This window comes from Lutibacter oricola, from assembly GCF_900106565.1.
Classification (GTDB): domain Bacteria; phylum Bacteroidota; class Bacteroidia; order Flavobacteriales; family Flavobacteriaceae; genus Lutibacter; species Lutibacter oricola.
Map to the genome: position 1 here is coordinate 1 of NZ_FNNJ01000008.1, position 115343 is coordinate 115343.

Genomic DNA, 115343 nt, shown 5'->3' on the forward strand with positions numbered 1-115343 from the left:
TTCTTTATTGAACCAAAACCAATGGAGCCAATGAAGCACCAATACGATTTTGATTCAGCTACAGCCATAGGATTCTTAAAAGAATATGGTTTAGACAAAGATTTCAAAATGAATATTGAAGTAAACCACGCAACATTAGCGCAACATACGTTCCAACACGAATTAGAAGTTGCAGCCAAAGCAGGAATGTTAGGTAGTTTAGATGCCAACCGTGGAGATTACCAAAACGGATGGGATACAGACCAGTTCCCTAACAATATTCAAGAAACTACAGAAGCAATGTTAGTATTCTTAAAAGCTGGCGGATTACAAGGAGGAGGAATTAATTTTGATGCAAAAATCAGAAGAAATTCAACAGATTTAGAAGATGTTTTCTTAGCACACATTGGTGGAGCAGATACTTTTGCAAGAGCATTACTAATTGCTGATAAAATTATCACTTCATCCCCTTATGAAAAATTAAGAACAGATCGTTACGCTTCATTTGATGCAGGAAAAGGAAAAGACTTTGAGAATGGAAAATTATCAATGGAAGACTTGTACAAAATAGCTCAAGAAAACGGAGAATTATCATTGAAGAGTGGTAAACAAGAATTATTTGAAAACATTATTAACCAATACATATAATTTTAAAGCATTATGGGAGCAACAAACTCTAAATATTTATTAAAGCTAACTATAGTTGCCACTCTTGGTGGATTATTGTTTGGTTATGATACTGCAGTTATTTCAGGAACTGTAAGTTCATTAGAAAGTTTTTTCGTTCTACCTTTTGGGTTGGATGAATTGGGAGCAAATGCCCGTTTGGGATTTGTTGTTTCCAGTGCACTAATTGGGTGTGTTATAGGTGGAATGTCTGGTGGAATTATTAGTAAAAACTTAGGTCGTAAAAATGGATTAATTCTAGCGGCTGTATTATTTTTACTTTCTGCCATTGGATCTTCTATGCCAGAAATGTTGGTAAAACCTATTGGAGAAGGTGACCATACATTTATCTATATTTTTATAGTTTACAGAATTATTGGTGGTATTGGAGTTGGATTGGCATCTATGCTTTCACCTTTATATATTGCTGAAATTGCACCTGCAAAAAGCAGAGGTAAATTGGTTTCTATGAACCAGTTTGCCATTATTTTTGGTATGCTAGTTGTGTATTTTGTAAATTATTTTATTGCTAGACAAGGAGACGATACTTGGTTAAACACTATAGGATGGCGTTGGATGTTTGCTTCGGAAACTATCCCAGCTACATTGTTTTTAATTATGTTATTTTTTGTGCCAGATACACCAAGATCTTTAGTGTTAAAATCTCAACCGGAAAAAGCTTTAGATGTTTTATCTAAAGTAAATGGTATTGAAGAAGGAAAAAAGATTCTTGCTGAAATTCAAAATACTGTAGAAAGTCATTCAGGAAAACTATTTTCTTTTGGAATCGCAGTAATTGTAATTGGTGTATTGCTTTCAGTTTTTCAACAATTTGTAGGTATTAATGTTGTACTTTATTATGCTCCTGAGATATTTAAGAGTATGGGCTCAGGAACTGATACTGCATTGTTACAAACTATTATTGTTGGAGCGGTTAATTTATTATTTACTGTTTTAGCAATTATGACAGTAGATAAATATGGAAGAAAACCATTAATGATAATTGGAGCAATAGGTATGGCATTTGCAATGTTTGCATTAGGGACATCGTTCTTTATGGAATCTGTAGGTATAGGAGCGTTAATATTTATGTTAATCTACGTTGCAAGTTTTGCTATGAGTTGGGGACCTGTTTGTTGGGTGCTGTTATCAGAAATATTTCCAAATAAAATTAGAGGTCGTGCGTTAGCAGTTGCTGTTGCGGCGCAATGGATTTCTAATTATTTAGTTTCTTGGACGTTCCCAATGATGGATAAAAACACATACTTGTTAGAAACATTTAATCACGGTTTTGCCTATTGGATTTATGGTGTAATGGGAGTACTAGCAGCAATATTAGTTTGGAAATTTGTTCCTGAAACAAAAGGAAAAACATTAGAAGAAATGGAAAAAATTTGGGAGAAATAATCATAATTTCGACTTGAAATAAATAATAAAAACAGCTAATTTTTTAATAGAATTAGCTGTTTTTTATTTATAAATGTAAAAAGTACATTTTATTTGCTATAATTTTTAAAAACCATTAAATTTGTGATATGACAGAGCAAATTAAAGTAATACAACTTGTAAATTCAAAAGGATTGACTATACGAGTTTCTAATTTTGGGGCAACCTTAATTAGCGTTGAAGTTCCAACTAAAAACAATGAATTAGTAAATGTTGTAGCAGGTTTAGAAAAACCGAGTGATTATGCTGAAGATTTTTACTTAGAAAACGGCTTGTATTTAAGCAGTTCTGTTGGTAGGTATGCTGGTAGAATTTCTAAAGGTAAATTTTCTGTTGAAGGTAAGGAATATCCTGTTTTTAATGTAGATGGAGTTCATTTACATGGTGGGAAAGTTGGATTTGATAGAAAAATTTGGGCTGTAGATGAGGTTACAGAAGGAAAGAATCCTAAAGTGGTTTTATCTTGTGTAAGTAATGGTGGTGAAGAAGGATACCCAGGAAATTTAAAGGTTAAAGCTATATATGAATTAACTGAAGAAAATGAAGTTAAAATTAGCTACAAAGCAACTACAGATAAAGCAACACCTGTTAATTTAACAAATCACGCATATTATAACTTAAACGGAAAAGATTCAGTTTTAGATCATAAATTAATGATTAATACATCTCACTTTTTAGATGTAGATTCTCAATTAATTCCTTCGGGAAAATTAAATGCTTCAAAAGGAACTCGATTTGATAGAAATGAATTAGAAATTTTAGGAAGAGAAGATTTTACTGGTTTTGATGATACTTTTGTTTTAGGTGAAGGAGGTTTAAAAGCAGAACTTTCTTCAGAAAAAACAGGAATTAAAATGGAGGTTTATACAAACCAACCTGCAAGTGTAGTTTACACACCAGTTCAATTACCTAATTTACCGTATAAAAATGGAGTAACTTATAGTAAGTTTTCAGCAATTTGTTTTGAAACTCAAAACTTTCCTGATGCTCCTAATCACGATAATTTTCCAAACTCAATATTACAACCTGGCGAAGAATATAGTAACGAATCGGTATTTAAATTTAGTTTGTTGTAGAAACTGATTTTTAATACTTATGAAAGCTTTTTTAAGAAAAATAAAATTAATTCAAAATTATTCTTTTAAAGTCTCAGTAAGTAAAATGGATTTTATAAAGATTTTTCGCAAGAATATTGCTGAAGAAAAGGAAGGCTTTAAAATTTTATTTTTTGAAAAATTTTCGTCAGGAAAAAGACATGTTGGCACTGTTGATCTTAATGAGTTTAAGTTACGAAGAAGACGTAGGTTTTTAGAAAAAGATACTGTTTGTGTTAGGGGAAAACTTACCCAGTTGAATAAGGAATTAAAAATTGAAACCGAAATTCAAGGAGCAGCAAATTTTAATTTTATATTATATTTTTTGTTCCTTTTTTGTTACGGAATATTTGTTGTTATTTTTTCTCAAAATTTTTTAAATAAGGCAGAACATCCATTTTCGATAATTTTCATTTGGCTTTTACATGCAGCTTTTGTAATGGGTATACCTTATTTAGTTGTATTAAAAAGAGTTGAAAGAATGAAACGAGAGATGGAGATTGTATTTAAAAATTGGGTTATGGAAGAAACTTTTGGAATAAAACTAGATTTAAAAACAAAGAAGTTTGTGGTTAAGCCTTTAGAGAAAAATTAATATATAAAAAAACAAGAAGCAACTTTTAGAATTATATGTGTTTAACGTTACTATTTTATTTTTAGTTAGAGTTTAATAGTTGATTCTCGTTCAAGAATCGTAGTTTTTACAATTTTAGTTTTAGAAGATGATACTTTATCTTCTTCTATTTCTTTAAGTTTAGCAGCCAAAAATCGCATAGCTTGTTCGCCCATAAAAACACCATGTTGGCTTACCGATGTTACTTTAGGTGTAACATGCTGTAATAACTCGCCATTGGTAAAGCCAATTAACGAAATGTTTTCAGGTATTTTATAGTGTAATTTTTTTAAAATTTCAAGGGTAGAAATAGTTGCTGTTTCCTCTAAACAAAGAAGTGCATCAACCTTTCTACTTCCCAAAACAACTTTTAATAAGGTTTCTAAATCGTCATTTTTACCAACCCTAATAATAAGGTTTTCATCTACTAAAATGTTGTTGTTTTCTAGAGCTTTTTTATAACCTTGTATGCGTAATTTGCCAACACTTGTATGGCTAATTATTGAAACTAGCGCAATGTTTTTTCGTTGGTTCGAAATAAAATATTCAGTTGCATCGTAAGCAGCTTTAGCATCGTTTACAATTACCTTATCACAATTTACTTCATCGGTAACTCTGTCAATCATTACTAAGCCAACATCTTGTTTAATAGCATTTTTAAAATGACTGTAGTTTTGTAGTTTTTGAGTTTCTTCGGCAAGTGAAACAATAAAACCATCAACGGTTCCATTAACAAACATATTGGTAGCGTCTACTTCTTTTTGGTAGTTGTCGTTAGAAATACAAATAACCACGTTGTAACCGTGTTCATTAGCAATTTTTTCAACACCACTAAAAACTTTAGCAAAATAAAGGTTAAGAATGTTGGGTAAAATTAAACCAATAGTATTTGTTTTGTTACGTTTTAAACCAAGTGCAAAAATATTGGGTTTATAGCCATTTTCTTTGGCAAATTTTTGAACTTCTTTTCGTCGTTCTTCACTTATATCATAGCTATTTTTTAATGCTTTCGAAATGGTAGCTATCGAAACATTAAAATGTTTTGCAATGGTTTTTAAAGTGAGTTTTTTCTTCATAAAAAATTGAATACTAAAAGCACTAAATTAATTAATAAAAACGAATTATAGTTTTTAATTTAAACGAAGTTCTAAAGGTAAATTTAACCGAAATAGGAGTTTATAAAGCTTAAGTTGTTTAATCTCCATTAAATGTTATCACTTTTAATGATTTTTTATTGTTAAAAGCTATTCTAAAAAGAATCTTATTGTAATTTGCGTGCTATAATTAAAGTTTAAATGAATCAAGAAATTGAACGTAAGTTTTTAGTAAACGGAGAGTTTAAAAATTTGGCCCAAAAAAGCTATAAAATTGCACAAGGTTTTTTATCTACAGTGCCCGAACGAACCGTTAGAATTAGAATTAGAGATAATAAAGGTTTTATAACTGTAAAAGGTATTGGAAATCGATCTGGAACAACACGTTTTGAATGGGAAAAAGAAATACCTTTAACTGAAGCTGAAACACTTTTAAAATTGTGTGAACCTATAGTTATTGAAAAAATTAGGTATATAATACCTACAAATAATCAATTGTTTTTTGAAGTAGACGAGTTTTTTGGAGTAAATAAAGGTTTATTAATTGCTGAAATAGAGTTGCCAACTGAAAATACCATTTTTACAAAGCCGAATTGGTTGGGTAATGAGGTTACTGGAGATGCTAAATATTACAATTCATCACTTTCAAAAAAACCATTTACTTTTTGGTAAATAATGGCTATATTGCAATAACTACTAGAGAAATTAATAAATTACTTAATATATAATGAAATTATATAAAATATTATTTATTGCATTATTTGTAATTTTTGTTGGATGTAAAATCGAGAATAAAGCAATTAAAGAAACTTCAGATTTAATTCCAGAATGGGTGAAGATTACATATGAATACTCAAAAGATAGTGGAGAGTTTCAAACAGTTCATTTTTTTAAACAAGTAAACGACACAGTAAGTTATTGTGTGTATACAAAAACTGAAGGTTTTTCTTGCGAAACATCATTTGTTTCAACTCTTATTGATAAAAAGGAGTTAACAAAGCAAAAAATTAGTAATAAGTGCGATATTAACTATGAAGAAATTGTGAATAAATATTCTACACACTCCATGTTAAAATCGAATATAATAAAAACGGTTAGTTATACGGAGTCAATTCCAGATTCTATGTTAACTTCAACAAAAAGAATAAAAAAAGGTATTAGTTTAATTGATATTAAAAGAGAATTGGATTCTACAGTTCGATTTGTAAAAATATCTTCTAAAGGCAAGCTTGTAAAAAAATAATATATGGTAGAATTAGCAGGTATTATAATTTTAGGAATTATAGCACAATGGTTTGCTTGGAAATTTAAAATTCCAGCAATTTTACCATTAATTTTAATAGGGTTATTGGTTGGGCCAATTTCAACATTAATTTCACACGATGGTACAAAATGGTTAGAGCCAGTTTGGAATGGAAAAGAAGGACTTTTTCCTGGTGAACGACTCTTTAATTTTGTGTCGTTAGCCATTAGTATTATTCTTTTTGAAGGTGGTTTAACGTTGAAAAAAGATGAAATTTTAAATGTTGGTCCGGCAATAGGTAAATTAATAACCTTAGGGTCTGTAGTTACATTTTTTGGAGCAGGAGTTGCTGCACACTATATTTTTGAATTAAGTTGGGTAATTTCATTCTTGTTTTCAGCATTAATAATTGTAACAGGTCCAACAGTAATAGGTCCAATTTTAAGAAACATTCCATTAAAAAAAGATGTTTCTGCTGTATTAAAATGGGAGGGAATTTTAATTGATCCAATTGGAGCATTAGTTGCCGTTTTGGTGTTTGAATTTATAAGTGTTGGTGCAGGTTATGAATATACTAGAGAAGCCTTAATTGAATTTGGTAAAATTGTAATTATCGGTATGTCAATTGGTTTTACTTCTGGATATGCAATATTTTATTCGTTGAAGTTTAAAATTATTCCTCATTATTTATTAAATGTTTTCACATTGGCAAGTGTTTTGGCAGTATTTGTATTGTCAGATTTATTTGCTCACGAGTCAGGCTTATTATCTGTAGTAGTTATGGGTATGGTGTTAGGAAATAAAAATGTTACGGAACTAAAAGAAATACTATATTTTAAAGAGTCTATTAGTATTTTATTAATATCAATTCTGTTTATTTTATTGGCGGCAAACATTAATATTGAAGATTTAATGTTGTTGTATAGATGGGAGTCGTTAACTCTATTTGCAGTTGTAGTATTTGTGCTAAGGCCAATTGCCGTATTTTTAAGTACTGCAGGTTCTGGATTAAAATTTAACGAAAAACTGTTTATAAGTTGGGTTGGACCTCGTGGTATTGTTGCTGCAGGTATAGCATCATTATTTGGTTTAAAATTGGTTATGAAAGGTGAACCAGGCGCTGAATATATTACACCTTTAGTATTTATGATAGTTCTTGGAACAGTAGTTTTAAATGCAACAACTGCTCGTATTTTTGCCAAAATTGTTGGGGTGTTTTTAAAATCATCTGATGGAATTATAATTGTTGGAGCAAGTAAATTTACTAGGCTAATTGCTAATTATTTAAAAAATAATGGTAGAAGAGTAGTGCTAATTGATAGCAATGTTAACCATATTGAAAAAGCAAAAACCTTGGGCTTAGAAGCTATTCAGGGAGATATTTATTCAGATGAATTGTTGGACGATGTAGAGTTGAACGATATTGGGTATTTATTAGCGTTAACAGGTAGTGCTTCTGTAAATAATTATGCTATTGAAAAATTTGAATCAATTTTTGGTGAAAATGGATCTTTTAGAATTATTTCTGCTGATGAGTTAAAGGATGGTGCTGAAGTTTCAAATGAAAAACTGTTTACACATAAAGATGATTATTTGAATATAAGTGAAATTGTACGAGATTTTCCAATGGTAAATGAAGTAGTTGTAAATTCTGCTGAGAATTATAAACAATTATTGAATGATATAGAAAACGAGGGACAAGCTGTACCTATGTTTTTAAAGGATAACAAAGGTATAATTCATATAATCTCATCACTAAACGAAACTATAGAAATAGAAAAAGGAAACGTATTAATTTACGTAGGTAAAACATTTATCTAGGCTGAAAATATCTTTTATAATGGATTTATTCAATACAGATATTTTTCAAAATAGATTACCTTTTGATGGTGAAGTTATAAATTACGGATTAGTTTTAAACACTAAGCAGTGTCAACAATATTTAGAGTACTTTTTAAACGCTAATTTTTGGAAGCAAGACGAACTTATTATGTTCGGTAAGCATATTACAACTTCAAGAAAAATTGCTTGGTTTGGCGATGCTAATTTTGAATATTTTTACTCAGGAACAAAAAAAATAGCATTAGAATGGACTCCAGAAATACTAGAACTTAAACAACTAGTTCAAGAGAAAACAGGTGCTAAGTTTAACTCTTGTTTAATAAATTTATACCACAATGGTAATGAAGGGCTTGGTTGGCATACAGATAATGAAAAAGAACTAGGCAAGAATCCTATAATCGCTTCGTTAAGCTTTGGAGCAACTCGTAAGTTTTCTTTAAAGCATATTGCAAATAAACAAAAAGTAGATCTGCTTTTAGAAACTGGAAATTTATTGGTAATGCAAGGTTCTACCCAAGAAAATTGGATTCATTCAGTGCCAAAAAGTAAAAAAATAATACATCCTCGTATTAATTTAACATTTAGGTATATTCGTCATAACTTACTGTAGTTTAATAACTTTTAAATAATAATTTCGAAACTTTTAAGCAACACTTTTATTGTTAATTGCTTTGTATTAACCATTTTAAATTATTTTGGGATCTAATAAAAGTAAAAGAAAACTAGATGTAGTTGTTATTTCCGACATTCATTTAGGAACATATGGCTGCCACGCAAAGGAGTTATTAAAGTATTTAAAAAGTATCAATCCCCAAATCGTAATTCTTAACGGAGATATTATAGACATATGGCAATTTAGTAAACGCTATTGGCCAAAATCTCATATGAAAGTGATTAAATATTTAATCGGTTGGGTTTCTCAAGGTAAAAAAGTCTACTATATAACTGGTAATCACGATGAAATGCTTCGAAAATTTGTTGGTTTTGAGTTAGGTTCACTTTTAATAAAAAATAAGGTGGTTTTAGAACTAGACGAAAAAAAAGCTTGGTTTTTTCACGGCGATGTTTTTGATGTAACAATGCAGCATTCAAAGTGGTTGGCTAAGTTGGGAGCTGTTGGTTATGACACTTTAATTTTAATAAATAAAGCAGTTAATTATTTCAGCTCTTTAATTGGAAAAGAAAAAATTTCTTTATCAAAAAAAATAAAAGATAGTGTTAAAACCGCAGTAAAATTTATTAATAATTTTGAAGAAACTGCTATAAAAATTGCTATAGATAATAAGTATGATTATGTGGTTTGTGGGCATATTCATCAGCCAGCATTAAAAGAAATTGAAACTAACAATGGAAGTGTGTTTTACTTAAATTCGGGAGACTGGATTGAAAATTTAACAGCTTTAGAATATTCAGAAAAAGAATGGAAATTATATAAATACAACGATAAACACTATAAAAAAGAGGAAGCTATTGAACATAAAGAGAATGACATTTTAGATAAAACATCGAAAGAGATATTTGGAGAGTTAGTGGCAGATTTTAATTTTAAGAGTTAATGAAAATATTATACGCAGTACAAGGTACAGGAAATGGACATTTAAGTAGGGCTAAAGAAGTTTTACCAGCACTATTAAATAGAGCTCAGGTTGATGTTTTAGTAAGCGGTAATCAGGCAGAAGTAAAGTTAGAACATGAAATAAAATACAACTATAAAGGTTTAAGTTTTTATTTTGGAAAAAACGGAGGAATAAGCTTTGGGAAAACATTAAAAAATAATGATCCAGTTAGAGTACTAAAAGAAATTTTAAAGGTTCCTGTTACGGAATATGATTTGGTTATTAACGATTTTGAACCAATTACTGCTTGGGCTTGTAAAATTCGAGGTGTAAAATGTATTTCATTAAGTCATCAAGCAGCATTGTATACAGAAAATGTTCCAAGACCAAATTTTAAAGATGTAATAGGAAAGTTTATTATTAATAATTATGCGAAGACCAAATATAGATATGGTTTTCATTTTAAAAAATACAACGAAAACGTATATTCTCCTATTATAAGAAATGATATTCGCTTGCTAAAACGAACAAAAAAAGATCATTATACAGTTTATTTACCTGCTTATTCTGATGAAAGAATAATTTCAGTTTTATCTAAAATAAAAGGTGTAAAGTGGAAGGTGTTTTCGAAGCATACAAACAAATATTACCAAAAAAAGAATGTATACATTAAACCAATTAACAGTAAAAAGTTTGAAAAAAGTTTAGCTTCTTGTCAAGGTATTTTGTGTGGTGCTGGATTTGAAACTCCTGCTGAAGCTATATTTCTTAAGAAGAAATTATTGGTAATTCCAATGAAAAATCAATATGAACAACATTTTAATGCTAAGGCATTGGAAGAGTTAGGTGTGCCAGTTTTAAAATCTTTAAAGAAAAAGCAAATTCAAAAAATTGAAGATTGGATACAAAGTGATTCAAAAGTATCGTTAGAATTTCCAAATGAAACACAACAAATAGTAGATCATATTTTGTACGATTTTATTCAAATTGAAGATCCAATACATTTAATTGAAAGTTAAAAGAGATTCTTAGTTTAAACTTTGTATTTTTAAATAAAATAAAAAGTATGAAGAGATATTTTAATGATGGAAATATAAGATGGGGTATAATTGGCTGTGGAGATGTAACTGAAATAAAAAGCGGACCACCATATTATTCAATTGAAGAATTTTCTTTAGAAGCAGTTATGCGACGTGATGAGCATAGGGCAAAAGATTACGCCAAAAGACATAATGTTCCAAAATATTATTCAAATGCAGATGATTTAATTAATGATCCAAATGTAGATGCAATTTATATTGCAACACCACCAGATAGCCATAAATTTTATGGATTAAAAGTAGCTGATGCTGGAAAACCTTGTTGTATTGAAAAACCTCTATCTCCAAGTTATAATGAAAGTTTAGCAATTGTAGAAGCTTTTAAAAAAATAAATTTACCGTTGTTTGTTGCCTATTATAGAAGAACACTACCTAGGTTTCTTAAAGTTAAAGAATGGATTGATTCTGGAATTATAGGTGAAATTAGGCACATAAATTCGAAGCTACATATTCCTCCAAGTAACTTGGATTTATCAGAAGAGTACAATTGGAGAACAGATATAAAAATTGCACCAGCTGGATATTTTGATGACTTGGCAAGTCACGGATTAGATCTGTTTACTTATTTTTTAGGGAATATAAAAGAAGCTCAGGGAGTTAGTTTGAATCAACAAAAGTTGTACACAGCTAAGGATGCAGTTTCAGCTAGTTGGATTCACGAAATTGGTATAACTGGTGTAGGAAGTTGGAATTTTGGAACATATGATAGAGAAGATTTGGTTGTTATTTATGGAGAAAAAGGTCAAATTGAATTTTCTGTATTTGATGAAAATCCAATTAAATTAGTTTCAGAAAGTGAAAATTTAGAATTAAATATTGAACATCCAAAACATGTTCAATATTATCATGTTGAAGCTATGAGAGATTATTTTTCTGAAAATGTTTCGCACCCTTCAACAGGTGAAACAGCTTTACATACAAGTTGGGTAATGGATAAAATATTAGGGAAAATATAATATTTACGTCAACCTGAACTTGTTTCAGGTTCTCATTCTGCTAAATTTCAATTATGATGTGATGCTGAACTAAATTCAGCATGACGGTAGACTAATTTAAAATAATTTAATTAGCATAATTCCAATAATGCGGATTGGTATCATCTGTTTTTTGATTCCAATAATCTTGTGTTACCTTTCTGCCATCCAATGTTTTTAATTTACGTTCAAAAACCCAAATAGTTGGATTAAAAACCATATCGGTTACAGCTACTGTATATAATTGAGGATCCTCCTCAGTTTTTCGTTTTTCTTCCTGAATAACAACTTCTAAACCATTGTGTTCAAGTAATTTTTTTAAAAAGTTTTTACGATTTTCATCAATTTTCTTTTCAACAAAAGTAACTCTTGTATCTCCAATACTTCCAAAGGTATGTTTTCCTGCTAATGCCATAATTCTTAATTTAAAAAGCTACTTAATTCGTAAATATAATCATATAATGGGCTGTATAATCCAAGAACTAAAATACCGACAACGGTAATTAGTAAACCTAAACGCATATAAAGTTTGTTCTTGAAAAACGGAATTGGATTTTCGTTCTTTCTAATAAACATTGCTCTAATTACCAGTAAATAGTAATACAATGAGATAGTTACGTTAACAACAGCTAAAAACACCAATAAGTAATATCCTTTACTTGCAGCTGCAGTAAATAAGAAAAACTTACCAAAAAACCCTGCAACTGGAGGAATACCAGCTAATGAAAATAAGGCCAACATCATTACCAAACTTAAATTAGGATTTGTTCTATACAAGCCATTATAATCGTCCATATTTTCTTTTCCTGTTTTTAATGAAATTGCCTGAACAACTCCAAAAGCTGCTAGGTTAGAAAATATATAAATCAATACAAAATAAACAATGGTTGCAACTCCTAATTGAGTTCCAGTAATTAATCCTAACAAAATAAAACCAGCTTGAGCAATTGATGAGAATGCTAAAAAACGTTTCATGTTTTGCTGTCTCAATGCAAATAAGTTACCTATAAACATTGTAGCTATAGCAACCACGTAAACCATATTCTCCCAAACGTGCATTAAAGGTTTAAAAATAGTGAACATTAAAATCATTAAAATAAATACAGCTGCACCTTTTGAAATAACAGATAAATACGAAGCTACACTAATTGGTGCTCCTTCGTATACATCAGCAGTCCAAAAGTGAAATGGAACCAATGATATTTTAAATGCCAAACCGGCAAAGAATAAGAAAAACCCTAAAACAGTTAAGTTGCTTGCTGAAATAACTTCAACAATTTCATTAAAATAGATAGATCCTGAAGTTGCATACAGCATAGATATACCAAATAAAGATACTCCAGAAGCCAATGCTGCAGACAAAATTAATTTAATTCCTGATTCACTAGAAATTCTTTTTGAAGTCTCAAAAGCAGCTAAAGCCGCAACAGGTAAGGTTGATAATTCTAAGCCAATGTAGAACATTAAGAAATCACCCGAAGAAATCATAAAATACATTCCTAACAATGATGAGAATAATAAAATAAAGAATTCAGTTCCTCTATCTTGATTTACAATTTTTTCTTGTAACCACTCAGCCGATTGTAATAGTAAAATGAAGACACCAATATTCAATACATTTTTAAAGAAATGAATCATATTGTTGGTTCTAAACATTCCGCCAAACAAAGAGCTCTCTTCAATTTGTAAAAAACCAACTGCGGTATGAATTCCAAAAAGAAATATAGCCAAGTGTACAAGACTTCCTTTCTTGTTTTTATGTATAAAAATTTCACCTACCAACAATAACAAGGTTATTGCTAACAGTAAAATTTCGTGTCTCATTAATAAAAAATTACTAAAATTCATTTAGTTATCTATTTAAATATTATAATACTCTTTGTATAAATGGTTGTAAACTATCTAAAATCATATCACTCAACCAAAGTGGTGCAACTCCCATTGCAACAATTGGAATTAGTAATAACAGGATTCCAGTTTTTTCATACCAAGTAACTGTTGGTAAATTTAAAAATGCTTCGTTTTTAACGGGTCCCATTAACATAATTCCAACAACACGCAAAATGTAAACGGCGGTTACTACGATTGCTGATACCGAAATAATAGTTGCTATTCTATAAAACATTCCTTCATTTTGAAATGCTCCTACAAAAATGTTCATTTCAGCAATAAATCCACTAAATCCTGGTAAACCTAGAGATGCTAACCCAGCAATTACATAAATAGCGGAAATAAAAGGAATCACCTTAAGTAATCCTCCTAGTTTGGTAATATCTCTTGTGTGGGTTCTTCCGTAAATCATTCCAATTAAGGCAAAGAATAAGGCTGTCATAAATCCATGAGAAAGCGATTGTAAAATAGCTCCGTTCCAAGCAGTTTTATTTAGCATTAATAATGCAAATAATACCATTCCTAAGTGACTTACTGAAGAATACGCGTTGATGTATTTTAAATCTTTTTGTTTTATGGCTCCAAAAGCACCGTAAATAACACCTGTTGCAGCTAAAATTATAAAGAACCAATCCCAATGCATTGCACCTTCAGGTAATAAATACATAGCAACTCTAAATACTCCATAACCACCTAACTTCATTAATACACCTGCGTGTAACATTGAAACGGCTGTTGGTGCTGATGCGTGACCATCTGGCGACCAAGTATGAAATGGAAATAAAGCTCCTAATACAGCAAAACCTATAAACGTAAGTGGGAAAAATAATTTTTGAGCTTCAAATGGAATATTAACCTGAGCAATTTCAAGAATATTAAAAGTTAAAGCCCCTCCATCTGCATTTGAGTTGAAATATATTCCTAAAACCCCAACCAATAAAACTGCTGAAGCTCCCATAAGCATCAACGTTAATTTCATTGCTGAATATTCTTTTGGACCTGTTCCCCAAATACCAATTAGCAAGTACATTGGTATTACAGCTATTTCGTAAAAAACAAACATTGTAAACAAGTCGATAGAAATAAAGAATCCATAAACTCCAGTGGATAAAACCAATAGAGAGATGAAGAATTCTTTAGGTAAGTCGGTCATTTTCCAAGAAATAAAAACTCCTGCTAAAACAACAATAGCGGTTAGTAAAAGCAAAGCAACCGAAATACCATCAACACCAATAGCGTAATGTATGTTGAATTGTTCGAACCAAACAACATTTTTGGTAAACACCATAATACTATCGTTTATTGCTCTTTCTTTGAAGTAAGCAAAAACTAAATTTATTGCCATTCCAAGTTGAATTAAACTTCCAACCATTGAAACTATACGAGCCTGTTTTAAACCTTTGGTAAAAACCAAAGCCAAAATAGTTAAAACAGGAACGGTGACAAAAAGTGATAAAATATCCATATTTTTTATTCTAAATACTTTTGAAATTACAAAAAATGTCATTCTGAACTTGTTTCAGAATCTCATCATATTGCTCTTCAATTGTTATGTGAACCTGAACCAAGTTCAGGTTGACGATCGTTTTATTTTTTAAATTCTTCATTTTAATTACCCAACATGTAAATAAATACCAAAGCAATTATTACCACTCCAGCAATAAATGCAAATGCATAATCTTGTACTTTACCAGATTGCATTCTTTTTATTTTTTCTGAAACCACAACGGTTTTATTTCCAATACCTTCCATAGTGCCATCTACAATCTTCTTGTCGAATTTGGCAATGTTTTCAGCAACACTGTTAAATAAAATCTTTTTAGTTACAAACATGTAAATCTCATCAAAATAAAACTTGTCCCTAGCCCATTTATATAAAGGTCCAAAAGCCTTCGCAAATTTATCTGATAGGTCATTTTCTTTTTTGTAGAAAATAGTTGCCAGTACAATTCCTGAAACAGCTACAAATGAAGACAACAAAGCTACCGGATAATTGATATGAGTTTCGAAACCAATTTTATCAGCAGATATAAATTCACTAAAAGGAATAAACCCTGAAAAAACAGTAATCAATGCCAATACTATTAAAGGAAATGTCATTGATAAAGGTGATTCATGCGGTGCGTGTTTGTATTGTGTATTTTTTCCCCAGAAAATTCCGAAGTACAATCTAAACATATAAAAAGCCGTTAAACCTGCTACAAAAACGCCAACACCATAAATTAGTTTATTGTGCTCAAAAGCAGCAACCAAAATTTCATCTTTACTCCAAAAACCTGAAAGTGGAAAAACCCCTGAAATGGCTAATGCAGCAATTAAAAATGTAGCATTTGTAATTGGCATATACTTTCGTAAACCGCCCATATCTTTTAGATAATTACTATGTACAGCGTGAATTACAGAACCTGCACCTAGGAATAATAATGCTTTAAACATTGCGTGTGTAAACAAATGGAACATAGAAGCCATATACCCAACACCTTCGTGTCCATCGTATCCAGAAACTCCTAAAGCCAACATCATATATCCTAATTGCGACATTGTAGAAAATGCTAGAACACGTTTAATATCGGTTTGTGTAATAGCAATAATCGCAGCGAATAATGAGGAAAATGCTCCTACATAAGCTACAATGTTTAAGGCGAATCCATCTTCAACAAAATAATACATTGGAAATAGTCGGGCTACTAAATAAACACCTGCAACAACCATTGTAGCTGCATGAATTAATGCTGAAACTGGTGTTGGTCCTTCCATTGCATCTGGTAACCAAATGTGTAAAGGAAACATGGCGGATTTTCCTGCACCTCCAATAAATATTAAAATTAATGCCCAAGTAATAACCGATAAGCCCATGAATGAAGTAGATGCCCAATTTAAAATGGCACTTCCTTCAGGATTATTCAGCGTTTCAAAATCAAAAGTTCCTGTGTAATATCCAACCATTAAAATTCCTATTAAGAAACCTAAATCAGCAAAACGAGTAACAATAAAAGCTTTTTTTGCAGCAGCAACAGCTGAGTTTTTTGTATAATAATATCCAATTAATAAATAGGATGAAACTCCAACCAATTCCCAGAAAATATAAATTTGAAATAAATTGGCAGCTAAAACCAATCCGAACATAGAGAATGAAAAGAGAGATAAAAAAGCAAAAAATCTTGTATACCCTTCATCACCTTTCATATAACCTCTACTATAAATGTGTACCATTAATGATATAATGGAAACTACAATTAACATCATTATTGAAATTGGATCTACTAAAACCCCCATGTCAATTGCAAGCGTATCAGTAAAATTCATCCAAGTTGTTTTATGAACAAGTGTTTGATAAACTCCATTAACTTTTCCGTGAACAAAAAAGTATTGATACGCAGTATAGAATGATAGTAAAGTTGAGGTTGATAAACCTGTAACACCAATATAGCCAGAAACTGCAGGTTTAATTTTTTTGTTATAAATTCCTAATAGTAAAAAAACTACAAAAGGAATTAACGGAATTAATATTATATAAGTAAAATTCATAATTTAATAAGTTTAGAGTGAACTATTAGAAATTAATGTTCTCGTCATTCTGAACTTGTTTCAGAATCTCATCAGAGTGATTGAAAATTTGAGTGAGAACCTGAAACAAGTTCAGGTTGACGATTTTGTTTAAATTCATTGTGTTCCTTTTTACTTTATTCTAATACTTCATAATTTCAGTATCTTTAATTTCAACAGAGGCAATTTGCCTATATAAGTTAATAATAATGGCAACTGCCAGAGCTGTTTCAGCAGCGGCAACGGCTATAATAAATATGGAGAAAACTACTCCTTGTAACATATCCGGATATAAATATTTGTTGATAACAACAAAGTTTATAACAGATGCATTCAATATCAATTCGATTGACATTAATATTGAAATCAAATTTTTTCGTGTTAAAAAACCATAAACTCCAATAAAAAATAGAATTGAGGTTACGGTTAGTATTTCGTAAATGCTAATTCCAGCTATCATATTTTTAAAGTTTGAAGTCCGAAGTCTGAAGCCTGAGGACAAAAGAAAGAAGACTGAAGTTGATTTTTCATTATTTTATATTTTTTCTAAAAGCAATCATCATATTCATTAGATTAAATGATGCTTCATAATATTTATTAAATTCTTGTTCTGTAATATATTCTCTTCTATAAGCTTTGTGTAAACATGTTACAACTTCAGCTAAAGATCTTATGGAATAACCCATAAAACGTTTGAATTCAGGATTTGTTTGTCCTATTGAGCCTTCAGAAATATTTAATGCTATAGAATCTACAGCTCTTCTAATTTGAGATGAAAGATTGTATATTTCTTTATTAGGAAATTTTTCTGACAATAAATTAATGTCTTCTCCAATTTCCATAGCTTTCTGCCAAATCAATAAGTTTTCAAATTTGAATTTCATAATTTATTTATCTTCATTTAAAACTTCCGACTTTGGTCTTCCATCTTCCATCTTTTTCCCTTTCGCAATTACTATGGCTCCAATCATTGCAGCTAATAATAAAACACTTATTACTTCAAATGGTAAAATAAAGCCACCATCTTCATAACTCAATAACTTTAAACCAATTTGTTCTGTAGTAACAGAATTATAATTTTCAACCACATTAAATTGATGTGAATAAATAGTGGTTAAGAAAACCCCTAGACCAATTGCACAAGCCAAACCAACAATTATTTTTTTAGAGAGTTTAGCAACTTCTAATTCCATTTCAATGTGATGGATTAGAACTACAGAAAATATGATTAACACAATAATTCCACCGGCATAAACAGTAAGTTGAATGGCGGCTAAAAAGTTGTAATCAATTAAAAAATAGATTCCTGCAATTCCACAAAGTGTAAATAATAAATAAATAACAGAGCGCAACATTTTTTTGCTTGAAACAGATGCAATTGCCGAAACAATTAATATCACTGCTAAAATGTAAAATATAAATCTTTCCATATGTTTAGTCTTCTACACCAGGCATAATTTTAGATCCTGGTTGATTTAAAACTTTTGTCAGTTTTGTTCTGTCGTAAACTGAATTTTCGTAATTCTGCGCCCATAAAATAGCATCCGTAGGGCAAGCTTCTATGCATAAACCACACATTGTACACATTCCTAAATGGTAAATATGTTTGTCTATCATTTTTTTCTTTTTCCCACTTTCAGGGTCAATTTGTCTGTCCCAAATAATTTCAATAGAACCATTTGGACATGCAATTTCACATTTCTGACAACCAGTACACGTATGTTCATTTTTTTCATTGTGAGGCATTACTACTTCACCACGAAAACGGTTAAACATTTTTAAGGTTTCTCTATTGTCAGGGTATTGTTGAGTAATGGAATTGTTCTTATTATTTAAAAACACCTTTCCGGTAACACTCATACCCGTGAGTAGTGTTTTTATTCCTTTATATATATCTCCAAAATAACTCATAATCTATATTTGAATTGTTAAACCTAGCCAAACTATTAATGCCATAAGCACTATATTTAGTAAGTTAAGTGGTAACAAATACTTCCACTCTAATGTTAATAATTGGTCAACTCTTAACCTTGGGAATGTCCATCTAAACCACATCATTAAAAATACTAAGGCAAATGTTTTTCCTAGAAACCAGAAAATACCTAACCAAGGAATTGATTCTGTAATTCCAAATGGTGATAACCAACCACCAAAAAATACTGTTGTTCCAATTGCTGCAATAATGAACATATTTATAAATTCGGCTAAAAAGAAATAGGCGAATTTCATTCCTGAATATTCTGTATGAAAACCAGCTCCTAATTCACTTTCAGCTTCAACCATATCAAAAGGCGCTCTATTTGTTTCAGCAGTACCGGCAATCATATAAATCATAAATGCAATAATGGCAGGAATATGACCTTGAACAATTAACCAACCGCTTTTTTGAACTTCAATTATTTCTGAAAGTTGTAAAGTACCAGTTAGTAGAACCATAGTTACTAATGATAAACCTACGGAAAGCTCATAACTTATAGTTTGAACTCCACTACGCATAGCACCAATTAAGGCGAATTTATTGTTACTTGCCCAACCTCCTAATAAAATTCCAATAACACCAATTGATGAAATTGCAATTAAAAAGAAGATACCAATATTTATGTCAAATGCTTGAAATTCTTGTGTAAAAGGAAAAACAGCTAACGCCATTAAACTTGAAATAATTACAAAATAAGGTGCTAAATTGTATAAGAATTTATCAGCTTTAATGGTCCCAGTTAATTCTTTTGAAACTAGTTTTAATGCATCGGCCATAGTTTGCAATAATCCCCAAGGCCCAACTCTATTTGGACCTAAGCGCAATTGAAACCAAGCTGCTACTTTACGTTCTAATAACACTAAAAATAATCCCGCAACAGAAAATATTCCTAAATAGATCGCTGCAATTAGGAGCATATTAAAAATGTCATTTTCTACAATGTTTATACTTAAAATCATAATTCTTTATCTATCTATATCAGGAATTACTAAATCTAGTGTGGCCATTGACGCTACTAAATCTCCAATTTTACCACCAACTGCAATATGATTTAACAGTGATAAATTTGAAAATCCTGGAGAACGAAACTTCAATCTATAAGGATTTTTAGTTCCTGTGCTATTTATAAAAACACCTAATTCACCTCTAGCAGTTTCAACCTTTTGGTAAAACTCTCCTTTAGGTAATTTAATAACTGCTTTTGTGGCAACTTTATAATCACCTTCAGGAATATTATCAATTAGTTGTTCAATAATTGAAAGCGATTCCCACATTTCTTGAATTCTAACTTCGTAACGTGCTAAACTATCACCATCTGTTTTTAAGGCTTCATTAAAAGTTACTTTATCCAAAGCACTATATGGATAATATTTTCTAACATCGCAAGAATAACCAGAACCACGTGCTACTGGACCAGAAGCTCCAAAAGAAATAGCATCTTCTTTACTTAAAATTCCAACTCCTTTCATTCTTTTCTGAAAAATAACATTACCTGTTAGTAACTTATCATATTCCGGGATTTTTGTTTTAAAATGCGCTACAAATTCCTTTGTTCTTTTCACAAAATTTGGATGAATATCGAACATTAAACCTCCTGGTATATTGTAGTTCATGGTTAAACGAGCACCACAAGTTTCTTCAAAAATATCGTTTATCATTTCACGATCTCTAAAACCATAAAAATAGGTGGTAAGTGCACCAACATCCATTCCCATAACTCCCCACCATAAACAATGAGAGGCAATTCTTGTTAATTCACCAATAATGGTTCTAATTACCTTTACACGTTCAGGAACTTCTATTTCTAGAGCATTTTCAACTGTTAAACAAACAGCTTCATTATTAATATGTGAAGACAAATAGTCCATTCTATCAGTTAAATGAACAATTTGTTGGTAACTATCTCGCTCGCTCATTTTTTCAATGGAACGGTGAATGTATCCTAAATCTGGTTCAACTTTTTTAATTATTTCACCATCTATGGTTAATAATAAACGCAAAACACCGTGAGTTGCAGGGTGTTGAGGTCCCATATTAATAAAATAATCTTCAGATTTTAAGTTGCTATTTGCAATGTTTGTATCCATTGTTATTTATTTAATAACCATATTAACTTCATCTACATAATCCTTTCTAAGTGGAAAACCTTCCCATTCATCAGTTAAAAATAAGCGCTCCATATTAGGATGGTTGTTGAATTTTATTCCGAAGAAATCAAAAACTTCACGTTCGTGAAATTCTGCTGTTTTCCATATATCAGAAACCGTATCAAACGTTGGATTTTCTCTATCTTCAGTCTTCACTTTAACAACAATTATATGTCTGTGAGTTGTAGATTCTAAATGATAAATTACACCTAAATCCTTACCCCAATCCATTCCGGTAACACAAAATAAGTAATCAAAATTTGTTTCAGAATTACTTTTTAGTTGCTCCATTAGTTGGTGAAAATGTTCAGGTTTTACTGAAATGTTTAAAAACTGAGAGCCTTCTTCAGTGAATTCCAATAGAGGAATCCAACCGTTTATTAAGTTTTGTAATGCTTCGTTAGTCATATAATTCAGTTTTATTTACCTTCATCAAACCCATCAATAGGATTTTCTTTATGTTTTAAACTTTCTGTTCTAATTTTATCTTGAAGCATTAACATACCTTCTAATAAAGCTTCAGGGCGTGGCGGACAACCAGGAACATAAACATCTACAGGAATTACGTGGTCTGCACCTTTTACTACTGAATAGGTGTTGTAAAAAAATGGTCCTCCGGAAATAGCACAAGCTCCCATAGCAATTACATACTTTGGCTCGGCCATTTGGTCGTATAATCTTCTTAGAACTGGAGCCATTTTGTTAACAATGGTACCAGCAATAATAATTAAATCTGCTTGACGTGGAGAAGGTCGTGCAACTTCAAATCCAAATCTTGAATAATCGTGTTTTGCAGCACCAGTTTGCATCATTTCAATGGCACAACAACTTGTACCAAAATATAAAGACCATAATGAATTTGATCGCCCCCAATTTATTATTTCATCTAATGAAGTGACAATCATATTAGCTCCATTTCCAGCAGGAATTACTTTTCCTGGAAAGTCTTTAGGAATTACAGGAGTTCTTCCATCATCTCCTAATTCACTTATAAATCGTTTTTTATCTACACCCATTTTAACGCTCCTTTTTTCCATGCATACAACAATCCTAGTCCTAAAATTATTAGAAACACTAATATTTCAATAAAGGCTACGGCACCAATATCCTTAAAAACAACCGCCCAAGGAATTAAAAATGCTACTTCAACATCAAATATTAAAAATAGAATGGCGAATAAATAATAACCAACTTTAAATTGTACCCAAGTAGGGCCAACTGTGGTCATTCCACTCTCATAAGGTTCTCGTTTTTGAGGATTGTCTGACTTATGCGAAATTAAATTCGATAAAAAATTTGCGCCAGCAACTAAAACGATGCCGGCTAACAGAAAAACAATAATTGCTTCTGAGCCCATTTTTACTTGATTTTTTTATTAGTCTACAAAAGTAGTAGATTAATCGGATTAATAGCTAAGTTTCAAAACTTATTTTATTTAGACTGAATAAAAATACGGCATTTACAATATTAGTACTTAAAAAATTAAGAAAGCTTATAATTATTAATTAACAATTATAAGCTTTCTAATTTTAGTATGGTATATATTTTATTTATTCTACCTCGTAAGTTTCACCTGAAAAGAAAAGGTCGTCCGTTTTTTTGAAATTTGAATTTACTTTAACTTCAGCAGTTAGTGCATCCATACGCTCTTCAAGAGTTATGTCGTCTACTGCTCTAATTATTCCGGTAGCAATAGGGTAGGATAACCTAACAAGCATTTGGTGTAGTGTTGGGTCTTTTTCTTTGGCATCATGTATAAGAATATCTTTTTCGGTAATACCATTTTCACCAATTGTTACTACTTCAAGTTTTAACCCGTTAAGAACAATACCTTTGTTTTTTTCTTTTCCAAAAATCATAGGTTCTCCGTGAGTTAAATAAAGTTGTTTATCTTCTCTAACAGCTTTGTCTGTTACGTTTTTAAAACATCCATCATTAAAAATTACACAATTTTGTAATACTTCTATTAATGAAGTTCCTTTAAAATTATGTGATTCTATAAATATTTTAGACATTTCTTTTGGACTGTTTCCGCCAATTCGCGCAAAAAATCTAGCTTGTGCACCAATTGCTAATTCACCAGGTTGAAATGGTTGCTGAATATTTCCGTAAGGAGATGATTTTGTTTTTTGACCAACTAATGATGTTGGAGAGAATTGGCCTTTTGTTAAGCCATAAATTTCATTATTGAACAAAATAATATTTAAATCAATATTTCTTCTAAGTACATGAATAAAATGATTTCCTCCAATAGCCATTGCATCTCCATCACCAGTAATTATCCAAACGCTTAAATCTGGGTTAGCCAATTTAACACCCGAAGCAATTCCTGGAGCTCTACCGTGAATACTGTGCATACCGTAGGTATTCATATAATATGGAAAACGAGATGAACACCCAATTCCTGAAATAAATACCACGTCTTCTTTTTTAACTCCCATATCTGGAAGTGCTTTTTGCATAGATCGTAAAATAACATAATCGTCACAACCAGGACACCATCTTACTTCTTGATCACTCGCAAAATCTTTAAATGTATATTTTTTTTCTGCTGTTGTTGCCATAATTATTTTACTAATAATTGATTAAACTTTTGAATTAATTCTTGATTGCCAAATGGTAAACCTTGAATTTTATTAAACTGAGTTATTTCAAAACCATTAAAATTGATTTTTAAGATTTTAGCAAATTGACCATTGTTTAATTCACATACTAAAATTTTTCTAAATTTAGCCAATACCTCTTTTGTGTTTTTTGGTAAAGGGTTTATATAATTGAAATGAGCAAAACCAATTTTTTTATTACCATTATCTCTCATGTTTTTAACGGCAGAATGTAAAGAGCCATAAGTTCCTCCCCAACCTATAACCAGTAAATCACCAGTTTCGGCAAATTCAGTTTCTAAATTTGGAATGTAATTTTGAACACGACGAATTTTTTCAGCTCTAATATGTGTCATATATTCATGATTTTCTGGAACATAAGAAACATTTCCAGTAACACGGTCTTTTTCTAAACCACCAATTCTATGTTCTAAGCCTTCGGTACCTGGTACTGGCCAATTTCTAGCTAAAGTATCTTCGTCTCTATCATACGCATGCCAGTTTTCGGTTGGTTTTTTAACAATACGATTTTTAATTTCTGGCATATCATTTACAGAATGAATTTTCCAAGGTGCAGAACCGTTGGCAATATATCCATCTGTTAATAAAATTACCGGTGTCATATGCTCTAGAGTTAATTTTGCTGCTTGATATGCAAAATCAAAACAATTGGCAGGTGTACTAGCCGCTAATACAATAACTGGACTTTCTCCATTTCTACCATACATTGCTTGCAATAAATCCGATTGCTCAGTTTTTGTTGGTAAACCTGTTGAAGGTCCACCACGTTGTACATTAACAACAACTAGTGGTAATTCAACCATCATAGCCAAACCTAAAGCTTCGCCTTTTAAAGCTAAACCAGGCCCAGATGTTGTTGTAATGGCTAAATCTCCAGCAAATGAAGCGCCAATAGCAGAAGCAATTCCGGCAATTTCGTCTTCAGCCTGAAAAGCTTTTACTCCAAAATGTTTGTGTTTTACCAGTTCGTGTAAAATATCTGTTGCAGGTGTAATAGGGTATGAGCCTAAAAATAACTCTAAACCAGATTTTTCTGCAGCAGCTAAAAATCCCCAAGCTGTAGCGGTATTACCCATAATAATTCTATAGGTGCCTGGATCCATTTTTGCAGGTGAAATTGTGTACGCCGTTGGAATTAATTCTAACGTATTTGCATAATTAAAACCAGCTTTTAAAACTTTTTTATTGGCTTCAATAACATTTGGTTTCGATTTAAACTTTTTATTGAAGAAAGCTTCTGTATGTTCTGTAGATCTATCATACATCCAATAAACCATTCCTAAAGCAAACATGTTTTTGCTTCGTGTAATTGTTTTATTATCTAAACCTTCAACTCCTTTTAAAGATTCTTTAGTTAAAGAGGTCATTGCAACTTCAATAACTCTATAGTTTTCTAAACTATTGTCTTCTAAAGGGTTTGACTCATACTGAGCTTTTTCAAGATTTTTTTTGGTGAAAGAATCCGTATCAACAATTATAGTGTGTCCAGGTTTTACGGCATGTAAATTTGTTTTTAATCCTGCAGGATTCATGGCGACTAATAAATCAACATTATCACCAGGAGTGCTAATTTCTACGCTACCTATATGAACTTGAAATCCAGAAACACCATATAAGCTACCTTGCGGTGCCCTTATTTCTGAAGGGTAATTTGGAAAAGTTGCTATGTCATTTCCAAACATTGCGGAAGTGTCTGAGAATTGAGTTCCAGTCAATTGCATTCCGTCTCCTGAATCTCCTACAAAGCGTATTACTACTGCTTCGAGAACTTCAGGTTGATGATTATTTTTAGGTGTAATCATAATTTATGTTAATTAGAAAATTTTATTTAAATTTATACAAAATATTTAACTTAAATATTTAAAGTAAAATTAAAGTTAGTTTTTATATAGGTTGATGACTTTTGTCACACTCACTTATATAAATTTATATAAATTTGTAATTATTAAAATTTAAAAAATTAGAAATCATGGCTATTAAAATAACTGATGAATGTATTAATTGCGACGCTTGTGTTTCAGAATGTCCAAACAATGCAATTTACGAACCGGATACAGAGTGGGCGTATGCAGATGAAACTGCGTTAAGTGGAGATGTAACTTTACCAAGTGGTGGAACTGCAGATGCTGATGAAATGAACGAAGCTATTTCAGATGAGTTTTATTTTATTGTAACTGATAAGTGTACTGAGTGTAAAGGTTTCCACGATGAGCCTCAATGTGCTTCTGTATGTCCTGTAGATTGTTGTGTTCCAGACGAGGATCATGAAGAGTCTGAAGAGCAATTATTAGCAAAAAAAGCTTGGTTACACGACGAATAGTATTCAAAAATGTAATTATAAAAAAGCCCTTGAAATTTTCAAGGGCTTTTTTATTGTTTATATAATGGCTTAATCATTCAATTTTAAAACAGCCATAAATGCTTCTTGTGGAATTTCTACATTACCAACTTGACGCATTCGTTTTTTTCCTTTTTTCTGTTTTTCTAATAATTTACGTTTACGAGAAATATCTCCACCATAACATTTTGCAGTTACATCTTTACGTAATGCTTTTACAGTTTCACGAGAAATAATTTTAGCTCCAATTGCAGCTTGTATTGGAATATCAAATTGTTGACGTGGAATTAACTGACGTAATTTTTCGCACATTTTTTTTCCAATTCCATAGGCATTGTCTGCATGAATTAATGCCGAAAGTGCATCAACAGATTGTCCGTTTAATAAAACATCAACTTTAACAAGTTTTGAAGCTTGCATTCCAATTGGATGATAATCGAATGAAGCATATCCTTTTGAAACAGTTTTTAAACGATCGTAAAAATCGAAAACAATTTCAGCTAACGGCATATCAAAAGTTAATTCAACTCGTTCTGGGGTTAAATAAGTTTGGTTTGTAATTTGTCCACGTTTTTCAATACATAAACTCATTACTGGTCCAACAAAGTCAGATTTTGTAATTATTGTTGCTTTAATAAAAGGCTCTTCAACTCTATTTAATTTTGAAGGCTCTGGTAAATCAGATGGATTGTTTACTAATAAAACTTCATCTGGGTTTTTATTTGTAAATGCGTGGTAGCTAACGTTAGGTACTGTAGTAATTACAGTCATATCAAACTCACGTTCTAAACGTTCTTGTATAATTTCTAAATGCAACATTCCTAAAAATCCACATCTAAATCCAAAACCTAAGGCAGCAGAACTTTCTGGAGCAAATACTAATGAAGCGTCATTGAGTTGTAATTTCTCCATTGAGTTACGAAGCTCCTCATAATCTTCAGTATCTACAGGGTAAATACCTGCAAATACCATTGGTTTTACATCTTCAAAACCATCAATAATATTTTGAGTTGGTTGTGCAGCATCAGTAATTGTATCTCCAACTTTTACTTCACTAGCAGTTTTAATACCAGTAATTAAATAACCAACATCACCGGCTTTAATACTTTGTTTTGGTGCTTGTGTTAATTTTAATGTACCAACTTCATCAGCAAAATACTCATTGTCGGTAGCCATAAATTTAATACGTTGTCCTTTTTTTATTTCACCATTTAATACTCTAAAATAAGTTTCAACTCCTCGATATGAGTTGTAAACAGAGTCAAAAATTAAGGCTTGTAAAGGTTCATCAACATTTCCTTCAGGAGCAGGAACACGTTCTATAATAGCTTTTAATATATTTTCTACTCCAAAACCTGTTTTACCACTTGCATGAATAACTTCTTCAGCTTCGCAACCTAAAAGATCTACAATATCATCAGTAACTTCTTCTGGGTTTGCACCTGGTAAATCAACTTTATTTAACACAGGAATAATTTCTAAATCATTTTCAAGAGCTAAATATAAGTTCGAAATTGTTTGCGCTTGAATACTTTGAGCCGCATCTACAATAAGTAGCGCTCCTTCACAAGCAGCAATAGAACGAGAAACTTCATAAGAAAAATCTACGTGACCTGGAGTGTCAATTAAGTTTAACACGTATTTTTCACCTTCATAAATATAATCCATTTGAATAGCGTGACTTTTAATGGTAATACCACGTTCACGTTCTAAATCCATATTATCTAACAGTTGTGCTTGTTCTTCACGAGCAGTAACAGTACCGGTGTGACCTAATAATCTATCGGCCAAGGTGCTTTTACCGTGATCAATATGTGCTATAATGCAAAAGTTTCTAATGTTTTTCATACTTCGTATTCCTGTCTCTTTATTTGGCGCAAAGATAACTAATTATTTATTCAAAAAGTTAAAATAAAATCTAGTCGTGTTTTGGATATGTAATATTTGCTTTTTTTCTGATTTTATCAAGTGTTCTTATTAGGTTTAAACTAACGGTATTTGTTAAAACAGGACTTTCAATTAAGTTGTTGTCCAAACATTCCATTACGTGAATAGCTTCAAACTGATAACCCATATTTGGACCAGGATTAAATGTGATTTTTTCTAAAGTTTCATTTTGAATTAATTCAATAGAATCATTTGAAAAACGCTCGTATTTAATAGTTCCATTTTCAAAAATAAGTTCAACATCGTTTTTGTAATTAGATGTAACACTTGAATTTAAAACAGCATTTGAACCGTTTTTATAGCCAAAAAGCATAGAAATACTTTCTTCGGAACCAGAAGGGCTAAAGTGTGGTATTGTTTCAATTTTATCAGGAATTCCTAATAACATTAAAGCGGTAAATACTGGGTAAATACCTATATCTAATAAAGATCCTCCGCCCAAGTCTAAATTGTATAACCTGCTATTAGAATCAAAAGGTTGGTTAAACATAAAGTCGGATTTAACAAACTTTAGTTTTCCAAGTTTTCTAGTGTTTATAAGTTCAAGTACTTTATTAAATTTAGGTCTAAAAATAACCCAAAAAGCTTCCATTAAAAAGGTGTTGTATTCTTTTGAAGCCAAAATCATTTGTTCAACTTCTTTGGTGTTTATAGCAAATGCTTTTTCGCATAGAACAGCTTTTTTAAAATTTAAGCAAAGTAAAGTATGCTCTTTATGAAAACTGTGAGGAGTTGCAATGTAAACGATATCAACTTTAGGGTCGTTTACCATCTCTAGGTAAGAGCCATAAGCTTTTTCAAAATTAAATTCTGAAGCAAAATTAGTTGCTGTATCAATGTTTCTTGATGCTGTAGCGTATAAATTAGCGTTTGGTAAGTCCTTTAATTCAAGGGTGAATTTTTTAGCAATACTACCGCATCCTAAAATGGCCCAATTATAAGTTTTCATAAGTGTAATGTTTCAAATTCAAATTTATGTTATAGAATTTAAATAATACACTACACTTATAAAAACATTTTTAAATAGTATTAATGAAATTCAACTAAACCAGTAGTAACATCATAAGAAGCTCCTACAATTTCAATTTCTCCATTTTTTTCCATTTCAGCTAAAATTGGACTTTCTTTTCTTATTCTATCAATAGATACATTTACGTTTTCAAAACTAACTTCTTCTATTTGCTCTTGAGTTAGTTCTCCATCTCCTTTACGTATAGAATTTACAGCAGGTTTAATTTTTTCTAGTAAAGGTGTAATGTTACCAAGCTCCACATTTTTACAAGCAGATGTTACAGCACCACATTTTGTGTGGCCCATTACAACTAAAATTTTTGAACCAGCAACTTTACAAGCATATTCCATTGAGCCTAGCACATCTTCATTTACTACGTTTCCAGCAACTCTAACGCTAAAAACATCGCCAATTCCTTGGTCAAAAACTAATTCAGCAGGAACTCTAGAATCAATACAACTAAGTATTACTGCAAAAGGATATTGTCCTTTACTAGTTTCAAATACTTGATCTTTTAAATTTCTTTGTGCTTTTAAGTTTTCAACAAATCTTTTGTTTCCTTCTACCAAAATAGTATGTGCTAATTTTGGTGTTAAATTTTGTTGTGTTTCTTTAGTTTGTGTTCTCATTTTTATTTTTTTTAGTTATGTTTTTCTTTAATCCAAGCTATAGACTCATCAAATGTTTCGAAAATTTGATCTTCCGGTACTAAATCTGGAATGATATCAATTCGTTCCATTAGATATCTAGGTTGTTCTAATAAATCTACAAATAATACTGTAATATCGTGAGCTTGTAACTCCTGTAAAGCATCTTCCATTGCATATAAACCAGATTGATCCATATATTGCATTCGCCCTAAACGAATAATAACTTTTGAAGCTGTTTTTGGTATTTGTTGTGCTAATTGTTGAAAATCACTTGTAGAACCAAAAAATAATGGTCCTTTAATATGTTTAATAAATACCTCTTCTTTATATTCTTCAGGAAAATCAATTTCATCTTTCCAAGATTCTTCTTTTAACGTTTTAACATCAGAACGTTTAGCAGTTAAATCTCCAATCTTTTTCATAAACATTAGCGAAGCAAATACTAATCCAATACCAACAGCATAAACTAAGTTCCAGAAAGTTGACAAACCTAATACAGTAAGCATTATTAGTACTTCCATACTGAATTTTATAGGCCCTATCTTAACATCTTTTGGTAAATAAGGAATTGCTTTTAATCCTTTATAATCCATAACCCCAATACCAACTGTAATTAGTATTCCGGCTAAAACGGCTGCTGGAATTTTAGATGCTAATGGTGCTAATACTAATAAAACAATAAATAACAAAACACCAGCAACCATACCAGAAAGTCTAGTTTTACCACCAGAATTAATGTTTACAACTGTACGGATTGTTGCTCCTGCACCTGGAATACCTCCAAATAATGAAGCAATACTGTTTCCAATTCCTTGACCAATTAATTCTTTATTTGGTTTGTGTTTGGTTTTAGTCATATTATCGGCAACAACACTTGTTAGTAAAGAGTCTATAGCTCCTAAAAGTGCTAGAGTTAGAGCCGTAAAAATATATGGTGTTAAACCGTCTAGATTAAAATCTGTAAATATGCCGCTTTGGAATTGTGGTAACCCTTGCGGAATTTCAGGTATTGGTCGGTAATCTAAGTTGGCAAGCATTGCAATTGCAGACATTACTACTAGGGCAACCAAAGTACTTGGAACTTTTGTTGTTATTCGTTTAAATCCATAGATAATAATAATTGTTCCTAAAGCTAAAATTAATTCTAACCAATTTATATTTTTTATAGCTCTAGGTAATATTTTTAACGCTCCTAAAACACCTGAAGCTTCTTTGCCTGCTAATGTTTTAGATTCTTTTAAAATATCATCTTGAGTAACTTTGTTTGCGCGATTAATGGTTTCTTTAAAGTCTTCAATTACAAGTATACCTTCTCCTGCTTCATCTTTTAAAATATTTTCAAGAATTAATTCTTCTGCTTGTGGTTTAAACTGAGTTACATATTCAGTATCTTCTTTTGGATAGTAACCAATAGATGGTAAAATTTGAGTAACTAAAATTATAACTCCAATAGCTGTCATAAACCCAGAGACAACAGGGTAAGGAATATAACGAATGTATTTTCCTAGTCCAATAACCCCTAAACCAATTTGCATTAGTCCTGCCAACAAGAAAACCATTAAAATAATTGGTAATGCTTTAGTTACATCACCATCATTAGTAGCAATTATTCCTGCAATTACAACCATACTTACGGCTGTCATTGGTGCTGTTGGACCAGAAATTTGCGTGTTAGTTCCTCCAAAAAGAGCTGCAAAAAAACTGATAAAAATAGCTCCATAAAGTCCAGCACTTGGGCCTAACCCTGAGCTAACCCCAAATGCTAATGCTAAAGGAAGAGCTACAATACCTGCAGTTATTCCTCCAAATAAATCACCGCGAAAGTGTTTAAAGTCAAATAATTTTTTCATTTTTTAAATTAGTTTAAATATTAGATAGTGAAATTTATAACCATTTCTGTATAAAATTTTTCAATGGAATTGTTTTCTTTATTAATGTCGGTTAAAGAAGGTAAATGTTCAGCAAAATATTTTTGATGATGTGCACCTTCAATTATTGTTGAAACTAGCATATGTGGATATTGAAAATCAGGTTTAAGTTCTAATAAAATATCACTTACACGTTGTACTACTATTTTATAAGCTTTAAAAAAACCTTTCTTATTTTCGGCATCTACATCTTTTGTGTGATAAGATTTTATAGATTCAGAAATAATAATATTACTTAATAAAGTTTCATTTATATATGGAATTAATGTTGACTCCATAACTGGTTTTGTAAGAATGCTAATAGATTTTAATAAACGTTCTTTTGGAGACTCAACGTTGGTCGTAGCAAAAACAATTTGATATTCAATCCACCTCCAATACCAACTAGTTAAGTAAACTAGCAACATGTGTTTATTTTTAAAGTAGCGGTAAATTGAACTTTCTGGGGAATTAATTTCTTCACCTAATTTTTTAAATGTAAAAGCCTCAAAACCAATTTTATCAATTAATTCAATACTTTTTGAAAGTATTTTTTTACCTAATTCAGATGAGTCAGGTTTTTTACAATATAGCTCTTTATTTACGTCAAAATTTATGTTTAAATTATTCATAAATTACTAAGTATTTATTGTAAATATAAGAGTATTACTAGTTAAAAAGAAATTATTGCGCTTATTAATTTAAATAATTAATATAATAAGTAAGCGTTAGTTGGTTGCTAAAGTTGATTTGGTTTTTTGAAAGGCTACTTTTTTTACTTAGAATCAATTACTTTCATAGTGCTATTAGTAATTAAGTAGACCAGCTAACCCTAATACCAATTAATTGTAGTAAGAAATAATTGTTTAATTTATTCAGTTAATTTCTTAGAAATAAGCACCTCAAAAAAAGAAATTTACAATGAGTATATAAAAGCTTAACACTTTTTTATGATAGTAATACTATTATTTTTAAAAGTATTACTATATTTGCCGTCGATAAAAACAAAAATGAAATGAAAAAAAGAGGGATTTCTTTATTTTTCTCGGTACTTTTTCTGCTATTTATAGGCTTACCAACTATTCTTACAATGGTTGATAGTACTATTGATATTTCATTAGTTATTACTACTCCTGATGATGAAGAAAGCGAAAAGAATTTGGAATTTCAGGTTGTGTTTCCTCAAGTAAAATCAAATAATTCAGGTATTTCAGTATCGTATTTAAAAATTAATTTACTGTATTTCAGTAAAAAATATGGTAAACCGTATCTAGATATTATTTCTCCTCCCCCCGATTATCATATTTCATAAGTCGGTTCAATATATTAATTAGAAATAATCATTAAAATTTATCAAGTTTTAGTTTTGAGTAACTAAAATAAAACTATTTATAGTATGTTAAAAAGTATTAAAAGTGACTTGCCAGCGAGTATAGTCGTGTTTTTTGTTGCATTACCATTATGTTTAGGTATTGCATTAGCTAGTGGTGCTCCTCTTTTTTCAGGTTTAATTTCTGGAATTGTTGGAGGTGTAGTAGTAGGGTCTTTAAGTGGCTCTAAAATTGGAGTTAGTGGTCCGGCTGCAGGATTGGCAGCCATAGTTTTAACAGCAATTGGAACTTTAGGAAGTTATGAAAATTTCTTGGTAGCTGTTGTTTTAGGTGGAATTATTCAATTAATTTTTGGCTTTTTAAAAGCAGGAATTATTGGGTATTATTTTCCTTCTTCAGTAATTAAAGGAATGTTAACAGGAATTGGAATTATTATTATTCTTAAGCAAATTCCACATTTTTTTGGATACGATTCAGATCCAGAAGGTGACTTTGCTTTTTTTCAAGTTGATGGAGAAAATACATTTTCTGAAATTTTTATGGCTCTAAATAATATTAGCCTAGGTTCTACTATTATTGGTCTTATCGGTTTAGGTATTTTATTACTTTGGAGTAATGTTCTATCAAACAAAGGAAAAATATTTCAATTAATACAAGGGCCATTAGTGGCTGTTGTTGCAGGTATTATTTACTTTCTAATAACAGGATCTAATTCAAAGTTTGGTATTAGTCCTTCTCATTTAGTAAGTGTTCCTGTACCAGAAAGTTTAGATTCTTTTTTAGGGCAATTTAGTTTTCCAAATTTCTCTCAAATTACAAACCCAGAAGTTTGGATTGTTGCATTTACAATAGCATTAGTAGCTAGTTTAGAAACTTTATTATGTGTAGAGGCTACAGATAAGTTAGATCCACATAAAAATGTTACTCCAACAAATAGAGAGTTATTAGCACAAGGAACTGGTAATATAGTTTCTGGATTAATTGGAGGTTTACCAATAACACAAGTAATTGTAAGAAGTTCTGCTAACATTCAATCTGGAGGAAGAACTAAAATGTCGGCAATTATTCATGGTCTTTTACTACTTACTGCAGTAATTCTTATTCCTAGACTTATTAATAAAATTCCTCTTTCGGTATTAGCAGCCATCCTTTTTATTGTGGGGTATAAATTAGCTAAACCAGCACTATTTAAAAAAATGTACAAATTAGGTTGGAAACAATCTGTACCGTTTTTTGTTACTGTAATTGGAATTGTATTTACGGATTTATTAGTAGGTATTGGATTAGGTTTATTAGTTGGTATAGTTGTTATTTTATTAAAAAGTTATCAAAACTCTCACTTTCTACATATTGAAGATAAGAGCAACGGAAAACATAAAATTAAAATGGAACTTGCTGAGGAGGTAACCTTCTTTAACAAAGGTGCTATTTTAAAAGAATTAGATAGTTTACCTATAGATACTTACTTAGAATTTGATGTTACTAAAACCAGGTATTTGGACTATGATATTATAGAAATTTTAGAGGATTTTGCATTTAAAGCCAAAGAAAGAAATATTGATATTAAGTTAATTTCAAAAAGAGGTATTGTTGAAAATCCATCTAGTTTTATTGAGTTTTTTCAATTGAGACCTAAGTCTAACATAAGTTTAAGTTAGTAAGACATGAGAAATTTTAAATATAAAATACTCGTACTTTCAGACTTAAAAAAAACAGCAAATTCAACATTAAAAAGTAGTGTAAGTTTAGCTAAGATGATTGGTGCGGAAATAACATTATTTCATGTTAAAGAATACATAGATATTGTAGATAGAGACAACCAATTAACTACAATGCGAACTTTAAATGAAGAGCATAAGAAAACCAAAAAGAAAATAAATGACATTGTTAATAGCTTTTCAAAAGAATACGATGTAAAAATCAATGGTAATTATGCATTTGGAAAAGTGAAAGAAGAAATTCAAAAACAAATAGAAGCTTACAATCCAGATATTATTGTTTTAGGCCATCGAAAGGCGGCTCCTTTTAAATTAATTGGAGATAGCATTACACGCTTTGTACTAAAAAAGTTTAATGGAGTTATAATGATTTCTTCAAATGAAAACGCATTATCACCCAACGAAAAAATGTCCTTAGGAGTATTAAATGGTTCTAATAAAATTATGAAAACTGAGCTTTCTAACGATTTAATGCCGCATACAAAAGCGCCATTAAAATCTTTTAGAATTCTTAATAGTCAAGATGCAACTAAAGACACATCAAAATTAAACGAAGAAAAAATGGTAGAATATGTATTTGAGCAAAACGCGAATGCTATGAAAACACTTTCTTCGTATTTACAAAAAAACAACATTAATTTATTATGTGTAGATAGAGATAAAAATAACGGAAATAACACTGTAAATGCAGAGACATCATTAAAAGAGGTAGTAAGCAAGTTAAACGTTTCGTTATTAGTTTCTGAAGCATAATTTATTTAAAAAAAACAAAACACATATGAAAGCACATACAAGAGAAACACAAGCAACTATGACTCCAGAGAAGTCATTACAATATTTAATTGAAGGAAATAAAAGATTTCAGGATAACTTAAAAGCAAACCGTAACTTATTAGAACAAGTAAATGATACAAGTGAAGGGCAATTTCCATTTGCAACAATTTTAAGTTGTATAGATTCTAGGGTATCTGCAGAATTGGTTTTTGACCAAGGTTTAGGAGACATTTTTAGTGTACGTATTGCGGGTAATTTTGTAAATGATGATATTTTAGGAAGCATGGAGTTTGCATGTAAATTGGCAGGAACTAAGCTTATTGTGGTTTTAGGTCATACTGCATGTGGAGCTGTAAAAGGAGCGTGTGACGATGCTAAATTGGGAAAGCTTACCGGAATGTTGTCAAAAATTAAACCAGCCGTTAATGCAGTAACTTCACCTGAAGACTCTAGTTTAAGAAACTCTGGAAATATAGAGTTTGTAAACAATGTAGCTGAACAAAACGTAATGTTAACTATCGATAAAATTTTAAAGGATAGCGAAGTTTTGGCTGAAATGCAAAGCAAAGGTGAAATCAAGATTGTTGGAGCAATGTATGATATTCATTCAGGAGCAGTAAAGTTCTATGAGCAATAAAATAAAAGAATAAATAAAGAAAATTAAAAAATAAGCTTAACAGATTTAAACCCTGTTAGGTTTATTTTTTTTTGAATAAAAATACAGCTTAATAAGTATCTCAATTGCTACTAATAAACTTGTATTATAAATAAGTAAAAGATAACTCAGCTAAGTATTAATTTTTAAAAGAAGGTGTAAGTTATGCCTTATTCAATCAACTTTTGTTTGAGAAAATAGGAGATCGTAGAAGTTAAAATAAGTATTAATGTTGAAGTTGAATTTTATGGTAAAGGATATTTAAAAATTTACGTAATTTGCAACCTTAAATTTAGATTTTGGTAAAAATAGGAGACATAGAGTTAAATGATTTTCCGTTGTTGTTAGCACCAATGGAAGATGTGAGTGACCCACCGTTTAGAGCATTATGCAAAGAACAAGGTGCAGATGTGGTTTATACAGAGTTTATTTCTTCGGAAGGACTAATTCGTGACGCAGCAAAAAGTAAGAAGAAGTTAGATATTTATGAAAAAGAACGCCCGGTTGGTATTCAAATTTTTGGAGCCAATTTGGATTCTATGCTTCGTACAGTTGAAATTGTAGAGCAATCTAAACCAGATATTATTGATATTAACTTTGGTTGCCCGGTTAAAAAAGTGGTAAGTAAAGGAGCTGGAGCCGGTATCTTAAAAGATATCGACTTAATGGTAAAGTTAACCGATGCTATGGTAAAACACACCGATTTGCCTATTACGGTTAAAACTCGTTTAGGTTGGGATACCGATTCTATAAAAATTGTTGAGGTTGCAGAGCGTTTGCAAGATGTTGGTTGTGCCGCAATTTCTATTCACGGTAGAACCAGAGCTCAAATGTATAAAGGTGAAGCAGATTGGAAACCTATTGCTGAAGTGAAAAACAACTCACGTATGCATATTCCGGTGTTTGGAAATGGAGATGTAAATACACCAGAACGAGCAGTTGAAATGCGAGATGAATATGGTTTAGATGGTGCAATGATTGGTAGAGCAAGTATTGGAAATCCTTGGTTTTTTAAGCAAGTAAAACACTTTATTGAAACCGGTGAGCATTTACCAGAAATTACAATTGCAGATCGTGTAGAAATGGCTAAACGTCATTTACAAATGGAAATAGATTGGAAAGAAAGTGAAATAGTTGGTGTTATGGAAACTCGCAGACATTATACAAACTATTTTAAAGGAATTCCTCATTTTAAAGAATACCGTTTAAAAATGGTTACTTCTGATTCTGCACAAGATGTTTTTAATACTTTTGATGAGGTGCTTCAGAAATTTGCATAACTTTATGCTATGCTAAGAATTATTTTTACTTGTTTCTATTCAATAATTATTACTGGTTGTATTTCAAACACAAATTCTCAAACTAATTTAAAACTTGAAAAAGTTTATAAATTAAATATTTCTGAACCTTCAGGAATAACATTCTACAATAATCACCTATATATTGTAAGTGATTCTAAAAAAAGAGTTTATAAAACAAATTTACAAGGCAAAACTATACAGAAAATTAAAACCTACGTTGCAGATAATGAAGGGGTTTGTTTTAATGATGAAGGAAATTTAGTTGTAGCAAACGAATCTAAAAGAAGGCTTATAGAAATTGATTTAGAAGGTAAAGTTCAGCGTTCAATAAAAATAAAGGGAAAGCAGAAAAATAAAAATAGTGGGCTAGAAGGTGTTTGTTTTGTGTCTTCAGAAAAAGCTTATTTTTTATTGAATGAAAAATCTCCTAAACAGTTATTAAAAATTTCTTCAAAAGGGAAAATAAAAGAAGAAATAAAGATTAATTTTTGCGATGATTTATCTGGAATTTGCTTTGATGAAAAATCAAATTCATTATGGATTGTAAGTGATGAATCTCAAGTATTAATGAATATTTCTTTAAAAGGAAAACTTATTAAAAAACATAAAATTCCAGTTTTAAAAGCTGAAGGCGTTACTGTTGTTAAAAATAAAATTTATATTGTAAGTGATGCCGAAGGGAAAATGTATGTTTTTAATAAACAATAAAAAGCAGCTTGAATTTACTCCAAACTGCTTTTCAAATATATAAAGGACTAATTTTTTATTTTAAATCAAATCTATCAGCGTTCATTACTTTTACCCAGGCATTCACAAAGTCGTTTGCAAATCTTTCTTTGTTGTCATCTTGTGCATAGAATTCAGCATACGAACGTAAAACAGAATTAGAACCAAATACTAAATCTACTCTAGTTGCAGTCCATTTAACTTGACCATTTTTTCTAGAGCGAATATTGTAAATTCCGTTGTCTGTTGGTTCCCAAACGTATTCCATATCCGTTAAATTCGCAAAGAAATCGTTAGTTAAAGATCCTTCATTATCTGTAAATACACCGTGTTTAGTTTCACCAAAATTGGTTCCTAATACACGCATACCACCAATTAAAACAGTCATTTCTGGAGCAGTTAACCCCATTAATTGAGTACGATCTAACAATAATTCTTCTGCGCTAACAACATAATCTTTTTTCAACCAGTTTCTAAATCCATCTGCAACAGGTTCTAGTGGTTCAAAAGATTCTATATCTGTCATTTCTTGAGTTGCATCTCCTCTTCCAGGAGCAAAAGGAACTGAAATATTTAATCCAGCATTGTTAAGAGCTTTTTCAACACCTACATTACCAGCTAATACAATAACATCAGCTATACTTATTCCAAACTCTTCAGCAATAGGTTCTAATACAGCTAATACTTTTGCTAATTTTTCAGGCTCATTTCCTTCCCAATTTTTTTGAGGCTCTAAGCGAACTCTTGCTCCATTTGCACCACCACGTTTATCTGATCCTCTAAAACTTTTAGCACTATCCCAAGCTGTTGAAACTAATTGAGATATTGTTAAGCAAGTGTTTGCAATTTTTTCTTTTACAGCTTCAACATCATAATCACTTTTACCTTCTTCAATAGGATCTTGCCAAATTAAATCTTCATTTGGTACATCTGGTCCAAAGTAACAAGATTTTGGTCCCATATCTCTATGTGTTAATTTAAACCAAGCACGTGCAAAAGCATCAGAAAAAGCGTCAAAATCATCTTTAAACTTCAATGAAATTTCTTTGTAGATTGGGTCAACTTTCATTGCCATATCAGCATCAGTCATCATTGGGTTATGGCGTATTGAAAAATCTTCAACATCAGCAGGTTTATCTTCTTCTTTTATATTTTTTGGTTCCCATTGTAACGCACCGGCAGGACTTTTGCGTAATTCCCACTCATGGTTAAATAACATATCAAAAAATCCATTATCCCATTTTGTTGGTTCTGAAGTCCAAGCACCTTCTAAACCACTTGTAACTGTATAACGTCCTTTACCTGATTTATTTGGGTTAGACCAACCTAAACCTTGTTCTTCAACACCAGCCGCTTCAGGATCTGGTCCTAAAATACTAGCATCTCCATTACCGTGTGTTTTACCTACTGTGTGTCCACCAGCTGTTAGCGCAACTGTTTCTTCATCGTTCATAGCCATTCTTTTGAAAGTTTCACGAACTTGCTCAGCAGTTTTTAATGGATCTGGTTTACCATTTACACCTTCTGGGTTTACATAAATTAATCCCATTTGTACAGCAGCTAATGGATTTTCCATTGTTTCTGGATTCTCTAAATCAGTATAACGACTATCACTTGGTGCTAACCATTCTTTTTCTGCTCCCCAGTAAATATCTTTTTCTGGATGCCAAATATCTTCACGTCCAAAAGCAAAACCAAAAGTTTTTAGACCCATATTTTCATAAGCAATGGTACCAGCTAAAATGATTAAATCTGCCCAACTTACTTTGTTTCCATATTTCTTTTTAATAGGCCAAAGTAAGCGTCTGGCTTTATCTAAACCAACATTATCGGGCCAAGAGTTAAGTGGAGCAAAACGTTGGTTTCCTGTTCCACCACCACCTCTACCATCCGCAGTTCTGTAGGTTCCGGCAGAGTGCCAAGCCATTCTAATCATTAATCCACCATAGTGTCCCCAATCTGCAGGCCACCAATCTTGACTATCAGTCATTAAATTATGAACATCTTTTTTAAGAGCTTCAACATCTAATTTTTTTAATTCTTCTTGATAGTTAAAGCTATCATCAAAAGGATTAGTTTTTGAGTCTTGTTGATGTAAAATATCTAGATTAAGAGCATTTGGCCACCAATCCATTACTGATTCTCCTGCAGAAGTATTAGCTCCATGCATTACTGGACATTTCCCAGCGTTGTTAGATTCTTCTTTTTTGGTAAATTGGCTGTGATCAACAGGACACTTACCTTCACTAGTGTTACTCATTATGTTTAATTTTTATTAATAATCAAATCTACTATAGTTTAAATCAATTAAAAATAAATATCAATAACTTATATTGATATTGTGATCGATTTTTTAAATAGAGTAGCTAAAAGTTAAAACTTTAAGTAGCATATTACTAGTTAGTTATGGAAGTTTGTTTGAGGATGATGATTTTATGGCAACTAACCAGTTTAATAGTGTTTTAATAGTAATTCTATTTAAAAACTCTGAATTTTGATTTCTACAACTATAAATTCTTATTAAAATTAATCAATTTAAGTAGTTATTTAGGAGTTGGTTATCTTAAATATTTATTAAACTTTTATGCTACTAAAGTTACTTTAGAAGTGCTATTAATAAGGTGAATAGGTTACTCTACCAATTTTTTAGAAATTCTGCTACTTGCTATTTTTGAAGCTATAAAACCTAAAACTAATATAGTAGCAATTACAATGCTAATATTAAATAATGTTAGTTTTACAGGGTAAGCAAGGTGAGGGGTAATCATAAATAATTGGAATTTTTGTTGAAGAATAACTAAAATTATTCCAATTGAAATACCAACAAGTAAACCAAAGGCAGAAAGTAAAAACCCTTGAAATACAAATACTCGTTTAATATCTTTTATGGTTGCTCCCAAACTATATAAAGTTTTTAGATTGTCTTTTTTATCTAAAATCATCATAATAATGGCACCAATAACATTGAATAGGGCAATTATTAAAATAAGAGTAAACACTAAATAAGAAACCAAATTTTCAGTATTCAACATTTTATAAAAAACGGCATTTAATTGCTCTCTTGTTTCAACTTTTAATTGGTTTCCAAATTTGTTTTGAAGATTATTAACTATTGTTTTTCTTTCGTTTAAATCAATAACTTTTAATTCAATGGCCGAAATTTGATTTTTGTCATAGTTTAATAGCTCTTGAGCCATTTCGATATTTAAAAAAGTATATTTTTTGTCAATATCTTCGGTGAGCATAAATACGCCAATAGGTTGCGTTTTTATTAAGTTAAACGCATTTTTTGGACTAGAAATGTAACCTTTCCCAGGTTTTGGAACATAAATTTTTAAAGGTTCAGCAAAACTGTACAAGCCTATAGATAATACGTCTGAAATTCCATTACCAACTACTACGCCGTTAGGAATTTTTGTATCCAACCAAGTTCCAACATAAACTGTTGTATCCATATTGTTTACAAGGTTATAATTACTGTCTACACCTTTTATGTATGCGATATGAGTTTTTTCGTTGAAACTAAAAAAAGCACGTTCTTCAATTACTTTAGAGTACGAAGCAATTCCTTTTTCGTTTTCAAGAGTTTGCTGTATTGTTGAATTAAAATTAAAATACTTTCCTTTTGTTGAAGTAATTTTTACATCTGGATCTGATGTTTTTAAGAAACCGATACTAAATTCTCGTAGTCCAGAAAAACCAGACAATACAATAAATAAAGCTAGAGTACCCACAATTACACCTAAAGTAGCAATAAGTGTAATTATGTTTATAGTGCTGTTACTGCTTTTTGAAAATAAATAACGTCTAGCTATGTAAAGCGAAAAATTCAAATTAGCTTTTTTTGTTTAAAATATCAGGGTTTTTAATAGGGTTTCCTTTATTTCCTTTTAAAGCGTCATCAATATCTTCAATATAATCTAAACTATCATCAATATAAAAATCCAATTCGGGCATACGTCTCAATTGATCGCGAGTACGTTTTGCCATTTCATATCTAATAGATGGTGCATTTTCTTGAACACCTTTTAATATAATATCTCTTTTTAATTGAGGAAAAACACTTAAATAAACCTTTGCTTGTCCTAAATCTGATGTAACTTGTACTTTAGTAACAGATATTATTACTCCCTTCATTCCATTACGTGCCGCATTTTGTAAAACCTCTGCTAGATCTTTTTGTAATACACCTGCAATTTTTTTCTGTCTGTTTGTTTCCATAATGCAAAGATAATAGTTAATATTTCAAAAATTAGACTTTAATATTTTTATAACATAATTAGTTAATTAATATAAGTAAAATAAATGCTTTTTAACTGCGTTTTAAACATTTAAACTATTAAATGCTTCAACAATAAAAAAACAAACAACAATTTGTATATTGCAAACTCTTTTAAAAATGATGATAATTGAATAATTCTTTCGAAAAATATCAAAAAAGAAGACTTAGATCCTCTTATTTTTCAGTAATAGTAAGCATTGCTTTGGTATTGTTTTTAGTTGGGCTTTTAGGTTTAATTATGATTAAAACAAATAGCATAGCTAAGCATTTTAAAGAGCAAGTTGCTATTTCAATTTTCTTAAAAGACAATGCAAAAAAGGCGGATATTGAAATTTTACAGGCTGAACTTAAAAAAGCTGAATACACAAAAACTGTAACCTATATTTCAAAAAAAGAAGCTGCAGAAAGTTATAGTAAAGATTTAGGAGAGAATTTTTTAGAATTTTTAGGGGAAAATCCTCTTAAAAACGCCATTGATGTTACCTTAAAATCAGAATTTGTAACACCAGAAAAAATGGCTCAAATTGAAAAAAACCTTTTGATAAGAAGTATCGTAAAAGATGTGGTTTTTGATAAGCCATTGATAGAGTTATTAACTAAAAATATAAATCGTTTAAGTTTTTGGATGCTTATTTTTAGTGGTGTTTTTGCAATTATAGCAGTAGTTTTAATCAATAGTTCAATTCGATTGTCGGTATATTCAAAAAGATTTACGTTAAAAACTATGCAAATGGTTGGGGCAACAAAAAAGTTTATTCGTAGACCATTTATTTGGCAAAGTATAAAATTAGGTATATTTGGTAGTGTTGTAGCAATAGTAGCTTTAGCTGCATTTGTATTTTATTTAAATGAAACTATTCCAGAATTAGAATTATTGGTAGACTATAAATTATATGGAATTTTAGCTGCAGGAATTATTCTTTTAGGAGTTTTTATAACTTGGTTAAGCACATTTTTTGCTACAAAAAGATTCTTAAATTTAAGAACAGACGAACTTTATTATTAAAAAATGAAACAGAAAGAAACAGAAAATAAAAGTGAATTTTTATTTCAGAAAAAAAATTATATGCTAATGTTGGTTGGCGTTGCTGTTATTGCATTAGGCTTTATTTTAATGGCCGGTGGTGGTAGTGACGACCCAAATGTTTTTAATGAAGAAATTTATAGTTTTAGAAGAATTCGTTTAGCGCCAACCTTAGTTTTACTAGGTTTAGGAATTGAAATTTATGCAATTATGGCAAAATCTAAAAAAGCGTAAATGAGTTATATTGAAGCAATAATTTTAGGAATAGTTCAAGGTTTAACTGAGTTTTTACCAGTATCGTCAAGTGGTCATTTAGAAATTGCAAAAGCGATTTTAGGAGATAATTCATTACCCGAAGAAAGTTTAACCTTTACCGTTGTGCTTCACTTTGCAACAGCTTTAAGTACCTTAGTTATTTTTAGAAAAGAAATTGTTGAAATATTTAAAGGTTTATTCCAATTTAAATGGAATGAAGAATTGCAGTTTTCTTTAAAAATAATATTATCTATGTTGCCAGCGGTAGCCATAGGTTTATATTTTGAAGAGGAAATAGAATCGTTTTTTGGAGGTCAAATTTTATTAGTTGGTTTTATGTTAATAATAACGGCTTTGCTTTTATTATTTGCAGATAAAGCTAAAAATACTACTAAAAAAGTAACTTTTTTTAGTGCCTTTGTAATTGGGGTTTCACAAGCGTTGGCAATGATGCCTGGAATTTCTAGATCTGGAGCAACTATTTCTACTTCGGTTTTATTAGGTGTAGATAGAACAAAAGCTGCGCGTTTCTCATTTTTAATGGTTGTACCATTAATTTTTGGAAAAATAGCAAAAGATTTAATGGGTGGTTCAATTTCTTTTGAAAGTAATCAAATAGGTGCGCTAAGTGTTGGTTTTATTGCTGCTTTTGTTGCTGGTTTATTTGCTTGTAAATGGATGATATCTTTAGTAAAGAAAAGTAAACTTTCGTATTTTTCGATATACTGTTTTATAGTAGGTGTAATTGCAATTTCAGTAACTTTATTAGGCTAAAAAGTAGTGAAAACTTTAGAGGATTTTAAAAACGGACAAGTTTTATTAATTGATAAACCTTTAACATGGACTTCGTTTCAGGTGGTTAATAAATTACGTTGGCACATTAAACAAAAGTTTAAAATTAAAAATATAAAAGTTGGTCATGCGGGTACTTTAGACCCTTTGGCTACAGGTTTATTAATACTTTGTACTGGTAAATTCACTAAAAAAATAGAAACCTACCAAGCTCAAATTAAAGAGTATACTGGCGAAATTACGTTGGGAGCAACAACACCAAGTTACGATTTAGAAACTGAAATAAATGAAACATTTTCTACGGGCCATATTACTGAAGAAATAATTAAAAAGACTACCGAGAAATTTAAAGGTGAAATAAATCAAAAACCACCAATTTTTTCGGCAATTAAAAAAGAAGGTAAGCGCTTGTACGAGCTTGCTAGAGCTGGTGAAACTACCGAAATTAAAACAAGAAAAGTTACAATTTCTGAGTTTGAAATAACAAAAATTGATTTTCCTAAAGTTGAATTTAGAGTAGTTTGTAGCAAAGGAACTTATATTAGATCTCTAGCCTATGATTTTGGTTTAGCTTTAAATTCTGGAGCACATTTATCTAAGTTAAGAAGAACTAAAATAGGAGATTTTGATGTTAATAATGGTATGGAAATTGATGAGTTTATAGCTAGTTTATAAGTTATAAATTCTATGAAAAAAATTGTTCTTGTTTCTATATTACTATGTTGTAGTTTTTTATCCTTTTCTCAGCGTCAAATAAATTACAATGTTAGTTTAAGCGCCACTTTAATGTTAAATAAAGATTTTGGTGATTACGAAGACGAAACTCTTTTTGTACCCAATGCTTTAATGGTTAGAAATGGTGTTGATGTTAAGCTAAATAATCGACTTTCTGCAGGTTTAAATATTGGTTTAGATTGGCATCCAGAAATTAGCATATTGGCTGTGCCTTACTTTGCAGATGCTAAATTTAACATAGCAAAAAATGACGATGATCGGTTTTATGCCGTTGCAGGTTATGGTAAATTATTAAAACTAGGCAATGGTTTTGAAAGAGGAAACTACCATAAATTTGGTTTAGGTGTTGAAGTTAGCTCTAGCGACAAAATTGGCTTTCAAATAGGTTTAGATTTTCATCAAAAAACAATTGCTAATTATAAAAACGGCAAACTAAATAGTTTATCTTTTGGATTAGGAGTGTTCTTTTTATAAAAATCTACCCAGCCAACTATCCATTATATTTATTTCCCAATCATGTCTAAATTCTCCAACGGTAGTAACTAAATTATTAAAAACCGTAGTTTTTTTAGAAACACCTTTGTTTTTCATCATTTTTTTAAACTCCTTTAAATCTTTGTATTGAACAAATTCTCCTTGTTTATAACAAACATTTATTTTGTCTAGTAGCATTATTTCGTAACTTTTTTCAAGTTCTAAAATAAAGGCGGCCAACTCGTCATGAGCTTTTAACGATAAAGTAATTTCAGAATCATCTGCAGCAATAGCAATAAAACGATCGTACTTAAATTTGTACCAACAGTTTATAGATTGTCCTTCATTAGTCCAATTATTTAAGAAATTTTCAATTTTTTCTTTTAAAGCTTCAATTTCTTGAGGGTAAAACTTTCTACTAGAAGGAAAAACCCATAATTTACACCAAGCAGGTATTTTTTTATAATCTACAATCATTACTTATTGTTTAAGCGGCAAAGGTATGTCAATAAGTTTAATAATGGCTTATAAAGCCTTTAATAACTCAACAATGTCTTTTTCGGTATTAGCACCTTTGTCTTTATTGTACCAAAGTTGTAGATTTTTCTTGAATTCAGCATCTAAACTACCGTGTTCATTTTTATAATCTGCTACCATTTTTGTAGCTGTAGAAGGTCTTGGACCAAATGAGTCAATAACATTGTTTTCTTCATCAATAACAATTATTTTTGGAATAGCTTGTCCGCCATTTGTTAAAAATCGATTCATTAAAGCTTCGTTTTCATCTCTTAAAACAAGTTTAAGGCTAATGTTTGTAGAGGTTTCCGCAATTTTGTTAACCATAGGTAAAACTTGAGCAGCATCTCCACACCAACCTTCAGCAATAGTTAAAAAGGTTACATTTTTTTTAAGATTTTTTGTAACCAGAACTGTTTCTTCTGAAATTTTTAATTTTTTATCAAGCCTATCCATTCGCTTATCATTAAGCAAACTATAGTTTAACATATCGTCATTTTGTATATTTCCGGTAGATTTTTCTTCAGCAAGTAAATCCTTTATTAGCTTTCTATATGCATTATATGAAATTCCTTTTTCTATGCTATCTTTAAGTAATTTATTCATTATTGTATTGTTTTAATTCTTTGACGAGAATAGTAGTTGTTACTTACAATACAATTTTATTTATTTTTTTTGAATTATTTAAGAACAAAACTCGTAATTAAGTGAATAGATATATTTATTTTTGTTAGAAATAAAAATTAAGTAGTACACTATGGAAAATAATTTTCAAACACCAGATTTTGGACAAAAACAATTAGATGTAAGTCATAATATTTCGGTTTACCTAACAAAGGTTTATAACTGGATGGCAATTGCATTGCTAATAACAGGTGTTGCGGCATATTTTACTGCAGGATCTGAACAGTTTATGCAGCTAATTTTTGGAAACAAAATATTATTCTACGCACTTATATTTGGAGAACTAGGATTGGTAATGTATTTATCTGCTAGAATTAATAAATTAAGCACAAGTATGGCTGTAACACTCTATATAGTTTACGCTATTTTAAACGGATTAACAATGTCGTTTATTTTTATGGCTTATACATCGGCATCTATAACTTCAACATTTATAATTACAGCAGGTACTTTTGGAGCTATGAGTTTATATGGTTATTATACTAAAAGAGACTTAACAAAAATAGGAAACATAGCCTTTATGGCTTTAATAGGTATAATTATAGCTTCAATTGTAAATATATTTATGCAAAGCACTATGATGTATTGGATAATTACTTATTTAGGTGTTTTAATATTTGTAGGCTTAGTAGCATATGATACTCAAAAACTGAAGAAAATTGCTGTAAATGGTTTTCAAAATGACGATAGTATGGAGAAAAGTGCCATTTTAGGAGCCTTATCTTTATATCTAGATTTTATTAACTTGTTCTTGTTTTTACTAAGAATATTTGGAAGTAGAAAATAGGTTTACACTATCTTTTAATGTGAAACAAAAACGCTAAAAGTTGAAGCTTTTTGCGAATAAGTGTATCTTTGCGCCAGTTAATAAAAGATAATATTAGCCAAATTAAAATGGCTTTCACAACATAAAATTAATGAAAAATTACAAACCAAAAGGTAGGTTAGAACCATCTGCATATATAGACGGGATTTTAAAAGGAGATAGAGTATTACTTTCTCGTGCTATTACCATTATTGAAAGTAATTTGGAAAGCGATAAACTACTTGCTAAAGAAATTATACAAGCTATATTACCAAATTCAGGTAAATCTATTAGAATTGGTATTACAGGAGTTCCTGGTGTTGGTAAAAGCACCTTTATAGAAGCTTTTGGAAAGCATTTGGTGGCGGAAGGTAAAAGAGTGGCTATATTGTCTATTGATCCAAGTAGTCAGCGTTCTAAAGGAAGTATTTTAGGTGATAAAACTAGAATGGAAGAATTGGCAAATATGCAAGAAGCATATATTCGTCCATCGGCATCTGGAGATACTTTAGGAGGTGTTGCTAATAAAACTGGCGAAACAATGTTGTTGTGTGAAGCTGCCGGTTACGATGTTATTTTAATTGAAACTGTAGGAGTAGGGCAGTCTGAAACTGCGGTACATGGTATGACAGATTTCTTTTTGTTATTAATGCTTGCTGGTGCTGGAGATGAGTTGCAAGGAATTAAGAAAGGAATTATGGAAATGGCAGATATGGTTGTTATTAATAAAGCTGATGGTGATAATGTTACTATGAGTAAAATGGCAAAGCGTCAATATCAAAATGCTTTACACATTTTCCCTTTAGCTGATTCTGGTTGGAGCCCTGTTGTAAGCACAGCTTCAGCAATTAAAGGAATTGGCATTGATAAAGTTTGGGATGAAGTTGGAAAATTTAAAGAGTTGGTTGATGAAAATGGTTACTTTTTAAAGAATAGAAATCATCAACAAATAGATTGGATGTACAATAACATAAATGAAGAATTGAAACATCTGTTCTATGGTTCAGAAGCTATTTCAACCCAATTAAAAACTTTAGAAAAGGATATTGTTTCTGCAAAAATATCACCTGTAAAAGCAGCTCAAAATATATTGGAAGAATTTAAAAAAACTATATAGTTTAAAAATATCATTCTGAATTTATTTCAGAATCTTAAAGCTAAATAGATTCCTGCCTACGCAGGAATGACAGAAAACAACCAATACTATGTCATACCTGCGAAGGCAGGTATCCAAAAAATTAAACTTATTCTCTTGAATTTATTACCTGTTCAAGAATATATTCAACGCCATTTTCATCATTTGTTTTTGTTTGATAATTAGAAACCTCTTTAACCTTTGGATGTGCATTTTCCATTGCGTAACTAAAGTCTGCTAATTCCAGCATTTTTAGGTCGTTATTATAATCTCCAAAAACCATAGTTTCTTCTTTAGAAATTTTTAATTGCTTCTGAAGAATATTTAAAGCAAAGCCTTTGTTTGCGTTAGAATGAGAAATGTCTAGCCAATTTTTTCCAGAAACAATTACTTGCAAATCATTTTCTAAATGTTGTACAGCAGGATAAATGTTAGTTTCAGAACAATCAAAATTATAAGCTGCAATTTTAAAAAAGGTGTCATCAGTTACTGCAGTTATATCATCTACAATTTCATAAGACGAATAGTAGTTTTTAAACATATTAATAAATTTCTCATCTTTAGTTTCAATATAAGCAGCTTTTTTACCACAAAGAACAATGTAAACATGCTCTAATTTACGTAGTGTATTAATGCAGTTTGTAATGTATTCTGTTGGTAAATTAGAAGTGAATAATTCTTTATCTCCTTCCATTGCAAAAGCACCGTTTTCAGCAACTATTGTAATTTCATTTTGAATGCTTTCATCAAATCTATCTATGATACTAAAGTATTGTCTTCCGCTTGCCGCAATAAATTTAATGTCGTGTTTTTTTAAATTGTTGTATATGCTTAAAAAATTACTGCTAATCTCACTTTTTGAGTTTAACAGAGTTCCATCCATATCCGTAACTACTAATTTTACTTTTGAAAAATCCATATCTAATATTGAAGTGCAAAAATAGAATTAATCTTAACATTTGTTTTTAAATCAGTATTATTAAATAAATAATTTTTTTATTTTAAACACCCAAGCATAATCTAAATTAACATTTTTAGGAAAATTAATTGTTAAATTTTCTTCTGATTGAGAGAATTCAACTTTTCCTTTATAACCAAGTAATTCAATAGTCTTTACCTTTATTTTTGAAGTGTTTAGGTACTTAATTTTTATGTCTTCTGTTGGTGGAACCAAAACCGTAGCATATAAATTATTGTTATTAGTTGTAAAACGAATATCCTCCTGAGTAAATCCTTTATTTTTTCCTTCAGAAAGATGTCCGGTTTCGGTTTTTGTTGGACCTTCGCCATATACATCGTAGTATTTTGAACCGTAAATAGCTTCTCCGTTTACTTTTAACCATTTACCCATATCTAACAATGTTTTTTTCTGGTCATCAGGAATAATTCCATCTTTTCTAGGACCAATATTCAATAATAAACAGCCGTTTTTACTTACAATATCAACTAAATCTGCAATTAAACTTTCGGCAGATTTTGGTTGCCAATCTTCAACATAATACCACGAGTTTTTTCCAATGGAAGTATCCGTTTGCCAATAAGCGGTTCTTAACGAATCCATTTTACTTCGTTCTAAATCCAGCATATGAGTTCCGGCTTTGTACGACTCGTAGTTTAGATTTTTTGTTTGTAAAACCACATCTTTATCTCTTTTTAATCCTGAATTGTAATAGTACGAAGCTAACTTTTTATGATACGGAGCAAATTCTGGTCGGTCTAAATAAAAATCGAACCAAAAAACATCTGGTTGGTATTTGTCAATAATTTCTTTGGTACGTGGCCACCAAGTATCAGCAAGCCATTCTTTACTTGCAGGAGTATTTGCTGGGTGTTGAGGTGCATAAAGGTCTGCGTATTTTGGATTTCCTGTATCAAAATATTCCTGTTGATTGTAAAAATTCCAGTTGAATGCCAAGTGAGAACTTGCACCAAAAATTAATCCTTGATTTTTAATTTCATCAGCTAATTCTTTAAAAACGTCTCTTTTTGGCCCCATAGTAACCGCGTTGTACGGTGTAATACTAGATTCGTAAATTGCATACCCATCGTGGTGTTCAGCAACAGGAATTACGTATTGCGCTCCGGCTTCTTTAAATAAACTCACCCAATCTTTTGGATTGAAGTTTTCCATTGTCCACATTGGAATAATGTCCTTGTATCCAACTTTGCTGTGCTCACCAAATTTTTCAATATGATGTAGGTAGGCTTTGTGTGGTTTTGTTCCTTTTACTTCACCAGTAATATGGTCTATATGACCTTTATCGTGATACATCCATCTTGAATACCAATCGGAGTTCATTTCAGCTACAGAATGTGGTCCCCAGTGAATAAAAATTCCGAATTTGGCATCTTTCATCCATTGTGGAATTTTATAGTTTTTTAGACTCTCCCAATTCTCTTCATACGTAAATGATTCTTGTTTTACGCTTTTTTCTTTTTTACTATTACAACCAAAAGTTAGAAATATTAATAGCAGTAGAATACTAATTTTTTTCATTGTTTTAAATTTTTGTTAAGTACACGTAATAAGCACCTGCAATAACATTTTTCTGCTTATCCAAAAGTGTTCCTTTTACGGTGTTAAATCCTTTTTTAAGTTTTATATCGAATGTAATTTGTGTATCCGTTTCGGTTATATTTTTTATTGCTGAAAACTCTCCAACTTCAAGTTTTGCAAATGCTACAGGTAAAGATTTCATTTCATTCCCGTAGATAAGTTTTTCAATTTTACCTGTTGAATCAAACGCATCCACTTTTTTATTTTTGAAGGAAGGAATTCCCAGAAAGGTAGTATTAGCTTCACGTGGCCATCTTCTAATTTCAAAATTATACATTCCTTCTGAAGCGACTTCAATTTCCCAACTTCCAGAAAGCGGACTTCCTTTCGCAATTTGAGCGTGATTCCACGGAACTTTTGGTAAATACCAGTCTGAAGAAGAAAGAAATAATTCGTTTGAAACTGAATTTCCAATTATTGGTCGTGGTTTTTCTCTATCGTTTGGAGTTACCAGTTTCCAATATTTTGAATGTGCTTTTTGAATTTTTTTAACAACTTTCGGATACTTTTCAATCACATTATTTTTTTGAGAAAAATCTGTTGATAAATCATACAATTCCTTATTGTCAATCAATCTCCAATTATCCATCATTCCGACAGTTTGCCACCAAGATTGCGCTTTAAAAGTACGTTGATTTTCTACAAATAAAATTCGTTTTGAAAGTGTTTTTTCTGGTTTAAATAACTGTTTTTTAAAACTTCTACCATCAAAACTTACGTCTTTAGGCTTATTTAAATTACAAACATCAATTAATGTTGGAAGCAAATCAATATGAGCGGTTACATCTTTTACTTCAGAATTTTGAGCAATATTTCCATTTGGCCAATGCACAAAAAACAGAACTCTATGACCACCTTCGTAAACTTGTGTTTTTTGTCCACGCATTCCGGCATTGTAAAGTTTTACGCCTGCTGTTCCACCATTGTCAGACATAAAAATAAGAATAGTGTTATTAGCTTTTCCAGATGCTTCTAAAGCCTTTCTTAACTTTCCAATATTTTGATCAACACGATCAATTCCGGCGAAGAAATAGGCAACCCAATCAGAAATTTTCCCTTTGTATTTATCAATCATTGATGCATTTGGAACAGTATGCGGATGATGCGGTAAATAGGTAGCCAGATACACAAAAAATGGTTTTTCATCTTCTGAATTTGTTATAAAATCAATGGCGGAATCAAAAAATACATCTGGAGCGTAACCTTCTCTGTATTCACGCTTTCCATTGTGTATATAATAATCATTTACTCTGTCGTTATAGAAATAATCATCAGTTGTTCCGGTTCCGCCGTCTCCGTGACCTAACCATTCGTCAAAACCTCTGTCCATTGGTCTGTACGGATAATTTGCTCCTAAATGCCATTTTCCAAATAAACTGGTTTTGTAACCTGAGTTTTTAAATACATCTGCCATTGTCACTTCGGAAGCTCTTAAATGATTTCCGCCACATACGGTATGCCAAACACCAACGTTATGTGAATATTTTCCAGTTAATAAAGCAGAACGAGTAGGAGCGCAGGTTGGATCTACGTGAAAGTTTGTGAAACGTACAGATTCTGAATATAACTTATCCATATTTGGAGTTTTTATAACCGGATTTCCGTGACAACTTAAATCACCGTACCCTTGATCATCTGTAAGAATTACAATTATATTTGGACGATTTTGAGCATTCCCTAAAACAGAAAATAATAACAGTATTAAAAGACTGAATGTTCTTGATTGTATGTTTAAGTTCACTTTATTAAGATTTGAATTAAACCGGAAGCATATCCTGCCATTTTTCTTGAATAGAACTATTTGGGTTTGTTCGCTGAAATTTAGCTACATAAGTTTGCCACTCTTCTTCCCTTGGTAGTTTTTGCCATTTTGGACCAATTTCTTCTAAATTGAAATCAGGAATGGTATCCATTATTAAGATAGCTTGTGTTCCGGATAAGTAAATTTCCATATCCTTAACACCAACTTGTTTCATGTTATTTGTAATCTCTGGCCACGCTTGTCCCATACTGTGAACTCTTTTGTATTCAGCCATTAATTCAGGGTTTTCTTCTAGCAATAAGGTCCAAACGAAACGTTTTTTAGCACCAATATCTGTTTTTAATTGTCCTTCTTTGGAATTATAAACCTTCTTTTGTTCAAATTTATAAATTCGTTCTAATGGTGAATTTTCAAATGAAAATGATAGATTTTCTTTCTGAAAAACGTGTTGAAAATCTATATCTGAATTGATGCTTTTTAATGCACTATTCATACTTAAACTATGCAGTGTTGGTACAGTATCTATGAGTAAAAAGAAGTCGTTTTCCTTTTTATAAACTTCAAACGAAAGAATCCCAACTTCTTTCAATTTTTGTTGAATTTCTTCAGAATTTAATTGTTCTAATACTTCAGAAAAAGAATTGTTTTCAGAAGTGATTAAATACGTAAATCTTCGGAACTGATTTTTCATTTGGCTATGCTTTAATGTTTACCTTGTATCCTTTTATTCCGAAGAATAATAGATATACGTAACAGATTAGTGGGATAATGAATGAATATTTAATTCCAGCAGTATCAGAGATGTATCCCATTAGTGGTGGTACAATTGCTCCACCAACAATTCCTAATAAGAAAACTGAAGAACCTGTTTTTGTATATTCTTTTAAATCTTTCATACTTAAACTGAAAATGATAGGGTAGATGATAGATGTAAAGAATCCAACAATTGATAAGCAAGCTAAAGAAAAATGACCGTTTGTTCCAATAGCTAAACTTACCATTGCAAAGGCACTTATACTACAAAATACCAATACGTGTTGAGGTTTAAATCTTTTTAAAATATAAACACCTAACAGTCTTCCAACTAAAACCAAAGCCATAAAAGCTGTAATGTATTGTGCTGATTTTTGTTCAGTTAATTCTGGTAAATTAAACCATTTTGCATAACGAATAATAAAACTTACAATACCAACTTCGGCACCTACATAAAAGAATTCAGCACCAACTCCGTATAGCGTATGTTTGAATTTAAAAATATCTTTTAAAGATTTTTTATCTCCACCTTCTTCTTCTTTAATTACAGGCAATTTTGTAAAAACTACTATCAAAGCTATAACAACCAAAATAGCACCAAGAATTATATAAGGAGGTTTTACTAAATCCGCCTCTCCTGATAGAAATGTATTCAATTCAGTAGGAGAAAAAGCATCGATGGTTGATTGAGGCACATCTACTTCGTGTAAAAGAAGCACTGCTGCCAATGAAGGTGCAATAGTAGCTCCTAAAGAACCAATTGCAGCAGCCATACTTAAACGGCTTGAAGCTCCTTCAGGATCTCCAAGTTTGGTAATGTATGGAGATGCTGTTACTTCTAAAATGGCAAAACCAGCTGCCATAACAAATAATGCTGCTAGAAAAAATGAATATACACGAGTTTCAGCAGCCGGGTAAAACATAAAAGCTCCTACAGCTGCAATTGCTAATCCTGTAATCATTCCCATTTTGTAACCTTTTTTCTGAATATACCACCCTGCAGGTAAAGCCATAACAAAATAAGCACCAAAAAATGCAGATTGAACTAATGATGATTGAAAGTCGGTTAATTGACAAGCTCTTTTTAAATGTGGTATTAAAACATCGTTAATATTTCTACTTAAATTCCAGAAAAACATTAATGCCATTACGATGATTAACGGCACTAAATATTGTGAATAATTTGCTTTTTTTTCTTGCATTGGTATTGTTTTAGGTAACTTTTTAAGTCTGTTTCGTCACTCTGAACTTGTTTCCGAGTCTTAATTTTTATTAATGATGAGATGCTGAAACGAGTTCAGCATGACGAGTTACTGTTAATTAATTTCTATAATCGCTTTGATTAAATCTTTTTCTGAATATAATTTTTCGAATTCGGTTGTAACGTCATCAAAATTTATTCTATGAGTAATGAATGATGTAGCATCAATTTTTCCGGCTTCAATTAATCTAATGATTCTTCCGAAATCTTCTCCCATTGCGGCTCTACTTGCTTTTAATGTCAATTCTTTTTTATGAAAACTTGGATCGTGGAAAACAACATCACCCATAAAAAGTCCAATAAAAACAATAGTTCCACCAGCAGCTGCATATTTAAAGGTATTCATCATTGAAGTTGAATTTCCTGTGGCATCTAAAATTACCGTAGGTAAATCTCCGTTTAAAAGAGTTTTTAATTCTTCTTCAACATTACTTGAGGCATTGATAGTATCTTTTACTTTGGTAATCTCTTGACAACTTTTCAATTTTGCATCATCAATATCCATTGCAATAACTCTTGCGCCTTTTAATTGCACAAATTGAATAGTTCCCAAACCAATTGGTCCACAACCAATTACCAAAACAATATCATTTTCGTCAATATCAGCTCTATCAACAGCATGACAACCTATTGCCAATGGTTCAATCATTGCTAATTGATCATCAGTTAATGAGTTAGTTGCGTGCAAAAATTTAGCAGGATACACAAAATACTCTTGCATTCCGCCGTCAACGTGTACACCTAAAACTCTTAAATTATCGCCACAATTTGGTTTGCCGTTTCGAACTGCTTGATTTACTCCTTCGTTATAATAAGGTTCAACCGAACAACGGTCTCCAATTTTTACATTGGTAACATCATCTGCTACTGCAACAACTTCAACAGCCAATTCGTGCCCTAAAATTTTAGGATAGCTAAAAAATGGTTGTTGTCCTTTAAAAGCGTGTAAATCTGTTCCACAAACACCAATTTTATTCACTTTTAATAACACATTTCCCGAAGCTAATTCTTCATTTGGTTGTTCAATATCTAGTTTTTCCCAGATTCCTGGTTCTTTTAATCGTACTACTTTCATTTTAATTTGATTTAATGCAAGCTGTTACTTCGTTAAACAATTCTTCTGTTAATTTTCCGGCATTCCAATCGTCAATAGTTGCTTTTATTTGCGCTGGAGTTCTTGCTCCCATAACAACTCTATCTGCCTCTTTTATTGAAAATAAATAGCGTTGCGATAAGGTAGCTAGCGACATTCCATATTTATCGGCAACCGCTTTTACTCTAATAGCATTTTCTAAATCTAACTGTGTAATCCATTCTCCATCAACACCTTCTTTTTTGTATTGTTCAAAGCGATTTCCTAATAATGAAAAGTGTAGGGCAGAAGCTGCGTAATAAGCAATTCCCTCATTGTGATATTTTTGAATTTCGCCATTAAATGCAGATAAATTACAAGCATCCATATGTAAAAAACCAGAAACAACATCAAAGTTTTCTTTGGTAACGAAAGGCATAAATTCTTGAGAAGGATTCCCGCCAACACCAATTGATTTTACTAATCCTTCAGACTTAAAACCTTTTAAAGTTGTTAGAATTTCATCAATATTTTTTAAAGGAACTAGTTGAGGTTCGTGTAAGAAAAGTAAATCTATAACATCAAGATTTAAAGTTTTTAAACTATTTTCTAAACTACGTTTTAAACCATCTGCACTGTAATCTAATTTGGTTTCAAAGGCATCTTTTCCTTTTAATCGCCCAATTTTTGTGCTTACAAAAGGCTTTTTACCTTGCCACTCTTTTAGTGCCATTCCTACATAATATTCTGCATTGGCATAAGATGGAGCAGTATCTAAAGCCTCAATTCCATTTTCAAAAGCATAAAGCAATGCATCAATAGAATCTCTTTGGTCTACTTTACCCCAAACACCACCTAAACCTGAAGTTCCGTAAACGAGTCTACTTTCGTTATTAAAAGCAGGACTTTTTGAATGATCACCTGTTATATATGTTGGTTTTTTCATTGTTTTTAATTTAAAAGTTTACAGTTGCACCACCATCTACTGGAAGTACAACACCTGTAATATATTTTGCAGCTTCAGAACTTAAAAACACAGCTGCATTACCAATATCGCTTGTTTGTCCAAAATGGTCCATTGCAATTCGGTTAGTAATTTGCTGTTTTCTCTGCGGATCATTATTGATTGCATTTAAAAACATATTAGATTCTATCCATCCTGGTGCAATTGCATTTACACGTACATTGCTTGTAGAATATTCTGTAACTAAAGCATTTACTAATCCTGTTAGTGCAGTTTTTGAAGTTCCGTAAGCTACTACTTTATCAATACCAAATAATCCTGCCATAGAACCAATCATAATAATTGATCCTTTTTTCCTTTTCAACATATATTTTGCACATTCTCTAGTTAAAGAAAATACACTAATTACATTGGTTTGTAGAATCTTTTCAAAATCTTCATCAGCAGTTTCTTGCGCCATTCCTTTATAATGAATTCCAGCATTGTTAACCAAAATTTCAATAGGTCCAATATTAGTTTCAATATTTTTTACCAAGTTTGGAATTTCCTTTTTATTGGTAATATCATTTACTCGATAATGTGCATTTTTTCCTAATTCAGCAACTGCTTCTTTTAAAACTTCTTCTCTTCTTCCGGTTAAAACTACTGTAGCACCTGCTTCAACGTATGCTTTTGCAATACCAAGTCCAATTCCTGTTCCACCACCGGTAATTAATGCAATTTTATTCTCTAATGAAAAAACTTCTAATCCCATATTATTTTATTTCAGTTAAACAATCATCTATAAAATTGAATCCCCAACCAGGTAAATCGTGTGGTTGTGCACAACCATCTTTAAGCACCATTGGATTGTCAATTAATGGATCTACCCAATCGAACGATTCTGCACCAACTCCGTTTGGGATTGTACATAATAACGGTACATCATAATCTTTGTAATAATGAGGTAATACTGGTAAGTTGAAACTTTGTGCCAATGCTGCACTTTCTCTCCATTTTTCAACACCACCAATTCTTAAAATATCTGGTTGCCAAATATCTAACGCATTTCTGCTAGCTAATTCTCTTAAAGGTAAAGTGTCAAATTCACGCTCTCCCATTGCTAAAGAAATTCCTGCTTGATTTTTCAAAATTTCAAAAGCTTGGAAATTTTGATGATTAACTGGCTCTTCAAACCAATTAATATTTAATTCTTTTGCTTGACGTGACAACTTCATTGCAGATGGTAAATCCATACCTTGATTAGCATCCATCATAATATCAACCTTATCACCAACTGCTTCACGTACCAAACGTAAACGCTCTACATCTGTACTTACTTTTGGTGAACCAACTTTAATTTTTACTGCTTTAAATCCTCTATTGGCGTAATCTGTAACTTCTTCGATAAGTTCGTCAATAGAATAAGAAATCCAACCTCCACTGCCATAAATAGATACTTTTTCTTTACAAACACCCAAAATTTTATGAACAGGTTGGTTTAAAGTTTTCCCCCAAGCATCCCACATTGCAATATTTACCGCAGCTTGAGCCCATCTATTAATACCTTGATTACCAAAATATTCTCCTAAATGATCTAATTTGTCATATACGATTCCCATCTCATTGGTTTTATGTCCAATAATATGCGGAATAACATCTTTCAAAGCTCCAACAATAGCATTTGGCGAATACTGAAATGATAATAAATAAGACTCTCCCACTACACCATTTTCTAGTTGAATTCGAAGTATTAAAAACGAAATTTCTGTTAGCGTATGGGTAGCATCAGATATTGGTTTTTTTAAATTGGTTACTGCTTTGTAAATTTTTACATCTCTAATTTCTAAATCTTTCATTTTAATGCTTTATTAAATAGCTTTATAATTTTATTTAAATTTTATCCAGTCCAGTTCAACAGAATTTTCAACATCGCTTTTAAAAACGCACACAATATTGACAATACCTTTAGGACTATATTTGATTTTTTTTCTAATTGATACCCATTTATTTTGAGTATTATTAATAGAAATTTTTGCAATTAACTTTCCATTAATTGAATTCTCTCGAATTTCAATAATCGGTTTATCAGAATTGCTTTTAACATTTAATTGTATACTTTTTATTTTAGTGTCGAAGTTTACTGCATTGTAACTAACCCAAGCGTTTGGTTTTACATTGGTTATTTTCCATTCTGGAATTCCTGCTTTTTTAGTAAAATCTACTTTTGCATTTTCAATTTTACTATATCTATCTATTTCAATTTTTTTAAGAGCAGGATGAATTCCAACACCTCTCAATGTTGGTTTTACTTTTTTGATAGTTCCATCATTATTGAAGAATAAGCTATCTACACAGGTTGAACGTAGGTTGCCAGCCTTTGAAATATGATTGTAATGATAAAAGAAATACCATTGTCTTTTATAGTTAACTATAGAATGGTGATTGGTCCATTGATCTTTAAATCTATCCATTATTGTTCCCTTAAACTCAAAAGGCCCTAATGGATTATTACTAATTGCATACGCAATTTCTTCTGTACTGTTTTTAGTATCGTAGTTTAGAGGAAAGGTTAGGTAATAGGTTTCATTTCTTTTAAAAACAAAAGGTCCTTCTTTGTATTCTTGAGGTAAACCCTTTATAGCTATAGTTTCACCTTCAATAGATTTCATAGCATCAGAAAGTTTTACAACTTTTAACGAATTTCCTTTTCCTCCTCCCCAATACATATAAGCTTGGCCATCATCGTCTATAAATGGATTTGGATCTATTCCTTTTAAGCCTTTTATATAATTTGGTTCTATTGTAAATGGACCTTCTGGATTTTTTGCTGTAGCAAGTCCCGTTTGACGAAAACCACTTTTGTCAGCTGGTGTGTTAGGGAAATAGTAATAGTAAGTCCCATTCTTGTAGGTAATACAAGGCGCCCACATACCATACCCGTTTTTTAAACCCCAAGGCACATCATTTTGTGCAACAATAACTCCGTGATCTGTGTAATTAACCAAATCTGTTGTAGAGAAAGCGTGATAATCGGTCATTACATGACCGTGATTCTCTTTTTTAGCTCCCAATTTTTCCCATTCAGGATTCCATTGAACATCATGAGATGGATATATATATAATTTATTATTATAAACTCTTGCAGTAGGGTCTGCAGTATAAATATTTGTAATAATTGGGTTTTGTGCCCAACTCTGGATTGAGAAGCTTAAAAAACTAATGAATACTATAAGTTGTTTCATACTGAATTATTGATGTTACAAATATCTCTATTTTGAAGGATGAAATTATATATCATTTTACAGTAGTTGTGCACTATATTGATTATATTAGGTATCAAATAGTTTATTTAATCAATATGATGTTCTTTTTTGCTAATTTTGTTTTATGAAAGCTCAACTAAAACAAGTTACAACATCTCCAGATAATTCATTCAGGGTTAAGCTTTTTGAAGAAAAAGAATTTAAGGCCGAATGGCATTTCCACCCACAATATGAACTCACTTTTATGATTCAAAGCTCAGGAATAAGATATGTTGGAGATTCTATGCAGCAATTTAATAGGGGAGATTTGGTTTTAGTAGGTAAAAATGTTCCGCATTCTTGGAAAACTATTGATGCTAAAAATAAGCCTGTTAAATGCGTAATAATACAATGGGATGATTCATTATTGAACAATTGGCTTGATAAACCTGAATTTACAAGTATTAAAAAACTCTTATCAAAATCGAGTTACGGTATTTGGTTTGATGAGAAAACGGCTCTTTCTTTTGAGAATTTATTTAGTGTTATTTATGAACAAACTCCATTTGAACGAATTTTAACTTTTTTAAAAATATTAGATGTTTTAGCAACAAAGGCAAAAATAAAATTGTTAGCAGGTCCTAGTTTTGGTAAAGACCTTTCGTTAAAAGAAAGTACTAGAGTAAACATAATTAATAGTTATATAAAAGATAATTATCAAAATGAACCTTCGTTAACCGAATTATCAAATAAGTTATCTCTAAGTAAAGAAGCTTTTTGCCGCTTTTTTAAAAAAACTTTTGATAAAACATATTCAAGTTATGTTAATGAATATAAAATAACCATTGCTAGTAAAATGCTAATAGAAACAGATTTGTCTGTATCACAAATAGGGTATGCTTCAGGGTTTAACAATTTATCTTTTTTTTATAGGCAGTTTAAAAAGTACAAGCAAAAATCTCCTAGCTCTTATAGGCAATTATATCAACGAATTTAACATAGTCATGAAGTTTAATTTGCCATTTTTAATTAGAAGTTTGAAGAAGATGTTTTATAAAACACGATAAATATATTGAAAAAACTAAATTTTAAAATGAAATTATTAATACCATTTGAATAATGAAAATCTTTAAACTTACAATTCTATTATTACTACAATTCTTTTTGACTTATGGTCAACAAGAGAAAAAACCAAACATCATTTTTTTGATGATAGATGATTGCAGCGCTGTTGAATTCTCTTGTTATGCAACATCAAAACACCCTTCTGGAAATAAAACTCCAGTAATTGATGCTTTGGCTAAAGAAGGTGTGCAATTTACTACATGTTGGGCATCTCCATTGTGTATGCCAGCAAGAGCCATGTTAATGTCCGGTAAATACGGTTCAAAAACAGGGGTATTTGGCAATAAGTTGAGTAACCATAATCCAAATTTTGCAAAAAAACATAAACCAATGTCTAAAGTTTTAAAAGATGAAGGATATGAAACAGCTATTTCAGGAAAATGGCATTTACCTGGTAATGCAGGGCAAGAAGAGTATGGATTCGATGAATATTCCCTATTAGGAGGCTATTTTAATCCTTTTGAAAGTAAAGTAGTTTGGGATGGGCTTTGGTTTTCTTGGTCTAAACCTTCTGAAACTTTTAAGGATAAGGCAATAATAGGAAGTGAAAAAGGACAATATCCTGCACTCTATTGGAACGGATGTGTAATAAATAATGGTGAATTACAACCTAGTAATGCTAACACTTTTGCGCCAGATATTTGTCAAAAATTTGCATTAGATTTTATTAAAAAAGAACGAGATAAACCTTTCTTTTTATATTATCCAATGGTTTTACCACACGATCCTTGGTTTGAAACGCCGATTGGAAGTAATACTAATAAAAGATCTAAACCTGGTTTTAGTTCTCAAATTAAGCGATTGGAATATTACGTAGATGAGTTAGTACAAACATTAAAAGATGCAAATGTTTATGATAATACAATTATATTTTTTACTGCAGATAATGCAACCTTAGCCAATGGAAAAGGATCTTGTTCAGAACTTGGAGTTCGGGTGCCGCTTATTGTTTTTGGAGGTGCACTTAAAAATAAAGGAGTAAGTGATGTAATGGTTGATTTTACCGATATGTATCCAACAGTTTTGGAAGTTGGAGGAATTGATACATCAGGCATAAAAGAATTAGATGGTGTAAGTTTTAAACCTGTTCTTGAAAACAAACCGTTTAAGGAAAAACCTTATGTATTTAGCTTTTTAGACTTGGAACGTACCGTTAGAACAAAAAATTATATGATGGATGGTCACGGGGGTATATGGAAATGTGCAACATCTGGAAATTTATTAGATTATATTCCTTTGGAGGAAAGTAAAAAAACTCAACAAATTAGGATAGAACTCACCCAGATTATCGAGTCTTTTAAACTACCATCTATTGAAATGTTTGGCGAAGAGAGAATTGAAAAAGCTCGTGGTAACTATAATTGGCCTTCTTTTCATTCAGCCACTTTAGCAGCCTATAAAAATGGTGATAATTGGATGTTTAATAAACGAAGATTAAGAGAATAATAGCTAAGGTAGTCAAGTAAATAAAAAAAGAAACTATGAGATTAACTCCAATTTATACTTTATTAATTTTTTCACTACTAGTATTTACAGTTTCAAGCTGTAAAGAAACTAATAATATGCAATATAATGTTAGCATAAAAGGAAGCGATGCTAATGATGGTTCCGTTGATTCACCATTTAAATCAATAAAACGAGCTATAATTGAAACAAGAAAAAACAATGGAGAGAAAACTATTCTTATTCATCCTGGAAAATACTATGATGTAAATATAAAATTGACTGATAAAGATAATGGCTTAGTTATAAAAGCTGGGAGTGAAGAAGCACCTACTTTATTTGGAGGTGTTAAATTAACAGATTTTAAAACTGAGGATAAATTTATTTATGCTGAAGTGCTCAATACAAGAAATAGAGAATGGGATTTTAGAATAATTCAAGTTAATGGTGATTATAAAGAAAGAGCTCGATTTCCAGAAAAAGGTGCGTTTACTCATTTAAATGTTTTTGATGTAAAATGGTTGTCTTCTGAAGCTGGTGGCTGGGAAAGAAAACCAACGCAAATAGAAAAAACAACACTAAAATATATTCCTGAAGATTTAAATCCTCAAATAGATGTCAATAATGCTGAATTAACTATTTATCACGAATGGGACGAAACACTTGTTGGACTTAAAGGTCATGATAAGGAGAATAATATCCTAAAATTTGACAATGAAAGTCAGCATCCTCCAGGAGCTTTTGCAAAAAGAAATAAAAATGCACAAACTTATGTGGTTTGGAATACCAAAGAAGGTATGCTAAAACCTGGGCAGTGGTATTTAGATAGAACTCGTGAACGATTGTATTATTGGCCTGAAGAAGGTGAAGATGTGTCTAATATTGAAGTAGTTGTGCCAAAACATCAAAATATAATTTTTTTAGAACCCAACACAAAAAATATAACTATTGAAGGTTTAAATTTATCTTCTACAACAACAAAGTTGATTACTGGTGGTTATGGGGCAAATCGTTTTGAAGGAGCAATTAGCGGAAAAAAGGTTAGTAATATTTCACTCAAAAAATTAATTATAAAAAATGTAGGTGGCTGGGGAATTCGACTTAATGGAAACAACATTTCAGTAGAAGAAAGTGAAATATATAACTGTGGTGCCGGTGCTATTTCATTTAGAGCTAATAATTTTAGAATTAAAAACAACAAATTACACGATATTGGTTTAGTGTATATGAGCGCTGTTGGAATTATTGGAGGCGGAAATAACAATACTATTTCTTACAATGAAATTTACAATATGCCATATTGTGGAATAAACGGATTAGGTAATAATTCATTAGTCGAAGGCAATGTAATTCATAATATAAAAACCTTTATGCAAGATGGAGGAGCTATTTATATGTTTGGTCATAAAAACACAATTGTAAAAGATAATGTTGTTCTATCTAAATTAGAATCAGGAATAAAGGTTTATGCATATTATCTTGATGAAGGTTGCGAAAACTGTGTTGTAAAAAATAATCTATCCTATAACGCAGCAGTTCCTGTTCAAGCACATATGACGCGTAAATGCACTTATAAAAACAATGTTTTCCTTGATAAAGGATTACAATCTATTGCTTATGCAAATTCGTCAGATATGGTATTTGAAAAGAATATTTTAGTTGCAGATTCTATCATTTTTAAAGGACCTACAAATACTTCACCTCAACACATTAAAGGTGAATTAGGAAAAGTTATGAAAGGCTATTCCTCTGCTATTGGAATTATCTCTTGGAAAAATAATATTTTCAATAGTGATTCAAAAAGCATAAGATTAAGACAATTAGCACAATATGATGCAGTTGTAGAAGATGAGTTAACTCCAATTGAAGGAACTATTTTTTCAAATGTTGAACTAAAAGGAATTGAAACAGGTCAATTAAACTTAACAATAGATTCAATAGTAAAATTACAAGGAATTCAACTTAAAGATTTTTCTAAAGCAGGTTATAGAACAAACCTAACGGAGCTAATAAATTATTACTATTAAAATTATTTTATACCATTTCTAGATGTTAAGAATTACAATAGAAAACAAAAAGCCCAAACAATTAAATGTTTGGGCTTTTAATATAGTTGAAATTTAAAGCTTATTCTTGCTCTAAATATTTCTCCATAATTGTAATCGCTGATTCTGAAATAACAGTACCAGGACCAAATACTGCAGCTACTTTTCTTTCGAATAAGTAATCGTAGTCTTGGGCTGGAATAACTCCACCTGCAAATACCATAATATCAGGTCTACCTAAACTTGCTAATTCTTCAATTAATTGAGGAATTAATGTTTTGTGACCAGCAGCTAAACTAGATGCACCAATAAAGTGAACATCGTTTTCAATAGCTTGTTTTGCAACTTCTTCAGGAGTTTGGAATAATGATCCCATATCTACATCAAAACCTAAATCAGCGAAACTAGATGCAACAACTTTTGCACCTCTATCGTGACCATCTTGACCCATTTTTGCAATCATAACTCTTGGTCTTCTACCTTCAATTTCTGCAAATTTATCAGCTAATTGCTGTGCTTTTGCAAACGTACTATCGTTATCTACTTCTTTACCGTACACGCCACTTATTAATTTAGTATCCGCTTTATGTCTTCCAAAATGAACTTCTAAAGCATCAGAAATTTCACCTAAAGTAGCAAAATTTTCAGCAGCTTCAACAGCAAGTTCTAATAAGTTACCTTCAGCACCACCAGCACAGTCTTCTAATGCTTTTAGTTTTGCAGCAACTACTTCTGAATTACGTTCAGCTTTTAATTTATTTAAACGCTCAATTTGAGAATCTCTAACAACTGTATTATCAACCTCTAAAATTTCAATATTAGATTCTTCTTCAGTTTGGAATTTGTTTACTCCAACTAAAATATCTTGACCAGAATCTAAACGAGCTTGTTTACGAGCAGAAGCTTCTTCAATACGCATTTTTGGAACTCCAGTTTCAATAGCTTTTGCCATTCCACCAAGTTCTTCAACTTCCTCAATTAATTTCCAAGCTTTTTTAGCAATCTCTTGTGTTAAGTACTCCACATAGTAAGAACCAGCCCAAGGATCAACCGCTTTGGTCATTTGAGTTTCATCTTGAATAAAGATTTGCGTATTACGTGCAATACGTGCAGAGAAATCTGTAGGTAAAGCAATAGCTTCATCCAATGCATTTGTATGTAAAGATTGAGTTCCTCCTAAACCAGCAGCCATTGCTTCAATACAAGTACGTGCTACGTTGTTGAAAGGATCTTGCTCACTTAAACTCCATCCAGAAGTTTGACTATGCGTACGCAATGCCATTGACTTTGGATTTTTTGGGTTGAAAGACTTAATGATTTTTGCCCAAAGCATACGTGCAGCACGCATTTTTGCAATTTCCATAAAGTGATTCATACCAACCGCCCAGAAGAATGATAAACGAGGAGCAAACTCATCAATTTTTAAACCAGATTTTAATCCAGTTCTAATGTACTCCATACCATCTGCTAATGTATAAGCCAATTCAATATCTGCAGTTGCACCAGCTTCTTGCATATGGTAACCAGAGATAGAAATTGAGTTAAACTTAGGCATATTTTGAGTGGTATAATCAAAAATATCTCCAATAATTTTCATTGAAGGTGCTGGTGGGTAAATGTAAGTGTTACGCACCATAAATTCCTTTAAAATATCATTCTGAATTGTTCCAGAAAGTTTGTCTAAAGAAACACCTTGTTTTCTTGCAGCAGCAATATAAAAGGCCATAATTGGTAATACAGCACCGTTCATTGTCATAGAAACAGACATTTTATCTAATGGAATTTGATCGAACAAAATTTCCATATCTAAAATAGAATCTATGGCAACACCGGCTTTACCAACATCACCAGTTACACGTGGGTGATCAGAATCGTATCCACGGTGTGTAGCTAAATCAAAAGCAACTGAAAGTCCTTTTTGACCAGCAGCTAAATTTCTTCTGTAAAAAGCATTTGACTCTTCTGCAGTTGAGAAACCTGCATATTGACGAACCGTCCAAGGACGCATAGCGTACATTGCGCTATAAGGACCTCTTAAAAATGGAGGTACACCAGCAGCGTAACCTAAATGTTCTGCTTCTGAAATATCTTCTTTTGCAAATTGTTTTTTTACAGGGATTCCTTCAGGAGTATTCCAAACGTCTTGATTCTCTGAAGTTGCAGCTGTTTGTTTAACAGCTGAATTTAATTTTATATCTGAAAAATCTGGTTTCATACTTCTTAAGATTTTAAGGTTTTTTGAACTTTTTCCTGAATAGCAGAAAGTGTAACAAGAACGTCAGTTCTCATATTTACAACACCATCTAAACCAGCTTCAGTTAATTCATCCATATTTTTTGGAGCACCAGCTAATAACAATACTTTGTTTTTAGCAATAGCTCTAAATGCTTTTATAAAGTCAACAGCGCTTTCATCATAATCTTGATCTGAACTACAGATAACAACAATATGTGAATCTGATTTTGCACTTTCTGTAGCAGCTGCTTCAGCACTGTCAAAACTTTCTTCTTGGTGAACGTCAAAACCGCTAACACCAATAAAGTCGTAAGCAAAGGCCGCTCTAGCTTTACGCATATTTAAGTTTCCAAAACTAGCTAACTGTACAATTGGACGTACATTAGTTTCTGCTACTAATTCTTCAGTAACTCTACGCATAGCTTCAATTTCTAAAGATGCTCTTCTTGGAGTTAATACTTTAGAATTATCTGCTCCACCTGTTGAAAGAATGTCTGTTGCAACAGTTTCCATTAGGTTAGGGTATTTGTTAATACCTACCATTGGAGTTCTACGTTGGCTAATTAATTTTAATTTTTTCAAACGAATTTCAGCAATTTGAGCTTGAATTGTTTCGTTTTCAAAAGCAGTAAAGAATCCTCCGGCAGCTTCAATAGCTTGGAATAATTCTAATGCTTTTTCTGCAATTTTTGAAGAAACTTCTTCAACATAGTAAGATCCATCAACTGGATTTGATACCTTACCAAAGTAAGATTCTTCTTTTAAAATTGTAGTAATATTACCAGCAATTCTACTTGAAAAATCTGAAGAATCTTTAAATTCTTTATCGTAAGCATCAATTAAAACACCATCTACATTTCCTAAAATTGCAGACATTGCTTCAGTTGTACAACGTAATAAGTTAGTTTCAGCATCAGTAACTGATTTACTCCAAATTGAAGTTTTTGCAGTAACAGTATTTGCAACTTCAGCAACTCCGTATTTGGCAGCAACTTCAGCTAATAAACTGTTGAATGCTCTAAATTTTCCAATTTCAACAAAGTATTCTAAACCAATTGCTAGTTTAAAGTTTAAGTTGTTAAATATTGTTTGTGCTTCAACACCTTTTTCTGAAAGTTTTTCAATTAAGAAAACTAAAGAGTTTAATGTATAAGCAATTTCTTGAACTTGGTTTGCACCTGAATCTAAATATTCAGTTCCAGAAACTGTGATTGCTTTAAAGTTTGGATAATTAGCAGTTAATTTTACTAATTCTGCAGCAGCTTCAACTTGACTAGCATCAAAAGAACCAGTTGTTACATAGTTAGAAATAATACCTGTATTAATGTATCCTTTTAAATCTGAATCTTTTGCAAAAGCAACTAAATCTGTGGCAAATGCAACAGCATTAGAAGCAATCTCAAATGAAACAGTAATTTCGTTTAAATCTATTCCGTTTAAAAGTTCAGCAACAGCAACATTTCCTTCTATAGTGAAAATGATTCCGTTCATTCCTTCTTCAACAGCTTTTATAGCTAGTTTGTTACCGCTTTCAGCAGTTGCAACAGCAACGTTACGATAATTCACTAAAGATTGTGAATTTTCTCCAGTATTTTTAAGCTGCGTGATTTTATTTTCTGTATTGTAGCAAGGTTGAATATTGATACCAGTAAGGTTTTTCCAAACTAGTTTTTTATCAAAATCAGCTCCTTTTAAATCGGCGGTCACTCTTTCCATCCACTGTTCAGTAGAAACTGAAGGGAATTCAGAAAAAAGTGCTTTATTTTTATCGCTCATTATAGTGTGAATTTATTTAATAATAAAAATTTAGAGTCCTAAAATTACAAAATTTAAGGACTCTAAACTCAGTAATTTTATTTAACCATTAAACTACTTCCAAATCTTTCGAAGATAGCTTTGTCTAGTTCTTCTCTTGCATCAGGGTGAGCAACATCTCTTAAAGCAATAGCTCTTTGTTTTAAGCTTCTACCAAATAACTCAGCCACACCAAATTCTGTAGCAACAAAACGAGCGTGAGCACGTGTAGTTACAACACCAGCACCTGGTTTTAATGTTGGAGTAATTTTAGAAACACCTTTAGCAGTTTGTGAAGTAATAGCACAAATTGGTTTTCCTCCTGGAGATAAAGCAGCTCCACGCATAAAGTCCATTTGACCACCAACACCAGAGAACATTCTTGTACCAATTGAATCTGCACAAATTTGACCAGTTAAATCTACTTCAATTGCAGAGTTAATAGCTGTTACTTTTGGATTTTGACGAATTACAGATGTATCATTTACATAAGCAATATCTCTCATTTCGATTTCTGGATTGTCATCCATAAAGTCGTATAAACGACGAGTACCCATAGCAAAACCAGATACAATTTTGTAAGGGTTTACTTTCTTTTGAGATCCGTTTACAATTCCTTTTTCTACTAAATCAACAATTCCTTCAGCAAACATTTCTGTATGAACACCTAAGTTTTTGTGGTTATGTAAGAAAGTTAAAACTGCATTTGGAATTCCTCCAATACCCATTTGAAGCGTTGCTCCATCATCAATAATTTCAGCAATATTTTTACCAATAGCGCTTTCAGTTTCTGATGGTTTAACAAATTTCATTTCGTAAATTTCTTCTTCTATTTCAACACAAGCATCAAAGTTATTGATGTTAATTTGTGCATCACCAAAAGTACGAGGCATTAATGGGTTAATTTGAGCAATAACTTTTTTACCTTGCTCAATACCTGCAAGTACAATATCTACAGAAACTCCTAATGAACAAAAACCGTGTTTGTCTGGTGGAGAAACGTTTACCATAACTACATCTAAGTCCATATATCCTTCACGGAAAAGTGTTGGAATATCACTTAAAAAGATTGGAATGTAATCTGCAGTGTCACCTATGTTTTTACGAATGTTTCCTCCAATAAAAAATGCATTTGTATGGAAGCTATCTCTATATTCTGGAGCAGTATAACCACTAGCACCTTCTGTATGTAAGTGTACTAATTCAACATTTCTTAATTCTGAAGCTCTAGCTACCATTGCATTAATTAATGCTTGAGGAGTTGCAGAACCACCTTGTATTAATACTCTATTTCCTGACTCAATTAATTTAACTGCCTCATCTGCAGTCATTGAATTTGGTATTTTCATTTTTATTATAATTTATTGTATTGTTTGTTTTATTTAACTAGCCTAAGAAACTTAAAATAATACCCGCTGCAATTGCAGAACCAATTACTCCAGAAACATTAGGAGCCATTGCGTGCATTAATAAGTAGTTACTTGGGTCTGATTTTAATCCTTCATGATGTACAACACGTGCACTATCTGGAACGGCAGATACACCTGCTGCACCAATAAGTGGATTAATTTTATTGTCTCCTTTTAAGAATCTATTCATAAACTTAGCGAATAATAATCCTCCACAAGTTGCAATTACGAATGATATTGCTCCTAAACCAAAAATTAATAATGAATCTTTTGTAATAAATATGTCTGCTTGTGTTGAAGCACCAACAGTAACACCTAACAAAATAGTTACAATATCAATTAATTTAGTTCTAGCAGTATCAGCTAATCTTTCAGTTCTTCCAGATTCTTTTAATAAGTTACCAAAGAATAACATACCTAATAATGGTAATGCACTAGGTGAAATGAATAATGTTAATAATAATGCAACCACAGGGAAAATCATTTTTTCCTTTTGAGAAACTGCTCTTGGTGGTTTCATTTTTATTTTTCTATCCTCTTTTGAAATTAATAACCTCATTAAAGGAGGTTGAATAACTGGTACTAATGCCATATAAGAATAAGCTGCAATAGCAATAGGTCCAATTAAGTTTTTAACAGTTGTTCCATCAGCTAATATATTAACACCATTTGCTAATTTAGATGATAAGAAAATCGCCGTAGGTCCATCAGCACCACCAATAATTCCAATTGCTCCAGCTTCAGGAAGACTGAAACCTAAGTATAAAGCTCCAATAAAAGTTGCAAATACACCAATTTGTGCAGCAGCTCCTAAAAGCATTAATTTAGGGTTTGCAATTAAAGATGAAAAATCTGTCATTGCACCAATTCCTAAGAAAATAAGGGGCGGATAAATACCTTTTACTACCCCAAAATATAGGTAATTTAAAACAGAACCAGCTTCATAAATACCTGTTTGGTTACCTGCTACAAAAGGAATGTTTCCTAATATAACCCCTGTTCCAATAGGAATTAACAATAATGGTTCGTAATCATATTTAATACCTAAGTAAATAAATACAATACCAATTATAATCATAATTAAATTTCCAGATGTAGTATTTGCAAACCCAGTATAACTATAAAATGTTTTTATTCCTTCAAATGCTCCGTTAAACATGCTACCACTATCAGCATCATCAACTTGCGTTGTTGTTGCTGCTGGGTTGCTTGTAGAGCTTCCATTTGTGCCTAATCCAAGTGCTGGTCTAATAAAAATCAGCAATGATAAAACACAAAATATTAATATTACTTTTTTCATTTTTTCTCTTTTAGAGAATTAGTTGAATTTCATTTTTGAAAAACAAATAACTCAGAAATTTCTATTCTAGTTCAATCATTAATTCGTCTTGAAGCACTTGTTGACCAACACTAATTTTAATGTCGGTAATTGTACCTGCTTTTTCACAAACAATGTTGTTTTCCATTTTCATTGCTTCTAAAACAAGCATTCTGTCACCAACTTTAAGTGTGTCACCAACTTTAACATCAAGTGATAAAACTACACCAGGAATTGGAGCAACAATTCTAGTTTTTTGAGACTTTGGATTAACTTTTAATGGTTCTGCAGGTCTTTTAGATGCTGCACGAACTAAAGTAGGAGTTTTAGTTTTCTTAATCTCCTCTTTCATTTTTACTGCATACATAGTACCATTAACCTCTAAGTTAATAATATTATCTTCGTGTGATTTTACATTAACTGTATAACCGTTTTCGTTTACTTTGAATTTATATGTTTTCATTTTTATCTAGGTCTATTTTGTGTTCCGTAAATTTTAGAACTCCATGGTGAATATGGTTTTTTAACTTGCTTTATTGTTAAAATTGCGCTTTCGTGATCGTGTTGTTGATCCATATACATATGAACCGCAGCACCAATAGCTGCTGCAATTTCTCCTGTGAAATCTTTATCAGCTTCAACTTTAATTTCGCTAATTTTTTTGTCTTTTCTTTTAGTAATAATTTTATATACATAAAGTAAAACCGGTAATCCGAAATTAAAGAATAATGCAAGCGTAACTAATGCACTAAAAACAATAAATAATCCTGTGAACAAAATAACGTATCCTTCGCTAATTTGGTCGGTAACTAAGGGTAGTACAGTCATTATAGTGGAATGTTTGAGTGTTTCTTAGGTGGATTTACTTCTTTTTTATTTTGAAGTAATTCTAGAGCTCTTACAATTCTAAAACGAGTATTTCTTGGTTCAATTACATCATCAATGAAACCGTATTTTGCAGCCTCATATGGGTTTGCAAATTTTTGAGTGTACTCATCTTCTTTTTTCTGGATAAACTCTTGTTTCTCTTCAGCATCTTCAATTTTTCTAATTTTAGATCCTTCTAATACTTCAACAGCTCCTTTAGCTCCCATTACAGCAATTTCTGCAGTTGGCCAAGCGTAGTTTACATCACCACGTAATTGTTTACAACTCATTACATCGTGAGCTCCACCATAAGATTTACGTAATGTAATAGTTACTTTAGGTACAGTAGCTTCACCATAAGCAAATAATAATTTTGCTCCGTGTAAAATAATTCCTCCGTATTCTTGACCTGTTCCTGGTAAGAATCCTGGTACATCAACAAGTGTTACAATTGGAATGTTGAATGCATCACAAAAACGTACAAAACGAGCTGCTTTTCTTGAAGCTTCAATATCTAATACACCAGCATAATATTTAGGTTGATTTGCTACAATACCTACTGGGTGACCGTTAAACCTAGCAAAACCAACAGATATGTTACGAGCATAGTTTCTATGAACTTCAGTAAACTCACCATTATCGGCAAGAATTGAAATTACATCAACAATATCGTAAGGTTGATTTGGGTTTTCAGGAATAATTTCATTTAAAGCATCTTCTAATCTATCAATAGGATCGTTACAAGTAATAACTGGAGCTTCTTCTAAATTATTAGATGGTAAATAACTTAATATTTTACGAACTAATAATAAGTTTTCTTCATCATTTTCTGCTAAGAAGTGAGAAACACCTGATCTAGTAGAGTGAATTTTTGCACCACCTAATTGCTCAGTTGTTACAACCTCACCCGTTACTGTTTGTACAACTTTTGGTCCTGTAACAAACATATAACTTGTTTCTTCAGTCATAATGGTGAAATCTGTTAATGCAGGAGAATAAACTGCACCACCAGCACAAGGTCCTAAAATTGAAGAAATTTGTGGAATTACACCAGAAGCCATAATATTACGTTGGAAAATTTCAGCATAACCAGCTAAAGATCTTACACCTTCTTGAATACGTGCACCACCTGAATCGTTTAATCCGATAACTGGCACTCCAATTTTCATTGCCATATCCATAACCTTACATATTTTTAATGCGTAAGTTTCAGATAATGAACCTCCAAACACTGTAAAGTCTTGAGCAAAAAGATAAACAATTCTTCCGTCAATAGTTCCGTGTCCAGTTACAACACCATCAGAAAGATAAATTTGTTTATCTAATCCAAATGATTTTGTTCTGTGAGTTACAAACATGTCAAACTCTTCAAAACTATCTTCGTCTAATAAAATATCAATACGTTCACGAGCTGTTAATTTTCCTTTAGCGTGTTGTGAGTCAATACGCTTTTCTCCACCACCTAATTTTGCTTTAGCTCTTTTTTCAATGAGCTCATTAATTTTTTCTTGATTTGCCATTTTATGTGCTTATCTGTTTTTAATAAATGTATTATTTAATATTTTATTTAGAACAAAGTTCTGTAAGTACTCCTTGAGTAGATTTTGGGTGAAGGAAACCAATGTTTAATCCCTCAGCACCTGGTCTAGATACTTTATCTACTAATCTAACACCTCTTTCTTCAGCAGTTTTTAAAGCTTCTGAAGCATCTGGTACAGCGAATGCAATGTGGTGTATTCCTTGTCCTTTTCTTTCAATATATTTCCCTATTGGTCCATCAGGAGAAGTACTTTCTAATAATTCGATTTTAGTGTCACCAACTTGAAAAAATGCAGTTTTTACTTTTTGGTCAGCAACCTCTTCAATACTGTAGCATTTCATTCCTAAAACACCTTCGTAATATTTAATTGATTCTTCTAAGTTTTCAACAGCAATTCCTATGTGTTCGATGTGTGAAATATTCATAATGTAGTTTTTATATGTGTTATTTTGTTTAACTAATTTATTGATACTACAAAATTAACCCAACCCTTATTTTAAAGATATGATGTTTATCATAAAACCCTGAAAACTACTAAAACGTTTTAGTGGTGGTAAGGGTTTGGATACAAGGTTTATATACCTTATTCAAGGTGTTAATTTATATGGGGATATTAAATTTAAAACAAAAAGACCTTACATTTTTTTGGTAAGGTCTTTTTAAAAATTATTAGAGTATTTTGTATTTTGAGTGAAGATTGTTTAACATTTTTTCACTCATTTTTACAATGTCATATTTATGGTTCCAGCCCCAATCTTTTCTTGCGCTAGAATCGTCTATGCTTTTTGGCCAGCTATCTGCAATAGATTGTCTAAAGTCTTCCTTATACTTAATTGTAAATTCTGGTACTATTTTTTTTATTTCTAATGCTAGTTCTTCTGGAGAAAAACTCATAGCCGATAAATTATAGGATGATCTAACTTTTATAGTTTCTGGTTCCGCATCCATAATTTGAATAGTGGCATCAATAGCATCATCCATATACATCATAGGTAATTTGGTTTCTTTTTTTAAAAAAGATTTGTATTTACCTATTAATAGTGCTTTATGGTAAATTTCAACAGCATAATCTGTTGTTCCTCCGCCAGGGTTTGCTTTCCAACTTATAATGCCTGGATAACGAATGCTTCTAACATCAACACCGTATTTGTTAAAGTAGTATTCGCACCAACGTTCACCTGTTTGCTTGCTAATACCATAAACCGTAGATGGTTCCATTATTGTTTCTTGAGGCGTATTTTCTTTAGGTGTTGTTGGTCCAAAAACAGCTATGGAACTTGGCCAAAATATTTTTTTAACTCTGCCTTCTTTTGCGAGATTTAAAACGTTAAACAAAGAATCCATATTTAACTCCCAAGCTTTTTCTGGAAATTTTTCTCCTGTTGCAGAAAGCATTGCGGCCATTAAATAAATCTCATTTATGGCGTACTTATCTACAATATTAGAAATGGAGTTATAATCCATTGCATTTATAAATTCGAATGGCCCTGATTTCATTAATTCTTTATTACCCTCTCTAATATCTGATGCAATTACAGAATTTTTGCCATTAATTTCACGCAATTTTAAGGTGAGCTCAGTTCCAATTTGTCCGCAGGCTCCAATTATTAAAATGCTTTTTTTCATTTATTAATAGTAGTTTTATCTAATTTCAAATATACAGAAATTTAATAATGACATAATATAGGTATTGTTTTTTATCAAATTTATATTTTTTTAGAACAACAGTTTATTTATTAGTATTTTTGACGGTAATTATTTTAAAAATGAAGTACCTATTTAGCCTTTTAATTATTGTTTTAGTTTTTTTAGTTTCGTGCAATAAGTCGCCTAAACTTAATGAAGTTTCTAAAACAAACGATACTATTGTAAATTCAGATAAAATTGTAAGTACAATTAGTACAACCTTAATTCCATCAGCAAAAAAAGCAATCGAAAATTGGAAGGAATATAAAGATCTTGATGAGTTTTTGTTGAAGTATTATAATATTTCGAAATTTGAAGCTTTAACAAATGCAAAAGAATTAACAGGGTTGGTAAAACTAATGAAAGATTCTATTAGAGTAGAGAATTTGAAAAGTTTAAATGTAAAGGCTAGAATTAATGTGCTTGAAAACCAAACTTTAAGACTTGCAGATATGGCATTAATCTCTTCAATATCTGACGAGGAAGTTACCAGTGAAGTACTTAAAATTGTTGAATTGTATGATGCCTTTAATTCAAAAATAAATACAATTTATAAGGCTGAAGAAATTCAAAAAGCATTAGAAATTGATACTGAAAGCCCAGTTCTTTTAGAAGAGGAAAAGGTAACGAAGAGAATTAATTCAACTAGAAAAAAAGCTCCTAAAGCTAAAATTCCATTAAAAAACAGAAAATCAATACAATGAAAAAGGTACTATATTTAATTCTTATAAGTTTTACGGTGTTAGTTGGTTGTAAGAATAACGAGAAAGCGGTTGTTGTAGATAAAGAAGTGGAAAAGGAAGTGATTTGCGATAAATTGGATAAATGGCACGAGAATGCAGCAAAAGCTGATTATGAAGCTTATTTTAATGGAATGACGACCGATGGTGTTTTTATAGGAACTGATGTAACCGAAAATTGGACAATTGATGAATTTAAATCCTTTAGCAAGCCTCATTTTGATAAAGGAAAAGCTTGGAGTTTTAAAGCTGTTGATAGAAATATATATATCTATGAAAACAATGAATTGGCCTGGTTTGATGAGGTTTTAGATACTTGGATGGGTGTTTGTAGAGGTTCAGGAGTTGTTAAAAAGGTAAATAGCCAATGGAAAATACAACACTATGTACTTTCATTGACTATTCCTAATGATAATATTAATAACGTAATTAAAATAAATAAAAAGAAAGACTCTCTATTTTTAAAGAAGTTTTTTATACACTAAAAGTCTATTACTTCTTTAGTATTAATTTTTTCGATGTTTGTTATTTTATTGTTGTCGTAAGTAACTTTTGTAATCTCATCTTTTTTATAGTACATCCAAGTTCCAACTTTTACACCTTTTTGGTAAAAAGCTACGCATTGCCTTGTTCCATCTTCATTGAAACTTTCCCAAGATCCGTGTAAAATTTTTCCATCATCAGTATAAAAACCGTGTTGCATTAATTCTCCACTATTATAATATAATTTAACTTCTAATAAGTCTCCTTTTTTTGCTGTAGTTTTTAACTTTGTGTTTTGAGCGTATGAGCTAATTGAGATAGCTAGAATTGCGAGTATAAAGGCTAATTTTTTCATGTTTTGATTGATTTTTTTGTTTGTTATTTCAAAGTTAAGATAACCTTAATTTAAAAATAATGATAAAAATCAGTCTTATAAAAGCTTAACATTAGAGTAGTTTGTTTAAGCAATTATTTATGATATCATTTTCGTAACCTTTAGATTTTAAATAGTTAAAAACCTTTACTCTTTTTTTATAGCTGTTGCTTTCTTTTACAAGGTTTATTTTTTTTGAAGCTAACATATCTAAGTTTTGGAGATATTGATTTTCGTTAATTTCTTTTAAGCCACTTTTAATATTGTAAGTTGAAATATTTTTAAACTTCAGCTCATTTACAATTTTAATTTTCCCCCATTTTTTTATAGAAAACTTGCCTCTAACAAAAGCTTTTGAAAACCGTTCTTCATTTAAAAAATTGTGCTCCATTAAGTGTAAAATAATGAGCTCTTTGGCTTCGGTAATCATATTTAAATTGTGCAGTTTTTGTTCAACTTCTTTATGACACCTTTCTTGGTATGCACAATATTTTTCTAACAACCTTGTTGCTTCGGTTACTGTATATGTTTTTGAATAGGGCATTTTTTTTGTAAATTCGAAATAAATAAAACTAATAAAAAATAAAAGTATGAAAATTGTTATGAAACAAGTGATTTTATTGATTGTTTATGTCTTATTAGTTAGTTGTTGGCCACCTGCTGATAATCCGCCTATTTATAGTATGTATGAGCCAGAAATAATGACTAGGTCTGATTTTGATAACTCAATAGTACTAAAAGAAGTTAAAGAAATTCAAGAGTCAGGTAAAATATATGTTATTGGAGATTTTTTATACATTAATGATAAAAATTCTGGGTTTCATATATTAAATAATAACAATCCAAAAACCCCATTTAAACAGAGTTTTATAGAAGCTCCTGGAGCAACAGATGTAGCAGTTAGGAATAATACACTTTATATAAATCAAGCAACCGACTTGGTTGTACTCACATTAAATAACAGTACTGGAGGTTTAAATGTAGAAAAAAGGCTGAAAAATGTTTTTCCGGTGATGATGTCTCCTGATGGATACTTTCCAAACATTGAGGATAATGAGGTTGTTGTTAATTGGAAATTAAAATAAGTTATGAAAAAGTTTATTACATATTTTAGTATAGTTGCAGTAGTTTTTTTTAGTTGTGATAATAATGATACAAGTAACGGAAATGTTTCTTCAAATGATGGGCAAGGAGGTTCTTTGGCAGTTTTTGCTCTAAAAGGTAATTATTTATATACGGTAGATTATCAAAATTTAAACGTGTTCAATATTCAAAATGAAAAAAGTCCAGTTAAAGTGAATACTATTAGCATTGGTTTTGATATCGAAACTTTATTTAGTTTTAAAGAATATTTATTTATAGGTTCACAAAGAGGGATGTTTATTTATGATGTTTCTAGCCCGGAATTACCTAAAAAAGTATCGGAATCAAATCATTTTACAGCTTGCGACCCTGTTGTTGCAAATGATGAGTACGCCTATGTTACATTGCATTCAAATACAAACTGTGGAGGTATGCAAAATGAATTGTTGACTTATGATATTGCCGATGTTTATAATCCAGAATTGTTAAATGTAAGAGAGTTAGATGGCCCGAAAGGATTAAGTTTATACAATAATTATTTGTTGGTTTGTGATAGTGATGTGAAAATATTTGATGTTTCCGATCCTACAAACTCTATATATGTTACTTCAATTCCAGTTACGTATTCGTTTGATATTATTGTTAGAGAAAATCATGTTTTTATTATTTCTGAGATAGGTATATATCAATATTTGTTAGATAATGACAATATTGAAGGGTACGAAAAATTAAGTGAGTTAATTTTTTAAAAATAAAAAAACAGCTCAAAAAACTATAAGTTTTTGAGCTGCTTACTATTTTATATTTTTTTAATTATTGCTTATTTCCTTTAATTCTATATTTTAATTTGTTAACTAAGTAAAAACATACTGGTACAATAACTAAAGTTAAGAATGTAGCAAAGGTTAAACCAAATATAACTGTCCAAGCCAATGGCCCCCAGAAAATAACATTATCTCCACCTACATAAATTTTAGGATCGAATTCGCTAAATAATGAGAAGAAATCTATATTTAATCCAATAGCTAGTGGTACTAAACCTAATACAGTTGTTATTGCCGTTAATAATACTGGTCGTAAACGAGATTTACCACCTTCAACAATTAAATTAAATACAATTTCATTTCTTAATTGGTATGTTGCTGGTAATCCCATAGATTCCTTTTTTCTACTCAATAATAATTCTGTATAATCTAGTAGTACTACACCATTGTTTACTACAATTCCGGCAAGTGAAATAATACCTACCATTGTCATCATTATTACAAAGTTCATTTGAAAAATAACTAGGCCAAATAATACACCTATAAAGCTTAAGAAAATAGCTAGCATTATAATTAAAGGCTTAGAAATTGAGTTGAATTGGAAAATTAATAACAATAAAATAAATCCTAGCCCAGTTGCAAGTGCTCCCATTAAGAAGTTCATATTGTCTTCTTGTTCTTCCATTTGCCCAGTAAATTGAAATCTTACATCATTAGGCAGTTCATCAAAACCTTTTAGTTCTGCTTTTACATTATTAACAACTTCGTTAGCGTTATAACCTGCTAATACACCAGAATATAATAATGCTACACGCTCTAAATCTATATGTTTAATAGCGCTAAATGAAGTAGTGTTTTCTTCTTTAACTAAAGCAGCAACTGGAATTTCTTTTATTTGTCCATCGACCATGTCTCTAAACGTAATCTTTTGGTTAAATAAAGAACTCTTATTGTATTTGTTTTCTTCGTTAAAACGAACATTTATGTCGTAATCTTCTCCATCTTCTTTGTATACTCCAGCTTTTGCACCAAATAAAGCTCTACGCATTTGCATACCAACTTGGCTTGCAGAAATATTTAACTCTCCTGCTTTTTCTCTGTCTACATTAACTTGAATTCCTGGTTTGTCTTTGTTTACATCTATTTTTAACTCTTCAACACCGGAGATTCCTTTTTTATTCAAGAAAATTCTCATTTTCTCGGCGGTCTGAATCAATTCATTATAGTCTTTACCAACTACTTCAATGTTAATAGGGTAACCAGCAGGCGGCCCATTGGCATCTTTTTCTACAGAGATTAATACCCCAGGATAGCCTTGAACAGCAGCTTGAACTTCTTTACGTAATTCCTCACTATCTTTTCCTCTTCTGTATTTAAATTCTCTAAGAGAAACGGTAATTTTACCTTTATGAGGCATTTCTGCTGAAGAACCACCATCGGTTTGCACATTTCCTGCTCCTTCACCAACTTGAGAAACTGCAGAATCTACCATATAGTTATAACCAGTGTTATCTACATAATTTTCTAGTACTACGTATACATCTTGTTCAATTTTTTTGGTAATTTCATTAGTTTTAGCAATGTCAGTTCCTTCCGGATACTCTATGTAAACTATAATTTGATTCGGTTTGTTGTCTGGGAAAAATTCAACTTTAGGTTGTGCAATTCCAACTACAATAAACGAAATAAATAATAAAGCAATAGTTCCAAATAAGAATACATATGGCATAAAACCACTTAAAGCAAATTTTAAAAATCTTCTATATCGAATTTCTAATTTTCTTAATATTACATTTTGAAAATAATCTGCAACTTTACTCAAAGCATATTTATAAACCCAAAGCATAATACTCATAAATACCATTAAGGTACCTAACGCTTTTATAGATCCTCCACTAATAAAAATTATTAGGCCTATAACAAATAAAATACCACTGTAAAGTATTAATTGTTTTACATTTATTTCATCCTTTTCACCTTCATCTATTTTCATAAAATGAGAGGTTAAAACAGAGTTAAAAAACACAGCAACAAATAAAGATGAGCCAAGTACTACTGAAAGTGTAATTGGTAAAATCATCATAAACTGTCCCATTACACCTGGCCAAAATCCTAGCGGGGCAAACGCAGCTACTGTTGTTGCAGTAGAAATAATGATAGGGAAAGCAATTTCACCAATACCTTTTTTAGCGGCTTCAGTTCTGCTCATTCCTTCTTCATCCATTAAGCGATATACGTTTTCTACAACTACAATACCATTATCTACCAGCATTCCTAGTCCCATTACCAATGCAAATAACACCATTGTGTTTAGGGTATAACCCATAAGGTTTAATATCATAAAAGACATAAACATTGACATTGGAATTGCAAAACCTACAAATAAGGCGTTCCTAAACCCTAAAAAGAAGGTTAATACACCAACCACTAAAAGAATACCAAAAATAATATTGTTTACTAGGTCGTTAACTTGATTTAGTGTTTTTTCAGATGAATCGTTAGCAATTTCAATACTTACATCTGGAGGAATAATATTGCCTTGTTTAACATTTGCTATTAATTCTTCAATTTGTTCAGCAGCACGAATCATGTTTTTTCCTGAACGTTTTTTAACCTCTAACATTACAACATTTTTACCTGTTGAACGTGCGTATGTTGTTTTTTCTTCTTCTTTGAATGAAACGTTAGCAATGTCTCTTAAATAAATTGCTCCATTTTCAGATTTTACTACAAAATCATATAATTCAATTGGTTTTTCAATTTCACCAATTACACGAATAGTTCTTCTTTGCCCGCTTGCAATTAAGTTACCTGCCGAAACTGTTACATTACCACCAGAAATAGAGTTTAAAACGTCATCAAAACTCACTTTTGCAGCCATCATTTTATAAATGTCTACAGCAACTTCAACTTCTTTTTCTTGTGCACCACGAATATCTGCTTCTTTAATTTGTGGGAAACGCTCAATTTCATCTTGCAAGTATTCTCCGTATTCTTTTAGCTTTTCAACAGGATAATCTCCTGAAATATTAATGTTAGAAATTGGAGTTTCTTCAGCAATATTTAAATCGAATACATCAGGTTCAATTTTAGCTTCGTTATAAGTTGGCCAGTCTTCACCAGCTTTTACGCCATCTACTTCATCTTTTACTTTTTGAAGAGCTTGTTCAACGGTAATACTTTCGTCAAATTCAACAGTAATTATTGAATAATCTTCTTGAGAGGTTGAAGTAACTTCAACAACATTTGAAATGTTTTCTACTTCTTCTTCAAGCGGATCTGTAATCAGGCGCTCAATATCTTCGGCTGTGTTACCGGGATATATTGAACTTATATATATTTTGGTTTCCTTAACTTCAGGGAAATCTTCACGAGGCATTCCGTAATAAGCAGATAGTCCAACAAATAGAAATATACCTACAATTACGTAAATAACTGTTCTGTTATCTATTGCCCATGATGATAAACCAAATTCTTTTTCTGTTTTGTTCTTTGCCATTGGTTTGGTTACTTGATATTAATTAATTGTCCGTCTTTAATTGATCTTGCTCCTTCAATAACTATTTTATCTCCCTTTACAAGACCTTTAGTTACCTCAATATAATCTCCTAAAGATTTATCTGTTTCAATAATAGCTTTTTTTGCTATTGTTTTACCATCTTTTTCGATTGCAACGTAAACATATTCCTGTCCATTTCCATTCTCAGAAATAATACTTAACGGAATTAAAAATGCTTTTTCATTGTTGTAGTCGTTTACACTAATTTTTGAAGTTAAATTAGGTTTAATCATTCCGTTTTTATTTGGAACAGCAACTTCTACGGTAAATGAACGATTATTTGGATTAATAAAATTACTAACCTGTCTAATTTCACTTTCTATAGTTTCACCCAGCATTGGTAAATTTACTTTGGCAAGAGTTCCTTTTTTAACACTTTTCAGGTATTTTTCAGGAACTTCTGCTTGTACATACATGCTGTTTAAGTTTACAATTCTAAATAATTGAGAACCAGCGGCTACAATTGATCCTTGATCTGTAATTATATTGTCAATAGTTCCAGAAAAAGGAGCTCTAACGCTTGTTTTTGCAAGTTGTGCTTTTGTTTGATTTAAAGCATTAATTGCAGATTTTGCATTAGTTTCTGCTTGTAAATATTGAATTTCGGAACCTATTTTTTGTTCCCATAATTTCTTTTGACGATCAAAAGTAGTTTGGGCTAAATCTGCTTGAGCTTGTAATTGAGCAACTTGTTGGTTTAAACCACCATCATCAATTTTTGCCAAGGTTTGTCCTTTAGAAACACGTTGACCTTCTTTAACAAAAATACGGCTTAATGTTCCATTATATTCAGAAAGAATAACAACATTTTGTTTTGTTTTAACGTTACCTTGAAATTCTACATAATGTTTAAATAAAGTATCTTTAACACTTATAGCTGTTACGTCAAATGCTTTTGTAATAGTGTCTAATTTTTCTAGCGCTAAGTTTATTCTTTCTAATTTTGTTCTTAATTCAGAATAATCTGTAGTAATTGCTTTTTTAGCTTCTTTTAAGCCTGCTAAATCTTTACTTTCTATTAAAGTTTCAATTTTGTTAGTGTCTATTTTTACTTTTTCGCCACCTCCACAGCTGCTTAAAACTACAGCGAGTGTAATTAGTAGTATGTTTAATTTAGTTCTCATTTTCTTTTTATGTTTTGTTAGTTTAATGGCTTGTTTAGTGCGTTATCTAATGTTGCTTTACTAGCTATTACATTTAGCATAGCTTGTAAATAATTTTGTTGCATTGAATATAATTGACGTTGAGCTTCAGCTAGTTCAAAACTACTTGAAATTCCTTCAACATACTTTATTTGTTGCTTTTTCTCAATGCGATTAGCTAAAGCTAAATTTTGTTTTGAAGTTTCTAATTCTTCAATATTAAAATTATACTCTGTTTTAGCAGATTCTAGGTTTAGCATTAAGTTTTGCTGAGTTTGTGTTAGATTAGTTTTCGCTTTATCTAATTCAATTTTTGCTTGCTGAGTGCTAGCACTTCTTCCTAGGCTACTAAAAATAGGTACGTTTAGGCTTACTCCAAATAAAGAAGAATCAAACCATTGTTGTTCTTTTTTTAGAAAGTCAAAATTTTGACCATATCCAGCGTAACCAAAGTTTACAAAAGCTGAAAGTGAAGGCAGTGCTTTACTTTGTTCTAGTTTTACTAATAATTCGTTTGAACGCTCTGTGTTTTTAGCTATTTTATAATCTATATGATCTTCTATATTGAAGCTTTGAGCAAGAAAATCGTATTCAGAAGATTTTTGTGCTAAATCATTTAATTTATCGGTTAAAGTAGTATTAGTTTTAATGTCTATACCTAACGTAATGTTAAGCATTTGATAAGCCAATTTTGTTAATCTTACAGTTCTAGATAAGTTACTTTTTATTGAGGCCAATGTAATTTTTAATTGTTCAACATCTTCTTCTTCAGTAAAACCATTTTTATACATTTCATTGGTTTCATTTAAAGTTTTTTCAACAGAAATAATGTTGTTTTTTAAAATTTCGATACTTTCTTCACTTAATAAAACATTTCCGTAGGCATTAATTACAGCTTCACGAATACTTAATTCAGTTTTTTCTAATGAATTTTCTGAGATTTGTAAGTAAACCTTTGCCGATTGAAGACCTACAATGTACGAACCATCAAAAATTAATTGGTTTAATGTTGCCGTTGCTGAAATGTTTTGTTTAGTACCAAAGGCAACTTCGGAAAATTCACCTTCTACACCTCCAAAAAATTCAGCAGGAATTAGTGATACTTGTTGTTTTATCCAGTTTTGATAATCAACTGTAGCGCTAATTTGTGGTAAACCTATAGTTGTAGTTTCCCATTTTTGTTTTTTAGCAATATCTATATCTCTATTTGCATTAATAGCAGAATAACTATTTTTTAATGCATAATCTATTGCTTGTTCAAGAGATAACGAAATGCTTTCTTGAGCATTTATTATCAAACTTGCTAGCAAAGCAAAAGTTATTGTGAGTGTTTTTTTCATTATTAATTGTTGTTTAATTTGGCTAATTGTTTTTCTAATTCTTTAATTCCTTTTGGGGTTGAGATTGCTCTCGTGTAAAATTCTAGCACGTCTATTTCTAATTGATTAATTGTGTTTTTTTTGTAAGTGAATAAATTGTCATCGTGTACACTAAAAATAAGGGCAAAGTAAAATCTTGAGACTACAGATTTTTTAATGTTTTTACGGTATAAACCTTCATTAATACCGTTTTCAATATTTCGTACAATGCAAGCTTGAAATTCTTCAAACTCTTTAACCATTACCTTATCATAAGTTTTTGGGTAATATTTTTTTAACTGAAACATTGGGGATTCATCCGAAGTTTGAAGTAAATCTTTAAATATTTTTTTTACTTCAAAGTTTTCCTCTATGGCATTGTGTCCAATAGCGCAAATACAATTAATTTTCTCTAAACATTTTTCGTGAAAGCTAATAATTGCTTGGTCAACTAAATCTTCTTTATTTTTAAAGTGTTTGTACAGTGTTTTTTTAGATATGCCTAAATCGTTGGCAATGTCATCCATAGTAACACTTTTAAAGCCGAATTTTAAAAAAATTTCACCTGTTTTATCTAATATTGTTTCTTTCATGTATTCTTTTTCTGAAAAAATTTGGAGGCAAATGTACAAAAGGAAACTTTAGAAACAAAAAAAGTTTCCTTAGTTTTAACATTTTAATAACATTATAAAGTTTAATTAAAATAATATTATTGAAAAATGTATTTTTACCGCAAAATTAAATTAGATGACTTTAGAGGGGTATAAAGAAGCATTTCTTGAATATTTAAATGAGAAGGTAGTTTTAAAGCAACCAAAAAACTTATACGAACCAATTATATATATATTAGGAATAGGGGGTAAGCGATTGCGACCTGTTTTAACTTTAATGATTTGTGATTTGTTTGGTGGAGATTCAAAAAAATCTTTTGATGCTGCTTTAGCGGTTGAAGTGTTTCATAATTTTACATTAGTACATGATGATATTATGGATAGTGCACCTATTAGAAGAGGTAAAGAAACTGTGCATAAAAAATGGGATGAAAACACAGGGATACTTTCTGGTGATGCTATGATGATTATTGCTTACCAGTGTTTTGAAAGCTACGACGTTCATTTATATAAAAAATTATTAAAGGTTTTTAATAAAACTGCTCTTGAAGTTTGTGAAGGTCAACAATTAGACGTTGATTTTGAAAGTAGAAATGATGTTTCTATAGACGAATATTTGACAATGATAACCAATAAAACATCGGTTTTAATAGCAGCTGCTATGCAAATGGGAGCAATAATTTCGAATGTAGATGATGAGCAAGCAGAAGCAATTTATAACTTTGGTTTAAACCTAGGAATTGCCTTTCAATTACAAGATGATTATTTAGATACTTTTGGAAATGCTGAAACTTTTGGAAAACAAATAGGAGGTGATATTTTAGAGAATAAGAAAACTTACCTATACTTAAAAGCATTACAAGTTAGCAGTGAAAGTGATGCTAAAAACTTAGTCGAATTGTATAATTCAAACATTACTAATGCTGAAAAGGTAAAACATGTAACTCAAATTTTTGAAAACAATAATATTGGAGGTTTAACTAAACAAGCCATCCAGAATTATACAGATAAGGCATTTAAAGATCTTGAAAAGCTTAAAATATCTGATAAGAATAAGAATATTTTAAAAGAGTTTGGTTTAGGTTTAATGAAGCGATCGATATAATGTTTCTTCAACAAAATGCTTTAGCAGTTGTTAATGCCATTATTAAAGAGGATTTATACTTAAAATTAATAGCGCAATTAAATAAAGATTTTTACTTAGCAAATATTGATTTTTCTTTTTCTGAAGAAAATAATGTTGAACCTTTTATTGTTAAGCTGCAAGAAAAAATTTCGAACTTGTTTTATAATAATTACGATTCTTATTTGAATTTAATATATCGTATAGATGTTTCTGAAAAAGAAATGTTGAGGGTTAATGGTAATTCAGAAACTTTTATTACCCAAATAACACTGTTAATTTTAAAAAGAGAAGCACAAAAAGTTTGGTTTAAAAGTAAATTCTAAACACAGGGCTTAATGCTGATGAGTATATTAAATTCTCATTTTTATCAAATAGTAAGTCGTAGCGTAAGCCTACGGCCATTCTACCTGTTACATATTCTGCTCCAAGGTAAAATGCATCTTGCCAGGTAGGTGAATTATTGGTATATCTAAATTTTTGATTAATGTTTAATTTTTCAAACTCTAATGATACCTGAAATTTTTGAATAGGTTTGTATAGCGCTAAAACACTACCTCCAATTAAATTAGTAGTAGATTGTATAGAAGATTTATTTTTAACATAAACATATGTAAAACTAAGACCTGCACTAAATTCATCTGAAAAATTATAAATAGCACTTGGAGAAATAGCTAAAGTTGAGTAATTACTGCCAAAACCAATGTTAAAACCACCTCCAAATTGTACATTGTCAATAAATTTTTTTGGTTCGGATTTGCTATTTTGTGCATTAATTCCAAAATTAATTGAAATAATAAGTGCTAGTAAGTGTATAGTTTTGTGCATTTTAAAAATTTTAAGCTAAAATAATATTTATTTTATAAACTTTTTTTTGAAATAAAATTGTGCGTAAATTAAATATGTGTTACTTTTGCACTCAGATTTTAGGTCTCATAGCTCAGCTGGTTAGAGCACCTGACTCATAATCAGGGGGTCCAAGGTTCGAGCCCTTGTGGGACCACGTCGTAAAATCGTAAGGCCTTGTAAACGTTAAGTTTGCAAGGCTTTTTAAATTTAAGAAGGATAGTAAAAGTAAGTTTTAATAGTGAATTCAATATTTAAAAAAGGGATGAAATTTAAGAGTTTTTCATTTTAATATTCTCATATTATTTAGTTTTTAAATAATTGAAAGATAGTATAATAGGTTGGCTTAAGTTAATATTTGTATTTTTTTTGTAGTTGAGATGGCATATGTTGTAGAATGTTGTTTGTTAAAAAAAAACTACTATATTTGTAATGTATTTACAAAGTGTATATACAGCCCCTTGAAAATGAACCCCAAAATGAAAAAGAAGATTAACATATTATTGTTAAGCTTTAGCTTATTGTGTTTTGCAAAAGGTTATTCGCAAGCAACACCGCCCCAACCACCAATAGGAGGTAAACCTTCAGGACCTGCCAATCCAGGTAATATATTACCCGTAGATGGAGGTTTAACTTATTTAATTATTTCAGGTATAGTTTATGGTGTATATGAGTTAAGAAAAAAGAAGTAATTCTATTTTTCAATTAGCTTAGCTACATATTTTCCTATAACATCAAATTCTAGATTTACAATAGTTCCATTTTTAAATGTATGAAAATTTGTATGTTCTTGAGTGTAAGGTATAATTGCTACAGAAAAACTATTTTTTCTTGAGTTAACAACAGTTAAACTTGTTCCGTTTACAGTAATCGAACCTTTTTCAATTGTAATATTGTTTAAAGAAGTGTCGTATTCAAAAGTGTAAACCCAGCTACCATCTTCTTCTTTTACATTTGTGCAAGTTGCAGTTTGATCAACATGTCCTTGAACTATGTGTCCATCTAATCTAGCACCTAAAATCATTGCGCGCTCTAGGTTTACTTTGTCTCCAATTTTAGCGAAATTAAAGTTAGATTTATCTAAGGTTTCTTTTATTGCAGTAACTGTATATTCGTTTCCGTTAATTTTTACAATAGTTAAACACACACCATTATGAGCAACGCTTTGATCAATTTTTAATTCAGAAGTAAAATTACTTTCAATAGTAATATGAAAGTTGTCTCTATCTTGTTCAATATTTTTTATTATTCCTAGGCTTTCAATAATTCCTGTAAACATAAGTATGTAATTTTATTTGATTACTTTTGATGTTGTAAAATTAAGCATAATAAACTGCATTAATGGATAAAAATAAAAAAATAAAGGTTGGAATTTCTTTAGGAGACCTTAATGGTATAGGAATCGAAATTATACTAAAAACCTTTCAAGATAAGAGAATGTTAGATTTTTGTACTCCAATAATTTTTGGCGCTACTAAAACTATATCTCAATATAAGAAGCAAACAAATATTAATGTTCCATTTAATGGAGTTATGGATATTGAAAAAGCTGTGCCAAGCAAAATTAATATTTTAAATATTTGGAAAGATGAAGTTGCTTTAGAGTTAGGGAAACCAACAGAAGTTTCAGGGCAATATGCCTTTAAATCTTTAGAAGCTGCAACAAATGCATTAGAAAAAGGGGAGATAGATGTTATAGTAACGGCTCCTATTAATAAAGATAATATTCAGTCTGAAGATTTTGCATTTCCAGGTCATACAGAATATTTAGAATCTAAGTTAGAAGGAGAGAGCTTAATGATTTTAATGACTAACGAGTTGAAAATTGGCTTAATTACAGGGCATATCCCAATTTCAGAAGTTTCAAAAGCAGTAACTCCAGAAGTTATTAAAAAGAAAGCAAATATACTGTATAAAACTTTGGTGCAAGATTTTGGTGTTTCAAAACCAAAAATTGCTGTGTTAGGTTTAAATCCACATTGTGGAGATAATGGTGTTATTGGAAATGAGGATGATGAAATTATTAGACCAACTCTTGTTGAAATTCAAAATGAAGGAAAGTTAGTTTACGGACCATATGCGGCAGATAGCTTTTTTGGTTCAGAAAATTATAAAAATTTTGATGGTGTTTTAGCTATGTATCACGATCAAGGTTTAGCACCATTTAAAACATTATCTTTTGGCGAAGGAGTAAACTTTACTGCTGGATTAGAGAAAATTAGAACATCTCCAGACCACGGAACTGCTTACGAATTGGCGGGCAAAAACAAGGCAAATATAAGCTCGTTTAAAGAGGCTGTTTTTACTGCTATTAAATTGTATCAAAAAAGAGAAGAGTATAAAACTTTGACTAAAAACACGTTAAAAACATCTAAGAGAAGGTAATAAGATTAAAATTTTAATATTTATTTATAATAATAAGTATTATTTTATATCTTTGCACGCTCAAATTAAGGTTCGATATGAAAGATTTAAAAAACTTCAACATTCCTTTTGTAGGTCTAAAAGAAGGTGAACATAGGTTTGAGTATGAAATAAATAAAGAGTTCTTTGATTTTTTTGAATACAATGATTTTAATAATTCAAATGTAAATGTTGATATTTCTTTTTTGAAAAAAGCAACAATGTTTGAATTGGAATTTAACTTTACCGGTTGGGTAGAGGTAACTTGTGACGTATCAAATGAGTTATTTCAACAACCTATAGAGAGTAAATTGGATTTAATTGTGAAGTTTGGTAGTGAATTTAATAATGAAAATGAAGAAATTCTAGTATTACCTCATTCTGAACATACATTAAATGTTGCTCAATATATATATGAAGCAATAGTGTTGGCTGTTCCAATTAAAAGAATACATCCAGGAATCGAGGATGGAACATTAAAATCTGAAGTGTTTGATAGGTTAAAAGAATTTGAATTGAAAGAAGAATCTGAACAAGCAGAAGATAATCAGGATATTGATCCTAGATGGAATAAATTAAGAGATATACTAATTGATAAAAAAGACGCGTAATGGCACATCCAAAAAGAAAAATATCAAAAACTAGAAGAGATAAAAGAAGAACTCATTATAAAGCTGTAGCTCCTCAAGTTGCGATTGATCCTACAACAGGTGAAGCTCACTTATACCACAGAGCACACTGGCACGAAGGAAAATTATACTACAGAGGTCAAGTTATAATTGACGCTCAAGAAACTGAAGCTTAATAACTGTAATTTAAGCGATTAAAAACTCTCTTTATGAGAGTTTTTTTATTTTAAAAAACCTTTTTAGGGTAAAAAATGCCATATATGGTTAAATATTAAAAATAAATTTCATTACTTTGAAATTCTTTTTTAGTAGAAAAGTATAATTAATTATGACAAAAATTACCGCAGCAATTACCGCAGTAGGGAAATATCTACCAGATGATGTTTTAACAAATGCAATGTTAGAAAAATTGGTTGATACGAACGATGAATGGATTACTTCACGTACCGGTATTAAAGAAAGAAGAATATTAAAAGGAGAAGGCTTAGGTACCGGTTATATGGCTACTAAAGCAGCTCAAAACTTAATAGAAAAGTCAAATTTAGACCCAAAAGAAATAGATTTAGTGTTGGTTGCAACTGCAACTCCAGATATGCAGGCAGCTGCAGTAGGTGCATTTGTAGCTTCAGAAATAGGAGCCGTAAATGCTTTTGGTTTTGATTTAGAAGCAGCATGTTCTAGTTTTTTATATGGAATGTCTGTAGTTTCTAGTTATATAGAATCAGGTAGGTATAAAAAAGTATTATTGATAGGAGCAGATAAATGCTCTTCAATGATTGATTATACAGATAGAGCCACTTGTATTATTTTTGGTGATGGTGCGGGAGCAGCATTGTTCGAGCCTAACGAAGAAGGTTTAGGGCATCAAGATGAATATTTAAGAAGCGATGGTACAGGTAGAGAGTTTTTACGTGCTAAAGCTGGGGGTTCTATGTATCCTTTAGATAAAGATACTTTTGAAAAAGGAGAGCACTTTATATTTCAAGATGGAAAAACAGTATTTAAAAATGCTGTATCAAATATGGCTGATGTAGCTGTAAAAATTCTAGAAAGAAACAATCTAACTGAAAAGGATGTAAATTGGTTAGCAGCGCATCAAGCAAATAAAAGAATAATTGAAGCAACAGCAAATAGAATCGAAGTTGATAGTTCTAAAGTAATGATGAATATTCAAAATTACGGAAACACAACTTCAGCAACGCTTCCATTATTAATAGCTGATTATGAAAGTCAGCTTAAAAAAGGAGATACAATTATATTTGCCGCATTTGGTGGAGGTTTCACGTGGGGATCTATCTACTTTAAGTGGGCTTATAATTCATAATATATTTAATAAAAAATTAAACAAACCCAAACAAAAACCAATAAATTATGGAATTAAAGGATATTCAAAACCTTATTAAATTTGTAGCCAAATCTGGTGCAAATGAGGTAAAGTTAGAAATGGAGGATATTAAAATTACCATTAAAACTGGACCAGAAAAAACTGAAACTACAATTTTACAACAAGCAGCTCCAATGGCTGTACCGCAAGTGCCAGTTTCTGCTCCTGTAGCATCTCAAATTGAAGAGGTTGCAACAGGAAACACAAGTGAAAAAGAAGAAAATTCAAACTATATAGAAATAACTTCACCAATAATTGGTACGTTCTATAGAAAACCATCTCCAGACAAGCCAATGTTTGTAGAGGTTGGAGATACAGTAAATCCTGACTCTGTAGTGTGTATTATTGAGGCAATGAAATTATTTAACGAAATTGAATCTGAAGTTTCAGGTAAAATTGTTAAAATTTTAATTGAAGATGGAACACCTGTTGAATTTGGTCAGCCTTTATTCTTAGTAGATCCATCATAATGTAAAATCACAATTTTTAATTCTCAAAATTCGATATGTAAATCGAAATTTGTTTTTTGAATGTTGAAAAATTGAAGAATTTATGTTTAAAAAAATATTAATTGCCAATAGAGGTGAAATTGCTTTGCGTGTTATTAGAACATGTAGAGAAATAGGAGTTAAAACTGTAGCTGTTTATTCAACTGCTGATGCCGAAAGTTTACACGTAAGATTTGCAGATGAAGCAGTTTGTATTGGACCTCCGTCTAGTACAGATTCTTACTTAAATATGCAAGCAATTTTAGCTGCAGCTGAAATTACAAATGCAGATGCTATACATCCTGGTTATGGTTTTTTAGCAGAAAATGCTAAATTTTCTAAATTATGTGAAGAGCACGGAATTAAATTTATAGGTGCAACTGATGAAATGATTAGTAGAATGGGAGATAAAGCTTCTGCCAGAGAAACTATGAAGGCTGCAGGTGTGCCAACAATTCCAGGTTCAGAAGGAATTCTTGAAACATTTGAAGAGTGTGAAAAGTTAGCTGACGAAATGGGGTTCCCTGTAATGCTTAAAGCAACTGCCGGAGGTGGTGGTAAAGGAATGAGAGCCGTTTGGGATAGAAAAGATTTGAAAGAATTGTGGGATGGTGCTAGGCAAGAAGCTTTTGCTTGTTTTGGAAATGACGGAATGTATTTAGAGAAATTAATTGAAGAACCGCGTCATATTGAAATTCAAGTTATTGGAGATTCATTTGGTAAAGCGTGTCATTTATCTGAAAGAGATTGTTCTATTCAGCGTCGTCACCAAAAATTAACAGAAGAAGCTCCTTCTCCGTTTATGACTGTTGCTCTTAGAAAGAAAATGGGAGAAGCAGCTGTAAAAGCGGCAGAATATATTAAATATGAAGGTGCTGGTACAGTAGAATTCTTGGTAGATAAGCATAAGAATTTCTATTTTATGGAAATGAATACACGTATTCAAGTTGAGCACCCAATTACGGAACAAGTAATTGATTACGATTTAATTTATGAGCAAATTAAAGTGGCTGCTGGAGTGCCAATTTCAGGAAAAAATTATTTACCAAAATTACATTCGATAGAGTGTAGAATTAATGCTGAAGACCCGTTTAATGGATTTAGACCTTCACCAGGTAAAATAACTGTATTACATACGCCAGGTGGGCATGGTGTTCGTGTAGATTCTCATGTATATGCAGGTTACACTATTCCGCCAAATTACGATTCAATGATTGCTAAATTAATAACTACGGCTCAAACTCGTGAAGAGGCTATAAGTAAAATGAGACGTGCATTAGATGAGTTTGTTATTGAAGGTGTTAAAACAACGATACCTTTCCACAGACAATTAATGGATAATGCTGATTATTTATCAGGAAATTATACTACAAAATTTATGGAAGATTTTGTTTTAGAAGGTAAAGAGTAAGAAAATACAGATAAGATGTTTAATGAAGGATATGAGAAATCATATCCTTTATTTTTTTATATTTACTTTTAAAAGTACATTATAGATGAAAGATAAAAGGTTACGTGTTGATGGTATTGACAAGATAATTCTTAAGCATTTAATGGCCGATGCTCGTACTCCAATTTTAGGTATTGCTCGTCAAATTGGAATATCTGGAGCTGCAATTCATCAAAGATTAAGAAAACTTGAATCTTCAGGTTTAATTAAAGGTTCTAAATTTATTATTAACCCTAAAGCTTTAGGTTATGATACGCTTGCTTTTATTGGTGTTTATCTAGATACTGCGAGTAATTACAATTCAGTTATAAAAAGATTGAAAGAGGTTACCGAGGTTGTTGAAAGTCATTTTACTACTGGTAATTATTCAATTTTTGTAAAAATATTATGTAAAGATAATGAGCATTTAATGTTTTTATTAAACAATAAAATACAATCAATTAAAGGAGTTATTAGAACAGAAACCTTTATCTCGTTAGATCAGCAAATTGATAGGCAAATAAAACCGTAAGGCTATTTTCTTCCTCCCAAAATTCTTAAAGCCCAATATAATAGCATAGCCAAAGATCCTAAAGCGGCAACTAAATAAGTTCTTGCAGCCCATTTTAAGGCATCTTGTGCTCCGTCTTGTTCGGTGCTAGTAAGCATGTTATTTGTTTTTAACCAAGCTAAAGCTCTATTACTAGCATCATATTCTACAGGTAAAGTTATAAAGCTGAAAAGAGTTGCTAACCCCATCATAATTAAACCAGCAAATGCAACATAAAGTCCTAAGCCAGAAGTTTCGGCAGCACCTAGGGCTAGACCACCTATAACTAACCAAATTGAAAATTTAGATGAAATATTTACAACAGGTACTAATTGTGATCTCATAGTTAACCATTTGTATGCTTTTGCATGTTGAACAGCATGGCCAACTTCGTGTGCAGCAACAGCAGCCGCAGCAGTGTTTCGTTGGCTATAAACAACATCACTTAAGTTTACAGTTTTATTTGCTGGGTTGTAGTGATCTGTTAGTTGACCTGCGGTTGAAATTACTTTTACATCATTAATACTGTGATCGCGTAACATTTTTTCGGCTATTTCTTTACCGCTTAGTCCATTTTGTAATTGAACCTTAGAGTATTGTTCAAATTTTCTTTTTAGTTGATTGCTAACTAACCAACTTATTAAAGAGATTGCTCCAATAATAATGTAATAACCAAACATAATTTTCTTTTTTATAGTTAATATTCGATAAATTTACATCATAAATTATTCCAAAACTAGATGTAAGACAAAATGACAAAAATTCCACACATATATTTAATTTATACTGGAGGTACAATAGGTATGGTTAAAGACTTTGAAACTGGAGCGTTAAAAGCTTTCAATTTTGATAAGTTATTAAAACATGTTCCCGAATTAAATCATTTAAATTGTACTATTGATACTTTTTCATTCGATGTTCCAATAGACTCGTCAGATATGGATATTGAAGAATGGGTGTTTATTGCTGAACTTATAGAGAGAAATTATGAAAAATACGATGGTTTTGTGATTTTACATGGGTCAGATACAATGGCCTATACTTCTTCGGCTTTTAGTTTTATGTTTAAAAATTTGGCTAAGCCAATTATATTTACTGGTTCGCAGTTGCCAATTGGAGATTTACGTACCGATGCAAAGGAAAACTTAATTACCTCAATTGAGATTGCAGCAAAGCAAAATAAAGATGGCAAACCTTTAATAAATGAAGTGTGTTTGTATTTTGAGTATAAACTTTATAGAGCAAATAGAACTGTAAAAATGAACGCAGAACATTTTCAAGCTTTTAGTTCGCCTAACTGTTTACCATTGGCGGAAAGTGGTGTTCATTTAAAGTTTAAGAGGCAATTGTTAGAAAAAACTTCAACAGAAAAAAAACTAGAAGTACGAAAAAGGTTTGATAATAATATTGCTGTGCTAAAATTATTTCCTGGAATAACCAAACAAGTAGTTGAAAGTGTTTTAAATATTGAAGGGTTAAAAGGTGTAGTTTTAGAAACATTTGGATCTGGTAATGCAACATCTAAACAATGGTTTTTAGATTTATTACAAGATGCTGTTAATAAAGAAATTAAAATAATAAATGTTACACAATGTGCTGGAGGAAGTGTTATTATGGGTAAATATAATGCTAGTGTTCATTTAGATAAAATGGGTGTAATTAGTGGTTTTGATATAACTTCAGAGTCTGCATTGGTTAAATTAATGTACATGCTTGGAATGAAAGTGCCAAATAATGAGTTTAAAAGTATATTTGAATCACCATTAAGAGGAGAATTGACTATTTTAGAATAAAAAACAAGGTTTAAAGGTTTAAATTGACTATTTTTTAACATATTAATCTTCAATTCTATGATAAATGTTATTGTATTTTTAAAAAATTAATAAATTGTAAAAAAAACACTTAAAGTGTTTCTAAAATTTTAATAACTCAACATTTTTTCGTTACTTGCCATACGCAAAATAGTGGTTTAAAGAAGTAAAGCTATACATATTAAACAATATAGTTTAACTTCCTAAGGATTTATTATTTTGTAAAATAATTTTATATTTAACCCGTTAGAAAAATTAATAAATTAACTATTACACAATGAAAAGAGTATTTACTATCCTTGCAATTACAGGATTAATGTTATTTGGAGCAGCACCTAAGGCAGTAGCACAAGATGCAACCAAAACTGAAAAGGTTGCGGCTGATGCAACAGAAGAAAAAACATTTCACCAAGAATTAAAACAACGTTTTATTGAAGGTGGACCTTTCTTTATGGGAATTGTATTAGTAGCCTTAATTTTAGGTTTAGCAATTGCTATTGAAAGAATTATTTATCTTAACATGGCAACTACAAACACTAAAAAATTAGTAAATAAAGTAGATGATGCTTTAGCTAGTGGTGGTGTAGAAGCTGCAAAAGAAGTTTGTAGAAACACAAAAGGACCTGTTGCTTCAATCTTTTACCAAGGTTTAGACAGAATGGACGAAGGTGTTGACGCGGCTGAAAAAGCGGTTGTTGGATACGGTGGTGTTCAAATGGGATTATTAGAGAAAAACATTTCTTGGTTATCTTTATTTATTGCTTTAGCTCCTATGTTAGGTTTCATGGGTACTGTAATTGGTATGATTGGTGCATTTGATTCAATTCAACAAGCTGGTGATATTTCTCCAACAGTAGTAGCAGGAGGTATTAAAGTAGCATTATTAACTACAGTATTTGGTTTAATTGTTGCAATTATTCTTCAAGTATTTTACAACTACATTATCTCTAAAGTAGATAGTATTGTAAACAACATGGAAGACGCATCAATTTCACTTGTTGACCTTTTGGTTAAACACAAAAAATAATATAAATTATGAGTAAGAAATTTTCAAAAATATTAACTTTAGTAGCTGGGCTAATAGGGTTGATTGGTTTCTACTTCTTCATAAGAATTATGATGGAGGGAGATGAAGCTATCGAAGCTATGCTTGCCGATGATACTATTAAAGATAGCATAGTATCGCCATTTATTACTTTTGCTAAGTTTACATTGATTGCAACAGCTTTACTTGCTGTAGTATTTTCAATTGTAAATATGATTAAAAACCCTCAAGGTTTAAAAACTACCTTAATTGGTGTTGCAGCTTTTGGTGTTATTTTAGCAATTGCTTATATGACTGCTTCTGATGCTGCTGTATTAGATGTTAGTGGTAGAGTATTAGAAAATGGAGAAGCTGGAAGTGTATCAAAATGGGTAAGTACAGGAATTAACTTTAGCGCCCTTTTAGGTGGTGTTGGATTGTTATTCTTTTTAATCGATTTTGGTAGATCATTTGTAAAATAAATTATTATGGCAAGAAGAGAAAATGGAGAAATAAATGCTGGTTCAATGGCAGACATTGCGTTCTTGCTTTTAATATTTTTCTTAGTAACAACAACAATGGATGTTGATTCAGGGATTTCTCGTAAATTACCTGAAAAAAGTCAAGAAAAGCCACAAGATGTTATTGTAAAACAAAAAAATGTTTTAGATATCGTTGTTAACCGAAATAATTTAATTTTGGTTGAAGGAACTGATTTTGTTGATGTAAAAGATATTAAGAAAATCGCAATGGATTTTATTGATAATGGTGGTGGAATTGGAGCTCCTAAAGATGGTAAACCTGGAGAGCCTTGTGATTATTGTCAAGGTGCTAAAGACCCAAATTCATCAGATCATCCAAGTAAAGCAATTATTTCGTTACAAAGTGCTCGTGGAACAACTTATGGTATGTATGTATCTATTCAAAATGAAGTAGAAAAAGCATATAATGAATTAAGAAGCGAATTAGCGAAAAAGCTTTATGGAACTACTTATAGTCAATTATTAAAAGATTATAAAGATAATCCAAGCGAGAGTTTAAAAGCGAAAATTGATAATTTAAAGGGTAAATACCCTCAAATTATCTCGGAACCTGAACCACTAAAATAAGAATATCAGATTATGAGTAAATTTAAAAAGAAGAAAAAAGGCTTACCTGCAATTTCTACTGCATCATTACCTGATATTGTATTTATGTTGTTATTCTTTTTTATGGTATCTACAACAATGCGTGAGACTGACTTATTAATTAAGAAGCCAGCTTTACCAGTTGCAAGTGAAGTAAAAAAATTAGAACATAAAAGTTTGGTAAGTACTATTTATGTAGGTAAATCTAAAGATGGTAAAATATCTGGAGATAAAATACAGGTAAACGATAAAATTATCGATGTTAAAGATGTTCCTAACTTTATTTTTGCTGAAAGAGCTTTACGTAAAGAAGAAGAAGTTAAATTTATGACTACTTCTATTAAAGCTGATAAAGAAGCAAATGTTGGAACAATACTAGATATTAAAGAACAATTAAGAGATATTAATGCTCTTAAAGTTAGTTTCTCTACGTCAAAAGGAAATGACATAAGCGGAAACTTTTAATAAAGTTTTTTAAATCTTTAAATATTAAAAAAGGCAATCATATAATTGATTGCCTTTTTTGTGCTTTATATATTATATTTGTTTTATGGTTAAAAAGCTTTTTTTCATTATTTCAATATTGTTTGTTTGTAATAATTTGTATTCACAGCAAGTAAAAGATAGTATTGATACAAAGTATTTGGAAGATCAAATATATGTTTCGTTTACTTATAACTTGTTATTTAACAAGCCAAAAAATATAGAGCAGAATGGTTTTTCTGGTGGCTTTTCAATTGGTTTTATTAAGGATATACCTTTAAATGAAAAGCGTAATTTTGGTTTAGGTATTGGATTAGGGTATAGTTATAACGCCTATATTCAGGATTTGCAAATAGTAAACAACAATAATACATATACCTTTTCTAAAGCTGAAAATATTAAAACTAATAGACTTAGTACATTTGCTATAGAAATGCCAATAGAGTTCCGCTTTAGAAACTCTACACCTACTAAATACAAGTTTTGGCGCGTTTATGCAGGAGCTAAAATAGCGTATTTATACTCTTCAAGATATAAGTATAGTGGACAAAATGAGGCATATACCATTAAAAAAGGAAAATATTTAAATGATTTAGAATATGGTGCCATGCTAAATGTTGGTTATGACGCTTGGAATTTATACGTATACTACGCGTTAAACTCGCTTTTTAAAGATTCGTATATAGAGAGTGAGGAAATAGAAATGAATGCATTTAATGTAGGTTTGAAGCTTTACATTATGTAGTAAATACCAAATACAATTGCTTGCGAAATAAAACCTAGAAAATAGCCAATAGTTACTTCTTTAACAGTATGCGCTTTAAGAGTTAATCTAGAAGATATTATAAATCCACTTAGTATAAATAATACAATAAAAATTAATATTAGGTTAATTTTAAAGCTGTAACTGAAATACATTAAAAAACCAATTAAACCACTTATACCTATACTATGTAGGCTTGATTTTATTTCTATATGAAGTAGAATATACGTTAAAGCTATTGCTAATCCATATCCAAAATAAAAAAGTGCTAATAAGTCAACAACAGTTGTTTTAAATAGCCAATTACCAATTATTGCACAAATACCAAAAAACAACGTAGTAGGAAACTTGCGTTCTTCTATTGTTGCAATTTGAAAATTTGTGATCATTTTGAGTGATTTTAGCATAAAAAGTAAAACTATTGGAAACACATATGAACCAATAAAAATAACAGTGAGAATTGTGTGTTCTTGAACTTTAAATATATGCTTAGGTATAAAAAGAAAATATATTAAAGCACCAATAATTGGAAAATTTATTGGATGAAAGAAATATGAAATAAACTTTGAAAATTTCATACTAAATCTCTTTACGTAATCTCGCTACAGGTATATCTAATTGTTCTCTGTATTTTGCAACTGTTCTTCGAGCAATAGGATACCCTTTTTCCTTTAATAAGTTAGATAATTTATCATCGGTTAAAGGTTTTCTTTTGTTTTCTTCTTTAATAACAGTTTTTAATATATTTTTTATTTCTCTAGTTGAAACATCCTCTCCTTGTTCATTTTTCATCGATTCAGAGAAGAATTCCTTAATTAATTTAGTTCCGTAAGGTGTTGTTACATATTTACTGTTAGCAACCCTAGAAACTGTTGAAACATCCATATCAATAACATCTGCAATGTCTTTTAATATCATTGGTTTCAATTTACGTTCGTCACCAGTTAAAAAGTACTCTTTTTGATGATGCATTATGGCATTCATATTTAAAAGAAGTGTTTGTTGACGTTGTTTAATAGCGTCAATAAACCACTTTGCAGCATCTAGTTTTTGTTTAATAAACATAACTGCATCTTTTTGAGACTTCGATTTTTCCTTAGAGTCTTTATACCCTAAAAGCATATCGTTATAATCTTTAGAAACATGAAGCTCTGGAGCGTTTCTAGAATTTAGAGTCAGCTCTAATTCCCCTTCAACAATACGTATAGTAAAATCTGGAACAATTTGTTCTGCAATTTTATTGTTACCAACGTAAGATCCACCAGGTTTAGGATTTAATTTTTCAACTTGTTTAATTGCATCCTTTAACTCTTCTTCCGTAATATGGAATTTTTGTAATAGTTTTTTGTAATGCTTTTTAACAAAATGTTCAAACGAAGTTTCTAAAATATCGATTGCAAGATTTCTGCTAGGCTTTTCTTTTTTACGTTTTAATTGAATTAGTAAACATTCTTTTAAATCTCTAGCAGCAACACCAGCAGGATCTAATTGTTGTACTATTTTTAACAATCGTTTTAATTCCTCTTCAGTAGTAAAAACATTTTGTGTAAATGCTAAATCGTCTAAAATATCTAGTAAATCTCTTCTAATGTAACCACTTTCATCAATGCTACCAACTAAAAAATCTGTTATAATTTCTTCGTCTTCAGTTAACCTGTAGGTGTGCATTTGGTTTTTTAAGTACTGTGTAAATGAAGTACCAGATGCATATGGTACTTGCTTGTCATCATCATCTACCGAGTAATTATTACTTTGTGTTTTGTAATTAGGTATTTCATCGTCACTTAAATATTCATCAATATTAATATCTTCTGCATTTATAGAATCATTTCCATCATCATAAGCGTCATCATCTAATTGATTGTTCGCTATTTCTTCAACCTTCTCTTTACCGCTATCTAAAGCAGGATTTTCCTCTAATTCTTGTTTTAAACGTTGTTCAAATGCTTGTGTAGGCAATTGAATCAATTTCATTAATTGAATTTGTTGAGGAGATAATTTTTGAAGTAATTTATATTGTAAACTTTGTTTAAGCATAGATTTTTTTAAGTTATACCGAGGTAAAAATACAAAAAAACATATTACGGTAAATAATATGTTTTTTTAGTTTTAGAACTCTGCGTTTTGTGGCGTTCGTGGATAAGGAATAACATCTCTAATATTACCCATTCCTGTAGAGAATTGAACTAAACGTTCAAAACCTAACCCAAAACCACTATGCTCTGCAGTTCCAAATTTACGTGTATCTATATACCACCAAAGTTCTTTTTCGTCGATATTTAAATCTGAAATTTTTTGTTTTAATACATCTAAACGCTCTTCACGTTGGCTTCCACCAACAATTTCTCCAATACCAGGAAATAGAACATCCATTGCACGTACTGTTTTTCCATCATCATTTAAACGCATGTAAAACGCTTTAATATTTGCAGGATAATCAAATAAAATTACAGGACATTTAAAGTGTTTTTCAACTAAAAAACGTTCGTGCTCACTTTGTAAATCTGCTCCCCATTCGTTAATTGGAAATTGGAATTTTTTCTTTTTGTTTGGTTTGCAATTTCTTAAAATATCAATTGCTTCCGTATAGCTTACACGTTTAAAATTGTTTTCAGCAACAAAGTTTAAACGTTCCAGCAAAGTCATTTCACTACGTTGGTTAGCTGGTTTTGTTTTTTCTTCTTGCGTTAATCTATTATCTAAAAACGCAATATCATCTTTACAATGTTGTAAAACGTATGTAATTACAGATTTTATAAAATCTTCAGCAAGATCCATATTGTCATCTAGATTGTTGAAAGCAACTTCAGGTTCAATCATCCAAAATTCAGATAAATGGCGTGTTGTATTTGAGTTTTCAGCTCTAAATGTTGGGCCAAAAGTATATACTTTACCCAATGCCATTGCATAAGTTTCAGCTTCTAATTGGCCAGAAACAGTAAGGTTAGTTTCTTTTCCGAAGAAATCTTTTTTATAATCTACATTTCCATCTTCATCTTTAGGAACATTATCTAAACCTAAAGTTGAAACTTGAAACATTTCTCCTGCACCTTCAGCATCTGAACCAGTAATAATAGGTGCGTGGAAATTATAGAATCCGTTCTCTGTAAAATATTTATGCACAGCAAATGAAAGAGCCGATCTAACACGCATTACAGCACTAAACGTATTAGTTCTTACACGTAAGTGAGCGTTTTCTCTTAAAAACTCGAAACTGTGTTTTTTTGGTTGAATAGGGTATTCATCTGGATTAGATTCTCCAAGAATTTCTAATTCAGCAACTTTAATTTCAACAGTTTGCCCTTTACCTTGGCTTTCAATTAAAGTTCCTTTTATTGATACTGCTGCTCCAGTAGTAATTTTTTTTAAAATATCTTCAGAAGTATTCTCGAAATCAACAACACATTGTATGTTGTTAATTGTTGAACCATCGTTTAAAGCTATAAATCTATTGGCTCTAAAAGTTCTAACCCAACCTTTAATTTCAACTTCTTGTAAAAACTTATCTGAACTTAAAAGTTCTGCAACATTGCTTGTAATCATCTTTTAAATTTTTAGGTTTACAAAGATACAATTACAAATGAAAGTTAGAAACTTTGAAAGTTAAACTTTAAGCATTGTTGTGGTTATTTTTCATCTTCTGGAGGTAAAATATCTAAAGTTGGTTCTTTAAATATTTTTTTGTTAGCAATACTTTTTTCTAATGAAAGTAATAATGAAGGTAAAAGTATAAGATTCGATATCATTGCAAATAGAAGAGTTATAGAAACTAAACCACCTAATGCAATAGTTCCACCAAAACTAGAAACTGTAAATACTAAAAATCCAAAAAATAAAACTATTGAAGTATAAAACATACTTACACCAGTTTCGCGAAGGGCTCCGTAAACAGATTCTTTTATACGCCAATTATTTGCTTTTAGTTCTTGTCGATATTTTGCTAAAAAGTGAATTGTATCATCTACCGAAATTCCAAAGGCAATACTAAACACCAAAATTGTAGATGGTTTTATTGGTACGCCTAAATAACCCATTAAGCCAGCTGTAATTAGTAAAGGAAATATATTTGGCAGTAATGATATTAATATCATTCTAAACGACCTAAACATAAATGCCATAAAAATTGCAATTAATAGTACGGCTAACGAAAGTGAAATAACTAGGTTATTAATTAAAAAATGTGTTCCTTTTAAGAAAACTAACGCTTTTCCGGTCATTGATACGGTGTAATTTTCTTTTGGAAATTCTTTGTCTATTTTTTGTTGAATTCTATCTTCAATTATAGCCATTTTATCTGTACCAATATCTTTCATAAAAGTGGTCATTCTAGCAAATCTACCTGTAGAATCTACATAACTCTCTAGCATGTTAGAATTTTCGGTAGAGTTTTTTGCGTAAGAAAGAATCCAGTTTTTTTCTTGATTATTTGGTAATTGATAATATTTTGGTTTTCCGCTATAAAAGGCTTGCTTAGAGTATTTAACTATGTTTAAGGCAGAAATAGATTTGGAAAGTTGAGGGATTTCGTTAATTGTTTCATCTAACTTTTCCATTTTTTTCAAAGTAGAAAGTTTCATAACACCTTTTTCTTTCTTGGTGTCAATTAAAATTTCTAGAGGCATAATACCTCCAAATTCCTCTTCAAAAAATACAATATCTTTAAAAAACTCTTTGCCTTTTGGCATATCTTCAATTAAGCTACCAGAAACTTTTATCATGTAAACACCAATTATACTTACAATAATTATTGAAGTTGTAGCAATATAAACAGCTATTCTATGATGTCTAACAATAGATTCCATCCAGTTTACAATAGCATCAATCCACTTACGTTCTAAATGTTTTAAATGCTTTTCTTTTGGCAATGGTAAAAAGCTATACATTATTGGTATAATTAATAATGCTAATACAAATATTGCCAAAATATTTATAGATGCAATTGTACCAAACTCACGAAGTAACTGACTTTTTGTAAAAATAAATGTTGCAAAACCAGAAGCCGTAGTAACATTTGTCATTAACGTAGCGTTACCAATTTTTGAAATTACGCGTTGTAATGATTTTGCTTGGTTACCGTGTTTTTTAACTTCTTGTTGGTATTTGTTAATTAAAAATATAGCATTAGGCACTCCAATAACAATAATTAATGGCGGTATTAATGCCATTAAAACTGTGATTTCATATTGAAATAAACCAATAAAACCAAAAGCCCAAATTACTCCAATACTTACTACAAGTAGTGTAATAAAAGTAGCTCTAAAAGAACGGAAGAAGAAAAAGAAAATAAGTGCTGTAACTGCTAGAGCTAAACCAACAAACATTCCAATTTCATCAATAATGTTTTGAGCATTCATGGTGCGTATATATGGCATACCTGATACTCGTATATTTACATTATAATCACTTTCAAATTTTTCTATAGTAGGATTTAAAGAGTCAAAAACAAAATCTTTTCGTGCAGCTGTGTTTACTATGTCTTTACGCATATAAACAACGGTTCTAATTGTACCAGTTTCTTTATTGTATAAAATGTTGTCGAAAAATGGAAGATTATCAAACAATTCATGTTTAATATTTTGAACTTCTTTATTTGTAGTTGGATTTTTGCTGTATAAAGGTTCTACATCAAATTTCTTTTTAGTAGTGTTTTTCTTTAATTTTTTAATATCACCAATTGCTATGGTAAAATCTACTTCACTAAAACTGTCTAACTTTTTAGATAAATTATTCCAGGCATTAAATTTATCTACATCAAAAATTGTTGAATCTTGAACTGCTAGAATTACTAAATTTCCTTCTTCGCCAAATTGTTCTAGAAACTTGTTGTATTCTACATTTACTTCATGATTTTCGGGTAAAAGATTGGCTTCAGTATATGAAAAACGCATGTTTTCCATTTGCTGAGATAAATAATAAGTAAAGGCTGCTATTATAATAAGAATAATATATCTGCCTTTTAAAATAATTCTAGATACTGACGTCCAAAAATCCATTCAAAAAATTTTTGCAAAGTTAGTAAAATAGTTGAGCTTTAGATGCTTTGTTGTTTAAAATCCTAGCCTAAACTTGTAAGTTAATTTTACAGCTAAATTATCACTTACTTTTAAATTTTGGTTTGGCCCATATCTATAAAAAGTACTGAATCCTAAACCTTTAAAAAGTTCGTTTAATTCAATTCCACTTTCAAAATATCCCTTTTTTAAACTTTTAAAGGTAATATTTTTATGGTATGCAATATTATCTATAGTTCCTAGAGCAGTTCTGGTTACTAAAGTAACTTGTGGATGAAACTTTTTAGTAATTTTAAATGGTTTTAATTGATGTTTAATGTGTAGTGCAGAAAACCTATCCGAAATAAACTCATTATAGCCCATAGTTTCAAAACTATTTTTACCTGCAAATGTAATTCGGTTAAACCAAGGGTTTTTTTGAGTATAGTTAGGAGTTGTGTTGTATAAATGCGTAATAGGTGCATCTCCAAAAACAATACCTCCTTCTAATAATATTGAGGTTGTGGCTTTGCGTAAGCGTTTTATTTTATGAAAAATTCTTAAGTTAAACTGTGTAAAACCAAAATCACTATCTAGCATGTTTTTAATACTCTTAGTTGCTTGAAAAGTAATTTGAGGGTATTCATTTTTAATAGTAAGCTTACCAATAGGAGAATTCATATATTCATTCTTTGGGTTATATTGAATGCCTATTGCAGCTGTTGTTAAGTTATATTCATTTAAGTTTTTATCTCCAGAAACATATTGATAATCGAAAAGAGGTTTGTATTTACCTGTGCTAAATTGAAGTTTTGCTTCTAAATTTGGCTGAATGTCATGTGTAAGATACCCTTTAATGGTTTTGTAATTGTAAAACTTACTTATGTTTAAGTTTCTTGGATTAACAGGAGAAAATGAGGTGTTTTTTGAAATAAAATTTAGAGATGCTGCTTCAGAAATGTCATTTGTGTAATTTGCACCAAACCAAGTGTTATAATCTTTATTAAGTCTTACAGCACCACCAAAGCTGTACTTAAATTTGTTATCTTTTGTACCGTAAGCAGCATAAGATTCAATTCTAAATTTGGTAGAAAAATTACGATTAGTAGCTCCTCCAAAACCTAATCGTAAACCTTCGTAATTGTTTAAGTTTATAATTTTACCCAAATTTAAATTTAAGTATTTGGTTGGATATTCACCTTTTAAAATGTGCCTGGCTAAATTTATTTTTTTATCTATACCTTCTTCTTCAGCAATACTATCTAATTTATAATAAGTTGTAATTCCTCTTTTGGTTATTGAATCAGTACGGTAAGTGTTCCAAAACTCGGTAGGTTTTTTATGTGCATCCTCATTAAATTCTAATGTAGAGGCAGAGTTTTTAACCTTAACGGTAGTATTAATTTCAATATTTGAATTTGTTGTTTTTGAAATAAAATAAGTAATGTCTTCTGGTTTTTTACCTTTAGGTTTAATAATTGAATCGTTAGGTTTATTGCTAGAAAACTTAACAGCACCACCAAAAAGCAGCATTTTTTTACTGTTATTACCTTTTTTTAATACAATGTTTTGATTGGATGGAAACCAAGTTTTATATGCTTGTTTGTAAATATAATCTTGCTCTGCCTTTACGTTTACAACACCTTTTAGTTCAGCAATTCCTTTTGTTATTGCAAAAGTTTCTGTATCTAAATATAAAAGACCTTCAATACCTAAGATGTTCTTTTCATCTTTAGGTTTTGGTTTAAAATAAACTACATACGTTTTTTTATTTTGAATTTTTGTAGTGTCTAATATTTTATAATTGTAGTGTTTTAGAGCGTTAGTAGCTATTGGATTTATATATTTAGTTCCAGCAATAGAATAAAACTCATTGTAAAACGAAAAATCTTGAAACGTTAAAGCAAGAATTTCATATAATGGTTGTTTTAAGCCTGCCATTCTAGAAGCTAAAATAGTTTCTTTTTTCTTTTTTCCCTTTTGAAATTTAAATTCAGACACTTTTTCTGAAATAAATAAATGTTGTACATCTATTTCTTTTTTGAATTTAAAATTTGTAGAATCTAATTTTTTAAATGTTTTTTTTCCTTCTTTTAAAACATAAATGCTATCTATTTTATTACTTATTGAATCTGGATTTGCAGTAACCAAAACCTTGTTGTAAGCATTAAATTTAAATGTAGCTAAAGATTTTTCTATGTTATTTTTCGATTTGTTTTCTATTGTATTTCGTATAAGTTGAAGTGCAGGGTTTTCTTTGGCAGTAATTAAAACTTCGTTTAAATTTTCAACAGATGGTTTTAATTTAATTTTTACAAACTTGTCTTTATTAGTAATATCAATTTTAACACTTTTATATCCAACATACGAAACTTCAATAGCTGAAATTGTAGAACTAGATTCTATTATAAACTTCCCTTTTGTATTGGTTAAAGTTCCAGAATTTGTATTTGTTATTACAGATGCGTAGGGCAGTGGGTTATGATTTTCGCTATCTATAACAATACCTTGTATTTTGTTTTGCGATATAACAAGTATAGGAACTATTAAAAAAAAATACAACAGTTTATTCATAGGTTAGTTTTGTAACTGAAACAAATATAATAAAGTAAAAAAGCACTCGATTGAGTGCTTCTTATTTTGTGAAAAGTTTAACGAAGAATGTTAAACCTTCATAATTTCTATATCTTTTATTTTGTATTGCTCATCAACAATAGCAATATATTTATCTGTTAAGTTTTGAATGTCAACCTCTGCATTGTTTTGCATATCTTCAGAAGCGTCAGATTTTTTAATTTCTTGCATAGCTTCTCTACGGTCGTTTCTAATACTAACTTTAGCGTGTTCTGCTTCTGCCTTAGCTTGTTTAGAAAGTTCTTTACGTCTTTCTTCAGTTAAAGCAGGTACATTAATAATTATAATTTCACCGTTGTTCATTGGATTGAAACCTAAATTAGCAATCATAATTGCTTTTTCGATTTCGTGTAGCATATTTTTTTCCCAAGGTTGCACAGTAATTGTATGTGCATCCATAGTTCCAACATTAGCAACTTGAGTTAGCGGAGTTTGACTTCCATAATAATCAACAGTAACACTTCCAATCATTGCAGGACTAGCTTTACCAGCTCTAATGTTTCTAAATTCTTTTTCTAAATGCTCAATAGCATTGTTCATTAATTCAGTTGTGCTTTCAACTATAAAATTTAATTCTTCAGTCATAATAGAAAAATTTAAGTGTATTTTTTATTTATCAACTAATGTACCAATATTTTCTCCAGAAATTAATTTTTCTAAATTTCCTTTGGTATTCATATCAAAAACTACAATTGGTAAATTGTTTTCTTGGCTTAAAGCAAAGGCTGTCATATCCATTACTTTTAAACCTCTATTCATAACATCTTTATAAGTTATAGATTCGAATTTTGTAGCGTCTTTATCTTTTTCAGGATCTGAAGTGTAAATTCCATCAACTCTGGTTCCTTTAAGTATTGCGTCTGCTCCAATTTCAATAGCTCTTAATACTGCAGCAGTATCTGTTGTAAAATATGGGTTTCCTGTTCCACCACCAAATATTACAACTCTACCTTTTTCAAGGTGTCTAACAGCTCTTCTTTTAATAAACGGTTCAGCAACTTGTTCCATTTTTATTGCAGTTAGTAAACGAGTAATAATACCTTGGTCTTCTAGAGCACTTTGTAGAGCTAAACCGTTAATAACAGTTGCTAGCATACCCATATAGTCACCTTGTACACGATCCATTCCGTTACTAGCACCAGAAACACCTCTAAAAATGTTTCCACCACCAATTACAATTGCAACTTCAATACCTTTATCAGTAATTTTTTTTATTTCTTCAGCATATTCTGCTAAACGTTTTGGATCTATTCCATATTGGCGTTCTCCCATAAGAGCCTCACCACTTAATTTTAAAAGAATTCTTTTGTAAGCCATAATTAATTTGAAAGTTATGCAAATATAAGATTTTAATTATTTAGAATTTATATTTTTTAAGTGTTGAAATAAAAAAAGCCTTTCTAAGTATATAGAAAGGCTTTTTTAAATTGTATAATAAGATATTACTTATACTAAAGAAACTCTTTTAAAAGCTGTAACTTCTACACCAATACTATTAACGTATTCTGCAACAGTTTTCTTTTCGTCTTTAATAAAGTTTTGATCTAATAAACATTGCTCTTGATCTAAAGTAGTGTTATCAGAAATAAATCTTTCTAATTTTCCAGGAAGAATTCTATCCCAAATAGCTTCTGGCTTACCTTCAGCTTTAAGTTCTTCTTGTAATTTAACTTTAGTAGCTTCAATTACTTCGTCACTTAATTGAGATCTAGAAATAAATGTAGGAATGTTTTTTAACGTTTTTCCTAATCTTCCTAATTCAATATTTTCTTTTTCAATAACAGCAATTCTAGCTTCTGTTTCTGAAGCAACAAATTCTGGGTCAAAATCTTTGTAAGATAATATTGAAGCTCCCATTGCAGCAGCTTGCATAGAAATGTCTTTAGCAACAACATCAGCACCATCTACACTAGCAGATAAAGCAGATACAGCAGCAATTTTGTTTCCAGCGTGAATGTAAGAACCTACAAAACCACCTTCAACAACTTCAAAAGTACCAATTTCTAATTTTTCACCAATTACACCAGTTTGCTCAATTAATTTTTCAGCAACAGTCATTCCTCCAAAATCAGCTTCCATAAAAGCTTCTTTAGAGTCACAAGTAACTGCAATTGCAGCAAATTCGTGAGCTAAAGCAACAAAAGCGTCGTTTTTAGCAACAAAATCAGTTTCACAATTTAATGAAATAATAGCACCTTTAGTGTTACCTTCATTAACTTTAGCTATAACAGCACCTTCTGAAGAATCTCTATCAGCTCTTTTTGCAGCAACTTTTTGTCCTTTTTTACGTAAAATTTCAATTGCTTTGTCAAAATCTCCTTCTGCTTCAACAAGTGCATTTTTACAGTCCATCATACCAGCTCCGGTAGACTGTCTTAATTTATTTACTTCTTGGGCCGTAATTTTTGCCATATTAATATTATTTTTTGTTGAACAAATGCTCAACTATTTTACAATTATTTTTTTTCTTCAGCTTTAACTTCTTTAGCTTTTGTTTCCTCAGCTTTAGGAGCTTTTTCTTTGCTTGCTTTTCTATCAGCTAAACCTTCTGCAACAGCATCAGTGATATAACCTAAAATTTTATCAATTGATTTAGATGCATCATCATTCGCAGGAATTACATAGTCTACACCTCTTGGATCAGAGTTTGTATCAACCATAGCAAAAATAGGAATGTTTAATTTTTGAGCTTCAGCAACAGCAATGTGTTCTTTTTTAATGTCAACAATAAAAATTGCACCTGGTAAACGAGTCATATCAGAAATAGAACCTAAGTTTTTTTCTAATTTAGCTCTTTGACGGTTAATTTGTAATTGTTCTCTTTTAGATAAAGCGTTGAATGAACCATCTTGTTTCATTCTGTCAATAGAAGACATTTTTTTAACGGCTTTTCTAATTGTTACAAAGTTTGTTAACATACCACCTGGCCAACGCTCAGTAATGTAAGGCATGTTAATGCTTGTAGATTTGCTAGAGATAATTTCTTTAGCTTGTTTTTTTGTAGCTACAAAAAGAATTTTTCTTCCTGAGATAGCTATCTTTTTTAAAGCATCAGCTGCTTCGTCAATTTTAGCTGCAGTTTTATAAAGGTCAATAATATGAACTCCATTACGCTCACCATAAATATATGGTGCCATATTTGGATCCCACTTTCTTGTTAAGTGACCGAAGTGTACACCTGCGTCTAATAATTCTTTAATTTCAATATTTGCCATTTGTATTTAGTTTACGTTCCGTTGAGACTTAGCAATAGGGAAGTAGCGCAATCGCGATCTTCCCTATTTGGATGCTAAACTTTTTACAGTCATTGACTGATCAACGACAACTTTGTTTTAATTTTATTTTCAATGAACCACCAAATAAATTGATGAACCAATAATGTAAACGGATTAACGTTTTGAGAATTGGAATTTTTTTCTTGCTTTCTTTTGACCGAATTTCTTACGTTCAACCATTCTAGAATCTCTAGTAAGTAAACCATGAGGTTTTAATAAAGATCTATTTTCTTCATTAATTTCTATTAATGCTCTTGAAATTGCAAGTCTAATAGCTTCAGCTTGACCAGTAACACCACCACCGTAAACATTTACTTTTACGTCATAAGCGTCAACATTATCTGTTAATGCAAATGGTTGCTTTACTTTATATTGTAAAGTTGCTGTTGTTAAATAGTCGTTTAAATCTTTTTTGTTAACAGTAACTTTTCCAGTTCCTTCAGTAACATAAACACGAGCTACAGCTGTTTTTCTTCTACCTATTTTGTGAATTGTACTCATTATCTTAGATCGTTTAAGTTAAGTGCTTTTGGTGATTGAGCTTCTTGATTGTGCTCTGCACCAGCATATACATATAAGTTTCTGTAAAGTGCGCTACCTAATTTGTTTTTTGGTAACATACCTTTAACTGCTTTTTCTACAAGACGCGTAGGGTCTTTTTCGAACATTTCTGTTGCAGTTAACGATCTTTGTCCACCTGGGTAACCTGTGTGACGGATATAAGATTTGTCTGTCCACTTTTTACCAGTTAGATTAATTTTTTCTGCGTTGATTACTACCACATTGTCTCCACAGTCTACGTGAGGAGTGTAATTTGGCTTGTACTTACCTCTAATTAGCATTGCTACTTTAGAAGCTAGACGACCCAACGTTTGCCCGTCTGCATCAACAACTAACCACTCTTTATTAGCAGTCTCCTTGTTTGCTGATACTGTTTTGTAACTTAATTTACTCACAATTAAATTCTTTGTTATTGTTAAACATTTGTTTTATCTCCCTAAAAAGGGAGTGCAAATGTACAATTAATTATTTATATAACAAACAGCGTTTTAGCTATATTTAACTGTTCTTTAAAATAAGTTGCTTTTTTATCTTAATGTGCTTCTAACCAGTTTAATCCCTCGCCTAAATCTACAGTTAAAGGAACAGATAATTTAAAAGCGTTTTCCATTTCTGTTTTAATTAAAGTAGTTAAGGTTTCTTTTTCGCTATTGTGCATATCAAAAACCAATTCATCATGCACTTGTAAAAGCATTTTAGAATTAAAATTTTGTTCTATAAGTTTTTGCTGAATTTTAATCATTGCAATTTTAATTATGTCTGCAGCGCTACCTTGTATTGGAGCGTTAACAGCATTTCGTTCATCAGCCGATCGAACAATTGCATTTTGAGAGTTTATATTTTTTAAATACCTACGTCTTCCTAATACTGTTTCAACATAACCATTTTCTCTTGCTAGATCTACTTGTTTTGCAATGTATGCTTTTAACTTTGGAAAGGTTTCGTAATAATTATCTATTAGTTCTTTAGCTTCTTTTCGAGATTTTTTTAATTGTTGTGCTAATGTAAAAGCTCCTTGACCGTATATAATACCAAAGTTTACAGCTTTTGCATCGCTTCTTTGAGAGCGTGTAACCTCTTCTAAAGGGATATTAAAAACTTTTGCAGCTGTAGAGGCGTGAATATCTTCTCCTTTATTAAAGGATTCTATCATACTTTCATCTTCACTTAAAGCAGCAATAATTCTTAGTTCAATTTGTGAATAATCGGCTGCTAGTAGCGTATAGTTTTTATCTCTTGGTACAAATGCTTTTCTAACCTGTTTTCCGCGTTCTGTTCTAATTGGTATATTTTGTAAGTTTGGATTGTTAGAGCTTAATCTACCTGTGGCAGCAACTGCTTGGCTATATGTTGTATGAATTCTATTTGTAGTTTTATTTACTTCATTAGGTAAAGCATCTACATAAGTATTTTTTAATTTAACTAAACCTCTCCATTCTAAAATTTCACGGACAATTTCGTGTTCAGCGGCAAGTTTAGATAAAATTTCTTCGCCTGTAGCATATTGTCCTGTTTTGGTTTTTTTAGGTTTTTCAACCAGTTTTAAATGATCAAAAAGAACATCTCCTAATTGTTTAGGTGATGCTAAGTTAAATTCAACTTCAGCTTTTTTATAAATTGAAGTTTCTAATGTTACTATGTCATTGTTTAAGGCTTCAGAAAGTGAATTTAAAAACTCACTATCCATATTTACACCTTCTAATTCCATTGAAGCTAATACCTTTAATACGGGTAATTCAATATTATTGTATAACTTGGTAAGATTGTTTTTTTCTAAATCTTCTTCAAAAAGTTGTTTTATTTGAAACGTTAAATCGGAATTTTCTATTGCGTACGTAGCTTGTTTTTCAATTGGTATTTGAGGAAATGAAAGTTGGTTTTTTCCTTTTTTCCCGATTAGAGATTCTAATGTTTGTGGACGATAGTTTAAATAAGTCTCAGCCAATACATTTAAATCGTGTCGCATATCTGGGTGTAATAAATAATGCGCTAGTTTGGTGTCAAACAATTTACCTTTTAATTGTATGTTGAAATTAATTAATGTTTTGCTGAAGTCTTTAATGTTTTGGCTAATTTTTTCGATAGCTTCATTTTCGAAAAATGGTTTTAAGTCTTCTAGTATTTCTTTTGAATTATCATCATTAATTATAATGTAGTAACCTTTTCCTTTTTCGTAAGAGAAAGAAATTCCAATAATTTTAGTTTCAAAAAGTATATCGCCTTCAGTTTCTATATGAAAAGCAACTGAAGTTTGTTCTTCTAATTTTTTAATAAATAACTTGCGAGCTATTGGCGTATTAATATATTGGTATACTTGGTTTGTGTTTTCAGCCTCATTATAACCTGAGTTTGTGTCTGTGCTTTCGGCAGGTGCGGCAAATAAATCGAATTGTTGACCTGTTGAAGGAGTAGCTTTTTTTGAAGTTTTAGTATCTGAGTTGGTTTCTTCTGTTTTTGGTGCTACGTTAACGTTGAAAATTTTAGACATGCTTTCTGCAATTCGTCTAAATTCTAATTCTTTAAAAATTTCATTTGTTTTTTCAAAATCTGGAGAGTTCAATTCGAAATCTTGTTCATGAAATTCAACAGGGCAATCTAAAATTATGGTAGCTAATTTTTTTGATAGAAGTCCAAGCTCTTTATTAGCTTCAACTTTTTCTTTCATTTTACCTTTTAACTCGTGTGTGTTTTCTAATAGCCCTTCCATACTTCCGTAGGCTTTTAAAAACTTTTTAGCAGTTTTATCTCCAACACCTGGTAAACCTGGAATATTGTCAACTGCATCTCCCATCATTCCTAAAT

113 protein-coding genes, 1 tRNA gene and 1 pseudogene (1 of these 115 running past the window's edge) are annotated in these 115343 nt (G+C 30.8%); 49 read left to right on the top strand and 66 right to left on the bottom strand.

Going from position 1 to position 115343, the window contains the following annotated elements; all coding sequences use genetic code 11:
• From BLU40_RS12990 to BLU40_RS13005, 4 genes and pseudogenes are all read left to right on the top strand, one after another.
• Positions 1–627 (top strand): annotated as a pseudogene (locus BLU40_RS12990) (xylose isomerase); the annotation flags it as partial.
• A 12-nt stretch (positions 628–639) separates the two neighbouring features.
• Complete coding sequence (gene xylE / locus BLU40_RS12995; protein ID WP_090124293.1) at positions 640–2052, top strand: D-xylose transporter XylE; 1413 nt, start codon at positions 640–642, stop codon at positions 2050–2052.
• A gap of 128 nt (positions 2053–2180) precedes the next feature.
• On the top strand, positions 2181–3167 hold the full coding sequence (locus BLU40_RS13000) for an aldose epimerase family protein (RefSeq protein ID WP_090124296.1): 987 nt from the start codon (positions 2181–2183) through the stop codon (positions 3165–3167).
• Positions 3168–3186: 19 nt separating this feature from the next.
• Positions 3187–3780, top strand: coding sequence for a hypothetical protein (locus tag BLU40_RS13005; RefSeq protein ID WP_090124299.1), 594 nt, complete (start codon positions 3187–3189; stop codon positions 3778–3780).
• A 65-nt stretch (positions 3781–3845) separates the two neighbouring features.
• Here BLU40_RS13005 and BLU40_RS13010 read toward each other — a convergent pair whose 3' ends face one another.
• Complete coding sequence (locus BLU40_RS13010) at positions 3846–4874, bottom strand: LacI family DNA-binding transcriptional regulator (RefSeq protein ID WP_090124302.1); 1029 nt, start codon at positions 4872–4874, stop codon at positions 3846–3848.
• 219 nt (positions 4875–5093) lie between these two features.
• On the opposite strand from BLU40_RS13010, the gene BLU40_RS13015 reads away from it, so the two are divergent.
• The 7 genes from BLU40_RS13015 (at position 5094) to BLU40_RS13045 (ending at position 11589) form a co-directional block, all read left to right on the top strand.
• Positions 5094–5564 (top strand): CYTH domain-containing protein, encoded by a 471-nt coding sequence (locus BLU40_RS13015; RefSeq protein WP_090124305.1) that lies wholly within the window; start codon positions 5094–5096, stop codon positions 5562–5564.
• A 55-nt stretch (positions 5565–5619) separates the two neighbouring features.
• Positions 5620–6135 (top strand): hypothetical protein, encoded by a 516-nt coding sequence (locus tag BLU40_RS13020; protein ID WP_090124308.1) that lies wholly within the window; start codon positions 5620–5622, stop codon positions 6133–6135.
• Between the two features lie 3 nt (positions 6136–6138).
• On the top strand, positions 6139–7956 hold the full coding sequence (locus BLU40_RS13025; protein ID WP_090124310.1) for a cation:proton antiporter: 1818 nt from the start codon (positions 6139–6141) through the stop codon (positions 7954–7956).
• Positions 7957–7975: 19 nt separating this feature from the next.
• Entirely contained in the window at positions 7976–8587 is a 612-nt protein-coding gene (locus tag BLU40_RS13030; RefSeq protein ID WP_090124313.1) for an alpha-ketoglutarate-dependent dioxygenase AlkB family protein, read from the top strand.
• Between the two features lie 79 nt (positions 8588–8666).
• Positions 8667–9533 carry a UDP-2,3-diacylglucosamine diphosphatase gene (locus BLU40_RS13035; RefSeq protein WP_090124316.1) on the top strand — a complete coding sequence of 289 codons (867 nt, stop codon included), beginning with the start codon at positions 8667–8669 and terminating at the stop codon, positions 9531–9533.
• A complete protein-coding gene (locus BLU40_RS13040) occupies positions 9533–10552 on the top strand; it encodes a glycosyltransferase family protein (RefSeq protein WP_090124318.1) in 1020 nt (339 codons plus the stop codon). Before BLU40_RS13035 ends, BLU40_RS13040 begins: the two co-directional genes overlap by 1 nt.
• Before the next feature lie 47 nt (positions 10553–10599).
• Positions 10600–11589, top strand: a complete 990-nt coding sequence (locus tag BLU40_RS13045) for a Gfo/Idh/MocA family protein (protein ID WP_090124321.1) — start codon at positions 10600–10602, stop codon at positions 11587–11589.
• A 106-nt stretch (positions 11590–11695) separates the two neighbouring features.
• Here BLU40_RS13045 and BLU40_RS13050 read toward each other — a convergent pair whose 3' ends face one another.
• From BLU40_RS13050 to BLU40_RS13115, 15 genes are all read right to left on the bottom strand, one after another.
• A complete protein-coding gene (locus tag BLU40_RS13050; protein ID WP_090124324.1) occupies positions 11696–12022 on the bottom strand; it encodes a hypothetical protein in 327 nt (108 codons plus the stop codon).
• 5 nt (positions 12023–12027) lie between these two features.
• Positions 12028–13455 carry an NADH-quinone oxidoreductase subunit N gene (locus BLU40_RS13055; RefSeq protein WP_090124326.1) on the bottom strand — a complete coding sequence of 476 codons (1428 nt, stop codon included), beginning with the start codon at positions 13453–13455 and terminating at the stop codon, positions 12028–12030.
• Between the two features lie 19 nt (positions 13456–13474).
• Positions 13475–15004: a complex I subunit 4 family protein gene (locus tag BLU40_RS13060; protein ID WP_245729952.1), complete on the bottom strand. Its 1530-nt coding sequence runs from the start codon at positions 15002–15004 to the stop codon at positions 13475–13477.
• Positions 15005–15105: 101 nt separating this feature from the next.
• Complete coding sequence (gene nuoL / locus BLU40_RS13065) at positions 15106–17025, bottom strand: NADH-quinone oxidoreductase subunit L (protein WP_090124332.1); 1920 nt, start codon at positions 17023–17025, stop codon at positions 15106–15108.
• Positions 17026–17185: 160 nt separating this feature from the next.
• Positions 17186–17503 (bottom strand): NADH-quinone oxidoreductase subunit NuoK, encoded by a 318-nt coding sequence (gene nuoK, locus BLU40_RS13070; RefSeq protein ID WP_090124334.1) that lies wholly within the window; start codon positions 17501–17503, stop codon positions 17186–17188.
• Positions 17504–17573: 70 nt separating this feature from the next.
• Positions 17574–17927, bottom strand: coding sequence for a four helix bundle protein (locus BLU40_RS13075; RefSeq protein ID WP_090124337.1), 354 nt, complete (start codon positions 17925–17927; stop codon positions 17574–17576).
• A 3-nt stretch (positions 17928–17930) separates the two neighbouring features.
• Entirely contained in the window at positions 17931–18473 is a 543-nt protein-coding gene (locus BLU40_RS13080; protein WP_090124340.1) for an NADH-quinone oxidoreductase subunit J family protein, read from the bottom strand.
• Between the two features lie 4 nt (positions 18474–18477).
• Entirely contained in the window at positions 18478–18954 is a 477-nt protein-coding gene (locus BLU40_RS13085; protein WP_090124343.1) for a 4Fe-4S binding protein, read from the bottom strand.
• 3 nt (positions 18955–18957) lie between these two features.
• A complete protein-coding gene (nuoH, locus tag BLU40_RS13090) occupies positions 18958–19980 on the bottom strand; it encodes an NADH-quinone oxidoreductase subunit NuoH (protein WP_090124346.1) in 1023 nt (340 codons plus the stop codon).
• A gap of 6 nt (positions 19981–19986) precedes the next feature.
• Positions 19987–21108, bottom strand: coding sequence for an NADH-quinone oxidoreductase subunit D (locus tag BLU40_RS13095; RefSeq protein WP_217633399.1), 1122 nt, complete (start codon positions 21106–21108; stop codon positions 19987–19989).
• Positions 21109–21114: 6 nt separating this feature from the next.
• A complete protein-coding gene (locus BLU40_RS17710; RefSeq protein WP_217633400.1) occupies positions 21115–21576 on the bottom strand; it encodes an NADH-quinone oxidoreductase subunit C in 462 nt (153 codons plus the stop codon).
• Positions 21577–21587: 11 nt separating this feature from the next.
• Positions 21588–22073, bottom strand: a complete 486-nt coding sequence (locus BLU40_RS13100) for an NADH-quinone oxidoreductase subunit B (RefSeq protein WP_175454795.1) — start codon at positions 22071–22073, stop codon at positions 21588–21590.
• Positions 22074–22174: 101 nt separating this feature from the next.
• Positions 22175–22525 (bottom strand): NADH-quinone oxidoreductase subunit A, encoded by a 351-nt coding sequence (locus tag BLU40_RS13105; protein WP_090124351.1) that lies wholly within the window; start codon positions 22523–22525, stop codon positions 22175–22177.
• A gap of 193 nt (positions 22526–22718) precedes the next feature.
• Entirely contained in the window at positions 22719–23732 is a 1014-nt protein-coding gene (locus tag BLU40_RS13110) for a 2-oxoacid:ferredoxin oxidoreductase subunit beta (protein ID WP_090124354.1), read from the bottom strand.
• Between the two features lie 2 nt (positions 23733–23734).
• Positions 23735–25594 (bottom strand): 2-oxoacid:acceptor oxidoreductase subunit alpha, encoded by a 1860-nt coding sequence (locus BLU40_RS13115; protein ID WP_090124357.1) that lies wholly within the window; start codon positions 25592–25594, stop codon positions 23735–23737.
• 167 nt (positions 25595–25761) lie between these two features.
• On the opposite strand from BLU40_RS13115, the gene BLU40_RS13120 reads away from it, so the two are divergent.
• Positions 25762–26112, top strand: a complete 351-nt coding sequence (locus tag BLU40_RS13120; protein ID WP_090124360.1) for a 4Fe-4S binding protein — start codon at positions 25762–25764, stop codon at positions 26110–26112.
• 69 nt (positions 26113–26181) lie between these two features.
• Here the strand turns inward: BLU40_RS13120 and lepA are convergent, their stop codons facing one another.
• The 5 genes from lepA to BLU40_RS13145 all read right to left on the bottom strand — a co-directional run bounded on the left by lepA (position 26182) and on the right by BLU40_RS13145 (position 32278).
• Positions 26182–27978: a translation elongation factor 4 gene (gene lepA, locus BLU40_RS13125; RefSeq protein WP_090124363.1), complete on the bottom strand. Its 1797-nt coding sequence runs from the start codon at positions 27976–27978 to the stop codon at positions 26182–26184.
• A 70-nt stretch (positions 27979–28048) separates the two neighbouring features.
• Positions 28049–29026: a Gfo/Idh/MocA family protein gene (locus tag BLU40_RS13130; protein WP_090124366.1), complete on the bottom strand. Its 978-nt coding sequence runs from the start codon at positions 29024–29026 to the stop codon at positions 28049–28051.
• Positions 29027–29106: 80 nt separating this feature from the next.
• Positions 29107–29718, bottom strand: a complete 612-nt coding sequence (locus BLU40_RS13135; RefSeq protein ID WP_090124369.1) for a carbonic anhydrase family protein — start codon at positions 29716–29718, stop codon at positions 29107–29109.
• A gap of 11 nt (positions 29719–29729) precedes the next feature.
• Entirely contained in the window at positions 29730–31589 is a 1860-nt protein-coding gene (locus BLU40_RS13140; RefSeq protein ID WP_090124372.1) for a SulP family inorganic anion transporter, read from the bottom strand.
• A gap of 20 nt (positions 31590–31609) precedes the next feature.
• Positions 31610–32278 (bottom strand): TetR/AcrR family transcriptional regulator, encoded by a 669-nt coding sequence (locus BLU40_RS13145; protein ID WP_090124375.1) that lies wholly within the window; start codon positions 32276–32278, stop codon positions 31610–31612.
• A gap of 383 nt (positions 32279–32661) precedes the next feature.
• On the opposite strand from BLU40_RS13145, the gene BLU40_RS13150 reads away from it, so the two are divergent.
• From BLU40_RS13150 to BLU40_RS13175, 6 genes are all read left to right on the top strand, one after another.
• Positions 32662–32958 carry a hypothetical protein gene (locus BLU40_RS13150; protein WP_090124379.1) on the top strand — a complete coding sequence of 99 codons (297 nt, stop codon included), beginning with the start codon at positions 32662–32664 and terminating at the stop codon, positions 32956–32958.
• An 84-nt stretch (positions 32959–33042) separates the two neighbouring features.
• The gene (locus BLU40_RS13155; protein WP_090124381.1) at positions 33043–34635 is read left to right on the top strand and encodes a SulP family inorganic anion transporter; all 1593 of its coding nucleotides are present in this window, start codon (positions 33043–33045) and stop codon (positions 34633–34635) included.
• A gap of 6 nt (positions 34636–34641) precedes the next feature.
• On the top strand, positions 34642–35448 hold the full coding sequence (locus BLU40_RS13160) for a universal stress protein (RefSeq protein ID WP_090124384.1): 807 nt from the start codon (positions 34642–34644) through the stop codon (positions 35446–35448).
• Between the two features lie 25 nt (positions 35449–35473).
• Complete coding sequence (locus BLU40_RS13165) at positions 35474–36106, top strand: carbonic anhydrase family protein (RefSeq protein WP_090124387.1); 633 nt, start codon at positions 35474–35476, stop codon at positions 36104–36106.
• 317 nt (positions 36107–36423) lie between these two features.
• Positions 36424–37404: a tRNA dihydrouridine synthase DusB gene (gene dusB, locus BLU40_RS13170; RefSeq protein WP_090124390.1), complete on the top strand. Its 981-nt coding sequence runs from the start codon at positions 36424–36426 to the stop codon at positions 37402–37404.
• Positions 37405–37413: 9 nt separating this feature from the next.
• On the top strand, positions 37414–38133 hold the full coding sequence (locus tag BLU40_RS13175; RefSeq protein WP_090124393.1) for an SdiA-regulated domain-containing protein: 720 nt from the start codon (positions 37414–37416) through the stop codon (positions 38131–38133).
• A 55-nt stretch (positions 38134–38188) separates the two neighbouring features.
• Here the strand turns inward: BLU40_RS13175 and katG are convergent, their stop codons facing one another.
• The 3 genes from katG to rbfA all read right to left on the bottom strand — a co-directional run bounded on the left by katG (position 38189) and on the right by rbfA (position 42372).
• Complete coding sequence (gene katG, locus BLU40_RS13180) at positions 38189–40411, bottom strand: catalase/peroxidase HPI (protein WP_090124395.1); 2223 nt, start codon at positions 40409–40411, stop codon at positions 38189–38191.
• Between the two features lie 370 nt (positions 40412–40781).
• Positions 40782–41984: an FtsX-like permease family protein gene (locus BLU40_RS13185; protein ID WP_090124398.1), complete on the bottom strand. Its 1203-nt coding sequence runs from the start codon at positions 41982–41984 to the stop codon at positions 40782–40784.
• 1 nt (position 41985) lies between these two features.
• On the bottom strand, positions 41986–42372 hold the full coding sequence (gene rbfA, locus BLU40_RS13190) for a 30S ribosome-binding factor RbfA (protein WP_175454792.1): 387 nt from the start codon (positions 42370–42372) through the stop codon (positions 41986–41988).
• 188 nt (positions 42373–42560) lie between these two features.
• Here rbfA and BLU40_RS13195 point away from each other — a divergent pair, with 188 nt between their 5' ends.
• The 5 genes from BLU40_RS13195 (at position 42561) to BLU40_RS13215 (ending at position 45713) form a co-directional block, all read left to right on the top strand.
• Entirely contained in the window at positions 42561–43439 is an 879-nt protein-coding gene (locus BLU40_RS13195; protein WP_090124405.1) for a cell division protein FtsX, read from the top strand.
• A 3-nt stretch (positions 43440–43442) separates the two neighbouring features.
• A complete protein-coding gene (locus tag BLU40_RS13200) occupies positions 43443–43691 on the top strand; it encodes a DUF3098 domain-containing protein (protein WP_090124407.1) in 249 nt (82 codons plus the stop codon).
• The gene (gene uppP / locus BLU40_RS13205) at positions 43692–44486 is read left to right on the top strand and encodes an undecaprenyl-diphosphatase UppP (RefSeq protein WP_090124410.1); all 795 of its coding nucleotides are present in this window, start codon (positions 43692–43694) and stop codon (positions 44484–44486) included.
• 6 nt (positions 44487–44492) lie between these two features.
• Complete coding sequence (truB, locus tag BLU40_RS13210; RefSeq protein ID WP_090124413.1) at positions 44493–45179, top strand: tRNA pseudouridine(55) synthase TruB; 687 nt, start codon at positions 44493–44495, stop codon at positions 45177–45179.
• Positions 45180–45290: 111 nt separating this feature from the next.
• Positions 45291–45713 (top strand): hypothetical protein, encoded by a 423-nt coding sequence (locus BLU40_RS13215; protein WP_139170968.1) that lies wholly within the window; start codon positions 45291–45293, stop codon positions 45711–45713.
• Here BLU40_RS13215 and BLU40_RS13220 read toward each other — a convergent pair.
• A complete protein-coding gene (locus BLU40_RS13220) occupies positions 45708–46190 on the bottom strand; it encodes an ABC transporter ATPase (RefSeq protein ID WP_090124419.1) in 483 nt (160 codons plus the stop codon). The genes BLU40_RS13215 and BLU40_RS13220 overlap by 6 nt on opposite strands.
• A 48-nt stretch (positions 46191–46238) precedes the next feature.
• Positions 46239–46835 (bottom strand): thioredoxin family protein, encoded by a 597-nt coding sequence (locus BLU40_RS13225; RefSeq protein ID WP_090124421.1) that lies wholly within the window; start codon positions 46833–46835, stop codon positions 46239–46241.
• 151 nt (positions 46836–46986) lie between these two features.
• On the opposite strand from BLU40_RS13225, the gene BLU40_RS13230 reads away from it, so the two are divergent.
• Positions 46987–47700, top strand: a complete 714-nt coding sequence (locus tag BLU40_RS13230; RefSeq protein ID WP_090124423.1) for a Bax inhibitor-1/YccA family protein — start codon at positions 46987–46989, stop codon at positions 47698–47700.
• Positions 47701–47830: 130 nt separating this feature from the next.
• Positions 47831–48835, top strand: coding sequence for a methylmalonyl Co-A mutase-associated GTPase MeaB (gene meaB, locus BLU40_RS13235; RefSeq protein WP_090124426.1), 1005 nt, complete (start codon positions 47831–47833; stop codon positions 48833–48835).
• Between the two features lie 127 nt (positions 48836–48962).
• On the opposite strand, the gene BLU40_RS13240 is transcribed toward meaB, so the two are convergent.
• From BLU40_RS13240 to BLU40_RS13285, 10 genes are all read right to left on the bottom strand, one after another.
• Entirely contained in the window at positions 48963–49772 is an 810-nt protein-coding gene (locus tag BLU40_RS13240) for an HAD family hydrolase (protein WP_090124434.1), read from the bottom strand.
• A gap of 60 nt (positions 49773–49832) precedes the next feature.
• The gene (locus tag BLU40_RS13245) at positions 49833–51350 is read right to left on the bottom strand and encodes an alpha-L-fucosidase (RefSeq protein ID WP_090124437.1); all 1518 of its coding nucleotides are present in this window, start codon (positions 51348–51350) and stop codon (positions 49833–49835) included.
• Between the two features lie 4 nt (positions 51351–51354).
• Entirely contained in the window at positions 51355–53151 is a 1797-nt protein-coding gene (locus tag BLU40_RS13250; protein WP_245729953.1) for an arylsulfatase, read from the bottom strand.
• Positions 53152–53167: 16 nt separating this feature from the next.
• Positions 53168–53863, bottom strand: coding sequence for an L-rhamnose mutarotase (locus tag BLU40_RS13255; RefSeq protein WP_090124440.1), 696 nt, complete (start codon positions 53861–53863; stop codon positions 53168–53170).
• Positions 53864–53867: 4 nt separating this feature from the next.
• Positions 53868–55127, bottom strand: a complete 1260-nt coding sequence (gene fucP / locus BLU40_RS13260) for an L-fucose:H+ symporter permease (protein ID WP_090124443.1) — start codon at positions 55125–55127, stop codon at positions 53868–53870.
• 114 nt (positions 55128–55241) lie between these two features.
• Positions 55242–56261, bottom strand: coding sequence for a zinc-binding alcohol dehydrogenase family protein (locus tag BLU40_RS13265; protein ID WP_090124445.1), 1020 nt, complete (start codon positions 56259–56261; stop codon positions 55242–55244).
• Between the two features lies 1 nt (position 56262).
• Complete coding sequence (locus BLU40_RS13270; protein WP_090124447.1) at positions 56263–57204, bottom strand: aldo/keto reductase; 942 nt, start codon at positions 57202–57204, stop codon at positions 56263–56265.
• A 10-nt stretch (positions 57205–57214) separates the two neighbouring features.
• Positions 57215–57976, bottom strand: coding sequence for an SDR family NAD(P)-dependent oxidoreductase (locus tag BLU40_RS13275; protein WP_090124450.1), 762 nt, complete (start codon positions 57974–57976; stop codon positions 57215–57217).
• Position 57977: 1 nt separating this feature from the next.
• Positions 57978–59060, bottom strand: coding sequence for a mandelate racemase/muconate lactonizing enzyme family protein (locus tag BLU40_RS13280; protein ID WP_090124453.1), 1083 nt, complete (start codon positions 59058–59060; stop codon positions 57978–57980).
• 30 nt (positions 59061–59090) lie between these two features.
• Positions 59091–60446, bottom strand: coding sequence for a family 43 glycosylhydrolase (locus tag BLU40_RS13285; RefSeq protein ID WP_090124456.1), 1356 nt, complete (start codon positions 60444–60446; stop codon positions 59091–59093).
• 145 nt (positions 60447–60591) lie between these two features.
• Between BLU40_RS13285 and BLU40_RS13290 the strand changes: the two genes are divergently transcribed.
• From BLU40_RS13290 to BLU40_RS13300, 3 genes are all read left to right on the top strand, one after another.
• Positions 60592–61443: an AraC family transcriptional regulator gene (locus BLU40_RS13290; protein WP_090124459.1), complete on the top strand. Its 852-nt coding sequence runs from the start codon at positions 60592–60594 to the stop codon at positions 61441–61443.
• 122 nt (positions 61444–61565) lie between these two features.
• On the top strand, positions 61566–63017 hold the full coding sequence (locus tag BLU40_RS13295; RefSeq protein ID WP_090124462.1) for a sulfatase-like hydrolase/transferase: 1452 nt from the start codon (positions 61566–61568) through the stop codon (positions 63015–63017).
• 35 nt (positions 63018–63052) lie between these two features.
• Positions 63053–65041 carry a right-handed parallel beta-helix repeat-containing protein gene (locus BLU40_RS13300; protein ID WP_090124464.1) on the top strand — a complete coding sequence of 663 codons (1989 nt, stop codon included), beginning with the start codon at positions 63053–63055 and terminating at the stop codon, positions 65039–65041.
• A gap of 100 nt (positions 65042–65141) precedes the next feature.
• Here the strand turns inward: BLU40_RS13300 and scpA are convergent, their stop codons facing one another.
• The 9 genes from scpA to BLU40_RS13345 form a co-directional block, all read right to left on the bottom strand.
• Complete coding sequence (scpA, locus tag BLU40_RS13305) at positions 65142–67274, bottom strand: methylmalonyl-CoA mutase (RefSeq protein WP_090124467.1); 2133 nt, start codon at positions 67272–67274, stop codon at positions 65142–65144.
• Between the two features lie 5 nt (positions 67275–67279).
• Positions 67280–69070 (bottom strand): methylmalonyl-CoA mutase family protein, encoded by a 1791-nt coding sequence (locus BLU40_RS13310; RefSeq protein ID WP_090124470.1) that lies wholly within the window; start codon positions 69068–69070, stop codon positions 67280–67282.
• Positions 69071–69147: 77 nt separating this feature from the next.
• Entirely contained in the window at positions 69148–70437 is a 1290-nt protein-coding gene (locus tag BLU40_RS13315) for an acetyl-CoA hydrolase/transferase family protein (RefSeq protein WP_090124473.1), read from the bottom strand.
• A 37-nt stretch (positions 70438–70474) separates the two neighbouring features.
• The gene (locus tag BLU40_RS13320) at positions 70475–71797 is read right to left on the bottom strand and encodes a sodium ion-translocating decarboxylase subunit beta (RefSeq protein WP_090124476.1); all 1323 of its coding nucleotides are present in this window, start codon (positions 71795–71797) and stop codon (positions 70475–70477) included.
• Between the two features lie 61 nt (positions 71798–71858).
• A complete protein-coding gene (locus BLU40_RS13325; protein ID WP_090124479.1) occupies positions 71859–72278 on the bottom strand; it encodes a biotin/lipoyl-containing protein in 420 nt (139 codons plus the stop codon).
• 2 nt (positions 72279–72280) lie between these two features.
• Positions 72281–72643, bottom strand: a complete 363-nt coding sequence (locus BLU40_RS13330) for an OadG family transporter subunit (RefSeq protein WP_090124482.1) — start codon at positions 72641–72643, stop codon at positions 72281–72283.
• Complete coding sequence (locus tag BLU40_RS13335; protein WP_090124485.1) at positions 72643–74202, bottom strand: acyl-CoA carboxylase subunit beta; 1560 nt, start codon at positions 74200–74202, stop codon at positions 72643–72645. Before BLU40_RS13335 ends, BLU40_RS13330 begins: the two co-directional genes overlap by 1 nt.
• A gap of 43 nt (positions 74203–74245) precedes the next feature.
• Complete coding sequence (gene mce, locus BLU40_RS13340) at positions 74246–74647, bottom strand: methylmalonyl-CoA epimerase (RefSeq protein WP_090124488.1); 402 nt, start codon at positions 74645–74647, stop codon at positions 74246–74248.
• A gap of 244 nt (positions 74648–74891) precedes the next feature.
• Positions 74892–75848 carry an NAD-dependent epimerase/dehydratase family protein gene (locus tag BLU40_RS13345; RefSeq protein WP_090124492.1) on the bottom strand — a complete coding sequence of 319 codons (957 nt, stop codon included), beginning with the start codon at positions 75846–75848 and terminating at the stop codon, positions 74892–74894.
• Between the two features lie 140 nt (positions 75849–75988).
• Between BLU40_RS13345 and BLU40_RS13350 the strand changes: the two genes are divergently transcribed.
• Together BLU40_RS13350 and BLU40_RS13355 are read left to right on the top strand one after the other, a co-directional pair.
• Positions 75989–76612, top strand: a complete 624-nt coding sequence (locus BLU40_RS13350; protein ID WP_090124495.1) for a hypothetical protein — start codon at positions 75989–75991, stop codon at positions 76610–76612.
• Complete coding sequence (locus BLU40_RS13355) at positions 76609–77133, top strand: nuclear transport factor 2 family protein (protein WP_090124498.1); 525 nt, start codon at positions 76609–76611, stop codon at positions 77131–77133. The genes BLU40_RS13350 and BLU40_RS13355 overlap by 4 nt, the downstream gene beginning before the upstream one ends.
• Here the strand turns inward: BLU40_RS13355 and BLU40_RS13360 are convergent.
• Together BLU40_RS13360 and BLU40_RS13365 are read right to left on the bottom strand one after the other, a co-directional pair.
• On the bottom strand, positions 77130–77486 hold the full coding sequence (locus BLU40_RS13360) for a toxin-antitoxin system YwqK family antitoxin (RefSeq protein ID WP_090124501.1): 357 nt from the start codon (positions 77484–77486) through the stop codon (positions 77130–77132). The genes BLU40_RS13355 and BLU40_RS13360 overlap by 4 nt on opposite strands.
• Positions 77487–77577: 91 nt before the next feature.
• Positions 77578–78048, bottom strand: coding sequence for a regulatory protein RecX (locus BLU40_RS13365; RefSeq protein WP_090124504.1), 471 nt, complete (start codon positions 78046–78048; stop codon positions 77578–77580).
• A gap of 58 nt (positions 78049–78106) precedes the next feature.
• On the opposite strand from BLU40_RS13365, the gene BLU40_RS13370 reads away from it, so the two are divergent.
• Positions 78107–78589 carry an LVIVD repeat-containing protein gene (locus tag BLU40_RS13370; protein WP_139170969.1) on the top strand — a complete coding sequence of 161 codons (483 nt, stop codon included), beginning with the start codon at positions 78107–78109 and terminating at the stop codon, positions 78587–78589.
• A gap of 3 nt (positions 78590–78592) precedes the next feature.
• Positions 78593–79336 carry an LVIVD repeat-containing protein gene (locus BLU40_RS13375; protein ID WP_090124510.1) on the top strand — a complete coding sequence of 248 codons (744 nt, stop codon included), beginning with the start codon at positions 78593–78595 and terminating at the stop codon, positions 79334–79336.
• A 64-nt stretch (positions 79337–79400) separates the two neighbouring features.
• Here BLU40_RS13375 and BLU40_RS13380 read toward each other — a convergent pair whose 3' ends face one another.
• The 4 genes from BLU40_RS13380 to BLU40_RS13395 are packed head-to-tail and all read right to left on the bottom strand — an operon-like array spanning position 79401 to position 86003.
• On the bottom strand, positions 79401–82850 hold the full coding sequence (locus BLU40_RS13380) for an efflux RND transporter permease subunit (protein WP_090124513.1): 3450 nt from the start codon (positions 82848–82850) through the stop codon (positions 79401–79403).
• 8 nt (positions 82851–82858) lie between these two features.
• Positions 82859–84034, bottom strand: coding sequence for an efflux RND transporter periplasmic adaptor subunit (locus BLU40_RS13385; protein WP_090124515.1), 1176 nt, complete (start codon positions 84032–84034; stop codon positions 82859–82861).
• Between the two features lie 17 nt (positions 84035–84051).
• A complete protein-coding gene (locus BLU40_RS13390) occupies positions 84052–85392 on the bottom strand; it encodes a TolC family protein (RefSeq protein ID WP_090124518.1) in 1341 nt (446 codons plus the stop codon).
• A 2-nt stretch (positions 85393–85394) separates the two neighbouring features.
• The gene (locus BLU40_RS13395) at positions 85395–86003 is read right to left on the bottom strand and encodes a TetR/AcrR family transcriptional regulator (RefSeq protein ID WP_090124521.1); all 609 of its coding nucleotides are present in this window, start codon (positions 86001–86003) and stop codon (positions 85395–85397) included.
• 154 nt (positions 86004–86157) lie between these two features.
• Between BLU40_RS13395 and BLU40_RS13400 the strand changes: the two genes are divergently transcribed.
• Together BLU40_RS13400 and BLU40_RS13405 are read left to right on the top strand one after the other, a co-directional pair.
• The gene (locus BLU40_RS13400) at positions 86158–87126 is read left to right on the top strand and encodes a polyprenyl synthetase family protein (RefSeq protein ID WP_090124525.1); all 969 of its coding nucleotides are present in this window, start codon (positions 86158–86160) and stop codon (positions 87124–87126) included.
• Positions 87126–87470: a hypothetical protein gene (locus BLU40_RS13405; protein ID WP_090124528.1), complete on the top strand. Its 345-nt coding sequence runs from the start codon at positions 87126–87128 to the stop codon at positions 87468–87470. Before BLU40_RS13400 ends, BLU40_RS13405 begins: the two co-directional genes overlap by 1 nt.
• Here BLU40_RS13405 and BLU40_RS13410 read toward each other — a convergent pair.
• The gene (locus BLU40_RS13410; RefSeq protein WP_090124531.1) at positions 87454–87972 is read right to left on the bottom strand and encodes a hypothetical protein; all 519 of its coding nucleotides are present in this window, start codon (positions 87970–87972) and stop codon (positions 87454–87456) included. The two genes, BLU40_RS13405 and BLU40_RS13410, sit on opposite strands and share 17 nt — an antisense overlap.
• A 101-nt stretch (positions 87973–88073) precedes the next feature.
• Between BLU40_RS13410 and BLU40_RS13415 the strand changes: the two genes are divergently transcribed.
• Both BLU40_RS13415 and BLU40_RS13420 read left to right on the top strand, forming a co-directional pair.
• Positions 88074–88147 (top strand) — tRNA-Ile (locus BLU40_RS13415).
• 322 nt (positions 88148–88469) lie between these two features.
• Positions 88470–88682 carry a PID-CTERM protein-sorting domain-containing protein gene (locus BLU40_RS13420; protein ID WP_139170970.1) on the top strand — a complete coding sequence of 71 codons (213 nt, stop codon included), beginning with the start codon at positions 88470–88472 and terminating at the stop codon, positions 88680–88682.
• Positions 88683–88684: 2 nt separating this feature from the next.
• On the opposite strand, the gene BLU40_RS13425 is transcribed toward BLU40_RS13420, so the two are convergent.
• Positions 88685–89269 (bottom strand): riboflavin synthase, encoded by a 585-nt coding sequence (locus BLU40_RS13425; protein ID WP_090124537.1) that lies wholly within the window; start codon positions 89267–89269, stop codon positions 88685–88687.
• A 62-nt stretch (positions 89270–89331) separates the two neighbouring features.
• On the opposite strand from BLU40_RS13425, the gene pdxA reads away from it, so the two are divergent.
• From pdxA to BLU40_RS13460, 7 genes are all read left to right on the top strand, one after another.
• Positions 89332–90375, top strand: a complete 1044-nt coding sequence (gene pdxA, locus BLU40_RS13430; protein WP_090124540.1) for a 4-hydroxythreonine-4-phosphate dehydrogenase PdxA — start codon at positions 89332–89334, stop codon at positions 90373–90375.
• Between the two features lie 77 nt (positions 90376–90452).
• The gene (locus BLU40_RS13435; RefSeq protein ID WP_090124542.1) at positions 90453–91004 is read left to right on the top strand and encodes a YceD family protein; all 552 of its coding nucleotides are present in this window, start codon (positions 90453–90455) and stop codon (positions 91002–91004) included.
• Positions 91004–91198 (top strand): 50S ribosomal protein L32, encoded by a 195-nt coding sequence (gene rpmF / locus BLU40_RS13440; RefSeq protein ID WP_090124543.1) that lies wholly within the window; start codon positions 91004–91006, stop codon positions 91196–91198. Before BLU40_RS13435 ends, rpmF begins: the two co-directional genes overlap by 1 nt.
• A 152-nt stretch (positions 91199–91350) precedes the next feature.
• Complete coding sequence (locus BLU40_RS13445) at positions 91351–92346, top strand: beta-ketoacyl-ACP synthase III (protein WP_090124546.1); 996 nt, start codon at positions 91351–91353, stop codon at positions 92344–92346.
• 47 nt (positions 92347–92393) lie between these two features.
• Complete coding sequence (accB, locus tag BLU40_RS13450) at positions 92394–92876, top strand: acetyl-CoA carboxylase biotin carboxyl carrier protein (protein ID WP_090124548.1); 483 nt, start codon at positions 92394–92396, stop codon at positions 92874–92876.
• An 82-nt stretch (positions 92877–92958) separates the two neighbouring features.
• Entirely contained in the window at positions 92959–94305 is a 1347-nt protein-coding gene (accC, locus tag BLU40_RS13455) for an acetyl-CoA carboxylase biotin carboxylase subunit (RefSeq protein ID WP_090124552.1), read from the top strand.
• Positions 94306–94390: 85 nt separating this feature from the next.
• Positions 94391–94855 (top strand): Lrp/AsnC ligand binding domain-containing protein, encoded by a 465-nt coding sequence (locus BLU40_RS13460; RefSeq protein WP_090124555.1) that lies wholly within the window; start codon positions 94391–94393, stop codon positions 94853–94855.
• A 2-nt stretch (positions 94856–94857) separates the two neighbouring features.
• On the opposite strand, the gene BLU40_RS13465 is transcribed toward BLU40_RS13460, so the two are convergent.
• Entirely contained in the window at positions 94858–95553 is a 696-nt protein-coding gene (locus BLU40_RS13465) for a zinc metallopeptidase (protein WP_090124557.1), read from the bottom strand.
• Between the two features lie 72 nt (positions 95554–95625).
• Between BLU40_RS13465 and BLU40_RS13470 the strand changes: the two genes are divergently transcribed.
• From BLU40_RS13470 to BLU40_RS13495, 6 genes are all read left to right on the top strand, one after another.
• Positions 95626–96666, top strand: coding sequence for an asparaginase (locus BLU40_RS13470; RefSeq protein WP_090124560.1), 1041 nt, complete (start codon positions 95626–95628; stop codon positions 96664–96666).
• A gap of 295 nt (positions 96667–96961) precedes the next feature.
• Positions 96962–97711, top strand: a complete 750-nt coding sequence (locus BLU40_RS13475; RefSeq protein ID WP_090124564.1) for a MotA/TolQ/ExbB proton channel family protein — start codon at positions 96962–96964, stop codon at positions 97709–97711.
• Between the two features lie 8 nt (positions 97712–97719).
• Positions 97720–98190 (top strand): hypothetical protein, encoded by a 471-nt coding sequence (locus BLU40_RS13480; protein WP_139170971.1) that lies wholly within the window; start codon positions 97720–97722, stop codon positions 98188–98190.
• A gap of 6 nt (positions 98191–98196) precedes the next feature.
• Positions 98197–98817: an ExbD/TolR family protein gene (locus BLU40_RS13485; protein WP_090124570.1), complete on the top strand. Its 621-nt coding sequence runs from the start codon at positions 98197–98199 to the stop codon at positions 98815–98817.
• Between the two features lie 12 nt (positions 98818–98829).
• A complete protein-coding gene (locus tag BLU40_RS13490) occupies positions 98830–99300 on the top strand; it encodes an ExbD/TolR family protein (protein ID WP_090124573.1) in 471 nt (156 codons plus the stop codon).
• Between the two features lie 136 nt (positions 99301–99436).
• On the top strand, positions 99437–100063 hold the full coding sequence (locus BLU40_RS13495) for a porin family protein (protein ID WP_175454793.1): 627 nt from the start codon (positions 99437–99439) through the stop codon (positions 100061–100063).
• Here the strand turns inward: BLU40_RS13495 and BLU40_RS13500 are convergent.
• From BLU40_RS13500 to polA, 12 genes are all read right to left on the bottom strand, one after another.
• A complete protein-coding gene (locus BLU40_RS13500; RefSeq protein WP_139170972.1) occupies positions 100051–100470 on the bottom strand; it encodes a hypothetical protein in 420 nt (139 codons plus the stop codon). The two genes, BLU40_RS13495 and BLU40_RS13500, sit on opposite strands and share 13 nt — an antisense overlap.
• Before the next feature lie 190 nt (positions 100471–100660).
• On the bottom strand, positions 100661–102118 hold the full coding sequence (gene rpoN, locus BLU40_RS13505) for an RNA polymerase factor sigma-54 (protein WP_090124581.1): 1458 nt from the start codon (positions 102116–102118) through the stop codon (positions 100661–100663).
• Between the two features lie 72 nt (positions 102119–102190).
• Entirely contained in the window at positions 102191–103624 is a 1434-nt protein-coding gene (gene asnS / locus BLU40_RS13510; protein ID WP_090124584.1) for an asparagine--tRNA ligase, read from the bottom strand.
• An 83-nt stretch (positions 103625–103707) separates the two neighbouring features.
• Positions 103708–106074 (bottom strand): efflux RND transporter permease subunit, encoded by a 2367-nt coding sequence (locus tag BLU40_RS13515; protein WP_090124587.1) that lies wholly within the window; start codon positions 106072–106074, stop codon positions 103708–103710.
• A gap of 54 nt (positions 106075–106128) precedes the next feature.
• Complete coding sequence (locus BLU40_RS13520; RefSeq protein ID WP_090124590.1) at positions 106129–108645, bottom strand: DUF5686 and carboxypeptidase-like regulatory domain-containing protein; 2517 nt, start codon at positions 108643–108645, stop codon at positions 106129–106131.
• Between the two features lie 90 nt (positions 108646–108735).
• Positions 108736–109290: a ribosome recycling factor gene (gene frr, locus BLU40_RS13525; RefSeq protein WP_090124593.1), complete on the bottom strand. Its 555-nt coding sequence runs from the start codon at positions 109288–109290 to the stop codon at positions 108736–108738.
• A 24-nt stretch (positions 109291–109314) separates the two neighbouring features.
• A complete protein-coding gene (gene pyrH, locus BLU40_RS13530) occupies positions 109315–110022 on the bottom strand; it encodes a UMP kinase (protein ID WP_090124597.1) in 708 nt (235 codons plus the stop codon).
• Positions 110023–110151: 129 nt separating this feature from the next.
• The gene (tsf, locus tag BLU40_RS13535) at positions 110152–111117 is read right to left on the bottom strand and encodes a translation elongation factor Ts (RefSeq protein WP_090124600.1); all 966 of its coding nucleotides are present in this window, start codon (positions 111115–111117) and stop codon (positions 110152–110154) included.
• A 44-nt stretch (positions 111118–111161) separates the two neighbouring features.
• Complete coding sequence (gene rpsB, locus BLU40_RS13540) at positions 111162–111920, bottom strand: 30S ribosomal protein S2 (RefSeq protein ID WP_090124603.1); 759 nt, start codon at positions 111918–111920, stop codon at positions 111162–111164.
• 174 nt (positions 111921–112094) lie between these two features.
• Entirely contained in the window at positions 112095–112481 is a 387-nt protein-coding gene (gene rpsI, locus BLU40_RS13545; protein WP_090124605.1) for a 30S ribosomal protein S9, read from the bottom strand.
• Positions 112481–112936 (bottom strand): 50S ribosomal protein L13, encoded by a 456-nt coding sequence (gene rplM, locus BLU40_RS13550; protein WP_090124608.1) that lies wholly within the window; start codon positions 112934–112936, stop codon positions 112481–112483. The genes rpsI and rplM overlap by 1 nt, the downstream gene beginning before the upstream one ends.
• Before the next feature lie 137 nt (positions 112937–113073).
• Positions 113074–115343 carry the 3' portion of a DNA polymerase I gene (gene polA / locus BLU40_RS13555; protein ID WP_090124611.1) on the bottom strand. Its footprint extends 547 nt past the window's final position, so only the last 2270 of its 2817 coding nucleotides appear in the window; its start codon lies off the right edge, out of view; it ends in the stop codon at positions 113074–113076.

Excerpts from the sequence above, each read along its gene's own strand:
- BLU40_RS13460 (WP_090124555.1), top strand. The coding sequence starts at position 94,391 with ATGAAAGATAAAAGGTTACGTGTTGATGGTATTGACAAGATAATTCTT.
- BLU40_RS13020 (WP_090124308.1), top strand. The coding sequence starts at position 5,620 with ATGAAATTATATAAAATATTATTTATTGCATTATTTGTAATTTTTGTT.
- BLU40_RS13130 (WP_090124366.1), bottom strand. The coding sequence starts at position 29,026 with ATGAAAACTTATAATTGGGCCATTTTAGGATGCGGTAGTATTGCTAAA.
- BLU40_RS13375 (WP_090124510.1), top strand. The coding sequence starts at position 78,593 with ATGAAAAAGTTTATTACATATTTTAGTATAGTTGCAGTAGTTTTTTTT.
- BLU40_RS13230 (WP_090124423.1), top strand. The coding sequence starts at position 46,987 with ATGGAAAATAATTTTCAAACACCAGATTTTGGACAAAAACAATTAGAT.
- BLU40_RS13295 (WP_090124462.1), top strand. The coding sequence starts at position 61,566 with ATGAAAATCTTTAAACTTACAATTCTATTATTACTACAATTCTTTTTG.
- BLU40_RS13085 (WP_090124343.1), bottom strand. The coding sequence starts at position 18,954 with ATGAGTTATTTTGGAGATATATATAAAGGAATAAAAACACTACTCACG.
- rpsB (WP_090124603.1), bottom strand. The coding sequence starts at position 111,920 with ATGGCAAATATTGAAATTAAAGAATTATTAGACGCAGGTGTACACTTC.
- BLU40_RS13425 (WP_090124537.1), bottom strand. The coding sequence starts at position 89,269 with ATGTTTACAGGAATTATTGAAAGCCTAGGAATAATAAAAAATATTGAA.
- BLU40_RS13005 (WP_090124299.1), top strand. The coding sequence starts at position 3,187 with ATGAAAGCTTTTTTAAGAAAAATAAAATTAATTCAAAATTATTCTTTT.
- asnS (WP_090124584.1), bottom strand. The coding sequence starts at position 103,624 with ATGATTACAAGCAATGTTGCAGAACTTTTAAGTTCAGATAAGTTTTTA.
- BLU40_RS13050 (WP_090124324.1), bottom strand. The coding sequence starts at position 12,022 with ATGGCATTAGCAGGAAAACATACCTTTGGAAGTATTGGAGATACAAGA.
- BLU40_RS13010 (WP_090124302.1), bottom strand. The coding sequence starts at position 4,874 with ATGAAGAAAAAACTCACTTTAAAAACCATTGCAAAACATTTTAATGTT.
- BLU40_RS13345 (WP_090124492.1), bottom strand. The coding sequence starts at position 75,848 with ATGAAAAAAAGCATTTTAATAATTGGAGCCTGCGGACAAATTGGAACT.
- BLU40_RS13165 (WP_090124387.1), top strand. The coding sequence starts at position 35,474 with ATGAAAGCACATACAAGAGAAACACAAGCAACTATGACTCCAGAGAAG.
- nuoH (WP_090124346.1), bottom strand. The coding sequence starts at position 19,980 with ATGATTTTAAGTATAAACATTGTAGAAAATGACATTTTTAATATGCTC.
- BLU40_RS13330 (WP_090124482.1), bottom strand. The coding sequence starts at position 72,643 with ATGACTGTACTACCCTTAGTTACCGACCAAATTAGCGAAGGATACGTT.
- BLU40_RS13025 (WP_090124310.1), top strand. The coding sequence starts at position 6,139 with ATGGTAGAATTAGCAGGTATTATAATTTTAGGAATTATAGCACAATGG.
- BLU40_RS13160 (WP_090124384.1), top strand. The coding sequence starts at position 34,642 with ATGAGAAATTTTAAATATAAAATACTCGTACTTTCAGACTTAAAAAAA.
- BLU40_RS13405 (WP_090124528.1), top strand. The coding sequence starts at position 87,126 with ATGTTTCTTCAACAAAATGCTTTAGCAGTTGTTAATGCCATTATTAAA.
- BLU40_RS13120 (WP_090124360.1), top strand. The coding sequence starts at position 25,762 with ATGGCTATTAAAATAACTGATGAATGTATTAATTGCGACGCTTGTGTT.
- BLU40_RS13280 (WP_090124453.1), bottom strand. The coding sequence starts at position 59,060 with ATGAAAGATTTAGAAATTAGAGATGTAAAAATTTACAAAGCAGTAACC.
- BLU40_RS13040 (WP_090124318.1), top strand. The coding sequence starts at position 9,533 with ATGAAAATATTATACGCAGTACAAGGTACAGGAAATGGACATTTAAGT.
- rpsI (WP_090124605.1), bottom strand. The coding sequence starts at position 112,481 with ATGAGTACAATTCACAAAATAGGTAGAAGAAAAACAGCTGTAGCTCGT.
- BLU40_RS13465 (WP_090124557.1), bottom strand. The coding sequence starts at position 95,553 with ATGTTTGGTTATTACATTATTATTGGAGCAATCTCTTTAATAAGTTGG.
- BLU40_RS13265 (WP_090124445.1), bottom strand. The coding sequence starts at position 56,261 with ATGAAAGTAGTACGATTAAAAGAACCAGGAATCTGGGAAAAACTAGAT.
- BLU40_RS13390 (WP_090124518.1), bottom strand. The coding sequence starts at position 85,392 with ATGAAAAAAACACTCACAATAACTTTTGCTTTGCTAGCAAGTTTGATA.
- BLU40_RS13145 (WP_090124375.1), bottom strand. The coding sequence starts at position 32,278 with ATGAATAATTTAAACATAAATTTTGACGTAAATAAAGAGCTATATTGT.
- BLU40_RS13490 (WP_090124573.1), top strand. The coding sequence starts at position 98,830 with ATGAGTAAATTTAAAAAGAAGAAAAAAGGCTTACCTGCAATTTCTACT.
- BLU40_RS13355 (WP_090124498.1), top strand. The coding sequence starts at position 76,609 with ATGAAAAAGGTACTATATTTAATTCTTATAAGTTTTACGGTGTTAGTT.
- BLU40_RS13285 (WP_090124456.1), bottom strand. The coding sequence starts at position 60,446 with ATGAAACAACTTATAGTATTCATTAGTTTTTTAAGCTTCTCAATCCAG.
- BLU40_RS13110 (WP_090124354.1), bottom strand. The coding sequence starts at position 23,732 with ATGGCAACAACAGCAGAAAAAAAATATACATTTAAAGATTTTGCGAGT.
- BLU40_RS13080 (WP_090124340.1), bottom strand. The coding sequence starts at position 18,473 with ATGGAAAGATTTATATTTTACATTTTAGCAGTGATATTAATTGTTTCG.
- tsf (WP_090124600.1), bottom strand. The coding sequence starts at position 111,117 with ATGGCAAAAATTACGGCCCAAGAAGTAAATAAATTAAGACAGTCTACC.
- BLU40_RS13435 (WP_090124542.1), top strand. The coding sequence starts at position 90,453 with ATGAAAGATTTAAAAAACTTCAACATTCCTTTTGTAGGTCTAAAAGAA.
- BLU40_RS13030 (WP_090124313.1), top strand. The coding sequence starts at position 7,976 with ATGGATTTATTCAATACAGATATTTTTCAAAATAGATTACCTTTTGAT.
- BLU40_RS13135 (WP_090124369.1), bottom strand. The coding sequence starts at position 29,718 with ATGAGAACACAAACTAAAGAAACACAACAAAATTTAACACCAAAATTA.
- BLU40_RS13335 (WP_090124485.1), bottom strand. The coding sequence starts at position 74,202 with ATGGCAAATCAAGAAAAAATTAATGAGCTCATTGAAAAAAGAGCTAAA.
- BLU40_RS13470 (WP_090124560.1), top strand. The coding sequence starts at position 95,626 with ATGACAAAAATTCCACACATATATTTAATTTATACTGGAGGTACAATA.
- BLU40_RS13175 (WP_090124393.1), top strand. The coding sequence starts at position 37,414 with ATGCTAAGAATTATTTTTACTTGTTTCTATTCAATAATTATTACTGGT.
- BLU40_RS13000 (WP_090124296.1), top strand. The coding sequence starts at position 2,181 with ATGACAGAGCAAATTAAAGTAATACAACTTGTAAATTCAAAAGGATTG.
- BLU40_RS13045 (WP_090124321.1), top strand. The coding sequence starts at position 10,600 with ATGAAGAGATATTTTAATGATGGAAATATAAGATGGGGTATAATTGGC.
- uppP (WP_090124410.1), top strand. The coding sequence starts at position 43,692 with ATGAGTTATATTGAAGCAATAATTTTAGGAATAGTTCAAGGTTTAACT.
- BLU40_RS13515 (WP_090124587.1), bottom strand. The coding sequence starts at position 106,074 with ATGGATTTTTGGACGTCAGTATCTAGAATTATTTTAAAAGGCAGATAT.
- BLU40_RS13520 (WP_090124590.1), bottom strand. The coding sequence starts at position 108,645 with ATGAATAAACTGTTGTATTTTTTTTTAATAGTTCCTATACTTGTTATA.
- BLU40_RS13215 (WP_139170968.1), top strand. The coding sequence starts at position 45,291 with ATGTTAAATAAAGATTTTGGTGATTACGAAGACGAAACTCTTTTTGTA.
- frr (WP_090124593.1), bottom strand. The coding sequence starts at position 109,290 with ATGACTGAAGAATTAAATTTTATAGTTGAAAGCACAACTGAATTAATG.
- BLU40_RS13445 (WP_090124546.1), top strand. The coding sequence starts at position 91,351 with ATGACAAAAATTACCGCAGCAATTACCGCAGTAGGGAAATATCTACCA.
- BLU40_RS13290 (WP_090124459.1), top strand. The coding sequence starts at position 60,592 with ATGAAAGCTCAACTAAAACAAGTTACAACATCTCCAGATAATTCATTC.
- BLU40_RS13395 (WP_090124521.1), bottom strand. The coding sequence starts at position 86,003 with ATGAAAGAAACAATATTAGATAAAACAGGTGAAATTTTTTTAAAATTC.
- BLU40_RS13200 (WP_090124407.1), top strand. The coding sequence starts at position 43,443 with ATGAAACAGAAAGAAACAGAAAATAAAAGTGAATTTTTATTTCAGAAA.
- BLU40_RS13150 (WP_090124379.1), top strand. The coding sequence starts at position 32,662 with ATGAAAAAAAGAGGGATTTCTTTATTTTTCTCGGTACTTTTTCTGCTA.
- BLU40_RS13075 (WP_090124337.1), bottom strand. The coding sequence starts at position 17,927 with ATGAAATTCAAATTTGAAAACTTATTGATTTGGCAGAAAGCTATGGAA.
- accB (WP_090124548.1), top strand. The coding sequence starts at position 92,394 with ATGGAATTAAAGGATATTCAAAACCTTATTAAATTTGTAGCCAAATCT.
- pdxA (WP_090124540.1), top strand. The coding sequence starts at position 89,332 with ATGGATAAAAATAAAAAAATAAAGGTTGGAATTTCTTTAGGAGACCTT.
- BLU40_RS13310 (WP_090124470.1), bottom strand. The coding sequence starts at position 69,070 with ATGAGCGATAAAAATAAAGCACTTTTTTCTGAATTCCCTTCAGTTTCT.
- BLU40_RS13115 (WP_090124357.1), bottom strand. The coding sequence starts at position 25,594 with ATGATTACACCTAAAAATAATCATCAACCTGAAGTTCTCGAAGCAGTA.
- BLU40_RS13275 (WP_090124450.1), bottom strand. The coding sequence starts at position 57,976 with ATGGGATTAGAAGTTTTTTCATTAGAGAATAAAATTGCATTAATTACC.
- BLU40_RS13360 (WP_090124501.1), bottom strand. The coding sequence starts at position 77,486 with ATGAAAAAATTAGCCTTTATACTCGCAATTCTAGCTATCTCAATTAGC.
- BLU40_RS13350 (WP_090124495.1), top strand. The coding sequence starts at position 75,989 with ATGAAGTACCTATTTAGCCTTTTAATTATTGTTTTAGTTTTTTTAGTT.
- rbfA (WP_175454792.1), bottom strand. The coding sequence starts at position 42,372 with ATGGAAACAAACAGACAGAAAAAAATTGCAGGTGTATTACAAAAAGAT.
- BLU40_RS13055 (WP_090124326.1), bottom strand. The coding sequence starts at position 13,455 with ATGAATTTTAGTAATTTTTTATTAATGAGACACGAAATTTTACTGTTA.
- scpA (WP_090124467.1), bottom strand. The coding sequence starts at position 67,274 with ATGAAACCAGATTTTTCAGATATAAAATTAAATTCAGCTGTTAAACAA.
- meaB (WP_090124426.1), top strand. The coding sequence starts at position 47,831 with ATGAAAAATTACAAACCAAAAGGTAGGTTAGAACCATCTGCATATATA.
- rpoN (WP_090124581.1), bottom strand. The coding sequence starts at position 102,118 with ATGCTTAAACAAAGTTTACAATATAAATTACTTCAAAAATTATCTCCT.
- BLU40_RS13095 (WP_217633399.1), bottom strand. The coding sequence starts at position 21,108 with ATGGATACAAACATTGCAAATAGCAACTTAAAATCTGAAGATTATTTT.
- BLU40_RS13400 (WP_090124525.1), top strand. The coding sequence starts at position 86,158 with ATGACTTTAGAGGGGTATAAAGAAGCATTTCTTGAATATTTAAATGAG.
- accC (WP_090124552.1), top strand. The coding sequence starts at position 92,959 with ATGTTTAAAAAAATATTAATTGCCAATAGAGGTGAAATTGCTTTGCGT.
- BLU40_RS13140 (WP_090124372.1), bottom strand. The coding sequence starts at position 31,589 with ATGAAAAAATTATTTGACTTTAAACACTTTCGCGGTGATTTATTTGGA.
- BLU40_RS13100 (WP_175454795.1), bottom strand. The coding sequence starts at position 22,073 with ATGATTGTCACTTCATTAGATGAAATAATAAATTGGGGGCGATCAAAT.
- BLU40_RS13105 (WP_090124351.1), bottom strand. The coding sequence starts at position 22,525 with ATGGGCTCAGAAGCAATTATTGTTTTTCTGTTAGCCGGCATCGTTTTA.
- BLU40_RS13370 (WP_139170969.1), top strand. The coding sequence starts at position 78,107 with ATGAAACAAGTGATTTTATTGATTGTTTATGTCTTATTAGTTAGTTGT.
- BLU40_RS13325 (WP_090124479.1), bottom strand. The coding sequence starts at position 72,278 with ATGAAAACATATAAATTCAAAGTAAACGAAAACGGTTATACAGTTAAT.
- lepA (WP_090124363.1), bottom strand. The coding sequence starts at position 27,978 with ATGAAAAACATTAGAAACTTTTGCATTATAGCACATATTGATCACGGT.
- pyrH (WP_090124597.1), bottom strand. The coding sequence starts at position 110,022 with ATGGCTTACAAAAGAATTCTTTTAAAATTAAGTGGTGAGGCTCTTATG.
- BLU40_RS13255 (WP_090124440.1), bottom strand. The coding sequence starts at position 53,863 with ATGAAAAATCAGTTCCGAAGATTTACGTATTTAATCACTTCTGAAAAC.
- BLU40_RS13060 (WP_245729952.1), bottom strand. The coding sequence starts at position 15,004 with ATGACATTTTTTGTAATTTCAAAAGTATTTAGAATAAAAAATATGGAT.
- BLU40_RS13320 (WP_090124476.1), bottom strand. The coding sequence starts at position 71,797 with ATGAAAAAAGTAATATTAATATTTTGTGTTTTATCATTGCTGATTTTT.
- BLU40_RS13220 (WP_090124419.1), bottom strand. The coding sequence starts at position 46,190 with ATGATTGTAGATTATAAAAAAATACCTGCTTGGTGTAAATTATGGGTT.
- BLU40_RS13365 (WP_090124504.1), bottom strand. The coding sequence starts at position 78,048 with ATGCCCTATTCAAAAACATATACAGTAACCGAAGCAACAAGGTTGTTA.
- xylE (WP_090124293.1), top strand. The coding sequence starts at position 640 with ATGGGAGCAACAAACTCTAAATATTTATTAAAGCTAACTATAGTTGCC.
- BLU40_RS13500 (WP_139170972.1), bottom strand. The coding sequence starts at position 100,470 with ATGATCACAAATTTTCAAATTGCAACAATAGAAGAACGCAAGTTTCCT.
- nuoK (WP_090124334.1), bottom strand. The coding sequence starts at position 17,503 with ATGATAGCTGGAATTAGCATTTACGAAATACTAACCGTAACCTCAATT.
- nuoL (WP_090124332.1), bottom strand. The coding sequence starts at position 17,025 with ATGAATTTTACTTATATAATATTAATTCCGTTAATTCCTTTTGTAGTT.
- BLU40_RS13385 (WP_090124515.1), bottom strand. The coding sequence starts at position 84,034 with ATGAGAACTAAATTAAACATACTACTAATTACACTCGCTGTAGTTTTA.
- BLU40_RS13015 (WP_090124305.1), top strand. The coding sequence starts at position 5,094 with ATGAATCAAGAAATTGAACGTAAGTTTTTAGTAAACGGAGAGTTTAAA.
- BLU40_RS13240 (WP_090124434.1), bottom strand. The coding sequence starts at position 49,772 with ATGGATTTTTCAAAAGTAAAATTAGTAGTTACGGATATGGATGGAACT.
- BLU40_RS13225 (WP_090124421.1), bottom strand. The coding sequence starts at position 46,835 with ATGAATAAATTACTTAAAGATAGCATAGAAAAAGGAATTTCATATAAT.
- BLU40_RS13485 (WP_090124570.1), top strand. The coding sequence starts at position 98,197 with ATGGCAAGAAGAGAAAATGGAGAAATAAATGCTGGTTCAATGGCAGAC.
- BLU40_RS13380 (WP_090124513.1), bottom strand. The coding sequence starts at position 82,850 with ATGGCAAAGAACAAAACAGAAAAAGAATTTGGTTTATCATCATGGGCA.
- BLU40_RS13315 (WP_090124473.1), bottom strand. The coding sequence starts at position 70,437 with ATGAAAATACCAAATTCAATGACTGCAGATGAGGCAGTTAAATTAATT.
- mce (WP_090124488.1), bottom strand. The coding sequence starts at position 74,647 with ATGAATATTTCACACATCGAACACATAGGAATTGCTGTTGAAAACTTA.
- katG (WP_090124395.1), bottom strand. The coding sequence starts at position 40,411 with ATGAGTAACACTAGTGAAGGTAAGTGTCCTGTTGATCACAGCCAATTT.
- fucP (WP_090124443.1), bottom strand. The coding sequence starts at position 55,127 with ATGCAAGAAAAAAAAGCAAATTATTCACAATATTTAGTGCCGTTAATC.
- BLU40_RS13155 (WP_090124381.1), top strand. The coding sequence starts at position 33,043 with ATGTTAAAAAGTATTAAAAGTGACTTGCCAGCGAGTATAGTCGTGTTT.
- BLU40_RS13475 (WP_090124564.1), top strand. The coding sequence starts at position 96,962 with ATGAAAAGAGTATTTACTATCCTTGCAATTACAGGATTAATGTTATTT.
- BLU40_RS13420 (WP_139170970.1), top strand. The coding sequence starts at position 88,470 with ATGAAAAAGAAGATTAACATATTATTGTTAAGCTTTAGCTTATTGTGT.
- BLU40_RS13245 (WP_090124437.1), bottom strand. The coding sequence starts at position 51,350 with ATGAAAAAAATTAGTATTCTACTGCTATTAATATTTCTAACTTTTGGT.
- BLU40_RS17710 (WP_217633400.1), bottom strand. The coding sequence starts at position 21,576 with ATGACTAACGAAGCATTACAAAACTTAATAAACGGTTGGATTCCTCTA.
- BLU40_RS13410 (WP_090124531.1), bottom strand. The coding sequence starts at position 87,972 with ATGCACAAAACTATACACTTACTAGCACTTATTATTTCAATTAATTTT.
- BLU40_RS13270 (WP_090124447.1), bottom strand. The coding sequence starts at position 57,204 with ATGAAAAAACCAACATATATAACAGGTGATCATTCAAAAAGTCCTGCT.
- rpmF (WP_090124543.1), top strand. The coding sequence starts at position 91,004 with ATGGCACATCCAAAAAGAAAAATATCAAAAACTAGAAGAGATAAAAGA.
- BLU40_RS13480 (WP_139170971.1), top strand. The coding sequence starts at position 97,720 with ATGAGTAAGAAATTTTCAAAAATATTAACTTTAGTAGCTGGGCTAATA.
- BLU40_RS13300 (WP_090124464.1), top strand. The coding sequence starts at position 63,053 with ATGAGATTAACTCCAATTTATACTTTATTAATTTTTTCACTACTAGTA.